The 115,343-nt window shown below is 32.2% G+C and carries 98 protein-coding genes, 1 other RNA gene and 2 pseudogenes; 57 read left to right on the top strand and 44 right to left on the bottom strand.

Annotated features, from left to right (window positions below; all coding sequences use genetic code 11):
• Positions 1-60 precede the first annotated feature (60 nt).
• Together CSW08_RS18160 and CSW08_RS15115 are read left to right on the top strand one after the other, a co-directional pair.
• A complete protein-coding gene (locus CSW08_RS18160; RefSeq protein ID WP_394337037.1) occupies positions 61-240 on the top strand; it encodes an LPXTG cell wall anchor domain-containing protein in 180 nt (59 codons plus the stop codon).
• An 11-nt stretch (positions 241-251) separates the two neighbouring features.
• Positions 252-812 (top strand): Smr/MutS family protein, encoded by a 561-nt coding sequence (locus tag CSW08_RS15115; RefSeq protein WP_106660705.1) that lies wholly within the window; start codon positions 252-254, stop codon positions 810-812.
• On the opposite strand, the gene CSW08_RS15110 is transcribed toward CSW08_RS15115, so the two are convergent.
• Positions 805-1,707, bottom strand: a complete 903-nt coding sequence (locus tag CSW08_RS15110) for a hypothetical protein (RefSeq protein WP_106660704.1) — start codon at positions 1,705-1,707, stop codon at positions 805-807. The genes CSW08_RS15115 and CSW08_RS15110 overlap by 8 nt on opposite strands.
• Positions 1,708-1,807: 100 nt before the next feature.
• Between CSW08_RS15110 and CSW08_RS15105 the strand changes: the two genes are divergently transcribed.
• Entirely contained in the window at positions 1,808-2,947 is a 1,140-nt protein-coding gene (locus tag CSW08_RS15105) for a cysteine desulfurase family protein (protein WP_106660703.1), read from the top strand.
• A gap of 79 nt (positions 2,948-3,026) precedes the next feature.
• Here the strand turns inward: CSW08_RS15105 and CSW08_RS15100 are convergent, their stop codons facing one another.
• Positions 3,027-3,674 (bottom strand): adenylate/guanylate cyclase domain-containing protein, encoded by a 648-nt coding sequence (locus tag CSW08_RS15100; protein WP_106660702.1) that lies wholly within the window; start codon positions 3,672-3,674, stop codon positions 3,027-3,029.
• 330 nt (positions 3,675-4,004) lie between these two features.
• On the opposite strand from CSW08_RS15100, the gene CSW08_RS15095 reads away from it, so the two are divergent.
• Positions 4,005-4,376 carry a DUF3703 domain-containing protein gene (locus tag CSW08_RS15095; protein ID WP_106660701.1) on the top strand — a complete coding sequence of 124 codons (372 nt, stop codon included), beginning with the start codon at positions 4,005-4,007 and terminating at the stop codon, positions 4,374-4,376.
• 104 nt (positions 4,377-4,480) lie between these two features.
• Entirely contained in the window at positions 4,481-4,864 is a 384-nt protein-coding gene (locus tag CSW08_RS15090) for a DUF6010 family protein (protein ID WP_106660700.1), read from the top strand.
• Positions 4,865-4,889: 25 nt separating this feature from the next.
• On the opposite strand, the gene CSW08_RS15085 is transcribed toward CSW08_RS15090, so the two are convergent.
• Together CSW08_RS15085 and CSW08_RS15080 are read right to left on the bottom strand one after the other, a co-directional pair.
• Entirely contained in the window at positions 4,890-7,352 is a 2,463-nt protein-coding gene (locus CSW08_RS15085; RefSeq protein ID WP_238987283.1) for a TonB-dependent receptor, read from the bottom strand.
• A gap of 10 nt (positions 7,353-7,362) precedes the next feature.
• Complete coding sequence (locus tag CSW08_RS15080; protein ID WP_106660699.1) at positions 7,363-9,048, bottom strand: M23 family metallopeptidase; 1,686 nt, start codon at positions 9,046-9,048, stop codon at positions 7,363-7,365.
• Between the two features lie 196 nt (positions 9,049-9,244).
• Here CSW08_RS15080 and CSW08_RS15075 point away from each other — a divergent pair, with 196 nt between their 5' ends.
• The 4 genes from CSW08_RS15075 (at position 9,245) to rny (ending at position 11,658) form a co-directional block, all read left to right on the top strand.
• Positions 9,245-9,535, top strand: coding sequence for a hypothetical protein (locus tag CSW08_RS15075; protein WP_106660698.1), 291 nt, complete (start codon positions 9,245-9,247; stop codon positions 9,533-9,535).
• A gap of 15 nt (positions 9,536-9,550) precedes the next feature.
• Complete coding sequence (locus tag CSW08_RS15070) at positions 9,551-9,844, top strand: cell division protein ZapA (RefSeq protein WP_106660697.1); 294 nt, start codon at positions 9,551-9,553, stop codon at positions 9,842-9,844.
• A gap of 55 nt (positions 9,845-9,899) precedes the next feature.
• Positions 9,900-10,026, top strand: a non-coding RNA gene (gene ssrS / locus CSW08_RS15065) — 6S RNA.
• A gap of 57 nt (positions 10,027-10,083) precedes the next feature.
• Entirely contained in the window at positions 10,084-11,658 is a 1,575-nt protein-coding gene (gene rny / locus CSW08_RS15060) for a ribonuclease Y (RefSeq protein WP_106660696.1), read from the top strand.
• A 90-nt stretch (positions 11,659-11,748) separates the two neighbouring features.
• Here the strand turns inward: rny and xerA are convergent, their stop codons facing one another.
• Positions 11,749-12,660 carry a site-specific tyrosine recombinase/integron integrase gene (gene xerA, locus CSW08_RS15055; RefSeq protein ID WP_106660695.1) on the bottom strand — a complete coding sequence of 304 codons (912 nt, stop codon included), beginning with the start codon at positions 12,658-12,660 and terminating at the stop codon, positions 11,749-11,751.
• 164 nt (positions 12,661-12,824) lie between these two features.
• Between xerA and CSW08_RS15050 the strand changes: the two genes are divergently transcribed.
• Both CSW08_RS15050 and aroQ read left to right on the top strand, forming a co-directional pair.
• Positions 12,825-13,337, top strand: coding sequence for a porin family protein (locus tag CSW08_RS15050; protein ID WP_106660694.1), 513 nt, complete (start codon positions 12,825-12,827; stop codon positions 13,335-13,337).
• 154 nt (positions 13,338-13,491) lie between these two features.
• Complete coding sequence (gene aroQ, locus CSW08_RS15045; protein WP_106660739.1) at positions 13,492-13,908, top strand: type II 3-dehydroquinate dehydratase; 417 nt, start codon at positions 13,492-13,494, stop codon at positions 13,906-13,908.
• Between the two features lie 157 nt (positions 13,909-14,065).
• Here the strand turns inward: aroQ and lpdA are convergent, their stop codons facing one another.
• Positions 14,066-15,442, bottom strand: a complete 1,377-nt coding sequence (gene lpdA, locus CSW08_RS15040) for a dihydrolipoyl dehydrogenase (protein WP_106660693.1) — start codon at positions 15,440-15,442, stop codon at positions 14,066-14,068.
• Between the two features lie 106 nt (positions 15,443-15,548).
• On the opposite strand from lpdA, the gene CSW08_RS15035 reads away from it, so the two are divergent.
• Positions 15,549-16,832, top strand: coding sequence for an NAD(P)/FAD-dependent oxidoreductase (locus tag CSW08_RS15035; protein WP_106660692.1), 1,284 nt, complete (start codon positions 15,549-15,551; stop codon positions 16,830-16,832).
• A gap of 4 nt (positions 16,833-16,836) precedes the next feature.
• Here CSW08_RS15035 and CSW08_RS15030 read toward each other — a convergent pair.
• From CSW08_RS15030 to msrB (CSW08_RS15020), 3 genes and pseudogenes are all read right to left on the bottom strand, one after another.
• Positions 16,837-17,392, bottom strand: a pseudogene (locus tag CSW08_RS15030) (DUF1572 family protein).
• Complete coding sequence (gene msrB / locus CSW08_RS15025) at positions 17,382-17,783, bottom strand: peptide-methionine (R)-S-oxide reductase MsrB (RefSeq protein ID WP_106660691.1); 402 nt, start codon at positions 17,781-17,783, stop codon at positions 17,382-17,384. Before msrB (CSW08_RS15025) ends, CSW08_RS15030 begins: the two are co-directional and overlap by 11 nt.
• A complete protein-coding gene (gene msrB / locus CSW08_RS15020; RefSeq protein ID WP_106660690.1) occupies positions 17,776-18,255 on the bottom strand; it encodes a peptide-methionine (R)-S-oxide reductase MsrB in 480 nt (159 codons plus the stop codon). Before msrB (CSW08_RS15020) ends, msrB (CSW08_RS15025) begins: the two co-directional genes overlap by 8 nt.
• 160 nt (positions 18,256-18,415) lie before the next feature.
• Here msrB (CSW08_RS15020) and CSW08_RS15015 point away from each other — a divergent pair, with 160 nt between their 5' ends.
• Both CSW08_RS15015 and CSW08_RS15010 read left to right on the top strand, forming a co-directional pair.
• Complete coding sequence (locus CSW08_RS15015) at positions 18,416-19,246, top strand: M48 family metallopeptidase (RefSeq protein WP_106660689.1); 831 nt, start codon at positions 18,416-18,418, stop codon at positions 19,244-19,246.
• Between the two features lie 57 nt (positions 19,247-19,303).
• A complete protein-coding gene (locus tag CSW08_RS15010) occupies positions 19,304-20,629 on the top strand; it encodes an MFS transporter (protein ID WP_106660738.1) in 1,326 nt (441 codons plus the stop codon).
• Between the two features lie 48 nt (positions 20,630-20,677).
• Here CSW08_RS15010 and CSW08_RS15005 read toward each other — a convergent pair whose 3' ends face one another.
• Entirely contained in the window at positions 20,678-23,227 is a 2,550-nt protein-coding gene (locus CSW08_RS15005) for an ATP-dependent Clp protease ATP-binding subunit (RefSeq protein WP_106660688.1), read from the bottom strand.
• A 260-nt stretch (positions 23,228-23,487) separates the two neighbouring features.
• On the opposite strand from CSW08_RS15005, the gene gyrA reads away from it, so the two are divergent.
• From gyrA to CSW08_RS14985, 4 genes are all read left to right on the top strand, one after another.
• Positions 23,488-26,049 (top strand): DNA gyrase subunit A, encoded by a 2,562-nt coding sequence (gene gyrA / locus CSW08_RS15000; protein WP_106660687.1) that lies wholly within the window; start codon positions 23,488-23,490, stop codon positions 26,047-26,049.
• 19 nt (positions 26,050-26,068) lie between these two features.
• Complete coding sequence (locus CSW08_RS14995; RefSeq protein ID WP_106660737.1) at positions 26,069-27,319, top strand: tetratricopeptide repeat protein; 1,251 nt, start codon at positions 26,069-26,071, stop codon at positions 27,317-27,319.
• Positions 27,320-27,524: 205 nt separating this feature from the next.
• Positions 27,525-28,409 (top strand): chromosome partitioning protein ParA, encoded by an 885-nt coding sequence (locus tag CSW08_RS14990; protein ID WP_106660686.1) that lies wholly within the window; start codon positions 27,525-27,527, stop codon positions 28,407-28,409.
• A gap of 159 nt (positions 28,410-28,568) precedes the next feature.
• Complete coding sequence (locus CSW08_RS14985) at positions 28,569-29,144, top strand: Crp/Fnr family transcriptional regulator (protein ID WP_157831515.1); 576 nt, start codon at positions 28,569-28,571, stop codon at positions 29,142-29,144.
• A gap of 137 nt (positions 29,145-29,281) precedes the next feature.
• Here the strand turns inward: CSW08_RS14985 and fumC are convergent, their stop codons facing one another.
• The gene (gene fumC, locus CSW08_RS14980; protein ID WP_106660684.1) at positions 29,282-30,679 is read right to left on the bottom strand and encodes a class II fumarate hydratase; all 1,398 of its coding nucleotides are present in this window, start codon (positions 30,677-30,679) and stop codon (positions 29,282-29,284) included.
• Between the two features lie 206 nt (positions 30,680-30,885).
• Here fumC and CSW08_RS14975 point away from each other — a divergent pair, with 206 nt between their 5' ends.
• Together CSW08_RS14975 and CSW08_RS18310 are read left to right on the top strand one after the other, a co-directional pair.
• A complete protein-coding gene (locus CSW08_RS14975) occupies positions 30,886-31,527 on the top strand; it encodes a peroxiredoxin (RefSeq protein ID WP_106660683.1) in 642 nt (213 codons plus the stop codon).
• A 90-nt stretch (positions 31,528-31,617) separates the two neighbouring features.
• Positions 31,618-31,791: a hypothetical protein gene (locus tag CSW08_RS18310; RefSeq protein WP_203226910.1), complete on the top strand. Its 174-nt coding sequence runs from the start codon at positions 31,618-31,620 to the stop codon at positions 31,789-31,791.
• Between the two features lie 87 nt (positions 31,792-31,878).
• Here the strand turns inward: CSW08_RS18310 and CSW08_RS14970 are convergent, their stop codons facing one another.
• Together CSW08_RS14970 and CSW08_RS14965 are read right to left on the bottom strand one after the other, a co-directional pair.
• Entirely contained in the window at positions 31,879-34,443 is a 2,565-nt protein-coding gene (locus CSW08_RS14970) for a TonB-dependent receptor domain-containing protein (protein WP_106660682.1), read from the bottom strand.
• Positions 34,444-34,634: 191 nt separating this feature from the next.
• The gene (locus CSW08_RS14965; protein WP_106660681.1) at positions 34,635-34,958 is read right to left on the bottom strand and encodes a YbaB/EbfC family nucleoid-associated protein; all 324 of its coding nucleotides are present in this window, start codon (positions 34,956-34,958) and stop codon (positions 34,635-34,637) included.
• A gap of 84 nt (positions 34,959-35,042) precedes the next feature.
• On the opposite strand from CSW08_RS14965, the gene CSW08_RS14960 reads away from it, so the two are divergent.
• From CSW08_RS14960 to CSW08_RS14950, 3 genes are all read left to right on the top strand, one after another.
• Positions 35,043-37,103 (top strand): S9 family peptidase, encoded by a 2,061-nt coding sequence (locus CSW08_RS14960; RefSeq protein ID WP_106660680.1) that lies wholly within the window; start codon positions 35,043-35,045, stop codon positions 37,101-37,103.
• 80 nt (positions 37,104-37,183) lie between these two features.
• Positions 37,184-38,224 (top strand): PLP-dependent cysteine synthase family protein, encoded by a 1,041-nt coding sequence (locus tag CSW08_RS14955; protein ID WP_106660679.1) that lies wholly within the window; start codon positions 37,184-37,186, stop codon positions 38,222-38,224.
• Between the two features lie 217 nt (positions 38,225-38,441).
• Complete coding sequence (locus CSW08_RS14950) at positions 38,442-39,701, top strand: aminotransferase class I/II-fold pyridoxal phosphate-dependent enzyme (RefSeq protein WP_106660678.1); 1,260 nt, start codon at positions 38,442-38,444, stop codon at positions 39,699-39,701.
• A gap of 55 nt (positions 39,702-39,756) precedes the next feature.
• On the opposite strand, the gene CSW08_RS14945 is transcribed toward CSW08_RS14950, so the two are convergent.
• Together CSW08_RS14945 and CSW08_RS14940 are read right to left on the bottom strand one after the other, a co-directional pair.
• Positions 39,757-40,875 carry a GTP cyclohydrolase gene (locus CSW08_RS14945; protein ID WP_106660677.1) on the bottom strand — a complete coding sequence of 373 codons (1,119 nt, stop codon included), beginning with the start codon at positions 40,873-40,875 and terminating at the stop codon, positions 39,757-39,759.
• A gap of 23 nt (positions 40,876-40,898) precedes the next feature.
• Positions 40,899-41,903: a transporter gene (locus tag CSW08_RS14940; RefSeq protein WP_106660676.1), complete on the bottom strand. Its 1,005-nt coding sequence runs from the start codon at positions 41,901-41,903 to the stop codon at positions 40,899-40,901.
• Positions 41,904-42,047: 144 nt separating this feature from the next.
• Here CSW08_RS14940 and CSW08_RS14935 point away from each other — a divergent pair, with 144 nt between their 5' ends.
• The 4 genes from CSW08_RS14935 to CSW08_RS14920 are packed head-to-tail and all read left to right on the top strand — an operon-like array spanning position 42,048 to position 47,581.
• Positions 42,048-42,329, top strand: coding sequence for a DUF4834 family protein (locus CSW08_RS14935; RefSeq protein WP_106660736.1), 282 nt, complete (start codon positions 42,048-42,050; stop codon positions 42,327-42,329).
• 28 nt (positions 42,330-42,357) lie between these two features.
• Positions 42,358-44,778: a YfhO family protein gene (locus tag CSW08_RS14930; RefSeq protein ID WP_106660675.1), complete on the top strand. Its 2,421-nt coding sequence runs from the start codon at positions 42,358-42,360 to the stop codon at positions 44,776-44,778.
• A gap of 43 nt (positions 44,779-44,821) precedes the next feature.
• On the top strand, positions 44,822-46,111 hold the full coding sequence (locus CSW08_RS14925; RefSeq protein WP_106660674.1) for a glycosyltransferase family 4 protein: 1,290 nt from the start codon (positions 44,822-44,824) through the stop codon (positions 46,109-46,111).
• Between the two features lie 9 nt (positions 46,112-46,120).
• Positions 46,121-47,581 carry a lipopolysaccharide biosynthesis protein gene (locus CSW08_RS14920; RefSeq protein WP_106660673.1) on the top strand — a complete coding sequence of 487 codons (1,461 nt, stop codon included), beginning with the start codon at positions 46,121-46,123 and terminating at the stop codon, positions 47,579-47,581.
• Between the two features lie 73 nt (positions 47,582-47,654).
• On the opposite strand, the gene CSW08_RS14915 is transcribed toward CSW08_RS14920, so the two are convergent.
• The gene (locus CSW08_RS14915; RefSeq protein ID WP_106660672.1) at positions 47,655-48,911 is read right to left on the bottom strand and encodes a hypothetical protein; all 1,257 of its coding nucleotides are present in this window, start codon (positions 48,909-48,911) and stop codon (positions 47,655-47,657) included.
• 642 nt (positions 48,912-49,553) lie between these two features.
• On the opposite strand from CSW08_RS14915, the gene CSW08_RS14910 reads away from it, so the two are divergent.
• A complete protein-coding gene (locus CSW08_RS14910; protein ID WP_106660671.1) occupies positions 49,554-50,648 on the top strand; it encodes a DUF3667 domain-containing protein in 1,095 nt (364 codons plus the stop codon).
• Positions 50,649-50,653: 5 nt separating this feature from the next.
• On the opposite strand, the gene uvrA is transcribed toward CSW08_RS14910, so the two are convergent.
• A complete protein-coding gene (uvrA, locus tag CSW08_RS14905) occupies positions 50,654-53,440 on the bottom strand; it encodes an excinuclease ABC subunit UvrA (RefSeq protein WP_106660670.1) in 2,787 nt (928 codons plus the stop codon).
• Positions 53,441-53,677: 237 nt separating this feature from the next.
• Here uvrA and CSW08_RS14900 point away from each other — a divergent pair, with 237 nt between their 5' ends.
• Together CSW08_RS14900 and CSW08_RS18305 are read left to right on the top strand one after the other, a co-directional pair.
• Positions 53,678-54,262, top strand: coding sequence for an RNA polymerase sigma factor (locus tag CSW08_RS14900; protein WP_106660669.1), 585 nt, complete (start codon positions 53,678-53,680; stop codon positions 54,260-54,262).
• A 63-nt stretch (positions 54,263-54,325) separates the two neighbouring features.
• Positions 54,326-54,472, top strand: a complete 147-nt coding sequence (locus CSW08_RS18305) for a hypothetical protein (RefSeq protein WP_203226909.1) — start codon at positions 54,326-54,328, stop codon at positions 54,470-54,472.
• 88 nt (positions 54,473-54,560) lie between these two features.
• Here the strand turns inward: CSW08_RS18305 and CSW08_RS14895 are convergent, their stop codons facing one another.
• A complete protein-coding gene (locus CSW08_RS14895) occupies positions 54,561-55,232 on the bottom strand; it encodes an endonuclease III domain-containing protein (protein WP_106660668.1) in 672 nt (223 codons plus the stop codon).
• Between the two features lie 35 nt (positions 55,233-55,267).
• On the opposite strand from CSW08_RS14895, the gene bcp reads away from it, so the two are divergent.
• Positions 55,268-55,720, top strand: coding sequence for a thioredoxin-dependent thiol peroxidase (gene bcp, locus CSW08_RS14890; RefSeq protein WP_106660667.1), 453 nt, complete (start codon positions 55,268-55,270; stop codon positions 55,718-55,720).
• A gap of 182 nt (positions 55,721-55,902) precedes the next feature.
• On the opposite strand, the gene CSW08_RS14885 is transcribed toward bcp, so the two are convergent.
• Positions 55,903-57,381 carry a nicotinate-nucleotide adenylyltransferase gene (locus CSW08_RS14885; RefSeq protein ID WP_106660666.1) on the bottom strand — a complete coding sequence of 493 codons (1,479 nt, stop codon included), beginning with the start codon at positions 57,379-57,381 and terminating at the stop codon, positions 55,903-55,905.
• A gap of 211 nt (positions 57,382-57,592) precedes the next feature.
• Between CSW08_RS14885 and CSW08_RS14880 the strand changes: the two genes are divergently transcribed.
• Together CSW08_RS14880 and CSW08_RS14875 are read left to right on the top strand one after the other, a co-directional pair.
• Positions 57,593-58,354 (top strand): MBL fold metallo-hydrolase, encoded by a 762-nt coding sequence (locus CSW08_RS14880; RefSeq protein ID WP_106660665.1) that lies wholly within the window; start codon positions 57,593-57,595, stop codon positions 58,352-58,354.
• Positions 58,355-58,363: 9 nt separating this feature from the next.
• The gene (locus CSW08_RS14875) at positions 58,364-58,864 is read left to right on the top strand and encodes a hydrolase (protein ID WP_106660664.1); all 501 of its coding nucleotides are present in this window, start codon (positions 58,364-58,366) and stop codon (positions 58,862-58,864) included.
• On the opposite strand, the gene CSW08_RS14870 is transcribed toward CSW08_RS14875, so the two are convergent.
• Both CSW08_RS14870 and CSW08_RS14865 read right to left on the bottom strand, forming a co-directional pair.
• A complete protein-coding gene (locus CSW08_RS14870) occupies positions 58,857-59,234 on the bottom strand; it encodes a DNA topoisomerase IV (protein WP_106660663.1) in 378 nt (125 codons plus the stop codon). The genes CSW08_RS14875 and CSW08_RS14870 overlap by 8 nt on opposite strands.
• 42 nt (positions 59,235-59,276) lie before the next feature.
• The gene (locus CSW08_RS14865; protein WP_106660662.1) at positions 59,277-59,651 is read right to left on the bottom strand and encodes a helix-turn-helix domain-containing protein; all 375 of its coding nucleotides are present in this window, start codon (positions 59,649-59,651) and stop codon (positions 59,277-59,279) included.
• A 290-nt stretch (positions 59,652-59,941) separates the two neighbouring features.
• Between CSW08_RS14865 and CSW08_RS14860 the strand changes: the two genes are divergently transcribed.
• The 7 genes from CSW08_RS14860 (at position 59,942) to CSW08_RS14830 (ending at position 67,031) form a co-directional block, all read left to right on the top strand.
• On the top strand, positions 59,942-61,093 hold the full coding sequence (locus CSW08_RS14860) for a M14 family zinc carboxypeptidase (protein WP_106660661.1): 1,152 nt from the start codon (positions 59,942-59,944) through the stop codon (positions 61,091-61,093).
• A 70-nt stretch (positions 61,094-61,163) separates the two neighbouring features.
• Positions 61,164-61,643: an Lrp/AsnC family transcriptional regulator gene (locus CSW08_RS14855; RefSeq protein ID WP_106660660.1), complete on the top strand. Its 480-nt coding sequence runs from the start codon at positions 61,164-61,166 to the stop codon at positions 61,641-61,643.
• A gap of 320 nt (positions 61,644-61,963) precedes the next feature.
• Positions 61,964-63,268: an MBOAT family O-acyltransferase gene (locus tag CSW08_RS14850; protein ID WP_317044938.1), complete on the top strand. Its 1,305-nt coding sequence runs from the start codon at positions 61,964-61,966 to the stop codon at positions 63,266-63,268.
• A 5-nt stretch (positions 63,269-63,273) separates the two neighbouring features.
• Positions 63,274-64,233 carry a hypothetical protein gene (locus CSW08_RS14845; protein WP_106660658.1) on the top strand — a complete coding sequence of 320 codons (960 nt, stop codon included), beginning with the start codon at positions 63,274-63,276 and terminating at the stop codon, positions 64,231-64,233.
• A gap of 63 nt (positions 64,234-64,296) precedes the next feature.
• The gene (locus CSW08_RS14840; RefSeq protein WP_106660657.1) at positions 64,297-65,262 is read left to right on the top strand and encodes an ATP-grasp domain-containing protein; all 966 of its coding nucleotides are present in this window, start codon (positions 64,297-64,299) and stop codon (positions 65,260-65,262) included.
• Positions 65,252-65,920: an HAD family hydrolase gene (locus tag CSW08_RS14835; protein ID WP_106660656.1), complete on the top strand. Its 669-nt coding sequence runs from the start codon at positions 65,252-65,254 to the stop codon at positions 65,918-65,920. Before CSW08_RS14840 ends, CSW08_RS14835 begins: the two co-directional genes overlap by 11 nt.
• Positions 65,921-65,939: 19 nt before the next feature.
• A complete protein-coding gene (locus CSW08_RS14830; protein WP_106660655.1) occupies positions 65,940-67,031 on the top strand; it encodes a GNAT family N-acetyltransferase in 1,092 nt (363 codons plus the stop codon).
• 34 nt (positions 67,032-67,065) lie between these two features.
• Here the strand turns inward: CSW08_RS14830 and CSW08_RS14825 are convergent, their stop codons facing one another.
• The 7 genes from CSW08_RS14825 to CSW08_RS14795 form a co-directional block, all read right to left on the bottom strand.
• Positions 67,066-68,307, bottom strand: coding sequence for a GNAT family N-acetyltransferase (locus CSW08_RS14825; RefSeq protein ID WP_106660654.1), 1,242 nt, complete (start codon positions 68,305-68,307; stop codon positions 67,066-67,068).
• Positions 68,304-69,362, bottom strand: a complete 1,059-nt coding sequence (locus CSW08_RS14820) for a hypothetical protein (protein ID WP_157831513.1) — start codon at positions 69,360-69,362, stop codon at positions 68,304-68,306. Before CSW08_RS14820 ends, CSW08_RS14825 begins: the two co-directional genes overlap by 4 nt.
• Positions 69,363-69,366: 4 nt before the next feature.
• Positions 69,367-69,981 (bottom strand): sugar transferase, encoded by a 615-nt coding sequence (locus CSW08_RS14815; protein ID WP_106660652.1) that lies wholly within the window; start codon positions 69,979-69,981, stop codon positions 69,367-69,369.
• Positions 69,982-70,270: 289 nt separating this feature from the next.
• A complete protein-coding gene (locus CSW08_RS14810; RefSeq protein ID WP_106660651.1) occupies positions 70,271-71,428 on the bottom strand; it encodes a glycosyltransferase family 4 protein in 1,158 nt (385 codons plus the stop codon).
• 91 nt (positions 71,429-71,519) lie between these two features.
• Entirely contained in the window at positions 71,520-72,677 is a 1,158-nt protein-coding gene (locus tag CSW08_RS14805; RefSeq protein WP_106660650.1) for a glycosyltransferase family 4 protein, read from the bottom strand.
• A gap of 241 nt (positions 72,678-72,918) precedes the next feature.
• The gene (locus CSW08_RS14800; protein WP_106660649.1) at positions 72,919-74,034 is read right to left on the bottom strand and encodes a glycosyltransferase; all 1,116 of its coding nucleotides are present in this window, start codon (positions 74,032-74,034) and stop codon (positions 72,919-72,921) included.
• A gap of 99 nt (positions 74,035-74,133) precedes the next feature.
• Positions 74,134-75,219, bottom strand: a complete 1,086-nt coding sequence (locus CSW08_RS14795; RefSeq protein ID WP_106660648.1) for a glycosyltransferase — start codon at positions 75,217-75,219, stop codon at positions 74,134-74,136.
• Between the two features lie 324 nt (positions 75,220-75,543).
• Here CSW08_RS14795 and CSW08_RS14790 point away from each other — a divergent pair, with 324 nt between their 5' ends.
• A complete protein-coding gene (locus CSW08_RS14790) occupies positions 75,544-76,125 on the top strand; it encodes a serine O-acetyltransferase (protein ID WP_106660647.1) in 582 nt (193 codons plus the stop codon).
• 126 nt (positions 76,126-76,251) lie between these two features.
• Here the strand turns inward: CSW08_RS14790 and CSW08_RS14785 are convergent, their stop codons facing one another.
• The 7 genes from CSW08_RS14785 to CSW08_RS14745 form a co-directional block, all read right to left on the bottom strand.
• Entirely contained in the window at positions 76,252-77,358 is a 1,107-nt protein-coding gene (locus CSW08_RS14785) for an O-antigen ligase family protein (protein WP_106660646.1), read from the bottom strand.
• Positions 77,359-77,372: 14 nt separating this feature from the next.
• Positions 77,373-78,470, bottom strand: a complete 1,098-nt coding sequence (locus CSW08_RS14780; protein ID WP_106660645.1) for a glycosyltransferase family 4 protein — start codon at positions 78,468-78,470, stop codon at positions 77,373-77,375.
• 10 nt (positions 78,471-78,480) lie between these two features.
• Positions 78,481-80,031 carry a lipopolysaccharide biosynthesis protein gene (locus CSW08_RS14775; protein WP_106660644.1) on the bottom strand — a complete coding sequence of 517 codons (1,551 nt, stop codon included), beginning with the start codon at positions 80,029-80,031 and terminating at the stop codon, positions 78,481-78,483.
• A gap of 90 nt (positions 80,032-80,121) precedes the next feature.
• The gene (locus CSW08_RS14770) at positions 80,122-81,402 is read right to left on the bottom strand and encodes a nucleotide sugar dehydrogenase (RefSeq protein ID WP_162495561.1); all 1,281 of its coding nucleotides are present in this window, start codon (positions 81,400-81,402) and stop codon (positions 80,122-80,124) included.
• A 172-nt stretch (positions 81,403-81,574) separates the two neighbouring features.
• Positions 81,575-82,954, bottom strand: a complete 1,380-nt coding sequence (locus tag CSW08_RS14760) for a nucleotide sugar dehydrogenase (RefSeq protein ID WP_106660733.1) — start codon at positions 82,952-82,954, stop codon at positions 81,575-81,577.
• A 5-nt stretch (positions 82,955-82,959) separates the two neighbouring features.
• Positions 82,960-83,955, bottom strand: a complete 996-nt coding sequence (locus CSW08_RS14755) for an SDR family oxidoreductase (protein WP_106660732.1) — start codon at positions 83,953-83,955, stop codon at positions 82,960-82,962.
• A gap of 587 nt (positions 83,956-84,542) precedes the next feature.
• Positions 84,543-85,565: an NAD-dependent epimerase gene (locus CSW08_RS14745; protein WP_106660642.1), complete on the bottom strand. Its 1,023-nt coding sequence runs from the start codon at positions 85,563-85,565 to the stop codon at positions 84,543-84,545.
• A 368-nt stretch (positions 85,566-85,933) separates the two neighbouring features.
• Between CSW08_RS14745 and CSW08_RS14740 the strand changes: the two genes are divergently transcribed.
• From CSW08_RS14740 to CSW08_RS14710, 7 genes and pseudogenes are all read left to right on the top strand, one after another.
• Positions 85,934-87,568, top strand: coding sequence for a hypothetical protein (locus tag CSW08_RS14740; protein ID WP_106660641.1), 1,635 nt, complete (start codon positions 85,934-85,936; stop codon positions 87,566-87,568).
• Positions 87,569-87,929: 361 nt separating this feature from the next.
• Positions 87,930-88,067, top strand: coding sequence for a hypothetical protein (locus tag CSW08_RS18155; RefSeq protein WP_157831511.1), 138 nt, complete (start codon positions 87,930-87,932; stop codon positions 88,065-88,067).
• 404 nt (positions 88,068-88,471) lie between these two features.
• Positions 88,472-88,982: pseudogene (locus CSW08_RS18535) on the top strand (glycosyltransferase).
• Positions 88,983-89,579: 597 nt separating this feature from the next.
• Positions 89,580-90,710: an aminotransferase class I/II-fold pyridoxal phosphate-dependent enzyme gene (locus tag CSW08_RS14725; RefSeq protein ID WP_106660638.1), complete on the top strand. Its 1,131-nt coding sequence runs from the start codon at positions 89,580-89,582 to the stop codon at positions 90,708-90,710.
• Complete coding sequence (locus tag CSW08_RS14720; RefSeq protein ID WP_106660637.1) at positions 90,707-92,650, top strand: nucleoside-diphosphate sugar epimerase/dehydratase; 1,944 nt, start codon at positions 90,707-90,709, stop codon at positions 92,648-92,650. The genes CSW08_RS14725 and CSW08_RS14720 overlap by 4 nt, the downstream gene beginning before the upstream one ends.
• A 40-nt stretch (positions 92,651-92,690) precedes the next feature.
• Positions 92,691-93,470, top strand: a complete 780-nt coding sequence (locus tag CSW08_RS14715) for a polysaccharide biosynthesis/export family protein (protein ID WP_106660636.1) — start codon at positions 92,691-92,693, stop codon at positions 93,468-93,470.
• A 12-nt stretch (positions 93,471-93,482) separates the two neighbouring features.
• On the top strand, positions 93,483-95,894 hold the full coding sequence (locus tag CSW08_RS14710; RefSeq protein WP_106660635.1) for a GumC family protein: 2,412 nt from the start codon (positions 93,483-93,485) through the stop codon (positions 95,892-95,894).
• Here the strand turns inward: CSW08_RS14710 and CSW08_RS14705 are convergent.
• Together CSW08_RS14705 and aroB are read right to left on the bottom strand one after the other, a co-directional pair.
• A complete protein-coding gene (locus tag CSW08_RS14705) occupies positions 95,891-96,637 on the bottom strand; it encodes a tyrosine-protein phosphatase (protein ID WP_106660634.1) in 747 nt (248 codons plus the stop codon). The two genes, CSW08_RS14710 and CSW08_RS14705, sit on opposite strands and share 4 nt — an antisense overlap.
• Before the next feature lie 165 nt (positions 96,638-96,802).
• The gene (aroB, locus tag CSW08_RS14700; RefSeq protein WP_106660633.1) at positions 96,803-97,870 is read right to left on the bottom strand and encodes a 3-dehydroquinate synthase; all 1,068 of its coding nucleotides are present in this window, start codon (positions 97,868-97,870) and stop codon (positions 96,803-96,805) included.
• A gap of 136 nt (positions 97,871-98,006) precedes the next feature.
• Between aroB and CSW08_RS14695 the strand changes: the two genes are divergently transcribed.
• On the top strand, positions 98,007-99,191 hold the full coding sequence (locus CSW08_RS14695) for a proline dehydrogenase family protein (protein ID WP_106660632.1): 1,185 nt from the start codon (positions 98,007-98,009) through the stop codon (positions 99,189-99,191).
• On the opposite strand, the gene CSW08_RS14690 is transcribed toward CSW08_RS14695, so the two are convergent.
• The 4 genes from CSW08_RS14690 to CSW08_RS14675 all read right to left on the bottom strand — a co-directional run bounded on the left by CSW08_RS14690 (position 99,174) and on the right by CSW08_RS14675 (position 102,524).
• Positions 99,174-100,235, bottom strand: a complete 1,062-nt coding sequence (locus CSW08_RS14690) for a polysaccharide biosynthesis protein (RefSeq protein ID WP_106660631.1) — start codon at positions 100,233-100,235, stop codon at positions 99,174-99,176. The genes CSW08_RS14695 and CSW08_RS14690 overlap by 18 nt on opposite strands.
• Before the next feature lie 93 nt (positions 100,236-100,328).
• Complete coding sequence (locus CSW08_RS14685) at positions 100,329-100,922, bottom strand: sugar transferase (RefSeq protein ID WP_106660630.1); 594 nt, start codon at positions 100,920-100,922, stop codon at positions 100,329-100,331.
• Positions 100,919-101,296 (bottom strand): DUF4258 domain-containing protein, encoded by a 378-nt coding sequence (locus CSW08_RS14680; protein WP_106660629.1) that lies wholly within the window; start codon positions 101,294-101,296, stop codon positions 100,919-100,921. The genes CSW08_RS14685 and CSW08_RS14680 overlap by 4 nt, the downstream gene beginning before the upstream one ends.
• Positions 101,297-101,324: 28 nt before the next feature.
• Complete coding sequence (locus tag CSW08_RS14675) at positions 101,325-102,524, bottom strand: alanine dehydrogenase (RefSeq protein ID WP_106660628.1); 1,200 nt, start codon at positions 102,522-102,524, stop codon at positions 101,325-101,327.
• A 170-nt stretch (positions 102,525-102,694) separates the two neighbouring features.
• Between CSW08_RS14675 and CSW08_RS14670 the strand changes: the two genes are divergently transcribed.
• Positions 102,695-105,130, top strand: coding sequence for an outer membrane beta-barrel family protein (locus CSW08_RS14670; protein WP_106660627.1), 2,436 nt, complete (start codon positions 102,695-102,697; stop codon positions 105,128-105,130).
• On the opposite strand, the gene CSW08_RS14665 is transcribed toward CSW08_RS14670, so the two are convergent.
• The 3 genes from CSW08_RS14665 to porX form a co-directional block, all read right to left on the bottom strand.
• On the bottom strand, positions 105,127-105,660 hold the full coding sequence (locus CSW08_RS14665; RefSeq protein WP_106660626.1) for a hypothetical protein: 534 nt from the start codon (positions 105,658-105,660) through the stop codon (positions 105,127-105,129). The genes CSW08_RS14670 and CSW08_RS14665 overlap by 4 nt on opposite strands.
• Positions 105,661-105,899: 239 nt before the next feature.
• Positions 105,900-106,349, bottom strand: a complete 450-nt coding sequence (tsaE, locus tag CSW08_RS14660) for a tRNA (adenosine(37)-N6)-threonylcarbamoyltransferase complex ATPase subunit type 1 TsaE (RefSeq protein ID WP_106660731.1) — start codon at positions 106,347-106,349, stop codon at positions 105,900-105,902.
• A gap of 90 nt (positions 106,350-106,439) precedes the next feature.
• The gene (gene porX / locus CSW08_RS14655) at positions 106,440-107,993 is read right to left on the bottom strand and encodes a T9SS response regulator signal transducer PorX (RefSeq protein ID WP_106660625.1); all 1,554 of its coding nucleotides are present in this window, start codon (positions 107,991-107,993) and stop codon (positions 106,440-106,442) included.
• Positions 107,994-108,029: 36 nt separating this feature from the next.
• Here porX and CSW08_RS14650 point away from each other — a divergent pair, with 36 nt between their 5' ends.
• From CSW08_RS14650 to sucD, 7 genes are all read left to right on the top strand, one after another.
• A complete protein-coding gene (locus CSW08_RS14650; RefSeq protein WP_106660624.1) occupies positions 108,030-109,256 on the top strand; it encodes an HD domain-containing protein in 1,227 nt (408 codons plus the stop codon).
• A 58-nt stretch (positions 109,257-109,314) separates the two neighbouring features.
• Positions 109,315-110,343: a UDP-3-O-(3-hydroxymyristoyl)glucosamine N-acyltransferase gene (gene lpxD, locus CSW08_RS14645; protein WP_106660623.1), complete on the top strand. Its 1,029-nt coding sequence runs from the start codon at positions 109,315-109,317 to the stop codon at positions 110,341-110,343.
• Positions 110,330-111,736, top strand: coding sequence for a bifunctional UDP-3-O-[3-hydroxymyristoyl] N-acetylglucosamine deacetylase/3-hydroxyacyl-ACP dehydratase (locus CSW08_RS14640; RefSeq protein ID WP_106660622.1), 1,407 nt, complete (start codon positions 110,330-110,332; stop codon positions 111,734-111,736). The genes lpxD and CSW08_RS14640 overlap by 14 nt, the downstream gene beginning before the upstream one ends.
• 51 nt (positions 111,737-111,787) lie before the next feature.
• Positions 111,788-112,573 carry an acyl-ACP--UDP-N-acetylglucosamine O-acyltransferase gene (lpxA, locus tag CSW08_RS14635; RefSeq protein WP_106660621.1) on the top strand — a complete coding sequence of 262 codons (786 nt, stop codon included), beginning with the start codon at positions 111,788-111,790 and terminating at the stop codon, positions 112,571-112,573.
• A gap of 108 nt (positions 112,574-112,681) precedes the next feature.
• The gene (gene efp, locus CSW08_RS14630; RefSeq protein ID WP_106660620.1) at positions 112,682-113,248 is read left to right on the top strand and encodes an elongation factor P; all 567 of its coding nucleotides are present in this window, start codon (positions 112,682-112,684) and stop codon (positions 113,246-113,248) included.
• A gap of 65 nt (positions 113,249-113,313) precedes the next feature.
• Complete coding sequence (locus CSW08_RS14625; protein WP_106660619.1) at positions 113,314-114,258, top strand: UDP-3-O-(3-hydroxymyristoyl)glucosamine N-acyltransferase; 945 nt, start codon at positions 113,314-113,316, stop codon at positions 114,256-114,258.
• A 62-nt stretch (positions 114,259-114,320) separates the two neighbouring features.
• The gene (gene sucD / locus CSW08_RS14620) at positions 114,321-115,193 is read left to right on the top strand and encodes a succinate--CoA ligase subunit alpha (RefSeq protein WP_106660618.1); all 873 of its coding nucleotides are present in this window, start codon (positions 114,321-114,323) and stop codon (positions 115,191-115,193) included.
• Positions 115,194-115,343: the final 150 nt, after the last annotated feature.

Genomic DNA, 115,343 nt, shown 5'->3' with positions numbered 1-115,343 from the left:
TGATTACTTTTCAATAATTTATTTTGATTGCTGAAAATTTATAAAAAACAACTTTTTACATTGATGAAATATATTAATTACATACTTATAATCTTAGGAGCTATTATTGCCCTATATTCTAAAACTGGTACTGAGCAAAATCTATTTATTTTAATTGGCGGCATTACCATGTTAATGTTAGGGGTTTATAGGATTTCTAAAACAATACCTAGTAAATTTAATGATGAAGAAAACAATTAAACTAATTAATTATGGATTTTAATGTTGGTGATCGAGTATTGGTTATAGATGAAGATTTTTCAGGTATTATCAAAATAATTAAAGATAATGTGATCACGATAGAAACTAATGATGGTTTTTTGCTTGATTATAGAAGTAATGAGCTTATCAAGAAGAAATCAGACAATTCTATAAAATCAGCATTATTTACAAATACGAGCATTAAAACGGTTATTTCAGAAAAAGAAACTCCCAAAAGAAAACAGCAAAAAACAAAAGCTAAAGAACGTTATGAACCAACCATGGAGGTTGATTTGCACATCAATCAATTGGTCAACTCTTCAAAGGGGATGAGTAATCATGATATACTTACACTTCAGTTAGATACAGCCAAACGCCAATTGGAATTTGCCATGTCAAAACGCATTCAAAAAATAGTATTTATCCATGGGGTTGGGGAAGGGGTTCTAAAAGTAGAATTGGAATACTTATTCGCACGCTATAATAATGTAAAATTTTATGACGGCAATTACCAAAAATATGGAGTGGGTGCCACCGAAGTTTATATTTATCAAAATGTGGAGCCTAATTAAAGGGAGGGACAACTTGTTCAGTATCAGATAAACCAGTGTTTTCCAAAACACCAAAATCAAATTCATCTTGCGACAAGATTTCCAAACTAATACCAGTTACCTTAAGGGTTACCAAATAACTTAAGTTAATAATATGGTTTCTGTAAGCAGTAGCAGGAACGCTAATGGCAACATCACTATTTAAATAATCTGGTCCAACTAAAGTGTCGCTAACATCATTTCTAGGGTTTTGGTCTTCAGTATCTGTTTCTTCATCGCGGGTTAAAATGCCATCACCATCATCATCATCATCTAAATAATCGGGGATGCCATCACCATCGGTATCTTGTGCGTCATCCAATACACCGTCACCGTTTGGGTCTGGGTTTTCATCTTTCGTCAAAACATTATCACCATCGTCGTCCGCGTCTAAATAATTTGGAATGCCATCACCATCAGTATCATCGTCTTCTAAATTGCCATTGCCGTTTATGTCTTCTAAAGCAGCTGGAATACCATCGTTATCATCTTTGGTTAAAGTTGTCGTTATAATTGCTGTAGCTGTGCTTTGGTAATCTTGAGCTATTCTTATTTCGGAAGAAGGAACGTCACTACAAAATAAATTAGTGGGCAATGTCACATTATTGTAGGTTCTATAATTAAATAAGCCAGTTTTAGGTGTAACAAGGGTATTACTTGTTCCTACATTTATAATTTCAGCTAGTGTTAGGTTTTCAATGAAGATGGATAAAGATTCAGATGGATCATTTTTGGTTTTAAAAAATACTATATCCGATTCTCCACAGGCTTGAAATGACTCGTCAAAATCAAACTCTACCGCAATCACATCACCATCACTACAAGAAAAAGAAAAGATTAAATTTATTAATAGTATAACAAATAAAGATTTCTTCATTGGTTTGGGTTTTAAGGCAAAAATAATAGAATTGTTATTTATAACGCCTGATATTGATAATAATTTTATTTGAAGTAATTTTGCGCCAGATTTAAAAAAAATGAAACACGTTTATTTAGACAACGCAGCGACGACACAAATTCGGGATGAAGTTATCAATGAGATGACTAACATCATGAAAAATAATTATGGAAATCCCTCATCATCACATAGTTTTGGTAGGTCATCTAAATCAATTATTGAAAAATATAGGAAGAGAATTGCCAGTTACTTAAATGTTTCTGCTAGTGAGATTGTATTTACTTCTGGAGGTACTGAAGCCAACAATTTAATTTTAAGAAGTGCCGTGAGAGATTTAGGTGTTACCCACATCATTACTTCGAAAATTGAACATCACGCGGTTTTACATACTATAGAGCAACTAGACAAAGAATATATAATGTCTGTTAGCTATGTAGATATAGAACCAAACGGCGATATTGATTATTTACATTTAGAAACATTATTAAAAACAGAGAGCAAGACTTTAGTTAGCTTAATGCATATAAATAATGAAATTGGCAATGTTTTGGATTTGAAACGTGTTGTTACATTGTGTAAAACTAATGAGGCTTTTTTTCACACCGATACCGTTCAATCTGTTGGACATTATAAATTGGATTTACAAGATATTCAAGTTGATTTTTTAGCGGCTAGTGCCCATAAATTTCATGGACCAAAGGGTGTTGGTTTTGCTTTTGTTAGAAAAAATTCAGGATTAAAACCTTTGATTTTTGGTGGCGAGCAAGAAAGAGGCCTTAGGGCAGGGACAGAGAGTATCCATAATATTGTAGGTATTGCTGAGGCTATGGATATGGCCTACAGAAATTTAGATGAAGAAAGTGCTTATATTTCAAATTTGAAACAGTATTTTATTGATAAAATTTCCAATGACATTCCGAAAGTTACTTTCAATGGAAATTCAGGAAATATTAAAAAAAGCACTTATACGCTTATAAATGTTTGTTTACCCGTTAATCCATCAAAGGCAGCTATGTTCTTATTTCAGTTGGATTTAAAAGGCATTGCCTGTTCCAAAGGAAGTGCTTGCCAAAGTGGAAGTTCACAGAATTCGCATGTACTTGCTGAAATTTTAAATGATGAACAATTGCAAAAACCTTCCGTTCGCTTTTCTTTTAGTATTTACAATACCAAAGCAGATATTGATTATGTTATTGGTGTTTTGAAGGAATTGATTTAATATCAAAGATTAAAATAAAACAAAGAGACTATAAATTAGATTTTAATTCAATCATAAGGGATATTTAGCTTAATGATAGTTAGTAAACTTCAGGATTGGTCGATTGACTTTTTAAATAAATATCGAGGCAGGCAGGCGAACAAAAGAAGATATTTTCCAATTTAGGATGCTTTGTGGCTTGGACTATATCCAAAATCAACATTCTGCAAACACTATCAATAAAAACTTTGTTTTTGCTTTCACTTCTTAACTCATACATTTCCATTACTCCACTTATATTTTTGAAGCTGTGCCTCCCCATCGATTGCAGCTTAAAAAGACTCTTATCAAAGAGTGATTCGATAAACGTTTCTGAACACCAAAATGTGCCTGGGCTCGCTTTGGCCGCAATTCTTGATGTTAGGTTTATTGTAGTGCCAAAATAGCTGTTATGTCTTGTTAGAACTTTTCCATAATGAATACCGCCATGAACCTGAAGAAAATTATGTTCATTGGATGTATAGTTTATAATCCTGACTGCTGTTGCAAGTAAAAAATCAGGATTTGAAGATACAACCATCACCTCATCACCTGTACGTTCCTGGAGATGGCAATCACCCACAAGGCATTCCTTTATAATTTCGATATACCTATCAATTAGGTCTGCAGCAGAAACAGCACCATGTACTTCTGTAAGGGCTGTATAACCTGATAAATCTGACATGAGAATACAAATATTTTCTTCCATAAATATCAGTTTATTTTATAGTTAAATATACAAATATTTCATTCTTATCGATTAAACCTAATTAATAAATTTTAGCAAAATAAGTTGGTTTTATTGATTGAATAAGAAACGAATCAAACGAAGTATTTTTAAAATAGGTTTTATAGTAATGATTTTACAAATTTCAATATTATTTTTGAAAAAGTGTTTTAAAAATAATTTAGGGACCATTAAAAGCCCTTTGAATTTATGAGGAAATTTTCATTATATTAGTGTGAGTTTAAATCCATACGTTGGGCAATTTCAGAGCAAACCAAATTAATAGAATTTAAATCTTGAAAAAATTAAAAAATGAAATTTTACACTTCGTTTCCAAAGAGATTAAAACCATATTATATTGCAGAACTTGAAAAGTACCGTATTGAATATTCGAAAGGGAACTTAAAAAGTGCATGGAATCATTTAGAACGAGCTCACATAATCGGTCAAAAATATCCTTTCTCACACACATTCGTACATTGGAAAATGTTGCAATTCGGATTCAAAATCAAAAGCCGAAAAGAAATTATAGGTCAAATACCTCGTTTAATTTTTGGTGGAGTAAAATCATTTATTGGAAAAATTCCAGTCGGAAATCCCGGAGGAGCAAATGTTCCACCTCTAAAATCATTTCCAATAGAAAAGGAACTGAAAGATATTTTTTTTAAAGCAGGAGTGAATTAAATCCAAAAACAAAAATTATCCAGCGCATGATTTCATGGCGAAATAATAATACCCGATACTTTAACTACAAGACTTCATTACTAATAAATTAACAATTTTAAAAAATGAATGATTTTTATATAGGAGTTATTGTAACTATTGCAATAATTGGTTTGTTGGAAATATTCCAATTTTTAGAAAAACGACTAATCGGTGCTTTGACATTAGTTGGCATTCCTTTTATTTATATTGGTTTTTCTTGGAATGATGTTCTCTCGCTGACTTATGCCATACTTGGAGCTGCAATATTTTTTGCATTTTCTTATTTTGGTTATAAGAAGAATTTTATTCTGATCATAATAGGACTAATTCTACACGGTATTTGGGACATTCTATTTCCATATTATAGCTCAAGTGCTCCTGAAGGTTATGATATATTTTGCTTGACCATAGACTTTCTTCTGGCTTTATATTTCTACATAAGAGTTAAGCCTCTCAAACTAATTTGAAAATAAAAATAAACTGGCGACTAAATTAAAACTTCATAGTTGTTCTAATATTAAAAACCCTTGGTGTTAAGTAATTAGGAATGGCATATTGGCGTTTGCTATATACATCTCTTACCCAAGTATTGGTAATGGAGTTTTGTACATCGAATATGTTATAGATTTCAACACCAAAAGAGAGTTCTTTAAAGGGCTTTTTCCAACCGTTTTTAAAGGGTTTGTTTTCATCAACCAAAACAAATTGAAAGCCAATATCAGCACGCTTGTAATCGGGCAATCTAGTTTGGTACTCATAAGAATCCGCATAACTAGGGGAGCCTCCTGGTAATCCTGTATTGTAAACCAAGTTTAAATACACTTTCATGTTTGGGATATTGGGCACATAATCTTGAAATAAGGCCGCAAACTTTAAACGTTGATCTGTGGGCCTTGCTATATAACCTCTATCATCGATGTTTTCTTCGGTTTTTAAGTAACTAAAGCTAAACCATGATTCTGTTCCTGGTACAAATTCTCCATTAAGTCGCATATCCAAGCCATAAGCATATGCTTCTGCATTGTTTTTGGCTCTGTAGCGAATGCGGACATTTTCTAAGGTGTACGGATTAACATCGGTTAATTTTTTGTAATAAGCTTCTGTGGTAAGTTTAAATGGTCTATCCCACATTTTAAAACTATAATCGTTTCCTAAAACCAAATGAAATGATTTTTGTGCTTTTACATTGGGATTAACAGTTCCCAATGAATCCCTAAGTTCTCTATAAAATGGTGGCTGGTAATACAAACCGCCAGCAATTCTAAAAAGCATGTCTTTTTTCCAGTGGGGTTTTATAGCGAATTGTGCTCGCGGACTAAAAATCGTTTGATTGGATGACGATATATTATCGCCTGAAACCGACCAATTATGAACGCGAATCCCTGCATTATACCAAACATCACTACTTCCTAACGTGGCACGTTTACTCCATTGCGTATACGCTTGCAATCGGTTAATGGTGACGTAATTAGTAGCTCTAACATTTTGATAGGGCATTAAAGGACCTTCGTAAGGAAAGTAAGGTTGTTCGTTTATGGGTGTAGCTTTTGGAGGCCTGATTGAAAAACCTGCCGAATCTATAACTTCCCATTCAACCAAACGGTCTCGAAAATCTTCATTGGTATATTTTAAAGCCCATTCAATACGGTTATCATTAATCTTAAAATCACCTTTATGCTCAATATTTGTTATTAGTGCGTCTAAATCATTACGTCCGTGATTCAATTGACTCCCAACACCTTCACTAAATTCAACCTCCCCTAAATTTTCATCACCAATATTACTGTTAACTTCACCAAGCCTGTATTGAGCCAAAATATCAAAATATTCTTCCTCAGTTGTATGGTATGTAGAAGCAATAAATTTTAGGGTTAAATCATCATTAGCAAAATAAGTGCCTTTAAAAGCACCAAAATAAGTTTGATACTGATCTTTTTCTTGACCATCATAAAAAACTATGAGCGCTTTCGGTTCGCTTAGCGTACCAAAATTGGTTTGCCTTGCTTGTGGTTGATAATCATATTTATTAATAGAGGCATTTCCTAAAAAACTTAAATGGAATTTATTGGAAAATTTATACGTTAAATAAGCCTGCGCATCGGCAAATGCGGGTTTGAAATTAGTTTCGGTTTCTTTTTCTTTAACCAACAAACTATTATCTCGATAACGAACACCTACGATTCCGGTAAACTTAGAATCTTTGCTTATGTTTTCAAAAGACAAACTGCCACCTAGCAGACTTAAATCGGCATTAACCTCAAATTGATACGGGTTTTTATAAGTAATATCCAATACCGAAGATAATTTGTCGCCATATTTGGCTTGAAAACCTCCAGACGAAAAATCGACATTTTGAACCATGTCAGTATTAACAAAACTCAAGCCTTCTTGTTGTCCGGATCGTATTAAAAAAGGACGATACACTTCAATATCATTAACGTATACCAAGTTTTCATCGTAATTACCACCACGAACGGCGTATTGGGTGCTCAGTTCATTGTTGTTGCTAACTCCAGGAAGCGTCATCAATAAATTTTCAATGCCTGCATTGGCGCCTGGAATTTTTCTAATGGTTTCCGGATTTAAAGTCGTTATACCTTCAACTTCTTTTTGGCGTTTACTGGAAACAACAACCATACCTATTTGTTCTGTTGTGTTGTTCATTATAGGATTGAATTCAAAATCCTCACCATTTTTAAGGTTGAAAGTGCTAACTACCTTTTTGTGCGATATGTGTGTGAATTCTATTTCAACCTCTTGGTTAGCAGGAATTTCAATGCTGAAAAATCCGTTTTCATTGGTTTGTGTTCCGATTAAACCAGCTTTAATATTGACGTTTTCAATAGCAATATTCTTTTCATCAAGAATGACACCTTTTATAGTGGCTGTTTGCGAATAACTTAGTCGTGTTATCGATAAAAAAAGGAGAATAATAAACCAAAATTTTGTTTTCAAACGTGTTTATTTATTTTCTGTAAAAAGTTGCTTCAAAAGTAGCACTATTTCCAACATTATCTGTAACAATGACCTTTAAATCGTTCTTCGTTTCGTTACTTACAACATCATTAAAATCGTATGTTAGGGTTTTAGTTTTATAGTCGTATTCCGTTAAAATCCATTTGTCATTGATAGTAGCTCTAAAATTTGAAATACCTGTTTGCGCATCGTTAATTTTAATTTTTAAATATCTAAAATCACTTATCCATTGATTATTTTTAAAATTTATGGGTGCTATAGTTGGATTTACGTTATCTCTAGCCAATGCAAAAGTCCCAAGATTTTTTATGCTGCTTGATAAAATGTCACCTTTTCTCTTGGTGTTTTCATAAACAGGATATTTTTTAGCACCAATTAACCTAGCAATGTATAGTTTACTTTTATCAACATCGGAATACTTGCTTATATCGTAACTTATATTGAAGGTTTTTTTAAGTGGAACAATATCCTCCTCTAAAAAAAGTGTATCGTTTTTCACTTTAAAATCGAGGTAATAATCTTCATAAAAAGTGTCTGGAAAAATATCAACGGATACATTGCCTTCTTTTAAATTAGTAGTTCCTTTTGTATATATAAAATACGGCGTGGTTTTTTTATTTGGATTTTGAACTATATTTGGTTTGGCACCTTTGATGGGAATGGTTATCCAAGATTCATTGTTCTTATAATCACTTACCCGAATTTTATAAACAAGGCTTGTGCTATCTTGTATGGTTAAAATCCCATTGTTCTTAATCGATTTTAACATGCTAAGATCATTGTTATCACTAAATAATTTTTGGACACGCTCTTGCTTGGTTTTAAAATGTTGGTAATCTATAAATCTGTTGAGACGATTTGTTTCATCAAAAGAGAACTTTTTAAAATCTACTTCAAAATTCTGGCTGCCATTAATAAACGTCTGTATGTTATAAACACCGTTGCTATTGGCTCCGAAATCTTGTCGGTCAAAGGTGTTAATGGCGAATCCAATATCTCCAAAAGCATTAATACTTTCGGCCGCATAATCACCACCTTTTAATGGAGTTAATTTGAGCCTTTGTTTTATTTTGGATTTATTTATAGTTGAACTATCTCCAATAGGATAGGCATACAGGGAGGTGATTACAGGTTTGGAGGTATCTTTAATTTCAATGCCAAAAAGCATCGGATTCATGGGAAGCTCATCCTTGTCCCTAATTTCAAAATGAAGATGTGGTCCGCCAGAACCTCCAGAGTTTCCACTATAGGCAACAAGTTCACCTTTTTTAACCAATAATTCTCCCGTATTTGGGAATGTTTCAATTTCGTATGACTCTACTTCATATTGATGTTTTTTAACATACGCTTCAATGGCGGGCGAATATTCCGATAAATGCGCATAAACGGTTGTGTAGCCATTAGGGTGGGTTATATATAATGTTTTTCCATAGCCATAATGCTGAATTTTAATTCTACTTACATAACCATCTGCAGCAGCCAAAACTTTTAGTCCAATACGTTGTTGCGTTTTAATGTCCAGTCCAGAATGAAAATGGTTAGAACGTAATTCTGCAAAATTACCGGATAATATCAGTGGTATTTCTAACGGATTTCCAAAATAATCTTGTGGATAATTGTTTTGGGCACCAATAAATGTTGAGGTAATTAGTAAAAAAAATAGGATTAATTTCATAATAAAAATGGGTATACAGATTTGATAGGTATCTGGCTAAAATATTAATTAGATATGAATCAACAAAAGATAAAGCAAAAATCAATCCATAGTGTTGATAATGAGCAATAACGAATTAATTTAAATTTTATGTAAAAACAATTGTAATTTATAGTTATCTATGTTAACTTTGTGAGATAAGTATTGAAATTTGCAAATGAGTAACATTGAAGACATTGTAGATTCTCTAGAAAACAAAATTAGTAAGGTCTTGCATAAACTCGAGGTTTTAAAGCGTACTAATTTAAAGTTGAATGAAGAGTTAGAGATATCTAAAAATCAACTTCAAGGCAAACAGCAACAAATTGTGGCTTGGGAAGAAAAATATGAAGCTCTTAAAATGGCAAACACAATACTTGGCAGTGATGAAAATAAACGAGAGACTAAGCTTAAAATAAACGCGTTAATTAGGGATATAGACCATTGTATTGCTCAACTTTCCGATTAGTGCTAAGTAAATTCAATGTCAGAAAAGCTTAAAATAAAGCTATCTATAGCTAACAGAGTATATCCTTTGACTATTGATGCAAGTCAAGAAGAAGGATTGCGTAAAGCGGCTAAAAACATTGAAGTGATGATTAAGCAATTTGAGCAAAGTTATTCTGTGAGAGATAAACAAGATGTTTTGGCCATGTGCGCTTTGCAGTTTGCTTCTCAAGTAGAACAGAAATCAATTGATAAAGAGAATGTAAATGAGCATTTAGAAGAAAAACTTCAAGCGCTTGATGAATTATTACATGCTCACTTAATCTCTTAACGTTCTTTTAAATACATTAAAGTTACTGCCTACATTGGTTATTTATTTTTGATAAACTCAACGTTAATTCTCTTAAAAAGGGTGAGTTTAAGTTGTAAAAGCATGCTGCATGTGCTGAATTTATTTAGTACCTAGCAGATCCTTGATCAGCTTGTTAGCCCTAAACTTGTTTTAAGGAGTTTATACAAAATCTTATACTGGTGTAGGCTTTTTTTATATATATAAACCAACTAAATAACATGGATAACTCAATTATAATAATTATTGGAGGCGTAGTATTAGGGATTGTAATAGGATTTATTATAGCCAAAACATTAGAAAAAAACAATGCTTCAAAGCTTGTTAGGGAAGCAAAAAAATTAGCAGTTTCCATTTTAAAAGAAGCAAATAGCGAAGGGGAATCGATTAAAAAGGACAAAATCCTTCAAGCTAAAGAAAAATTTATTGAACTTAAGTCTGAGCATGAAAAGGTTATTTTGTCGCGCGACAAACAAATGGCTGAAGCTGAAAAGCGCACCAGAGATAAAGAATCCCAAATTTCTAGCGAGTTAAATAAATCGAAGACATTAAACGAAACTTTAGAAGCTAAAATTAAAGATTACAATCATAGGCTTGATCTTCTTGATAAGAAAGAAGTTGAAATCAGCAAACTTCATAAAAGCCAAGTAGATCAATTAGAAGTTATTTCGAGTCTTTCTGCTGAAGATGCTAAAGCACAATTAATTGAATCCTTAAAAGGACAAGCTAAAAATGAAGCAATGTCATTTGTGCAAAGTGCTGTAGAGGAAGCAAAACTTACTGCACAGCAAGAAGCTAAAAAAATCATAATTAATACGATTCAACGTATCGGTACTGAAGAGGCTGTTGATAATTGTGTTTCGGTGTTTAATATAGAGTCTGATGATGTTAAAGGTAGAATTATTGGAAGGGAAGGAAGAAACATTAGAGCTATAGAAGCAGCTACAGGAGTAGAAATTATAGTGGACGATACACCAGAAGCAATTATATTATCTTGTTTCGATTCTGTGAGACGTGAAATAGCACGTTTATCATTACATAAATTAGTGACCGATGGTAGAATTCATCCTGCACGTATAGAAGAAGTTGTTCAAAAAACAACCAAACAAATAGAGCAGGAGATTATTGAAGTTGGAAAACGTACGGTAATAGATTTAGGAATTCACAATTTGCATCCAGAACTTATTAAAATGGTAGGAAGGATGAAATACCGTTCTTCTTATGGTCAAAACTTGCTACAACACTCCCGTGAAGTTGCTAAACTATGTGGTGTGATGGCAGCGGAGTTAGGACTGAATCCGAAATTAGCTAAGCGAGCAGGTCTTTTGCACGATATAGGAAAGGTTCCAGATGCAGAAACTGATATGGAAACACCACATGCCATTCTTGGGATGCAATGGGCTGAAAAATATGGTGAAAAAGAAGAAGTTTGTAATGCTATAGGTGCCCATCATGATGAAGTAGAAATGAAATTTTTAATATCTCCTATCATTCAGGTTTGTGATGCCATCTCTGGAGCACGCCCAGGAGCGAGACGCCAAGTATTGGATAGCTATATTCAACGTTTAAAAGATTTGGAAGATATTGCTTTTGGTTTCCAAGGCGTTAAAAAAGCCTATGCGATTCAAGCAGGTAGAGAACTTCGTGTTATTGTAGAAAGTGAAAAGGTAGATGACCAAAAAGCAGCGGAATTATCTTTTAGTATTTCCCAAAAAATACAAACAGATATGACCTATCCTGGACAGGTAAAAATAACCGTAATTAGGGAAACAAGAGCCGTTAATATTGCTAAGTAGTTAGTTAGTTAAGAGTTAAGAGTTAAAAAAATTATTTTTGCTAACAGCTAACAGCTAACAGCTAACAGCTAACAGCTAACCAGCTAACAGCTATTTTCTAGGATGGTATTGTTGAACCACTTTCGTTAAATGGCTTTTATCTAAATGCACATAAATTTCTGTGGTTGTAATACTTTCATGTCCGAGCATGAGTTGTATTGATCTTAAATCAGCATTATTTTGTAGTAAGTGTGTAGCAAAGGAATGACGAAATGTATGTGGAGAAATGCTTTTTTTGAGTCCGATTTTTTCGGCCAATTGTTTAATGATGGTGAAAATCATAGCTCTATTGAGTTGTTTTCCTTTGTGATTTAAGAACAAAGTATCTTCGTAACCTTCTTTAATATGTATGGTTGGTCTAACTTCATTTTTGTATATATTAATATATTTTTTAGTAGCATCTACAATCGGTACAAAACGTTGTTTATCACCTTTACCAGTCACTTTAATAAAGCCTTCATCAAAAAACAAATCTGATAATTTAAGATTTACCAATTCACTAACGCGTAATCCACAACCATATAAAGTTTCAAGTATGGCGCGATTGCGTTCTCCAATTTTTACACTATTATATTCTTGGGCTAGGTCAATTGCATTTATAATTGAATCTATTTCTTTTTCAGAAAGTGTATCGGGTAATTTAATACCAATTTTAGGAGACTCAATCAGTTCCAAAGGATTATCTTCTCTGTAATCTTCAAAAATTAAATAATTAAAAAAACTTCTTAAACCAGAGATGATTCTAGATTGTGAACGTGCATTGGCCTGTTTGGCCAATTCATAAATAAATTGTTGAACAATTTCAGAAGTGATAGAAATAGGGGATTCGGATATTTGGTTTTCTTCCAGATAACGCATTAGCTTCTTAATGTCTAATGTATAATTGTCAATGGAGTTTTTAGACAGACCACGTTCTATCTTTAAATATAGTTGATAGTTTTTAAGTGCGTTTTGCCATTTCATGGATGTAAAAATAAAGCAAAAATATCAGATAGGGATATTAAAAAGTAACTCGTTGAAACGCATATTATTCAGATAAAACGTAAAAATTTAGCAGATTTCATTTGTTAATATGAAAAAAAATACCTTCTTTTGTTGCGAATTAACCAATCTAAATCATAAAAATTATGAAAAAATTATTATTATCCGCAGTTATTGCGGTATTCACAATGATTAATCTTAACGCTCAAGAATCAAGATTTGGCTTAAAAGCAGGAGCAGATTTTGCTTCAATGAAATTTAAAGCAGAAGGAGAGAATCTTTCTACTTCTGAAACAGGTTTTTATATAGGTGCTTTTGCTGAAATTGGAATTTCCGAAAATTTTATATTTCAACTAGAAGTTCTGTATGTTTCTATTGAAGATTTTGATCAAATAGCAATACCTCTTATGGCTAAATTTCCAGTTTCTGAGGAATTTGATGTATTAGTTGGTCCTGCTTTGGGGATTTTGCTCGATTCAGAAGAAGGTATGAAATCATTAAATTTTGGTCTTGAAGCAGGTATTGCTTATGACATATCTGAAGACTTCTTCATTGAAGCGAGATATAATTTGGGTTTAGCAAATTTGCTTGAAGATGCACCAAGCGATTACTCGGTTAAACTAAGTGGTTTTTTTGCAGGAATAGGATATAAATTCTAATAATTAAAGTAATATTAGAAAAACCGAAGCTAATCCCTTCGGTTTTTTTATGCCCAATTTTTAATATATTTACCACTTGAAACGAGCAATACTTATATGTTTGTTGTTAAAGACAATGTGTAAGCAAATTACATCTGATAAATATAAACTTACGATGAAAAAACTAATCATCATTAACGGTCCGAACTTAAATTTACTTGGTAAACGCGAACCAGCTATTTATGGAAGTTTAACGTTTACCGAATTCCTTGAGACTATTAAAGATAAGTACCCAAAAGTAAAAATCGATTATTTTCAATCGAATATTGAAGGTGAACTTATTGATAAGTTACAAGAGGTAGGATTTACCTATGATGGTATTGTTTTAAACGCCGCTGCATATACACATACGTCGATTGGCATAGGAGATGCCGTAAAAGCGATTCAAACACCCGTTGTTGAAGTTCATATTTCCAATACATTTAACAGGGAAGAATTTAGGCATACATCGTACATTTCTCCTAATGCTAAAGGGGTAATTCTAGGTTTCGGCTTACAGAGCTATGAATTGGCGATTCAAAGTTTTTTGTAAGCACCACCTAACCTCCCAAAAGGGGAGGAATTATCATTCTAAATAAAAAATAGCATAAATAAAAAATGCGATTCAATTTTAGAATCGCATTTTTTATTTATTTTATCCGACCGAGTAAGAGTTACTCCCCTTTGGGGAGGCTAGGAGGGGCTTCTTTTTACAAATGAATCACTTCATCATAAGCAGCGGCTACAGCTTCCATAACCGCCTCACTCATAGTAGGGTGTGGGTGTACGGCTTTTAAAACATCATGGCCTGTAGTTTCTAACTTTCTGCCTAAAACAGCTTCAGCAATCATATCGGTTACACCGGCACCAATCATGTGGCAACCTAACCATTCACCATATTTAGCATCAAAAATAACTTTAACAAAACCATCTGGATTACCGCTTGCTTTTGCTTTTCCAGAAGCAGAAAATGGAAATTTACCCACTTTAATATCTAAACCTTTATCTTTTGCTTGTTTTTCGGTTAAACCTACGCTTGCAATTTCTGGTGAACAATAAGTACAACCAGGAATATTACCATAATCCAATGCTTCAACGTGCATCCCCTTAATATTTTCAACACATAAAATACCTTCTGCAGATGCTACGTGAGCCAATGCTTGTCCGGGTGTGACATCACCAATGGCATAATAGCCAGGAATATTTGTTTTATAGAATTTATCAACTAAAATTTTGTCTTTATCAACTACAATACCAACATCTTCCAAACCTATGTTTTCAATATTGGTTTTAATACCTACGGCAGATAAAATAATATCAGCTTCAAGAATTTCTTCGCCTTTACTGGTTTTTACCGTCGCTTTAACACCATTTCCTGATGTATCTACTTTAGTAACTTCGGCAGAAGTCATAATATTGATACCACTTTTCTTAAAAGAACGTTCTAATTGTTTTGAGATATCTTCGTCTTCAACAGGAACAATGTTTGGTAAAAATTCTACAACGGTCACTTCCGTTCCCATGGAATTGTAGAAATAGGCAAATTCAACACCAATGGCACCAGAACCCACAACAATCATCTTTTTTGGTTGGGTTGCTAAGCTCATGGCTTCTCTGTATCCAATAACTTTTTTACCATCCTGTGGTAAACTTGGTAATTCACGAGAACGCGCACCGGTGGCGATTATAATATGGTCGGCACTATATTCTGTACCATCAACATCAACTTTTTTGCCCGGTTTTAATTTTCCGAAGCCTTCAATGACATCAATTTTATTTTTCTTCATTAAAAACTGCACACCTTTGCTCATACCATCTGCAACACCACGACTACGTTTTACAACGGCATCAAAATCTTTATCATAATCTTTAACAGAAAGTCCGTAATCGCCTGCATGTTTTAAATATTCAAAAACTTGTGCTGATTTTAATAATGCTTTAGTAGGAATACAGCCCCAATTTAAACATACACCACCAAGATTTTCCTTTTCAACAACAGCTGTTTTAAAACCCAATTGAGATGCTCTAATAGCTGTTACATATCCGCCAGGACCACTTCCAAGAACTATAATATCGTATTTATTCATTACTTAAATTTTAGGTTACGAATTTACAAAATCGAATTCTAATAAAGAATTTAGAACTCCATAAATTTACATCTTTATGCTACCTTTGTGTTGTAAGCATTAATATATGAACATACCAAGAACAAGTTACCCAAGAATCGTTATCATTGGAGGTGGCTTTGCTGGAATTTCTCTAGCAAAAAAATTATCAAAGCAAGAAGTTCAAGTTGTTTTATTGGATAAACATAATTACCATACATTTCAACCTTTGTTATATCAAGTGTCTACTGGCGGATTGGAACCAGATTCCATAGCTTACCCAATAAGAAAGATACTTAAAGATTTTCCCAACTTTCATTTTAGATTGGCACATGTTAATGAGATAGATACAGTAAGCAGTAAAGTTATAACTGATATAGGAGAACTTAAATTTGATTATTTAGTGATTGCTTCGGGTTCTAAAACCAATTATTTTGGTAATGAACAAATAAAAGCGAATAGTATGGCAATGAAAACCATACCTCAATCCCTTAACTTAAGAAGTTTGATTCTTGAAAATTTTGAGGAGGCTTTGCTAACATCAGATTTGAATGAACGTAATTGCTTGATGAATTTTGTTATCGTTGGAGGTGGACCAACGGGTGTTGAATTGGCTGGTGCTTTGGCCGAAATCAAAAAAGGGATTCTACCAAAAGATTATCCCGATTTAGATACGCGCTTGGCTCAAATCAATATTATTCAATCGAGTGATTGTATATTGAAGGGTATGAGCGACCAAGCGTCCCAAAAAGCTGAAGATTTTTTAGAAAAACTGGGAGTTAATGTTTGGAAAAATGTTAGAGTGACCAATTATGACGGAAAAACGGTAACAACCAACACCGACTTAACCTTTGAAACTGCCACCTTAATTTGGGCTGCAGGCGTTATGGGAGCAACCATAAAAGGCTTGGATGGCGCTGAATTAATTACGAGAGGCAATAGGATTTTAGTTAACGAATTCAATCAAGTTAAAGGGTTTGATAATATTTTTGCAGCTGGTGATATTGCTTGTTTGGTTAATGAAGAATTTCCAAATGGTTTACCCATGATGGCACACCCAGCTATCCAGCAAGGCGAACAATTAGGCGATAACATGCTTAGGTTAATAGAGCAAAAACCTATGAAGCCTTTTGAGTATAAAGATAAAGGAGCGATGGCTACCATTGGTAGAAACAAAGCGGTGGTAGATTTAAAACGATTTAAATTTCAAGGGGTTTTTGCTTGGTATGTTTGGATGTTTGTACACCTGTTTTTTCTGATTGGTTTTAGAAACCGTATGGTCGTTTTTATTAATTGGGTATATAATTATATTAGGTTCGATAGGGAAGCTAGGTTGATTATTAGACCTTTTAAGAAGAAATTGAAAAAGTGATATTTTACAAATCATCCGTAAAATGACGTCGACCTTTTTCTTTACTGAATTTTTCTTCGTTATATTTTTTGGAATTACCTTTTGGAATGGATAACGATTGCCAATCCTTACCTTTTATAAGTTTTCCTAAAAACACAATTTGTCCAATATGATAAGGGTAAGTGGGCTAATTGCCTATTAATGGCTTCTGTTACGGTATGCCCTTGATGTCTAATGTAAATAATGCGTTCTAAATCAGCTTCCGTTAATTCATTTAAAGCACTGAACAAACAATTCCAACCTTCCTTCCAATCTGCAATTAAATCTTTTTTTGATGTATAAGTGTCTTCAAATTCGGAATCACGTTGTCGCCATTTTTTTTCGCCATCTTCCGTTAAAAATAGGGTCCATCTGCTTAACATATTTCCAACTAAATGTTTAACTATTATAGCTATAGAATTTGAATCTTCAGCAAATTCCATTTTTAATTCTTCAAAGGAGAGTTGATTAAACGTTTTTTCTCCCAAACTTTTATAATATTCAAATTGCTTTATGGCACTTATTAAAAAACTACTGTCCATCTTTTTCAAAATCGATGCTCCCTGAATTCACACAATATCTGGCACCTGTTTCTGTCGGACCATCATTAAATACATGTCCTAAATGTCCGCCACAATTAGAACAAACGATTTCGGTTCTTGTCATGCCATGGGTTTTATCCAAAACATAATCCACAGTGCCTTTAATGGATTTATCAAAACTAGGCCAGCCGCAGTGAGCGTCAAATTTACCATTACTTTCAAATAATTTTTGATTGCAGCCAGCACACGTATATATACCTTTTTCAAAGTGAAGGTTGTATGTTCCCGTATGTGGTCTTTCTGTTCCTTTTTCTCTTAGGATTCTAAATTGCTCTTCAGAGAGTTCTTTACGCCACTCGTCTTCTGTTTTGTTTATTTTGTATTTAATCATTTTTTGGTATGAATTTTAAAGCAACGCCATTGATGCAATGACGTTTACCAGTTGTATTTTTTGGACCATCGTTAAACACATGGCCTAAATGGCCTCCACATACAGCACAATGTTCTTCTAGTCCATAATATTCTGAACCATTTGAAATAATGACATTTCCTTTTATTTCTCTATCAAAACTTGGCCAACCAGTACCAGAATCAAATTTATGGTCACTTTTAAACAAAGGTGTATTACATGCTTTACAAACATAAATACCTTCTTTGTAGTTTGCATTTAAAGGGCTGCTAAAAGCCGTTTCAGTACCTTCTTCTCTCAGAACATGATATTCTAAGGCAGTAAGTTGCGATTTCCATTCAGCATCCGTTTTGGTCACCTTGTATGTTTTAGATTCTTTCTTAGTTTCCTTTTGTGCATTACCGTTACAATTTATTAAGACAATAGCAGAAACCAATAATAATATTTTTTTCATAGAAATTACATTAGTTTTACTTATGTCGATAATATACAACAAGCATTACGTATTTGTTCAATAAATATTTGAATTATATAATAAACAAAAAATTAAATGTAAGATACAAACGGAACGGTTTTTGTATTTTTATTAAAATATTTTCTAAACATTTTAAACAATGAAACTTAAAAACACACTTCTAGGATTTGCTGCCATAATTCTAATTTTTTCATGTGCAACCAATCCATTTACGGGAAAATCAACATTAGCGTTGGTCCCTAATTCACAGCTGTTCCCTTCTGCATTCGCACAGTATGATCAGTTTTTAAATGAAAATAAAGTTATTAAAGGAACAAAGGATGCCGAAATGATTACTAGGGTAGGTGAGCGAATTAAATCTGCAACAGAGCGTTGGATGAATGCCAATGGGCAACAAGGTTATCTTAACGATTACAAGTGGGAATATAATTTAGTAGATGATAAAACAGTAAACGCCTGGTGTATGCCTGGAGGAAAAATAGTTTTCTATACTGGAATTCTACCAATTGCTGAAAATGAAACAGCTATAGCAGCCATTATGGGACACGAGGTGGCACATGCACTTGCTAACCATGGACAGCAACGTATGAGTGCTGGGATGCTACAACAATTAGGCGCGGTTGCAGGTAATGTTGCTATTAAAGATGAACAAAGTAGAAACATGTTTAATCAAGCGTATGGTATTGGTTCCCAAGTTGGGGTGATGTTGCCTTTTAGTAGAAACCATGAGTCGGAGGCTGACAAAATCGGTTTGTATTTAATGGCGGTTGCTGGTTACAATCCAGATGAAGCAGCATCATTATGGGTACGCATGAAAGCTAATAGTGGCGGTCAAGCACCACCAGAATTTTTAAGTACACATCCATCAAACGATTCCCGTATTGCTGAACTTAAAAAACTATCCCCTTTGGCGAAGGAAGAAGCTAAAAAGTTTGGGGTAACAACATACAGACCTTTAGGAAAATTCTAGTTATATAAAATATTTAATTACTTTAGAAGCTGCTTATTAATGGGCAGCTTTTTTATTATGGTAATATTAGAAAAAGGAAACAAAAAGCTATTAAACGCTTGGGCTTTTTATGATTGGGCTAATTCGGTTTATAGTTTGGTTATTGCCTCAGCCATTTTCCCTATATTTTATGGAGCACTTTTTAGGGTTTCGGAAATTGAAAAAGTAGAGGTTTTTGGTGGCGAAATTGCTAGAGCACCATTAATAAGTTACACAACATCTTTGGCTTTTGTTTTTATAGCGGTTATAACGCCATTAATTTCGGGTGTTGCAGATTATTTAGGCAATAAAAAGATATTCATGAAATTTTTCTGTTATTTAGGGGGTATTTCTTGTATAGGCTTATATTGGTTTTCTTTAGATCAAATTTATTTCAGCTTAGTTTGTTATTTCTTTGGACTGGTTGGCTTTTGGGTAAGTTTTGCCATTAATAATTCCTATTTGCCAGACATTGCATTTCCATATCAACAGGATAAAATTAGTGCCAAAGGATTTTCTTTAGGGTATGTAGGTAGTGTTATATTGTTGTTGTTTAATCTGGCCATGATTATGAAGCCAGATTTTTTTGGAATAAACACAGATGTTGATGGCGCTGCAGAGATAAAAGCCATGAAATATTCATTTGTCTCTGTTGGTATATGGTGGATTGTTTTTAGCCAATATACTTTTTTTCATTTACCCATTGGAACCAAGAAAGAAAGTCCAAGAAAAAAAATTATTCTTAATGGGTTTAAAGAGTTGAAATTAGTTTGGAATCAACTAGGAGAAAATATAAAACTGAAGCGTTATTTAGTAGCGTTTTTTGTTTACAGTATGGCTGTACAAACAGTTATGCTTATAGCCACATATTTTGGTGAAGAAGAAATAGCTTGGGGAACTGACTCGGAACGTACCATGGGGCTAATTGTAAGCATATTGGTTATCCAACTTGTTGCCATTGTTGGTGCTATAACAACCGCCAGAATTTCGAGAGTGCTAGGAAACATAAAAACACTCATAATTATAAATGTTCTTTGGGCTATTATTTGTGTTTATGCTTATTTTGTTATTACGCCAACAGATTTTTATATAGCTGCTGGATTTGTGGGAATAGTTATGGGAGGCATTCAAGCATTGTCAAGATCTACCTATTCTAAATTTTTACCAGAGACTAAAGATACAGCCTCGTTTTTTAGCTTTTATGATGTGGCTGAAAAAATCGGAATTATTATAGGCACTTTTCTTTATGGTTTTGTTGCACAAGTAACAGGAAGTATGCGCAATGCTATCTTATTCTTATTTGTATTCTTTTTGGCAGGAATCATTTTATTGTTTCGAGTGCCTAAATTTCAGGAAATGAAATAAAAAAGCCTAAAATCACTGATTTAGGCTTCAAATATAATTTGGTCATCTTTAAGATTCTGTAGGCTTTTCAGCTTTTTCAACCTTAATTTTTAATTCATCTTTTGTTTTGTCTAAATCTATAAAAATCTTATCGCCATCTTGTAAATGAGAGGTAATAATTTCTTCAGCTAAGGCATCTTCAATATATTTTTGTATGGCACGGTTTAATGGTCTTGCACCATATTGCTTATCGAAGCCTTTATCAGCAATAAAATCTTTGGCACTATCACTAAGTTCTAAAATATATCCCAAATCTTTAATTCTTAATAGAAGTTTATTTAATTCAATATCAATGATTTTGTTGATGTCTTCTCTTTCCAAAGAATTAAAAACCACCACATCATCAATTCTATTTAGAAACTCAGGTGCAAACGATTTTTTTAAGGCATTTTCTATAACGCTTTTTGCATTGGCGTCTTCTTGTGATTTTTGAGATGCTGTACCAAACCCAATACCTGCTCCAAAATCTTTAAGTTTTCTGGCTCCAATATTAGACGTCATGATGATAATCGTATTCCTAAAATCTATTTTTCTTCCTAAACTATCCGTTAAATAGCCATCATCAAGCACTTGTAAAAGCATATTGAAAACATCAGGGTGTGCTTTTTCAATTTCATCCAATAAAATTACGGCATAAGGCTTACGTCTCACTTTTTCAGTTAATTGTCCACCTTCTTCATAACCTACATATCCCGGAGGTGCTCCAACTAATCTTGAAATCGCAAATTTTTCCATGTATTCGCTCATATCAATTCTAACTAAAGAATCATCACTGTCAAATAGTTCCCTAGATAAAACTTTTGCCAACTGCGTTTTACCAACACCTGTTTGACCTAAAAATATAAATGATCCAATAGGTTTGTTAGGGTCTTTTAAGCCAGCACGGTTACGTTGAATCGCTTTTACCACTTTAGCAACAGCTTCATCTTGACCAATAACTTTCCCTTTTATCAAATTAGGTAATTCCGCAAGTTTATTAATTTCAGTTTGCGCAATTCTATTTACTGGAATTCCGGTCATCATAGACACCACATCTGCAACATTATCTTCAGTAACAATTTCGCGGTGTTGTTTGGTTTCTTCTTCCCATTTTTCTTGAGCTATGGCTAATTCTTTTTCAATGCGTTTTTCATCATCACGAAGTTTAGCGGCCTCTTCATATTTTTGTTTCCTTACAACTGAATTCTTAGTTTCTTTAACATCTTCAAGTTGTTTTTCTAGTTCAAGGATTTGTTTAGGAACCTCAATATTTATGATATGTACCCTTGAACCAGCTTCATCCAAAGCATCAATAGCTTTGTCTGGTAAGAAGCGTTCGGTCATATAACGATTAGTAAGTTTTACGCAAGCCTCGATTGCTTCTGGAGTATAATCGACGTTATGATGATCTTCGTATTTACTTTTTATATTGTTAAGGATTTCAATGGTTTCTTCAACCGTTGTAGGTTCTACGATTACTTTTTGAAAACGACGTTCTAAAGCGCCATCCTTCTCAATATATTGCCTATATTCATCAAGAGTAGTAGCACCAATACATTGAATTTCACCTCTCGCCAATGCTGGTTTAAACATATTGGAAGCGTCTAAACTTCCTGTAGCACCACCCGCCCCAACAATAGTGTGGATTTCATCAATAAATAGAATAACATCATCATTCTTTTCAAGCTCGTTCATAACAGCTTTCATACGTTCTTCAAACTGTCCGCGATACTTGGTGCCAGCAACTAAGCTCGCTAAATCTAGCGTTACAACACGCTTATTGAAAAGAATACGAGAGACTTTACGTTTCACAATTCTTAAAGCAAGTCCTTCTGCAATAGCCGATTTACCAACTCCTGGTTCCCCAATAAGTAAAGGATTGTTCTTTTTCCGTCTGCTTAATATTTGGGAAACGCGTTCAATTTCTTTTTCCCTACCCACAACAGGATCTAATTTCCCTTCTTCGGCTTGAGCTGTTAAATCACGTCCAAAATTATCCAGGACAGGGGTTTTGGATTTTTTATTTGTTTTTCCTGCTGGAGAGTTAAAGAGATTGTCTTTTGTTGTGTCGTCATCATTATGTGAATCATCATCTTGAAAAGATTCTGATTTTGGTTCTATAAAATTATTGTCATTTGTAATCATAGACTTGAATTGTTCTTTAACATTATCATAATCAACTTTAAGCTTATTTAAAAGTTTAGTTGTTGGGTCGTTTTCATTTCTTAAAATACACAATAATAGGTGCGCGGTATTTATTGACGTACTTTGAAAAAGCTTAGCCTCTAAAAAAGTAGTTTTTAAAGCGCGTTCTGCTTGCCTAGTAAGGTGTAAATTCTTTTTTTGATTTGAAGATACGGATATAGCTGGGTTAGCAGGACTTAGTATTTCTACTTTACGTCTTAAATGATTCAAATCTATGTCAAGGGCATTTAGAATATTAATGGCTTTACCATTTCCATCTCGTAATAAGCCAAGCATCAAATGTTCAGTTCCAATAAAATCATGGCCTAAACGAAGTGCTTCTTCTTTGCTGTAAGCTATTACATCTTTTACTCTTGGGGAAAAATTATCATCCATAAATACCTTCTTTCTGCAATAAAAATAGTAAAACATTTTACTATGGGCAAAAACTATGCCTTAATAATGACTGTAAGTTGCTAATTGACGAAAAAAAGTTTATAAAATCAAAATTTTTAACATCATACTTATCAACGAAAAAGTAGTGGTTGATTGTTAATAAAAACCACGAAAAAGTAAGGTAAAAACACCTTGTATAACTATTGAAATGCGTATATTAGCACGTTTTGAAATACTCATAAAAACTTAATTAAATATCTATGGCAGAAGGAGAAAAATTGATCCCTATTAACATTGAAGATGAAATGAAATCGGCTTACATTGATTACTCAATGTCGGTCATTGTGTCACGTGCTCTACCAGATGTAAGAGATGGTTTGAAACCGGTTCACAGACGTGTACTTTATGGTATGCACGAACTGGGAGTTAGATCGAATACAGCACACAAAAAATCAGCGAGAATAGTTGGTGAAGTTTTAGGTAAATACCATCCACATGGAGATACTTCGGTATATGATGCTATGGTGCGTATGGCTCAAGAATGGAGCTTACGCTACATGCTAGTAGATGGACAAGGTAATTTTGGTTCAATTGATGGTGATAGTCCGGCAGCCATGCGTTATACGGAAGCGCGTATGCGAAAAATATCTGAAGATATGCTGGCAGATATTGAAAAAGAGACAGTAGATCATAAGTTAAATTTCGATGATACATTACATGAGCCAACCGTATTGCCAACACGTATTCCCGGGCTTTTAGTTAATGGAGCCTCTGGTATTGCCGTGGGTATGGCAACAAATATGCCTCCCCATAATATAACAGAAGTCGTAAATGGAATTATAGCATATATTGAAAATGCAGACATAGAAATAGACGAGCTCATTAAGCACGTTAAAGCCCCAGATTTTCCAACAGGAGGAACCATTTACGGCTATGATGGGGTAAAGGAAGCATTTCACACCGGACGTGGTAGAATTGTTGTACGTGGTAAGGCCATAATTGAAGAGGTTCAAGGACGCGAGTGCATTATTGTCACCGAAATCCCTTACCAAATTAATAAAGCAGAAATGATTAAAAAAACTGCTGATTTGGTAAATGAAAAAAAACTGGAAGGAATTGCTACCATTCGTGATGAATCAGATAGAAATGGGATGCGTATTGTTTACGTGTTAAAACGTGATGCCATACCAAACATTGTTCTTAATAAATTATACAAATACACGGCGTTGCAATCGTCTTTTAGCGTCAATAATATTGCACTTGTAAATGGGCGGCCACAGCTATTAAATTTAAAACAACTTATCCACTATTTTGTGGAGCATAGACATGAAGTCGTTGTAAGACGTACTACCTATGAACTACGTAAAGCAGAAGAGCGTGCTCATATTTTAGAAGGATTAATAATTGCATCGGATAATATAGATGAAGTTATTGCTATCATTAGAGCTTCTTCAAATGCGGATGAAGCCCGCGAAAACTTAATAAAACGTTTCGAACTTTCAGAAATTCAGGCCAAAGCTATTGTTGAAATGCGTTTGCGTCAACTTACAGGTTTAGAGCAAGATAAATTGCGTTCTGAATATGAAGACATCATGAAACTCATTATCGACTTAAAAGATATCTTAGACAAGAAAGAGCGTCGTATGGAGATCATTAAAGACGAATTGGCAGTTGTAAGAGAAAAATATGGTGACGAACGTCGTTCAACCATTGAATATGCGGGAGGGGATTTAAGTATTGAAGATATGATTGCCGATGAAAAAGTAGTCATTACTATTTCACATGCAGGTTATATCAAACGTACTTCCCTTTCAGAATATAAAACTCAAAATAGAGGAGGAGTCGGGCAAAAAGCATCAACTACCAGAAATGAGGATTTCTTAGAACATTTATTTGTCGGTACAAACCATCAGTACATGCTATTCTTTACCCAAAAAGGAAAATGTTTTTGGATGCGCGTTTATGAAATTCCAGAAGGCAGTAAAACCTCAAAAGGAAGGGCTATTCAAAATTTGATAAATATTGAGCAAGATGATGCTGTAAAAGCATTTATTTGTACACAAGACCTTAAGGACGAAGCGTATATAAATAGCCATTATGTTATCATGGCAACCAAACAAGGTCAAGTGAAAAAAACATTGTTGGAACAATATTCTAGACCTAGAACAAATGGTATCAATGCCATAACTATTAAAGAAGACGATATTTTACTAGAAGCTAGATTAACAACAGGCAATAGCCAAGTCATGTTAGCACTTAAATCTGGTAAAGCCGTTAGGTTTGAAGAAGCCAAAACCAGACCAATGGGCCGAAGTGCTTCTGGTGTAAGAGGCATCACGCTTGCTAACAAACAAGACGAAGTTATAGGAATGATTACCATTGAAAACCCACAAGAGGAATCTGTCTTGGTTGTTTCAGAAAATGGGTATGGTAAACGTACATATATTGATGACCCTGAAGATGGAGAACCTGTTTATAGAATAACAAATAGAGGAGGAAAAGGCGTAAAAACCATTTCAATTACAGAAAAAACAGGTAATTTAGTAGCAATAAAAAGTGTCACTGATAGTGATGATTTAATGATTATCAATAAATCTGGTATCGCCATTCGTTTGGTCGTTCAAGACTTAAGATTAATGGGTAGAGCAACTCAAGGTGTTAAACTTATAAACTTAAAGAATAATGACTCCATAGCCGCAGTAGCCAAAGTAATGCATGATGAAGACAGTGTGGATGAAACCATTGTAGATACTGATGATATAGATGGTGGCACAACTATTGATAATAATAATAATAATAATGAAAATAACATTGACATTTAAGAACCTAATATTTATTAAAATGAAAAAACAGATTATCATAGCTTTAGCAATTTCAATAAGCGCATTTTCATTTGCACAAAAAAAAGAATTGAAAGCCGTAGAAAAAGCTATTAAAGGAAACAATTATGCTGAAGCTAAGTCAGCATTAAAGCAAGCAGAAAGTTTAATGTCTGCTATGGATGAGAAAACTAAAGCTCAATACTATTTTCTAAATGCTCAAGCTTTATACGCAGGTGGCGCTGGGTCAATGGCTGATATTGATGCTGCTATTGAAAGTTTAGGAAAAGTTGAAGGTGCTTATGTGGCTGAAAGTAGTGAATTAAAGCAAACTATGGTCAATTCAATATTGACCAAAGGAAATGATTTATATGAGAAACAGGACTTTTCAACGTCATCCAAATATTTTGAAAAAGCATACAGATTAAGTGAACAAGACACAACATTCCTATATTATGCAGCTGTAACAGCTGTTAATGTAGAAGAATATGATAGAGCTTTAACATTGTATGAAGAACTTAAAAAAGTAGGATATACTGGTATTGAAAAACAGTTTTATGCTACAAACAAAGAAACTGGAGAAGAAGATATTTTAGATAAAACGGCAAGAGATTTATATGTAAGATCAGGAACACACACAAATCCAGGTGAGCGCTTAACAGAATCAAAAAAACCAGAGATAGTTAAAAATGTTGCTCTTATCTATGTCACACAGGGAGACAATGAAAAAGCCATTGCGGCTATTAAAGATGCTAAAGCTGAAAGTCCAGATGACGTTAATTTAATTTTATCAGAAGCAAACATTTATTATAAAATGGGTAATAATGAAGAGTTTAAAAAACTTTTGGAGAAAGCGACACAAATGGATCCAAACAATGCTGAGCTTCAATATAATTTAGGTGTATTATCTGCTGAATCTGGAGATGCTGAATCTGCAAAAAAATATTATAGCAAAACGATCGAATTAAATCCTGACTATGTTAATGCCTATATAAATATGTCCGCAGTTGTGTTGGAAAAAGAACAAAGTATAATTGAAGAAATGAATAATTTGGGCACTTCTAGCGCAGATAATAAAAAATATGATGAATTAGTAGAAGTTCGCAAAGGTGTTTATAAAGAAGCCATACCTTATCTAGAAAAAGCTTTAGTATTAGATTCCAAAAATGTTAGCGCAGCTTCAACACTAATGAATATATACAGTATATTAGGAGATACCGCCAAACAAAAAGAAATGAAAGATAAATTAGACTCTATAAATACAGAAAACTAAATATTGTCAAAATCTAAATTAGGCTTATAATCAATTGATTATAAGCCTTTATTTTTTTAGGAAATAAAAAATAAGTTTATAAACATCTATATTTTTAAGTTAGTCGTATATAATGAAAAATGGAAGAAACAGTAAATATAACCTTCCAAAAAAAAAATAACCGTCAAAAATAAAAGTAAACACGTACAACAAAAAACAAGTAATCATGGAAAACAACAAAAGTAGTATTGGATTAAAGGTAGGTTTAGGCATTGCTTTAGTCCTATTTTTAGCAACTGGGTTTTATACAATGAACCTTTACAAAAACAGTAAAGAAACCCAAAATGAATTAACTGAAGAAAAACAATTAGTAATGAATGATTTAAATGCTATGGCAAAACAATATGATGTTGCTATAAGTGAGAACAAAGTTGCTAATAAAGACTTAATTGAAGCAAGAGCGCGCATTCAAGGATTAATAGATTCATTAAAAATATCTGAAACTAATGTGAAAAGCTTGTGGAAATACAAAAGCCAATATCTTTCATTACAAAAAGAAATGGATGTATTAATGGCGCAAAATGATTCTTTAAAGGTAAGTAATTCATATTTGGCTACATCCTTAGATAGTACCAGAGTTCGTCTTGAAGAGCGCAGTATGTTTTCAGATTCATTGTTGGTACAAAATACAGCACTAGCTGAAGTTGTAGAAAATGCATCTGCATTAGGAACTGTTGGTTTAAAAGGTTTTGGTGTGATTGAAAGAACTTCTGGGAAATTAATTCCTACCGAAAGAGCTAGCCGTACAGATAAAATAAGAGTATGTTTTACTGTTGCTAAAAACAGATTGGTACAAGCTGGAGATCAAGAATTATATGTTCAAGTTATAGATCCAAAAAACAATACTTTAGGATTAAACGAACAAATAACGTTTGGTGAAAAAACTTTAAACTATAGTATTGTAAGCAAATTTAACTATGAAAATGATAACCTTAATGTATGTGAGTTTGTTGCATCAAAAGGATCAAGCGATTTTGCAAAAGGACGCTACACAGTAAATGTTTTTAATAAAAAAGATTTAATATCTACATCAGAGTTTACTCTGCAATAATTTAAAAAACATTAAATTTTTTACAAACCTGAAAGTTAACTCTTTCAGGTTTTTTTTATTTCGTATTTTAAAGAAAATGTAAGTATTATTTTGAATACTTTGCAATAGGTCTTTGAGTTATTATTGTATATTTATGTGTCTATTTTTAAATATTTACTGTTGAATAATATCATTTCTTTTTTTAATCAATTTTCAGATTTTTCTGAGGAAACATTCATAGAACTTCAAAATATTGCCAAATTTAAAAAAATTGATGCCGGTACACAAATAGTAAAGTTTGGGGAAGTTCCATCCAAGGTTTACTTATTGGTTTCTGGGGTTATTCGTTGTTATTTATCAACTGAATCAGGAAAAGAATTCAACAAAAGTTTCTATTTGCCCATTAATGTTATGGCTTCTTTGACGGCTTTAAAAAATAAAAGTGAATCAATTTTTACTTTTGAAGCATTATTAGATTGTGAAATTTATGAAGTAGATTATACAAAATTGATGAATTTGTGTGAAAAAAATCATGGTCTCAGTAAATTGTATACTAGTGTTTTAGAAGACGTTTATACCAAATATGAAAACCGATTGGTTGAACTAATTTCACTTGATGCAAGAGAGCGATATTTAGAATTAAGAAAACAAATTCCTGAAGTTGATGACTTGATACCTCAATACCACATAGCCTCATATTTGGGAATTACGGCAGTTCAATTAAGTAGAATACGAAAGAAAATGGATGGTCATTAACATTTGTTAATAAATAATTGAATTGATAATTATATTTTTACAATGATTTCCTCTGAAACAAAGGATTGATAGCTAACCAACCAAAAAACAGGTATTAAATTTTATACCTGTTTTTTTATTTTAGTATTTTGATATTATCATTTAAGACTTCCTACCATATCCTCAGGTTTAACCCATTCATCATAATCTTCAGCAGTCACATAGCCTAAATTTATAGCTTCTTCTTTTAAAGTAGTTCCATTTTTGTGAGCCGTATTGGCAATTTCAGCAGCTTTATAATACCCAATTTTGGTATTTAGGGCAGTAACCAGCATTAAAGAATTGTTAAGGAGTTGTTTAATAACAGCATGGTTTGGTTCTATACCAATGGCACAGTTTTCATCAAAACTAACACAGGCATCACCAATTAATTGAGCAGATTGAATTACGTTTGCTGCCATTACGGGTTTAAAAACATTTAATTCATAATGTCCTTGAGCACCACCAAAGCTAATCGCAACATCATTACCAATTACTTGGGCACAAACCATTGTTAGTGCTTCACATTGTGTTGGGTTCACTTTTCCAGGCATAATAGAACTTCCAGGTTCGTTGGCAGGAATGATAATCTCTCCAATACCACTTCTGGGGCCTGAAGCCATCATTCTTATATCGTTTGCAATTTTGTTTAAAGAAACGGCCAATTGTTTTAAAGCACCATGTGTTTCAACCAATGCGTCGTGGGCAGCCAAAGCTTCAAATTTGTTTGGAGCTGTTACAAATGGCAGTTCAGTAAATTTGGCAATGTATTCTGCAACACGTTTGCTATATCCCTTTGGAGCATTTAAACCAGTTCCGACTGCAGTTCCTCCTAATGCCAGCTCGCTTAAATGTGCCAAGGTATTTTCTAAGGCTTTCATGCCATGGTCCAACTGTGATACATATCCAGAAAGTTCTTGACCTAAGGTTAAAGGTGTCGCATCCATTAAATGTGTTCGCCCGATTTTAATCACATTTTTAAATGCTTCAGACTTAGATTTTAAAGTATCGCGTAATTGTTTAACACCTGGCAGTGTAGTTTCTACAATTTTCTTATAAGCAGCAATGGTCATTCCAGTAGGGAAGGTGTCGTTAGAAGATTGTGACTTATTAACATCATCATTTGCTTTAATAACCGCTTCGTCTTTACCAATTTCTTTTCCTGCAAGTTGTTGCGCTCTGTTAGCAATGACTTCATTCACATTCATATTGCTTTGGGTACCGGAACCTGTTTGCCAAATAACTAATGGAAATTCATTATCATGTTTACCTTCTAAAATTTCATCACAAACCTTGGCTATTAAATCACGCTTTTCGATAGGTAATGCACCCAATTCACAATTCGTGTAAGCGGCTGCCTTTTTTAAATAAGCAAAGCCGTAAATAATTTCTAAAGGCATAGATGCTGGAGCGCCTATTTTAAAATTGTTTCTAGAACGTTCTGTTTGGGCTCCCCAAAGTTTATCGGCAGGTACTTTTACCTCGCCCATTGTATCTTTTTCTATTCTGAAATTCATTTTAGTAATGGTTTAATTTGTGTGCAAAGTTAGCGGTTTTTGTCGTTAATTATATGATAGTTGTTAGTTTTTAAACAACTTTTTAACACAGAAATAACGCTTCTAATAAATGCTGATTTGATAAAAATTGGTATCTTAGCAAGACTTCAAATTGAATATTTATATCAAAATATCACATTTTATAGCAATAAATTAAATTAAAAATTATGGCAACAATTAGATTAGGAGACGACGCTCCAAATTTTACAGCTCAATCATCGGAAGGAACTATTAATTTTCATGAGTGGTTGGGAGATAGCTGGGGGATTTTATTTTCACATCCAGCAGATTACACACCTGTTTGTACTACGGAATTAGGTACAGTAGCAAAATATAAAGCAGAATTTGATAAACGCAACGTAAAGGTTGTGGCACTCAGTGTAGATGGTTTAGAATCGCATAAAGGTTGGATAAAGGATATTAATGAAACCCAACATACTACGGTTAATTTTCCAATAATTGCAGATGAAGACCACAAAGTCTCAGAGCTTTATGATATGATCCACCCTAATGCTAACGATAAATTAACGGTACGTTCTGTATTTGTTATTGGTCCTGATAAAAAAGTAAAACTTATAATCACATATCCAGCTTCCACTGGAAGAAATTTTGATGAATTACTTCGTGTCATTGATTCATTACAACTAACTGCATATCATAAAGTAGCGACACCAGCCAATTGGAAAAGTGGTGAAGATGTAGTTATTTCTCCATCTATAACAAATGAACAAATACCTGCTATGTTTCCAAAAGGGCATAAAGAAATAAAGCCTTATTTAAGAATGACACCGCAACCTAACTTGAATTAGATAACACTTTTGATAAATCTTAATTTAAGTATTGTATAACAAAAAGCTATATAGTATCTTTGTCTAATATTTTAAAAGATACACACAATTATGTTTGAATTTGATCAATATTTAGGTTTTTTAGCATTTTTAACTATTCTAACGATAGGTTTTTGGTTAATGATATTTTTATTAACATTCGTTATTCCTTATTGGATAGGTGGTTCTTTAATTGAAAGATTAAAAGAAATTAGAGAAGCAAGAAAAGCTAAAAGACAGTCTTAAGCAATAAAAGCATAATTATTTAAATATAAAAAGGGAGCTAATTTAATTTTAGCTCCCTTTTTTGTTGCTGATTTTTCATCAGTTTTCTTATTCGAATTGCATATCATCAAATTCGCCACCTTCGCCTCCTCCTTCTTGACCTCGTCGTTCTCTATTTTGTTCTCTTTTTTGTTGGTTAAATCTGTATGTAAAGGCTACATTGAAACTACGTTGTCTCCATTGGTTTTCGCCATATGTTTGAAATGTTGGTGTAGTAGTTTCAGAAATCATTACTCTACTATTAAATACATCACTTATATTAAAAGCAATTGAAGCATTGCTGTCAAATATATCTTTACTAAAAGCTAAATCAACAGAAGCCATACCTCTTCTTTTGTTTTGTGCATCTTCACTAGGTCCTCGATAGAAAAAACGTGTTTGCCAATCGATGTCTCCCGGTAATGTGTATTTACTATTGATTCTAGCAAACCAACTAATATTATCGGCATCAAAATTGGTTCCATTGTAATCACCTCTATTTTGTGACTGGAATAAATTAAAGTTACCATTCAAATTCCATTTTGTAGTAGGTCTATAAGTCAATGTAAATTCAAAACCTATACGGGTGTTAGATGCTAAATTGATAGGTGTGCTTTGCAGTACTTCTACCTCATCATCATACTGAGCAGCAAGACCACCATAACTAGGATCGTTTTCGCTAATTGTAAAGTCTAACTCAGGGAAATAATAATCACCAGTACCTTGTTGTATAAAATTAAATGTCTCTGTTGCTTTCTGATAATATAGCGAAGAGCTTAGCGTAAGTTTTCCAAACTCGCTAAGATAGCCAATATCCACTGTATTTGAATAACTAGGATTCAAAGCGGGATTTCCAATAAATTGTGTTGTAGGGCTTGATTGAGATGGGAATGGATTGATAAATCTAGAACGCGGTCTGCTTATCCTTCTATTGTAGCCAAGTGTTAAGCTTTGATCTTCTGTAATTTCGTATGATAAATTAAGTGTAGGGAACAATCCTAGGTAATTTCTCTTACTGAAATCTCCAGTTGTTACTTGGTCTACTGTTATTCTAGTTTCTTCCAAACGCAAACCTAATAAATATGAAAATTTATCTTTTATTTTACTTCCATATTGGGTGTAAGCGGCATTTACATGCTCTGTATAAATAAGATTATTGGTTAATCCAGTATTAATAACAAAATCATCGTTTATATAATTTTCTAGTTTGTAGTCGGTATCCAAAACATAAAAATTACCTCGATAACCAGCTTCAAATTGACTATCATCACCAATTGGCCATACATAGTCAGTTTGTAGTAATATACGTTTTTGATCTTCTAAAGTTTGAAGTCTTTGGGAAGGGTTATCGTCGTTTGTAATAACTCCAAACTCGTCTTCAGCACTATTTTCGTACTGAAAGTCAGTGGTCAATCTATGTTGTGAATTACCACCAAACTGCTTATCGAAATTAATAGAATACTGAAAAGTATTATCGCTCTCTGTTTCTGGGCTTAACCTAACAAATCGTCGTATTAAATCTCTATTTTCGTCTAATTGAAAAGTCTCATTTGAAGTTTCGTTTTCATTATCACTATTTCTTAATACAAATGAAGCGGTTAACGAGGCAGAATCGTTAATATACCACTCTACACCATTGCTTATTGTAAATCCATTTTGTATTCTATCTGATGTTCTGTATTCATTAAAGTAGGTACTAGGTTGATCACCATTAAATGTTTCTCTCTCAGACAATCCATTCCCTGGATTTTCTCTATAGTTATAGCTAGATGTGTTAAAAAAGTTAAAATCACCAGTTCTATAATTGACGTTTCCAGATACGCCATAGGTTGTAGGCGTACCAGCATTTAAAGTAACGGCACCATTCATTCCTTGCAACTTACTTCTTCTTAAAATGATATTCAATATACCTCCAGTTCCTTCAGCATCATAACGCGAAGAGGGAGCGGTTATAACCTCAACACGTTCAATAGCATCCGCAGGAAGTTGGCGCAACGCATCAGTAGAGTTTAATCCTACCAAACCAGAAGGTTTACCATTAATTAATATGGTAACATTTTGATTGCCGCGTAAGGCCACAGTACCGTCAACATCTACAGAAACGGACGGAACATTATCTAAAACATCACTTACGGTACCACCTCTTACGGTAAGATCTTGACCAACATTATATATTCTTTTATCAAGTTTCAATTCAACTGTAGTTCGCTCAGCTATAACTTCAACTTCACCAAGGGCTTCTGCGTCAATTTCTAAAGAAAAAGATCCTATGTTTTGAGATTCATTGATATTTTTATTTGCGATAGTAATTGTTTTAAAAGAAATGAATTCTATGGTTATATCGTAAGTTCCTGTATCTACTGGGATATTAAAATCACCGTTGGCATCAGTAATTCCTCCAGTAATTATTTTGTTCTCTGCTTTGCTAAAAAACACAATAGTGGCATATTCTAAAGGTTGGCCGGTTTCTTTATCAATAACTTTTCCAGTGATAATAACTTCTTTTGCTACTAATGACTGGGTTGGTGATTTAGATCCAATTATTGCAACTTCTTTTACTTCAGTTTGTGCTATTGATTTAAATGATAATAAACTTGTCAATAATAAAATTCCAAATGCTAGGGTTTTGTTCATCTTTCTGGTTTTAGCCATTAGATCGCAAAATTGGGGCAAGGTTTAGTTTGTTGTAGTTAAAAGTTTGTTAAATGAAAATCTGTCTAAGCATATATTTTGATTCTTTCAAAAAACAAAAATCCTTGCAAAGTTAGTTATGTAATAAAATATTACTCCAATCAAATAATTATAAATCTAATAAATGTAGAATATCATTTAAACAAATCCATTCCAGGAATGTTTGGCATACCTTCTTTGGCTACAGCAGCTAGTTCGGTTTCGTTTACTTGGGTAGCCCTTTCAATGGCTTTATTAAGCGTGAGTATCAAATAATCTTCAAGTTGTTCTTTATCGCTCAATAATTCGTCCGAAAAAGTAATCGATTTGATTTTTCTATTTGCAGTAATGGTGATTTTTAATAAATCATCATTGCTTTTTTCATCTATTAAAACGGTATCTAAGCGTTTTTTTGTGTCTTCAATTTTCTTTTGGGTTTCTTTAAGTTTACCCATCATATTCATCATATCTCCAAACATGTTTTTATATTTTTATATTCATTACAAAACTATTTAAATTTTATATTTTTGCCCACTTAATAAATCAGAATTAATAAAGCGTCATTGAAAAAGACAATTCCACCTCCAATAGCAAATAAAAAGCCAAAAGAGCTCAGTATTCATAATGATACAAGAGTAGATAATTATTATTGGCTGAACGACAAAGAGAACCCTGAAGTTATAGATTATTTAAATGCTGAAAACGCTTATACAAAGCAAGTAATGAAGCATACTGAAGGTTTTCAAAAAGAGCTATTTGAAGAAATGAAAGGCAGAATTAAAGAAGATGATACTACCGTACCCTATAAACTTAATGGCTATTGGTACATAACACGTTACGAAACAGGAAAAGATTACCCAATTTACATCAGGAAAAAAGATACATTAGATGCCGCCGAAGAGCTTTTATTTGATTGTAACATGATGGCAGAAGGCTTGGCATATTTTAATTTAGGAAGTATTTCCATTAGTCCAGATAACACCTTGGCTAGTTTTTCAACAGATATATTGGGAAGAAGACAATATACGCTTCGAATTAAAAACCTAATAACCGAAGAAATTTATCCTGATGAAATATTGAATACCACTGGTGGTTCCACCTGGGCAAATGATAGTAAAACGTTGTTTTATTCAATGAAAGAGGAAGTGACATTGAGGTCTTTCAAAATTTTTAAACACAAATTACATACAGATTCAAAGAAAGATATAGAAGTTTTTCATGAAAAAGATGAAACGTTTAACACTTTTGTGTACAAAACCAAATCTAAAAAGTATATTGTCATTGGCTCATCAAGTACGTTAACCTCAGAATATAGATTTGTAAATGCTGATACGCCAGATGGCTCTTTTAAAATTTTCCAAAAAAGAACAAGAGAACTCGATTATAGTATTGCCCATTATAATGATAGCTTTTACATTATAGCTAACTGTGATGGCGCAACTAATTTTAAGTTGCTAAAAACCCAAGAAAACTTAACAGAAAAAAAATATTGGAAAGATGTTATTCCGCATAGAGACCACGTTTTAATAGAGGATATCGAAATATTTAAAGATTATTTGGTTGTTAATGAACGTGAAAACGGATTGAACAATTTGCGTATTATGAGCTGGAATGATCAAGAAGATTATTATTTGCCTTTCGATAGCGAAACCTATACGGCTTATATAGGCAATAACCCGGATTTTGATAGTAATGTTTTAAGATATGGTTTTAATTCACTTACATCACCAAGCGCTGTGATAGATTATAATTTTAAAACCAAGCAAAGCGAGGTAATGAAAGAGCAAGAAGTCTTGGGAGGGAAGTTTAGAAAAGAAAATTATATTTCAAAACGGATTTGGGCAACAGCACGCGACGGTGCAAAAGTGCCCATGTCGTTAGTATATAGAAAAGACACTAAGTTAGATGGAAGTAGTCCGTTATTGCAATATGGCTACGGTTCTTATGGTTCAACTATAGACCCTTCGTTTTCAAGTCTTCGTTTAAGTTTGTTGGATAGAGGTTTTATTTATGCGATTGCTCATGTTAGGGGAGGCGAATATCTTGGGAGGCCATGGTATGAAAAAGGGAAATTGCTATTTAAAAAAAATACGTTTTATGATTTTATAGACTGTTCTAAGCACCTTATTCAAGAAAAATACACATCAAATCAGCACCTATATGCTTATGGAGGTTCTGCTGGAGGCATGCTTATGGGAGCCATTGTTAATATGAATCCAGAATTATATCATGGTATTATTGCGGCGGTTCCATTTGTTGATGTTGTTACAACGATGCTAGATGATAGCATTCCATTAACAACAGGGGAGTATGATGAGTGGGGAAATCCGAACGAAATTGAATATTACAACTGCATGAAATCATATTCTCCATATGATAACGTTATAGACAATGAATACCCTAACATGTTGATAACAACAGGCCTACATGATTCTCAAGTACAATATTGGGAACCAGCCAAGTGGGTTGCAAAATTAAGGGATTTAAAAAAAGATTCTAATAAATTATTATTGCATACCGATATGGATGCTGGTCATGGTGGGGCTTCCGGACGCTTTGAGAGTCTAAAAGAAGTGGCTTTAGAGTATGCTTTTTTATTAGATTTGGAAGGAATTCATTGTTAATAAAAAAAAATGTTTATTTTTGCTAGGTTTTAGGTCACAATTATTTTTCGTAATATTGACTAAGCTGATAAATAGCATTTATGAAACACAGAAATCAGGTTTTTGATAATGTATTAGATTTAGTAGGTAAAACACCACTTATTAGAATCAATAAATTAACTTCCAAATTTAAAGGTAGCTTTTATGCAAAAGTAGAATCCTTTAATCCTGGACATTCTTCAAAAGATAGAATAGCACTTTACATTATTGAAGAAGCTGAGAAGCAAGGCATATTATCTCCAGGGGATACTATCATAGAAACAACGTCGGGTAATACAGGTTTCAGTATTGCCATGGTAAGCATTATAAAGGGTTATGACTGTGTACTAGCTGTTAGTTCAAAATCCTCAACAGATAAAATAGATATGCTTAAAACAATGGGCGCAAAGGTTTATGTTTGCCCTGCCCATGTTAGTGCTAACGATCCAAGATCTTATTATCAGGTTGCAAAACGCCTTCATGAGGAAATTAAAGGATCTGTTTATATAAATCAATATTTTAATGAACTTAACATTGATGCACATTATAAATCTACAGGGCCTGAAATTTGGAAACAAACTGAAGGCAAAATAACTCATCTAATTGCGTGTAGTGGTACTGGTGGAACGATTTCTGGAACAGCAAAATATTTAAAAGAGCAAAATCCGAATATTAAAATTATTGGTGTTGATGCTTATGGTTCAGTAATAAAAAAATATCATGAAACCAGAGAATTTGATGAAGAAGAAATTTATCCGTACAGAATTGAAGGTCTTGGTAAGAATTTAATCCCTACGGCTACAGATTTTGATATTATTGATGAGTTTGTCAAAGTAACCGATGAAGAAAGTGCCCATACAGCAAGAGAAATTGCCAAAACAGAAGGGTTGTTTGTTGGTTATACTTCTGGGGCTGCCATGCAAGCTGTGAAGCAATTAGGGGAAGAAAAAAGATTTAAAAAAGATGACTACGTGGTTATAATATTTCCAGATCACGGTTCTCGTTATATGAGCAAAATATACAGTGATAAATGGATGAGTGAACAAGGCTTTTTTGATAGCATCAATGCTGAGTCCGTTCAAACTATTCAATATATAAAATAGTACATAAGATATATTTTAAAGAGATAGCTTTGTTGTAATCACAAAAAGTTATCTCTTTTTTTATTTCATCAATAATTGAACGGTAAAAATTATGTACAAACAATATAAATATTTAATTTTGCAAGGACTAACTAAGTAGAAAAGCTTTCCTAAAAATAAGCCTTATAGCCTCATAGTTGCTCATATCAAACATTAATTGAAATAAGATTTATAATAGATGAGAGATTTATTTGAAAAAATTTATAGAGATAAAGGGCCTTTAGGAAAATGGGCATCGCAAGCAGAAGGTTATTTTGTTTTTCCAAAATTGGAAGGTCAAATTTCTAACCGAATGAAGTTTCAAGGAAAAGATGTGATTACTTGGAGTATTAACGACTATTTAGGATTGGCTAACCATCCGGAGATTAGAAAAGTTGATGCGCAGGCAGGAATTGATTATGGCTCTGCTTACCCAATGGGCGCTAGAATGATGTCTGGTCATACCGATCTTCATGAAGTCTTACAAAATGAATTAGCAGAGTTTGTGAATAAAGAAGCTGCTTATTTATTAAATTTTGGTTATCAAGGAATGGTTTCGACTATTGATGCCCTGGTTTCAAAAGATGATATTATTGTATATGATGTAGATGCCCATGCATGTATTATTGATGGTGTACGTTTGCATATGGGTAAACGTTTCACGTATAAACATAATGATATTGAAAGTTTAGAAAAAAACTTAGATCGAGCTACTAAAATGGCGGAGCAAACCGGCGGTGGGATTTTAGTAATTTCTGAAGGTGTTTTTGGAATGCGTGGTGAGCAAGGAAGGCTTAAAGAAATAGCTGCCTTAAAGAAAAAATATAATTTTAGGTTTTTGGTCGATGATGCCCATGGTTTTGGTACACAAGGAGAAAGAGGCGCAGGAACAGGTGAAGAGCAAGGTGTTCAAGACGACATAGATGTTTATTTTGCAACATTTGCTAAATCCATGGCTGGAACAGGTGCTTTTATTGCAGCTGATAAGGAAATTATAGATTATTTAAAATATAATTTACGTTCCCAAATGTTTGCAAAATCTTTGCAAATGCAATTGGTTGTTGGTGCTAGAAAGCGTTTGGACATGCTTAAAACCATGCCGGAATTAAAGAATAAACTATGGGAAAATACGAATGCATTACAAAACGGACTTAAAGAACGTGGTTTTGATATTGGTACAACACAAAGTTGTGTAACACCTGTTTATTTAAAAGGTAGCATTCCTGAAGCGATGGCTTTGGTTAAGGATTTAAGAGAAAATTTTGGAATTTTCTGTTCTATCGTTGTGTATCCAGTTATTCCTAAAGGATTAATATTGCTACGTTTAATACCAACTGCTACACATACTTTAGAGGATGTAAAAATCACATTGGATGCTTTTGAAGTTATTAGAGCTAGACTTGAAAATGGTACTTATCAACGTTTGTCAGCCGCCGTAATGGCAGCGATGGGTGAATAAAACATAATAATATTATATAAAAAAATAGAGCCGCTAATTTTAGCGGCTCTATTTTTTATAACTCTTTTCTAAACGTTTTCCTTCTTTTGTATACTTCAGGGTCAAAATGTTTCCAAATTTGATGAATGGCATAATTGTCTTCTAATTCTGGGGTTCTAAAACAAGTTTCTATACCTTTTTCTGTAAACGTATTATAATACTCATTAAAAATAACAGCATGTACGCCTTTATTTTGATAATCGGGGTGAATGCCTATCAAATAAAAAATGACATCCTTACTGTGTTTTTTTGCATGTAAAATATGTCGGAATCCAAAAGGGAATAACTTGCCATTCATTTTTTGTAATGCTTTAGCAAATGCGGGCATGACAATAGCAAAACCAATAAGTTTATCATCCTTATCAACAACAAATTTTATATATTCCGGATTTACAAAACTTATAAATTTCTTCTTAAAATATTCTTTCTGAACGTCCGTAATGGCAACAAATGATGATAATGACGCATAACTTTCATTAAATAAATCGAACATTTTATCGGCATAAGGCATAACTTCCTCTGTTTTCGTAAAGCGTAATGCCTTTAGTTGATAGCGCTTTTTTATAAGTTCTTGCGCTTTAAAAAAGAATTCGGTCTTTACATTTTTAAAAGGAAATCTACTTTCTGAATACGATTTTTCTATTTTGTAATTGGCGGCTTCATAGTGTTTCACATAATAGGGGTAATTATACCATGTTACCATAGGGGCTATGGAATCAAATCCTTCTGTCATGACGCCGACTTTATCTAAATTGGAAAAGCCAACTGGGCCTTCGGCAAATTCTAAATTATACTGCTTTCCAATGTCTTCTATCTTGTTAAAAAGGGATTGAGACACTTCTAAATCATCAATAAAATCAAACCAACCAAATCTCATTTTTTTTAAAGCTTGATTTTTGACTTCTAACCAATTGATTATGCAAGCAACTCTTCCGACTATTTCATTATTTCTATAAGCCAAAAACAAGGTGGCTTCTGCATCATTAAATACAGGATTATATTTTTTGCTGAATGTTTTAAGTTCTTCTCTAATAATAGGAGGTACCCAATACTTAGAATCTTTATATAAGCCAAATGGAAATTTTACAAAAGCCTTTAAGTCTTTGTTGGTTTTTACTACTTTTAATACTATCATATATGTATGAATGCTAGAATATTTTAATCGAAATCTAAGGACTCTCTTTTAGGTTTTTGAATATCTTGGGTGTTATTATTATTGGATCTGTTACGTCTAGATCTTCGATCTGCTTCTTCCATAACAGAGGTGCCATTATCTTCATTGGTTATTTCCTTATCCTGATGAAAGTCCAATCGGTAAGACATCCCAAAATTAACACTGAATACCGAAGGCGTATCCTTGGTGTTAAAAGTTACTGCAGTATCCAACTGAAAATCTTTACTCCATAAATAAGCTCCACCAAATCTAAAAAGATTGTCGGCATAAAAATCACTTTTAATGCCTTGGGCTTCACCAAAAATTACCCACTTCGGATTAAAAGAGTGTGTTAGAGTTAATATATATGAAAAATCCGATTGATCGGTTCCAATCCTATCTTTAATCAAATTCATTACAAATACCCATCCGCCAGAAAAATTATTTTGAGTCATAATCATGGCTTTCGGACTAAAACCTTCAATTCCTGGTGCTATGTAAGGATTGTTTTTTGTGTCATAATTGGCACCAACATAAGCTGATACAGCTGGAATTAAACTTTTCCATTTAAAGCCTTGATTTGCTTTCCAGCTGTAGAGGTTAGGTTTGTCGTCCTCAGCATTTTTATAGGGATCAAATACCAAATATTTTGCTCCTATAGTTAATGTTTTAAAATTAGCTCTGTCTTCATCAAATGGGATGTTTGAAAAGTATGTTTTCGTATCATTTTGATAGGTGCCTTCTATATTCAATTCAAGCTGCTCCCAGATTAATCCGTATCGAGCAGCAAAATCAACACCAAAACCATCAACTTCAGTTTTTAAAGCAGGAGTGCGTTTTTCGTTAATAATATAAGGGCCAACCTCAAATTGAACCACATTGGTGCCGACAGAAAAAGCACTTCTAGACACACCAGGTCTGTTGGAATTTATAACGTCAGTATATTGGGCGAAGGACTTGGAGGCTATTAAAATTAAGGTTAAAATGAAGGTAGATTTGATTTGGTTCATAACAAAGGTTTTAGATTTTTTCTAAATATAATTTTGCATAATAACATCTAAAGGGTTCTCAAATATAGATATTTTATACTTTTTTTATGGCTTTTCAACGTTTTTTAAATGAATAGAATTGTATTTTTGCCAAAAATATTTTTTATGCTACAATATGCATCTGCAACAGGGATACTAAGAACATTGTTGATTATTCTATTGATTTATTATGGAGTAAAAATAATAACCCGAATATTTGCACCATTGCTTTTAAAATATGCTGCTAAGAAGGCTTCTCAACATTTTGGAGGTACCCATGGTGAGTTTCAAAGACAGCAAAAAAACACTACAAAAAAAGAAGGCGAAGTCACTATAGATAAAATGCCTAACACAAAAACTTCAAATAAAGATGTAGGTGAATATGTGGATTACGAAGAAATTGACTAATTTTCACAATCATCTTTAATCTGTCTTCATGCAATTTTCAACAAAAAAATTTCTTCCCCATATATTAGTTTTAGTTGGCTTCATCATAATTTCATTAGCTTATTTTAGTCCTGTTTTATCAGGAAAGCAAATCTTCCAAAGCGATATCATGCAATATATAGGCATGAGTAAGCAGCAAAATGATTTTAGAGAGGCAACAGGCCAAGAAACCTATTGGACCAACAGTGCTTTTGCAGGCATGCCAACCTATCAATTAGGAGCCAAATACCCTCATAACTATATAAAAAAATTAGATTTAACGCTTCGCTTTTTACCAAGACCAGCAGATTATTTATTTCTTTATCTAATAGGCTTTTATGTGCTTTTGTTGGTTTTAAAAGTGGATTATAAATTGGCTATTCTAGGGTCGTTAGCATTTGGGTTTTCAACCTATTTAATAATTATTTTGGGAGTAGGCCATAACAGTAAGGCACATGCCATTGCTTATATGCCGTTGGTGTTGAGCGGTATTATTCTAACGTTTCAAAAAAGATATATTATTGGTTTTTTGCTCACAACAATAGCCATGGGATTGGAAATAGTGGCGAATCATTTTCAAATGACTTATTACTTGATGTTCTTAATAATTATATTAGGAATCGCTTATTTAGTTGATGCTTACAAAAAGAAACTATTGCCACATTACTTTAAAACTGTTGGTATATTAATTGGAGCCGTTATATTGGCCGTTGCATTAAACGCCACCAATATTTTAGCGACTCAGGAATATGTTAAAGAAAGTACTCGTGGTAAAGGAGAACTCACTATAAATCCTGATGGAACACCTAAAGAAGTAACTACTGGATTGGACAAAGGTTATATTACCGAATATAGTTATGGCATTTTAGAAACGTTTAACCTCTATATCCCAAGATTAATGGGGGGAGGCAATGGAGAAGATGTTGGAACAAATTCAGCTACCTATGAGGCTTTTAGGAAATTAGGCGCCACCACAACTCAAGCAGCACAAGAGTCGAAACGGGCACCTATGTATTGGGGTGAACAGCCAATTGTTGAAGCACCAGCGTATGTTGGTGCGGTAGTATTGTTTTTATTTGTGTTCGCATTGTTTTTGGTGGAAGGACGTTTGAAATGGTGGTTAGTTGGAGGTACAATTGTCTCGTTATTGTTATCTTATGGGAAAAATTTAGGTTTTTTAACAGACTTTTTTATTGATTATGTACCACTTTATAACAAGTTTAGAGCGGTTACTTCCATTCAGGTTATTTTGGAATTATGTGTTCCTGTATTAGCGGTGTTCGGACTTGTTAAATTATTTGATGGTTTAGTAAAGAAAGAAGAAAAGCTAAAGGCATTGAAATATTCAGCGATCATTACTGGCGGGCTAGCTATTCTGTTTTTGGTGTTTAAATCGTCTTTTGATTTTTCAGGAGTTAATGATGGTTTTTATCGTCAAAGTTATGGGCAAGAATTTATGGATGCCATTAAAGCCGATAGAAAATCCATTTTCACTTCAGATACCATAAGGACATTAATTTTGGTAATGCTTTCAGCAGGTGCTATCTATTTAGTTTTAAAGGATAAACTAAAACAACAGTGGGTCATTGTTACTTTTGGAATCCTTATTTTATTTGATTTGGTAGGCGTTGATAAACGCTACGTAAATAATGACAATTTTGTTTCAGCTATTCAAGTCAATAAACCTTATCAAGCTAACGAAGCTGATAAAGCCATTTTAACCGATACAACAAATTTTAGGGTTTTTGATATTACCTCTTCTGGTGCTAAAGCATCTTATTTCCATAATTCATTAAATGGATATCATGCCGCTAAACTACAGAGATATCAAGACGTTTTCGATTTTTACATTTCAAAGAACAACATTAACGTGCTTAATATGTTTAATACAAAATATATTATTGCCCAAGATGAACAAGGAAATCTGTTCCCCTACAGTAATACAGATACTAATGGAAATGCTTGGTTTGTTAAAGAATTTAAAGTCGTAAACTCAGCGAATGAAGAAATAATAGCATTGGATAGTTTAGATAATAAGAATGTTGCTGTTTTAAATAAAAATGATTTTAAGATAGAAATTTCAAATTTTAAAGTTGATTCAACAGCTTCCATTACCTTAGTGGAGGACAAACCAAATTATTTGAAGTATAAATCGGTAAACAAAAACACTGGTTTTGCAGTTTTTTCTGAAGTTTACTATCCTAAAGGATGGAAAACTATTATTGACGGAAAAGAAGCCTCTCATATTAGGGTTAATTATGTGTTGCGTGGTATGGAAATTCCAGCAGGAAAACACATTGTAGAATTTAAGTTTGAACCAGAAGTGATACAAACAGGTAGTAGTATAGCCCTAGCGAGTTCCATATTGGTTGGATTATTGTTGATAGGTGGTTTATTTTACGAATTTAGAAAAAAACAAATTACACATTAATAGATTTCTTCCCGATAGCTATCGGGATTCGTAGGAATGAAAAATGGATAAAAAAAAAGTTTTAATCATCACCTATTATTGGCCACCAGCAGGAGGTCCAGGCGTACAACGTTGGTTAAAATTTGTTAAGTATTTACCTGAGTTTAATGTTGAACCAATTATATATATTCCAGAAAATCCCAATTACCCTATACTAGACAACAGTTTAAATTCTGAAGTTTCTAATGACTTAATTGTTTTAAAACAGCCGATTAAAGAACCTTACAAGTTTGCTAGCTTGTTTTCAAAAAAAGCTTCTAGTTCTATAAGTAAAGGCATTATACCTATTCAAAAAAAGCAAAGTATCATTCAGAAATTATTGATTTATATAAGAGGGAATTTTTTTATTCCTGATGCCCGAATTGACTGGGTAAAACCGTCCGTCTTATTTCTTTCAGACTATATTTCAAAAAATAGTATTGAAACCATTATTACCACAGGGCCACCACATAGTATGCATCTGATTGGTTTAAAGTTAAAAGAAAGGTTAGGAGTGAAGTGGGTGGCCGATTTTAGAGACCCATGGACAACCATTGGCTATCATAAAAAACTTAAACTATCCAAAGCTTCAAAAGAAAAGCATAAGGCTTTGGAAAAAGAGGTTTTAAATAATGCCGATAAAATAATCGTAACCAGTCATGTGACAAAAACGGAATTTGAAAACATAACCAAAAAACCAATTGCTGTAATCACAAATGGTTATGATAATGAAACGGTTGGTGAGGTTTTATTGGACACTAAATTTTCTATATCCCATATTGGTTCGTTATTATCAGAAAGAAACCCAGAAGTTTTGTGGCGAGTTTTACAGGATTTAATAGAAGGATTAGATGGTTTTAAAGACGATTTTCAGTTGAATTTCATAGGATTTATAAGTGATAATATAATGGAATCCATAGAGAGGTATCATTTAACAAATCATGTAAATAATATAGGTTATGTATCACATAAAGAGTCTGTTGTATATCAAAAAAAATCTCAATTACTATTATTGATTGAAATAAATTCAGATGAAACCAAATGCATCATTCCTGGTAAATTATTTGAATATATGGTTTCCAATAGGCCTATTGTTTCCATTGGACCAAAAGGATCGGATGTTGAAAAAATAATTAAGGAAACCAACACAGGAAATTACTTTTATTATAGTGATTATGAATTGTTAAAAGCAGTTTTAATTAATCATTATAATGCTTTTAAAAATAATACATTGCAATCTCATGCTGTTGGACTACAAAAATATAGCAGAAAAAATCTGACCAAACAATTAGTAGAATTTATAACACATCAATAAAATTTTAAGATGGGAACCATTGTTTCACAATCCATAAAAAACACTTTAACAACGTATTTAGGTTTTTTGGTTGGCGGAATAAATGTGCTTTTTTTGTTTACTAATTTTATGAGCGACACGTATTTTGGTTTGGTGACTTTCATCTTCTCTACAGCCAATATTATGATGCCTCTTATGGCGTTTGGTGTACACAATACCATAATTAAGTTTTATTCATCATATAAAACAAGACAATCGCAAAATAGTTTTTTATTATTCATGTTGATCTTACCATTGTCTATGGTTGTTTCGGTGGGATTGTTAGGTCATTTATTTTATTATTCTATACGTATTTGGCTTACAGAAACCAATGTGATTATTGAAGATTATATTTGGCTCATCTATATTTCGGGGGTTGCATTTGCCTATTTTGAAGTGTTTTATGCTTGGAGTAAGGTACATATGCAGAGTGTTTTTGGCAATTTTATGAAAGAGCTGTTCCATAGGGTCGGTACCACTCTATTATTGATTTTATTATATGTTGAATACATAACTATAGAAGAATTCATTTACGCGGTTGTTGGAGTGTATATAGTAAGGGTTTTTATTATGATGCTTTATGCCTTCAATATCAAATTGCCAGTTTTAAGGTTTGCAAGATTTAATGGAGTTGGCGCTATACTTAAATACACGTCTTTAATTGTTATTGCAGGTTCTGTAGCTAACGTCATTTTAGAAGTGGACAAATTTATGTTAGGTTATTACATAGACATTGAAAATGTCGCGTATTATGGCGTTGCGATCTATATAGCGAGTGTTATTGGAGTGCCATTGTTGGCTATGGAGCAAATTGTAAATCCAATTACCGCTAAACTTTTAAATGACAAGAATATAGATGAATTAAAGAGTTTGTATAAAAAAAGCTCATTAAGCTTATTCGTTATAAGCGGATTAATTTTTTTATTGATAGTTTTAAATGTTAATGAACTCTATCACTTAATTCCCGAAAAATACAATGGTGGTTTATGGATTGTTATTCTCATAAGTATTTCTAAGCTTACGGATAATTTACTTGGTAATAACAACGCCATTCTTTTCAATAGTGATTATTATTTTATAGCGTTGTTGCTGGGTGTTTTTTTAATGGTATCTATGGTGTATTTAAATATTCTATTCATACCAAAATATGGTATAGAGGGAGCCGCATATGCTACTTTTATAGCTGTATTGTTGTATAACATTTCAAAAATATGTTTTGTGAGGCATTCGTTTAAAATGATGCCTTTTACAATCAATACGATAAAAGTATTTGTGCTTATATCAGTAAGTTTTGGGGTGTTTTATTTTTGGGATTTTCCATTTCATCCTATTCTAAATATCGGATTGAAATCGGTTATGGTGTTTGTTACATACGCTTATTTCGTATATAACTTTAAACTATCTAACGATGTTTCGTTATTAGTAGACAAGATAGTTGGCTACTTGAAATAAAAAGAGAAAACCCCACGAATTTTGCTTTGAGGCAAACATATCGAAGGGCTTTCCAACTAACCAACCAAAATCTTTATAGTCTTCTTCTTGTGTTAGACTGTTTATTATTGCTACCAGAATTACCTCTGTTTTCCATAACTCGAGATGAACTTTGTGTTTGTCTAGAAGGTGCTTGTTGCACATTTCTAGAAGAACTATTTTGAGTTGATCTTGACGTAACTTGTGGGGTACTTCTGTTGTTATTACTTTTCTCTGAATATATACGAGTATTAGAACTTTCTGGTTTACGATTAGATGAATTATTTCTATTATTTCCTGAATTTTCTACTCTCGAATTATTAACATTCGGAACCGTTTTTCTATTAACGGACTCACGGGTTCTATTATTGTTAGTAGCATCTGCATTACTTCTAGAGGTATTATTATTTTTACTAATATTATTATTTCTTACAACTTCTCCATTAGTTCTGGATGCACTATTATTATCTCTCCGAACATTGTTATTGTTAGAAGTTTCCGTTCTCATTTGAGAGGAGTTTCTGTTGAAATTAGAGTTGTTTCTAGTATTATTACTTTGAATCATTCTATTGTCATCATAATCCATTCTAGAATTTCTATTTATTTGAGTGACATTTTTTGAATTTCTATTAGCGGTTGCGTAACTTCTGTTTCTATTTATCACATCTCCACGTCTGCTATAAATGGCAGTTCTAGGTCTGTAATTGTTATAAAACGGTCTGTTGTAAACATAACGAACAGGGTTATAATATTGTCTGTAAGGTCTGTTGTAAACTACACGGTAATGGTATGCAGGAATACTGTAGTAATTGTGCCAAGGTCTATAAACATAATGTCTATTATACACATTAATGAAACCTGAAAAGTGTGTAAACACATTGAAATTATTATAGAACACATGTAAACCACCAACACGAGATACATAACCATTATTGTTATAGTTAATATTTACGTTTCCTGCTTGTGAAATACGACCGTAATAATCGTAATAAATGGGGGTGTTTTCTATTTGGATAATAGCACCATACTCATCGTATTGCACATAAGCATTGTAATCGTAACCAGAGTTAAAACTGATGTTTACATTTGGCGAACCAATAGATACATTTAAATTTGAATTACCACGCAAAATATTAAAGTCAAATTGTCCATCGGGAAACACCGAAAACTCGATACCATTTTCAACAAAAATGAAAGAATTATTGTAACCTCTGTTGTAAATAGTAGTTTTGTTTTCTGTGTTGGTTGTGGCTGCATTAGAAGTAAACCCTGTAAGGAGTATACCTGCTAATAAGAATATAAACTTTTTCATAATTGTGAGTATTAATTGTGATACGTTTTTTTATTTACAAACAGCGTGCCAAAAAAATAGAGTAGGTTTATAAGAATAAGTTAAGCAGCACTTTGCGGTTTTTTATTTGAAAACAGCATTATTATGCACGCATAATTTTGATTGTTAGCAAAATGGTTTATTTTTTTCTTCTGAGGACCGGAAAGTGGCAAGCAAAACCTTTAATAAAAATGTCAACAAGTATAAAACTAAAGAAGAGTGAATGGATGTATCACAATTAACAGAAAAGCTGTGCTAAAGCTTTTAAATCAATACTGTTATCTTTAAAAGAAACCCTCTTTTTTTAGGCTGAAACTAAAGGTAATTAATAACTTTAATATAAAACAGCAACGAAGTGCTAATTAATAATTACAACGGCAACGTCACAAACTTTTATTTCTTCAATAAAGATGAATGTAAAAGGATTAGAAGTATTAATACCCTCAAATCTATTGTCATCATTTAAAAAAACTTGGATTGTGACCAAAGATAATTATACGTCTAAATTTTAATGAATAAAAAACACTTTTTGTTTTCAAAAAATGCTTTTTTATTATTTCTAGCAATTGAAATTATGTACGTCTATTCATTTTTATTAATTTTATAGAGACTAATTCAACCCGTATGTCCATAAAATACGTAATCTGTAAAAATTGCGAACGCACATTTAAAGATGAATATAATTTTTGCCCGTATTGCGGACAAGATGATAAACAAAAATTGACCTTGGGTGTTTTGTTTTATAATACTATAAGCAACTATTTTTCCGTAGATGCGAGGTTTTTTAAAAGTTTCATCCCTTTAATTGCTAAACCCGGGTATTTAGCTTCTAAATTTGTTGAAGGTAGACGTTTATTGTATTTACATCCAGCACAAATGTATTTGTTCATTACAGTCATCTTTTTCTTTTTGTTTTCTTTTATTCAGCGTCAGCAAATCCAAAATTTAAATAATGAATTGGAAAAAAGTTTAAGACAAGAAAAAATGTCTATTCATGCACTAAAAACTAATGATTCTCTTTTAAAAGCTGAACAAGAAAAGCAAAAACAAGAAGATTCAATAATCAACGCAGAACTTAAAAAAGTTTTAACTGAAAATAAAAAGTACACTCGTTTTAGTGATTCCAAAATAGATTCTATTGTAAGTAAAACGGACACAAAAAAACAAGGTATTTTTGATTTTGATTTTAATGAATCTAAAATGGATTCCTTAATTGATATTGGAGCCTCCAATGAGGTTATTTATAAATTTATGGGAATGAATAACGATGCTGGATATTTCACAAAACGTTTATATTCTCAAGCTTTAAAATTTTATAAATCTAGAGAAGGTGGAAGTATTTTAGGGGCTTTTTATGATACCATTCCTATAGCTATGTTTTTTCTATTACCAATTTTCGCTCTAATTTTAATGCTGTTATATAGGAAGAAAGGTACATATGCCTATCATTTGGTGTTTAGCTTTTATTTTTTTGCATTTTTATTTACAGTATTTAGCATCATTATAGTTGTTAATTTTATTGTAGATATTCCAGACGGCATAGATTGGCTTATTGCTATTTCTACCTTTTTTTATTTATGTTTAGCACTTAGTAGATTTTATAACCAAGGAAAGTTTAAAAGCTTTATTAAAGGTTTTATTGCAAGTTTTTTGTTTTTATCGTTCGTAGCGCCCGCAACCGCTATGATACTAGGAATTTTTGCCTTTCTTTTCTATTGAATAATTTATAGTTTATCCTTTAAATATTTAGCAATTTGAGATTGTTTGGATTTCACTATATCTTCAGGAGTTCCAGAAGCTACCAAATAACCACCATGTTCTCCTCCATTTGGACCTAAATCAATAATATAATCGGCACATTTAATTAAGTCTATATTGTGTTCTACAACAATGATGGAATGTCCGATTTCAATCAAAGCATGAAACGACTTTAATAATTTTTGAATATCATGAAAATGTAAACCCGTGGTAGGCTCATCAAAAATAAAAAGTGCTTTGTCTTTATGGCTTCCTTTTCCTAAAAAAGATGCCAGTTTAATACGCTGTGCTTCGCCACCAGAAAGGGTAGAAGAGCTTTGTCCTAAAGTAACATAGCCTAGCCCAACATCTTGAAGTGGTTGCAATTTTGTTTTGATTTTAGTTTGTTTGTTTGTTTCAAAAAAAGCAATGGCATCATCAATAGTTAGGTTTAAAATATCATCAATATTTTTATCTGCAAACGTAACTTCAAGCACTTCTTTTTTAAAACGTTTCCCTTTACAGGTTTCACATTCCAGATGCACATCGGCCATAAATTGCATTTCAATCGTTACTTCACCTTCTCCTTTGCAAGTCTCACAACGTCCGCCATCTACATTAAAAGAAAAATGTTTTGCTTGGTAGTTTCTAAGCGTGCTTAATTTTTGATTGGAGAACAAGGCTCGTATATCATCATAAGCTTTAATATAGGTAACTGGATTGGAACGCGAGGACCTTCCTATAGGATTTTGGTCAACAAACTCAATATGTTTTATAGTATTGAAATTACCTTCTAAAGCGGTAAACTGACCAGCTTTATCGCTAAAATCTGTTAATTTTTTTTGAAGTGCTGGATATAGTATTTTTTTAACCAATGTACTTTTTCCACTACCTGAAACACCAGTAACAACCGTAAGCATTTCCAAAGGAAAACGCACATCGATATTCTTTAAATTATGTTCTCGAGCACCAATAACATCTATGTAATATTTAGAAGTTCGACGTTTTTTAGGCACTTCAATGTTCATGGTCTCATTTAAATATTGAGCGGTTAATGAACTTGAGGCCAGTATATCTGAATAAGTTCCCTGTGCTACTACATGACCGCCAAAAGTCCCTGCTTCCGGACCAATATCAATGATATAATCTGCAGCCTTCATAATATCCTCATCATGCTCCACTACAATAACGGTATTTCCTAAATCCCGAAGCGATTTTAAAACTACTATTAATCGTTCTGTATCTTTTGGGTGCAAGCCAATACTGGGTTCGTCCAGAATATACATGGACCCTACCAAGCTGCTTCCCAATGAGGTTGCTAAATTAATACGCTGACTTTCTCCACCAGATAGGGTGTTCGATCGCCTGTTTAAGGTTAAATAATCCAACCCAACATTAGCAAGAAAGGCTAATCGGTTATTAATTTCTTTTAATAATCTGTTTGCTATTTGGGTATCATAATCATTTAATTCTAATTGGTTAAAGAAATGCCCCAATCTGTCTAAGGGCATTTCAACCAAATCGGTTATCGTTGCACCACCGACTTTAATATAATTAGCTTCTATACGCAAACGCTTACCGTTACAAGCTTTGCACTTTGTTTTACCACGATAGCGCGATAACATTACGCGATTTTGAATTTTATATGCCTTAGCCTCCAATTCAGCAAAAAAGGAATTTAAGCCTTCAAAATATTGGTTGCCATCCCAAATAAGTTGTTTTTGAGAGTCGGTTAACTTAAAATAAGGTTTGTGTATAGGGAAATCGAATTTATGTGAATTATTAACCAATTGGTCTCTATACCAACTCATACTCTCACCACGCCAAGGAAAAATAGCATTTTCGTAAATGGAAAGGGCGTTGTTTGGGATAACCAAATCGTCGTCAATGCCAATAATATCGCCATAGCCTTCACATTTAGGGCAAGCACCATACGGATTGTTAAAACTGAATAAATGAATATTAGGTTCTAAAAAATTAATGCCATCCAATTCAAATTTATTACTGAAATAGCGTTGTTTATTATCAGACAGAGTTTCAATGAAACATTCACCTTTGCCTTCAAAAAAAGCGGTTTCAATCGCATCTGCCAATCGATTCAGAAAATCTTCTTCGTTTTTGATAACAATTCTATCAACGACAACAAATATATTTTTCTGTGATTCTTTATCGATTTTAATTTCATCAATTCTTAAAACATCATCACCAACTTTTATTCTCGCATAACCTTGCTGTTGCAAAGCTTTAAGTTTATCGGGCATTGTTCGCCCTACTTCTAAATGGATAGGCGAGAGCAAGAGTAACTTTTCACCTTCAGGAAACGATTTTAAATACTCTAAAACATCTGTAACGGTATCTTTTTTAACTTCATCACCAGAAACTGGCGAATATGTTTTGCCTATTCTAGCAAATAACAATTTAAGATAATCGTAAATCTCTGTACTTGTGCCAACGGTAGAGCGTGGGTTGGTGGAATTCACTTTTTGTTCTATAGCAATGGCGGGCGCAATACCTTTAATGTAATCCACTTTTGGTTTGTCCAGCCTTCCTAAAAACTGTCTGGCATAACTTGATAAACTTTCAACATAACGTCTTTGTCCTTCGGCATATAAGGTATCAAAAGCCAAGCTTGATTTTCCTGAGCCAGACAAGCCAGTAATAACAACCAATTTGTTTCGTGGGATGACGACATCAATATTTTTTAAATTATGCAGTTTTGCACCTTTAATAATGATGTTTTCTTTTGGATTTACTTCTGAAATATTAGTAGACATACGAGCATAAGAGAATAAGTTTGTAAAGATAACATAAGTATTTCAACCTAAAAAACTGATTTTATCATAAAGAAATATTAAAAAAATATATTAAATTTTGTTTTTTAGGAATGATTGTTGTTATATTTGATTTGTAGATTACATGAACAAATAAATACTAGCCTATAACGCAACATTACTTTTAAACTATTAACCCCAAGCAACGAAGGCTACTTCGAGGCATTAAAAGTAATTATTATGCAATACGAACTTATAACAGATGCTACCTTAGTTAGTTGTTACATTAAAGGCGATGAAAGCGCCTTAGAAGTATTAATAAAGCGCCACAAACAAAAAGTTTATAGTTTTATTTATTCAAAGGTCTATGATAAAGATGTCGCTGAAGATATTTTTCAGGATACTTTTATTAAAGTCATACGCACACTAAAAAAAGGGAATTACAATGAAGAAGGTAAATTTTTGCCTTGGGTCATGCGAATCTCCCATAATTTAGTAATCGATTTTTTTAGAAAAAGTAACAGAATGCCAAAATTTGATAATGCTGGTGAGTTCAGTATTTTTTCTGTACTAAGTGATTCTAGCCTAAATGCTGAAAACAGTATTATAAAGGAACAAGTTGAATATGATGTTAGGCGTTTGGTTGATGAGCTTCCCGAAGACCAAAAAGAAGTATTGTTAATGCGCATTTATGATGATTTGAGCTTCAAAGAAATATCAGATAAAACAGGCGTTAGCATTAATACAGCATTGGGGCGTATGCGTTACGCTTTAATAAATTTGAGAAAGATAATTGACAAACATAATATCGTTTTAACAAATTAATAGATGTATACAATAAAGTGATTTTTGCTGCGTTATTAATTTATTAACGTATAATTTATTAAAATGGCAAAAATTTACTCTAAAACATCCATTGAAACAACAAATGATTTAAAACCCACAGAAGAAACCATTAATTTTCTTCTAAATTATTCAAAGGCTTTAAGTGTTATGAAGTCTGATAAGGTGAAGTTTGAATTAGTATTAAACTAAATCTTTGGAAAAGTCCTAATCGAAGTACCGATTAGGACTTTTTTTATTTCTTTTCGCTATCCATTTTCAAAGGAAAGGAAATTAACAATTATAGCTTCTTTCCATTTGAAAAAGATTGAGGATGGGCATCTATTACAGATTTTCTGCCGATGGTTTTAGTTATAATATCTTTATCTAAATCCCAGCCTCTTGCTGGCGAATACTGTCTACCATACCAAATAATCTGTAAGTGCAAATCGTTCCAAATTTCTCTTGGAAATAACCGTTTGGCATCCTTTTCTGTTTGAACCACATTTTTGCCATTGCTTAAATTCCAACGGTACATTAATCTGTGAATATGCGTGTCTACAGGAAAAGCTGGAACACCAAATGCTTGAGACATCACGACACTGGCTGTTTTATGGCCTACGGCAGGAAGTGCTTCCAAAGCTTCAAAACTTTGGGGCACGTTTCCGTTATATTTCTCAATAAGAATTTGGGATAATCCATGAATACCTTTACTTTTCATAGGTGACAAACCCACAGGTTTGATGATATTCCTAATGTCTTCAACCGAAAGTTTAACCATATCATAAGGATTATCGGCTATTTCAAATAATAAAGGTGTTATCTTATTCACGCGAACATCGGTGCTTTGAGCCGATAACAATACAGCAATCAGTAATGTGTACGGGTCTTTATGGTCTAAAGGAATTGGTATTTCTGGGTAAAGTGCATTTAAAGTATTAATAATAAACTTTACGCTTTCTTCTTTGGTCATTCAGTTGTATTTTTACAATTACAAAGTTAAAAAATATGAACACATTAAAAGTAGGAGATAAGGCTCCAAATTTTACTGCCTTAGATGAACAAGGAAATTCAATTTCGCTAAAGGATTTTATTGGAAAAAAATTGATTGTTTTTTTCTATCCAAAAGCCAATACGCCTACCTGTACTGTAGAATCTTGTAATTTAAGCGATAATTACAAAACGTTGATTGACTACGGTTTCAACGTTATAGGGGTCAGTGCCGATAGCCAAAAAGCTCAAGCCAATTTTAAAAAGAAATATAAATTTCCTTATCCATTAATTGCTGATGTGGATAAAGAAGTGATTAATGCTTTTGGAGTTTGGGGACCTAAAAAATTTATGGGCAGAACGTTTGATGGCATTCATCGTATCACCTTTGTTATAGACGAAACAGGTATTATAATAAAAGTCATTAATGATGTGAAAGCCAAAAATCATGCTTCACAAATAATGGAGTAAAAATAGGCTTTATTAAAAGCCTAATTAGAAATAAATTGTCACATTGAGCATTATCGAAAATGAAAATATATTTTTATTTGAAGATAAAAGTGCAGCTTGCGAAATGCATTTATAATCTGATTAATAAGATTTTCGACTGCGCTCAAATTGACACTAAAGGTTACTTTTTAGACAGCTTCTTTTTATTTTCTTTTTTTAAGTGTTATAGGTTTTAATGATTTTAATGGTTTACGCGTAAAACCAAAGAGGCGATAATCTTTGATTAAATCGGCTGTTCCTTCTGGTACCATGTCTTCCCAACCTCTATCGCCGTCATCAATCATTTGTAAAATTTGACGTGAAAATATGTTCATGATGCTTTCATCATAATCTTTGATATCAATAACTTTTCCATTGTATTTAAAGAATTTATATAATTCCTTCATACGTGGATATACTTTTAAATTTTCACTATTTATAAGTTCTCCAGTATCTGGATCAAGCATTGGGTATAGATACACTTTTAAATCTTTAAAGAACAATTTCCCGAAAGCTTCCAGAATACCACCACTTAAATGGCGATAGTATTTTTCATCAAAAATGTCGACTAAATTATTAACACCCATCGCAAGTCCCATCCTTGCTTTGGTATAATTAGAGAAGTATTCAACAACTTTATAATATTCTTGAAAATTTGAAATCATTACAGATTGTCCCAAAGAGCACAATAAATCGGCTCTATCCATAAAATCTTGTTCATCTATTTCTCCTTCAGCACGTAAATTAGATAAGGTGATTTCAAAGACAACTTCAGTATTGTTTTTATCAACTTTGTTTTCATTTATAAACATCTCGTATGATTTGTCATACATAGCCATGTTTACTTTGGTTACTGGCCTAAAACTACCCCGTAACGCCAAAATGTTTTTCTTATATAAAATTTTAGCAGGCAAAATGTTTTTACCGTCAGGTCCAAACATAACGGCATCGGTCATCCCATTTTTCACAAGTTGCAAGCTCATAAGTCTATTGTCAACATTTTTGAAAGCGGGTCCTGAGAAGTTAATGGTATCAATTTCCAATTGATCTTTATCTAGGTGATCATATAGATAACGTAACAATTTTTTTGGTTCATTATACTTATAAAAGGCACCATAAATAAGATTTAGCCCCAATACACCCAATGTTTCTTGTTGAAGTCTAGCATCGGTTTCTTTAAACCGAACATGTAGAATAACTTCATTAAAATCCTTTCCAGCTTCAATCTGGTATTTAATGCCTACCCAACCATGACCTTTAAATTGCTTGGCAAAATCAATAGTGGCTACTGTATTGGCATAAGCGAAAAATATTTTATTGGGATTTTTATCTCTTGTTAGACGTTTTTCAATAAGGTCCATTTCATGCGATAGCATTTTTCTAAGTCGAGCTTCAGTCACGTAGCGCCCATCATCTTCAACACCATAAATGGCATCACTAAAGTCTTTATCGTAAGCCGACATAGCTTTGGCAATAGTACCAGAAGCGCCGCCAGCTCTAAAAAAATGCCTTGCGGTTTCTTGTCCAGCACCTATTTCGGCAAATGTTCCGTAAATGTTTTCGTTTAGGTTTATTCGAAGCGCTTTCGTCTTTAACGAGGGAATGTCATCAAACTCTTTGTCTCCTTTGATGGTTATTTCCATATTGTTTTAGGTTACTTTAGTGAACAAAACAAAGGTATCAAATAATGGGTGCAAATAAAAAATTAAGTCTAATTTTGTTGATCTAATACTTAGTTTTGGTTTGACAGTAAAATGAAAGTTAATATTTTACGGTTTCTTTAAAAAAGTAGATTAAAAATTATGAATTTAGACCTTGCTTAGTATTTTTTTTGAATTAAAATATTGATTTTTTTTGAAAATAACGTTTTTAGGAACCGGCACATCTCAAGGTATTCCAGTGATTGGAAGTAGCCACCCTGTTTGTTTAAGTAAAGATAAAAAGGACAAAAGGTTACGGGTTTCTGTTTTAATTGAACTTAATGGATACTCGTATTTAATTGACTGTGGTCCAGATTTTAGACAGCAAATGTTAAGGTGTGGGTGTAAAAAAATTGATGCTATTTTATATACCCATGAGCACTCAGACCATGTTATGGGTCTAGATGATATCAGACCTTTTTATTTTAAACAAGGCGATATTCCCATTTACGCCCATAAGCGGGTAATAAAATCTTTAAAGAAGCGGTTTGACTATATTTTTAAAACAGTGAACAAGTATCCTGGAGCGCCAACGGTATCGCCTTATATTATTAAAAATAAACCCTTTGTGATTAATAATCAAGAAATTATTCCGATAAAATTAAAGCATCTTGATTTACAGGTTTTTGGGTTTAGATGTAATGATTTTGCGTATTTAACAGACATGAAAACCATTAAGGATATAGAGGTTGAAAAACTAAAGAACCTCAAGGTTTTAGTGGTCAATGCCCTTCGTATGGAGCCTCATTATTCGCATTTAAATCTAGAGGAAGCTTTGCAATTTATTAAGCGCGTAAATCCTGAAAAAGCATATTTAACCCATATAAGCCACATGATGGGTTTTCATGAAGACGTTGAAAAAGTATTACCAAACAATGTATTTTTGGCATACGATAATTTACAAATCACCATTTAAAATAGTATTATGAAGCAAAGAATTTTTATGTATCTGTTTGTTTTTTCATTGTTATTAGCATTATTTATGTATGTAAATTCCAAGCGTTTATTGGAAATTGAAAAGAAAAAAATAGAAATAACTACAAATCAGATAGAAAAATATAAGGATTCTCTTGTCACAATTCAAGATGATGTATTGGATTTGTCTCATTTTAATTTAGAGAGGAATGAAGATGCCATTTCTTATTTTGAAAACAAAGGATATAATGTTGCTGAATTAATGCCTCTTATAAAAGATGAACTTTATAAATTAAACGAGGCAAAAGGACAACATCCTATAATTCCGTATGCTTCCAGTGAAGGAAGACGAATGATGATCAATACAGTTAAGTTATTGAACCACAAGTGGATCATAGCAGATTTTTCGGATGGAGAATTTTGGGGAGAACTTTTTTTAACTTATGAAATCACAGATTCCAATGAGTTGAAATTTAACCTAGTGGAATCTTTTCTGTATCCCTTCAATTAGTTTTAACCTTAAAAGCAATTCCCTTTTGCTTTTTGGTATCACCAACATATGAATATTCGTAAGTGTATGAGGAATCGCTTGTTGTTAAGATTTTTAAGTGAATATCTTTTCTTTCAGCCATGTTTTTTGGGTTGATGGTTTTGTAGATGACTTCACAATCGTTAATCCATCTTACTTGTGAGGAATCCTTTTTCCCATTGTAAGTTTCTACCTGTAAAATATCCGTTCTTGAAAATGTGGATTTATAAAGTTTGCCGTCAATAGTCACTTCACTATAAAAATCACCTGTTTTATAATCTTTACAATGCCTTTCACTGTTGTAGCAACTAAAAAAACAAAGCAGGCAAATCAATATAAAAAACTTTCTCATGACTAATATTTAATGCAAAATTACTAAACTAAGTTTACAATACTAGTTTTGGAAGTTTTTAAAAGTACCGTCAGAATAAAAAATAACAATCCGCTCAATTTGTTTTCCATCATTGACATCCAACTTTAATTTGGTTTGGATCTCTAGAGGAACTTCTGTTTTCTTTGGCTCATCTTTGGGCAACGCATTTGAAGTAGGGAATGTGCCTTTGCCATTTAGCAACCAATACAATTCTACTTCTGGATAATGAGATAAAATTTTTAAAACAAAATCCAAACTAGGTTTATTTCTTCCAGAAAGTATATGGGAAATACTAGAGCGTTGGACACCTATTTTTTCTGCAAAAGAAGATGCAGATTCACCATAAAAGTCGATGACTTCCTGAAGCCTTTTAGCGAAATCCTCATTGTTTATCATTGTAAACTATTAAAATAGATTAGGGTTTTACAAATGTAAAAAAATATGATTAGAATTCATAAATAAACCCATATAATCCATTATTTATATTAATAACAACTTCATATAAACATATTTAAAATACTGAAAATCAATTAAATAATTTAATATCTACAATAGAGTTATTTTCTTAGGTTTTATACTAGAACCTAATTCTATTTTTTGTTGTTAAATGTAAACACAATTGTACTTAATTATTGTTTACAAATGTAAAAAAGTAATTGTTTACATTTGTACATCAATTATTTTTAATGAAAGTAGAAGCCATTCAAGTACTGTTTTCTAAGTTTAAAGAAGACAGGTTATTCCATAGATATATTACCAATAATCACATAGAACCTCTTTTAAAAAATTTGGGAGATTCTGTTGCTATCAAAATTATTGGGACATCTGTTTTAAAGCAGCCAATTTATTCAGTGACGATAGGTTCGGGTAAAAAAAAGATCCTTATGTGGTCACAAATGCACGGAAACGAGTCAACCACCACAAAAGCAATTTTTGATCTTTTAAACACGTTTATTTCCGCAGAGACTTCCATAAAACATATACTGGAAGCATGTACTATTTGTTGTATTCCAATATTGAATCCGGACGGCGCTGAGGCCTATACACGAGTGAATGCAAATGATGTTGATTTGAATAGGGATGCGCAATTAAGATCACAGCCAGAAAGCAAGGTTTTAAGAACGGTTTATGAAGATTTTAATCCAGATTTTTGTTATAACCTTCACGGTCAGCGAACTATTTTTAGTGCAGGTAAGACCAATAAGCCTGCAACCGTGTCTTTTTTAGCACCTGCTCAAGATGAAGCCTGCACTATAACACCCAATAGAATGATTGCTATGGAGATTATTAGTAACATGAACGATATGCTTCAGCAAGTTATTCCGAACCAAGTTGGGGTTTATGATGACGCCTTTAATTTGAATTGTGTGGGCGATACGTTTCAGAGTGAGAATAAGCCGACCATTTTATTTGAAGCGGGGCATTATTTTAATGATTATGAGCGCGAACAAACAAGAAAATATATTTATATGTCATTATTGACATCTTTAGATTATATATCTACAGTCAATGTAGATGGAAGTTTTCATAAGCCTTATTTCGATATTCCTGAAAACGACAAATGCTTTTTGGATATTATCATTAGAAATGCAAAAATAGATTCAAATTCAGATGTTACAGATATTGGTATCCAGTTTCAGGAACGATTGGTAGATGGCAAGGTTTTTTTTATTCCTAAAATTGAAAAAATAGAGAATTTAGATTTGTATTATGGTCATAGAGAGATCGATGCTAAAGGTCATTTAGTGTTAGATGACAATTATTTGCCCGTGAAAATAAATTACGAAAACGATTTCGTAATTTTGAATAATAAAAAAACACCAATTTTATCGAAATAAAATGATGTAATTATGCATAATTATTGATGAAAATGTAGTAATTTTGCTTTTTATTTAAGAATAATTAATTATGGGGAAAGTTAAATTAGACGAAATCGACCACCAAATTCTTGACATGTTAATAGACAATACAAGAATTCCTTTTACAGACATAGCCAAAAAACTTTTAATATCTGCCGGAACAGTACACGTTCGTGTAAAAAAAATGGAAGAATCAGGTATCGTTAAAGGATCATCTTTAACTTTAGATTATAAAAAGCTAGGATATTCATTTATAGCGTATGTAGGCATCTATTTGAATAATACATCCCAAACTAAATTTGTATTGGAGCGTGTCAATGAAATACCTTTTGTAACTGTAGCCCATATCACTACAGGTAAATTCAATATTTTTTGTAAAATTAGAGCCAGAAGTACAGAACATGCCAAAGAAATTATTTTTAAATTGGATGACATTGAAGGCGTTTACAGAACAGAAACGATGATTTCTCTTGAAGAAAGCATTAATGATAAAAAGCGTTTGATGCATTCTATATTTAATGAAATGTAACTTACCAAAGAAACACAAACATTCAAAAGCCCTTTTAAGGGCTTTTTTGTTTTAATGTAGATTAAAGTTTAATTTTGGCTTTTAAAAGAATAATTTTGATTTGATTAATTAAATATATGAAGTTTGTGCAACAGATAAATCACCATTTCATCCAATTGTTTTTATAGATTTTTATGATATTTAATTCTATTGAGTTTTTTATTTTCCTCTTAATTGTTTATTTCCTCTATTGGTTTGTCTTTAAAAAAAGTTTAAAAACTCAAAATATTCTTATTTTAGTTTCTAGCTATCTGTTTTATGGATGGTGGGATTGGAGGTTTTTGTCTTTAATTTTACTTAGCACCATAGTCGATTATTTAGTGGCTATTCAAATAAACGGCAATGATAATCAACGAACCAGAAAATCATGGCTATGGGTAAGTGTTATATTTAATGTAGGTCTTTTAGGGTTCTTTAAGTATTATAATTTTTTTGTGGATTCCTGGGTGGATATGGTATCTGTGCTTGGGTATGATATAAAAAGCACATGGACTTTAAAAGTTATTTTACCTGTAGGCATTTCGTTTTATACATTTCAGACCATGTCTTACTCGTTTGATGTATATTATAAAAAACTAAAACCTACAACCGATTTTTTATCTTTTGCGGCCTTTGTTAGCTTTTTTCCCCAATTAGTTGCGGGACCTATAGAGAGAGCTTCAAACCTTTTGTCCCAAATTTTAAAAGTACGTAAGTTTGATTATAGGCAAGCGGTAGATGGGATAAAGCTAATTCTTTGGGGATTGTTCAAAAAAATTGTCATAGCCGACTCATTGGCTCCCATGGTAGATGATATTTTCGCAAATTATAGCACATATCCAGCATCAACACTTATTTTAGGTGTTACATTATTCAGTTTTCAGGTATATGGCGATTTTAGCGGGTATTCAGATATAGCTATTGGTACGGCAAAGCTTTTTGGGGTAGAGTTAACGTCTAATTTTAAGTTTCCTCAGTTTTCAAGAAATGTTGCTGAATATTGGCAGCGTTGGCACGTATCATTATCTACATGGTTTAGACATTATGTTTACATTCCTTTAGGAGGTTCTAGAACGAGTAAATTAAAGTCTGTTAGGAATATTGCTATCGTGTTTTTAATAAGTGGTTTTTGGCATGGTGCCAATTGGACGTTTATTTTTTGGGGTGCATTTCACGCTTTAGCCTTTATTCCTGTTTTTTTAATGGGAAGAAATACTATTTACAAAGATTCGGTAGTGGCCGAAAATACCATGTTCCCAACGTTAACGGAAGTGGGACAGGTTTTATTAACTTTTGGCATAGTAACGTTCTCAAGGATATTTTTTAGGTCAGAGTCCATTACCGTGGCATTTGAATTTATTAATAAAATTTTCACTAATTTTTCATACGAAACTTACCATCACCCAATGGGTTATCGTATGATTGATTATTATGTTTTGATTTTTCTTTTCGTTTTATATGAATACCTAATAAGAAGAGATGAGCGCTCTCCATTCAAGTTTAAATCTAGAATAGTTCGATTTATTATTTATACAATTGTAATTTTATGCTTACTTCTGTTTTATGATAGTGGTTTTGATCGATCGTTTATTTATTTCCAATTTTAAAAAAAATGAAAAAATTATTTTTTAAAATTTTTATATATAGCATTCTTATACTTTTAGCTTTAGAAGTTTATATAAGGGTTTTTCATCTTACCAAAGATTATCCAGTTCGATATGTGGATGAGTTTGGTGTAGAAAAATGGCTCCCCAATCAAGATGGATTTTCCGTAACAGGAAATAGGCGTCAGAATTTTTCAGAATATCACATCAATAATTTTGGGTATAATTCATATAGAGAGTACAATCCCTCAAAGGATAAGATTGAAATAGCCTTGGTTGGTGATTCATTTATAGAAGGTTTTCATCAAAATTATTATAATTCCCTTGGTAAGAAAATTGAAGATAGGCTAGAAGGTAAGGAGGTCTATGAATTTGGGTATGCTGGATATGATTTGGCAGATCAATTACATTTGATAAGCCAATATAAAGAGCAATTCGCTTTAATTGATTATGTTATCTTAGGTATTAAATTTGAAAATGATTTAACCAGGGGAGAATATAATATTGTTCAAAAACGTATGGTATTGGAATCTCCTTTGTATAAAGCCATACGTCAAATTAAATTATTTGTTTACTTAAACAATATCGGAGTTTTGGATGCCCCTAAAGGTCTTGTTTCGAAATTGTTTTCAAATGAAAAAAAGGAAACTCCTAAGTTAACAAAATTGGAAGAAGATAAACGACGTAAAGAGTCAGAAACTAAATATTTAGATAACTTTAAAAGTTTAATAAATACCTATGGATTTGATAAAACTAGATTTGTTTTTCTTTTGGATTCAGAGGAAACTCCTGAAATTTTTTTAAACCATTTAAATGAAAATAATTATAAATACATTGATTTTTCCGAAGCATTTAAGAAATCAAAGAAACCTCCAATTTTAATTTATGATATGCATTGGAATAATAATGGAAGATCTATAATAGCCGAATTAATTGCTAATTATATAAAAGAAATGAAAAGTATTTAAATAGTAATGAATATGTCATGTACCTTTAACTACTTTTAGTTACAAAAAACTTAAAATCCCTTTATGAATATATTAATTACATCGGCAGGAAGAAGAGTCTCTTTGGTTAAAGCCTTTCAAACGGAACTTAAAAAATTAGTTTCAGATGGAAAAGTGATGACTACAGATTTTAACATCCATATGTCAGCCGCCTGCCATGTGTCTGATAAAGCTTTTCAGTTACCGTTAATTAACGACAACGATTACATCAATATACTTCTTACAACATGCCTCGATAATAATATAAAAATAATCATCCCAACCATTGATACGGAATTATTATTGTTATCTAAAAACATGAATACTTTTTTAAAAAAAGGGATAGTTCCTATCATATCTTCATCAAAATTTATAAATATTACAAGGGATAAAAGAGTGACCCACTCGTTTTTTATTGAAAATAATATTAATGTGGCAAAGGAGTATTCAAAATATGAATATAAATTACCTTTATTTATTAAGCCTATAAATGGAAGCCGAAGCGTAGATAATTTCATTATTAAAAAACATGAAGATTTAACGGAATATCACTTCAAAAATGAGGAATTAATGTTTTTGGAATATTTAGATCATAGTTGTTTTGAAGAATTTACCTGTGATTTATATTACGATAAAAAAGGTGATTTAAAATGTGTTGTTCCAAGAAAACGTATAGAAGTTAGGGATGGAGAGGTTAATAAAGGGCTTACAGATAAAAATTCACTATTAGAGTACATTAGAACTCGTTTAAGTCATATTGAAGGGGCCGTGGGATGCTTAACTGCTCAATTTTTTAAGAATATTGAGACGAATGAGATCTATGGGATTGAAATCAATGCCAGGTTTGGTGGCGGGTATCCTTTATCGTATTTAGCTGGTGCCAATTTTCCTAAATGGATAGTTCAAGAATACCTACTTAATCAAGAAATAGATTTTTATGATGATTGGGAAGATCAGTTGTTAATGTTACGTTATGATAATGAAGTATTAGTTCATAATAATGAAAAGTAAAGTAGTATTGGTATTTGATTTGGATGACACACTGTATAAAGAAATTGATTTTTTGAAATCAGCATTTAAAGACATAGCGAGTTATCTTTCAAATATAAATAAAATACCGTCTAACATCATTTTATCTGAAATGAACCAGTATCATGAAAGTGGATTGAATGTATTCGATAGTATATTGCAAAAGTATAAGATAAGCCTTGTTAGTACAAAAGATTTAATCCATATGTATCGTAATCATAAACCTCAAATTTGTTTATCGCGGGATCGAATGGAATTACTTATTAAGTTAAAGAAGAACGTATTTAAAGTAGGATTGATTACCGATGGAAGAAGTGTGCAGCAACGAAATAAAATTGATGCGTTGGGATTATCTAGCTATTTTGACGATATTATCATTTCAGAAGAATTTGGTTCAGAAAAGCCAAATATCAATAATTTTAAATTTTTTGTAGACAAATATGGCACTTCTATGAGGTATGTTTATGTAGGTGATAATACAAAAAAAGATTTTATAGGTCCAAACCATTTAGAATGGTGTACAATATGCCTTATGGATGATGGAGAAAATATCCATAAGCAATCATTTGATCTTGATATTACTAACAAACCTAATTACGTTATTAATGACCTAAACGAGATTGAAACCATATTAAATTAAACCAACCAACGATTAAATAATGAAATTAATAGTTAATAAAATATTGAATGAAGATGATTTTGAATCTTATTTAAATATCGTAGAATCATTTGATGTTATCAATCCATTTTATAAAATTTTGGGCTCCGATTTTAATGAAGTTATCGAAGATAAATTGAGATATTTTACCTTTATAAATGATTTAGAAGAGGTTTTAATTTTAATGCCCTTTGTAATAAGAAAAGTCCCCTACATAGATCAAAATGAAACATATTATGATGTTATTTCACCATATGGTTATAGCGGGCCATTATTTAATGAAGATATGTCTAGAGGCTATCTTATTAAGTTTTGGGAAGAAGTAGATGCATGGTATAAACAAAATAATATTATTTCTGAGTTTATAAGGTTTAGTTTAGACCATAACTATCAATTTTATTCTGGAGTTTTAATACCAACCTTAATAAACGTTAGAGGAGAATTAATTGAAAAAGAGGCGCAATGGAATAACTTTAAGCCAAAAGTTAGAAATAATTACAGGAAAAGTTTAGGCTCTAAATTAATATCAAAATTTGTAAGCAAGGAAATCACCAATGATGAGATAGAGACTTTTTATAATATTTACATAAAAACGATGAGTAGGATAGGGGCCGATACCGACTATTTTTACAATATTAATTATTTCAAAAACATTATTAAACTGAGTAAAGAAAATTTTTTAATAGCGTTTGTGTTTAAAGACGACGTAGCCATTTCTACAGAATTAATATTGATTTCTGGTAATACACTGTATTCTTATCTAGGAGGAACCTTAGGTGACTATTTTAATTTTCGACCAAATGATTTTTTAAAGATTGAAGTCATGAAGTGGGCCAGGGCAAATAATTTTAAATATTACTTATTGGGAGGTGGACGCGAAGATTATGATAGCCTGTATCATTACAAAAAATCTTTTTTTCCAAACGACAATGATGTTATTTATTATACTGGTAGAAAAATAGTGAATAAAAAAGTATACGATAAATTGGATAAAATAATGAATGCACATATTATTTTTGATGATATTAATACGGACATAAAACAAGATAAAATAAAATTTTTCCCAGCTTATAGAATTAGAAATAGGCAATAATTATATAAAGAACACATTTACTAAGATGGTTAGCCTATTTACTATGGCATTTAATTTTTTCAATACAATCTTTTGCCTGAACAATATAAGTATTGTTCGAGTTTTTAACTTCAAATATTGAGATATTATTTATTGATTCAGACTTTTTATATAAGAAATCTATTAAAAATTTCTTGAAGGTTTCATTTGAAATACTATTGAAATCCATTTTAATTAATGTATGTTCATCTGGCAAGCTTTCAATTTCAATACTGTCATAATCTAAAGGGATTACGACATTTTTTTTGCCTTTTATAAAATAGATGGCTTTATGAAATAGAATATTGACATTTAAATCCCTTAAATATTGTTTGCCCCTAAAATATATAAAAATGAATTGGGCAAGACTTGTCGCTAGTATGGATTTGGAATCAAATAATATGTGATAATCAAAATGATAAGCTTTGTTTGCCAACCTTTTTTTATAATCGTAATCACCTTTCGAAAAATCGAAAATAGCAATTTTATTTTCTATACACCATTCAATATGCTTTATATTATCAATATAGCCAATATTAAATTTTGCATAGTCTGGATCAAATACAGGTAAGGCAGAATATAAAATAGTAGGAGATACATAATTCAAATACACAGAAATGGGTATGTTATCATTATAAATAACAAACAAAGCTGCTTTGTTTTCCAAAATCATGTGATAGATAACATCCTGCAAATATGTCCACTTTTTCGGGGATAAATAATGATTGTTTATTTGTTTTTCGGTGAATCTTTTTACTAAAAGTTTATGAAAATAATTAAAGGCGAAATCAAAGTCATCTTTACGGGTATCTTTTCCATATAGAACACCATACCTTATATTGAAGCAAGCTTCCAATCGCCGTTTGGATTTTTTTATTTTCCACCGGCTATTCGTACTGAATTGTTCACTCAAATAATCTTCAATACTTTTATATTTGGTTAGGTTTGCCAAGTAGCCAACATACTGCCTTACAGTTTTTAACTTTAGAGACCCATGAAACTGATTGTGAACATCAAAATATTCTGGAATATCATAAATAAAAAAAACCTTGTTCTTATAGTCGGTTTCTTTTTCATCCAATTCATATGCTATCCCATTGGTTAGATTTTTACCAACGTTTACATATAACGGAAGGTGTTTGTTTTTAACAAAATCAACCTCTTTTATAAACTTAAAAGTAAATGCAGATTTGGAATCGTTAAAATGTTTTAACCAAATAGACACAAATATATTAGAAAGAAACGGGTTGTTTTTCATGCGATTTTATTTTTAAGCCAAGTATCTATTAAAGCAATAATGCCATCCATATCTGCTATAGTGTATCTATAATCAATATGGATATTTAAAAAATAACGCCATTCTAAATCCAGATGGTTATCAGGCCAAAGGGATGATGGATACACATGGTTAGCAACTAAAAACTGCTTGAGTTCATTATAATCCGTCTCATCTTTAAAAAGCAAATGGAGACCAAATGCAGTGAAACCAGATCTTTTTATAATCTTATAATAAGCAGTGTCCTGTAATTTTTTATATAAATAGGTTAGATGGGTTTCTTTTATTTTTCTGGTATCTAAATGCAAGTAGGATTCAATAAAATGATTATGTTCTTTTGTTAACTGTACAAAATCAGTATATATATTGAGGGCTTCCTCAACCTCATAAAATAGGGGCAAATATTTAGAGCTATTGCTGTTTGTGTCACCGGCAATGAAGTCCGATTTCAATGTCATGGCATGCAGCATGGTATCCCATATCTTATAAAAATGTGTGTCTGCTTTAAAATTTAAGTCATTTTCCAGTCTCGTTGTATTGGGTTTCCAATACATACCCCCTAATGGAATGGGCAAGGACTTCCGTAATGAAACAAAACAATAATCTGCTGTACTATGTAAACAAGCATCACTTAACCAGCCATGGGAATGATCTTCAACAATAGTAGGCCCATGATCATCCGCATCCGTTTTCATACTGCTCAAGCCCCAATAATTATTGATTAATACCACATCGTTTTTAGTGGCGAACTCACTAACATTTACAACATCAAATGAAAACTCAAAGGGATTAATGTCGTAAATATGAATATTGGGGTATGATTTTTTAATCCAAGCTAAGGTGTGTTGGCAATAATAATTAGGAAACCAAATTTTAGATAGGTTACCGGAATTGTTTATTTCATTTAGAATATATAAAAGAGCCTGTCTGCCAGTGTAAAATAGGTTATAATTTAAATCTAACGAAACCGTTAAATCCTTAAAACGCTCATGATTTTCAAAATGATAATAAGACCCAATTCCTTCTTTTCTTATCATTTTATCACTCATTATTGCCACCCGTAAATGTAGTCATGTTTAAACTTTCAGAACTGTTAACCCCATCTTTAAAAATCACTTTTTTAATGGTTAACAGAAGAATTTTAATATCAAGCACCAACGATATATTTTCAACATACCAAACATCGTACTCAAACTTTTTAACCCATAGTATGGCGTTTCTGCCATTTACTTGAGCCCAACCAGTAATGCCGGGTTTTACCTCATGACGTCTTTTTTGTGTGTCGTTGTACAAAGGTAAATATTCAACCATTAAGGGCCTTGGACCAATCAAACTCATATCACCTTTAAGGACATTAAATAATTGGGGGATTTCATCAAGGGAATATTTCCTTACAAATTTTCCCAGTTTTGTTACCCGTTTATCAAAATCCAAAAAATTACCTTGAGCATCCTTCTTATCATTCATGGTTTTAAATTTGACAATTTTAAACAGTTTTTCGTTCTTGCCGGGACGAATTTGAAAAAATAAGGGCTTACCATTGTTGGAAATGGTCAAAGCAATAAACACGATTAAAAAAATAGGGAATAATAGGATTAACGCTATGAAGGCAATAACCAAATCCATAATTCTTTTAATGACATTTTTATAAAACATTTTGTGCATTTTTAAACTTATTATTGTTGTTGAATGTCGGTTCGAGTAAAATTCTTTTTCGGAATTTTGTATGGAGAACTTTAGTTATATGACTTCTCGATACAATTTTCTCATGCTTCGAAAATCACTCGAAGTGACATCTAGGTTCTTAATTGTATTATAGTTAGTTAGCCTGTCAGTTCGAGTGATTCGCCATAGCGAATTGTATCGAGAACTATTCTAAAATTAAAAAATTCAATTCTTAATACACTTTTTATGTGTGAAATATTCATCAAAATGTGCATTGGGTTTATATAATTTCATCTTTGTCATTATTTAAAACACTATCTATAATGTTCAATAAGTTAGCATTAATGATGTTAACATCAAATTTTTCTTCAGCATATTTTCTGCTATTGATACCCATGTCCTTTATTTTAGAAGGGTTGATAAGAAAATATTCCATGGCGTTTATTAATGCATCTAAATTTTGAGGCTCGATTAAAAAACCATTCTCGTTTTGTATCACCGTTTCTTTACAGCCCGGTGTATTGGTTGTAATTATTGGCAATCCAACCGATAATGCTTCCAGAATGGATCTTGGCACACCTTCTCTATAATATGTTGGCAATACAAATACATCGCTTTTAAATAAATGGTCCTGAACATTATCTTGCTGGCCATGATACATAATGATTCCTTGATCGTGCAAATCTATCAACAAATCTTCTTTCATGGCAGAAGGTGTGTTAAAAAGATCTCCAATCATATGAAATTCAGCTTCTGGATAGGTCTTTTTCAAAATTGTTGCTGCCTCAATGTATAAACCGATACCTTTTTCTTTAATTAATCGGGCAACTATAAGAAAACGTATCTTTTTTGTGGTATTGTCGTTTATACGGTATTTATATAAGTTGAGATTTACTCCCGAGCCACTCACAAAGCCAACAGGTTGGTTTTTGGCAATGATGTTTCTATCCAAAAACAATTGGTAATCATCAGAATTCTGAAAAACAATGACTTTATTTTTACGAATGGATATTTTATATAAAAACTCGTTAAGGGTTTGTAACCTTCTTGCCTTAAACGTTAAACCTGTAAATGTAAAACCCAAACCGGTGATTAATGAAATAACAGGAACGTTGCAAAAGTTAGCTGCTATCGAACTGTAAATAACCGGTTTAACAGTATAAGGAAATACTAAATCAATGCTGTTTTGCGTAATAATCCGTTTTAACTCCAAAATGGTTGCCATATCTTTAAACGGATTTAATTTAGTTCTTTGCAATTTATAATGTATAGGTTTGGCACCATAGTCAATAACTGTAGGATATCTTTTATGGGTAAAATCTGGAGCTGCAACAAAAACGTCAAAGCCACTTTTTATCAAATTTTTAATAAAATCGCCTCTAAAAGATACTAGTGAATCTTCAGAAGAAGCCACCATTAGAATTCTTTTTTTTCTCATTTATAAATGCTGAATTTTTATTTCAAAATAAAAGATATCTTTCCTAATTATCCATATCAATTTAATTAAAAATATTATAATCAATGTTGTTTTATGATAATTGTGTGTATTCATCCAAAATGGCTTTCCACACAACTTTGCGTTCAAAATAGGATTGTATGTGTTTTCTAGAGTTAATTCCCATAGATTTATATTTAGATTGATTGTTAAAAACATGAATCATGGCATCGTATAGTGCTACTTCGTCTTTGATAGGTATGATAATTCCATATTCATTGTGTTTGATAATTTCATTACAGCCATTTATGTTTGTAACAATACAAGGCAATTGCATAGCTGCAGCTTGCATTACAACATTTGGGAAACCCTCCCTATAGCTAGGGAAAGTTAGTACATTTGCTATTGAATAATAAGGCCTAACATCCTTGACCCATCCTGTAGAAATAATATTGCTATTATGATTAATAATCTCTATAGTATCTATTTTTAGTGGGTCTAATGCTTTTTCATAAGGGCCAACTAGCAATAATTTTATTGTATTGTATTGCTTGTATAGTTTATTGAATGCAATGATTAATTCATTGATACCTTTGTCGGTCACCAATCTTCCAACATAAATAAAAACAAAATCATTATTAGATATGCCCAACTCTGCTCTAAATTTAAGTTTAGTAGTATTATCTGTATAAAGTGTAGGGTCAAAAAACGACGTATCAATACCGTTAGAACTCCCATTGGCAATTACTTTTAACTTTTCTTTAGATGTAAACTTGTTTTCTAGAATAATATCTACCAATCCATAAGAGTTAGGATATATTTTAGTAGCACAGGCATAAGTTACTTTCTCAACAGTATTTAGTATAATGCGTTTAAAACCAGTTGCTTCAACTAAAGGAAGTCCTGCAATGGTATGTAAACGGTGGGGAATACTAGCCCATTTTGCAGCAATCATGGATAAAGTTCCTGCCTTAGGGGTATGGGAGTGAACAATAAATGGCTTTTCTTTTTTAAATAGTCTGTATAATTTCCAAACAGCAACTAAATCTTTAAAAGGAGTTATTTTTCTAGTCATTTCAACAGCATAGGTTGGGATGCCTTCTTGTTCAGACACTTTTAAAAGTTCATTGTTTTTACCATTCGAGGCAACTGCTATTACATCAAAATATTGTGACATATAACGTAATTGTCCTTGCAACAAACTACTAAGGGAACCTGAAACTGTAGCTGACCGAATTATTTTTTTTTTCATTAGTTCTTGGGGCTTGATTTCTTCTATAATTCAACTTTCTTTAATGAAATATTATAGGTTTATTCTATTAATTTATTTTGTCTTTGGAAATAGAAGTGATCGTATAGCTTTAAAGATGTTCTCATGTTCATAAATTATTGTTTGTTATTTTTTTCTTAACATAGCTAATTTCAATCAATTAATATATTTATGAAATCACTTTTAGTTGGTTAAAAAGAAAATATAAATTTTATTTTGTTTATTAATTTAAATGTCTCACAATTTCATCTATAAAAGATTTATAATTTCTTTTTTCTAAAAACAAATCAAAGGATTCTCTATTTTTTTCTGTATTAGTATTTAATGCATGTATCATGGCCTTTTTAAGTTTTTGGGCATCTAAAACTGGGCATGTAATTAATCCTTCAATATTGTCAATACCACCAGCTGAGAGAGTACTAACCACTTTATGATTTTGAGACATCATTTGTAATAAAACATTTGGAAATCCTTCGATTCTTGAAGACATAACACATAGTTTGGCATATTTAAAATATGGATACACATTGTTTGTGAATCCTTTTAAAACTATTTTATCTTCTAATTTTAATAGTTTAATTTGTTCAGTCAACTCTTTCCTTTTTTCTCCTTCACCAAGTATATATAACTTAAGAGAAGGATATTCCATGTGGAATTGAGAAAATGAGTCTATTAGTATATCAAATCCTTTTTTTGGATGTAAAGATCCTGCTGCCACTATAAATTCAGTGTTATTTAAGCCATCTATATCTTCACTTGCTTTTTGATTTATAATTTCAAGATTAATGGGGTTGTCAATTACACAGATATTTACTTTTTTAGCTAACCAAGGTAGTCCTTCTATTAGTTGATTTTTCATAAATTCAGTTTGACAAATAACTAAATCAACTTTAGGATAACCAACTTTATAACCTATAACATATCTTTTTAATTTCAGTCCAGACATCAGTTTAAAGATGGAATTAGATTCCCTAACAATTATTTTGGTTTTTTTCAAAAAACCAAGTCTTTTATAAAAACCAATAGAGCTATTGATTAGTGTTTGAGTACTAAAGCTATATGATATTTTTTTCGTTAAGAAAACATATAATAATATAGGAAAAAGTAGTAAAAAAGCAAATTTCACATATTTATTACCAAATGGAAGATATTTAACTGTGCCTTTTTTTTCCATAAAGTCCCAGCAACCCATATTTCTTTTAGAGAGACAAATTACATAGCAATTTTTTCCATTATTGACTAAATAATGAAACATATTTATTTGATGCTGTTCTGCACCACCACCAAATGTGTCTGAAGTGACTATGGTAAACCAATCAATTTTTCGTTTATTTTTCAAAGTTTTATTTTGCTATATTTAATTGTTATCATTTTTTACAATCCAATATAAATTAAATCTACTTTTTATAGGGTTTTATAAAACAATCTTGCTTTTTCACTAATTAAGAATTTCTAAGAACAAATCTTCATATTTTTGGAGTATTTTTTCTTTACTAAATTTCCTATTAACGGAATTACTTATTGATTGTGGATCCCATTGGTAAATTGTAGTTGATTTGATAATACTTTCAACATATTCTTTTTCCGTATCAGCAATAAAACCATTAATTCCTTCTTCTATTATTTCGTTTAACCCACCTGGGGCACGAAAAGCAATAATGGGAACACCAACGGCACAACTTTCTATTAAACAATTAGGAAAACCTTCAACAAAAGCTCCCTGAAGAAATAAATCACTTTCAGCCAGATATTTAGAAACTTCATTGGTATAAGGTATATGGACAATTTTATCACGGATACCTAACTCATCGATTAAGTTAAATATGTTCTTATTTTCAGGGCCATCTCCTATAATTGTATATATATAAGGAAAAGGCAATTTAGAAATTGCATGAATAATTCTTTCATGTCCTTTTTGCTTTTTTAATCTAGCTACAGTTATAAATTTAACAATATTTGTTTTTTCTGCATTTTGAAGTTTTAATTTGAAATTGTCAGTAATTGGATTATTTATGATTCTTAATTTTTCCTGAGGGATTTTGTAGTTTAGCATCATATCATTATACATATCTTTTGACTGACATAGAATAATATCCAAAAATTTATAACTGACATGTGCTAGTGGAAGTGAAGAATAGAATTTCTTTTCCCCCCCAAATTCTTTTTTTACACTTAATACATTTACTTCTCTACCAATAAATTTAATTTTTGAAAAAAAAACTGATAAAAATCCCATTACTGTATTAACGTGAGTAATGGAACTTAAAACAATATCTGGTTTGTTTTTTATTATTAAAAAAATAAAAGACGGTATGGCAAAAAGAACTCTAGACTTATTTAAATAAATCAACTTGATATCCTTAACGCTGTAATCAGTATCTTTTGGATAACCGGCAATAAGAAGTATGGGTTCAAACTTTTCTTTATCAATATTTTGAGCAATAAAGGAAATAACTCTTTCTGCTCCACCAGGCACTAATGATGGTAATACAAAAACTATTTTTTTTTTTGGTCTATTGTTCATTAATTGTTTTTGGGATTTTATAAGTATTTTCTAAATCAGATTAACGCTTTCAACTGGGATTTTAAAGATTAAAATTATTAAAAACGACAAAAATAAATTAAATATTCTGCAAATATCTTTTATTTTAATTGGGATATCAAAATTATTCTGCAAACAGTAGTTTTACAGCCTCAATCTACACTAATTCAACTTAATTTTATATTTAAAAATTGAATAAACACTATAGACATTTTTTTCATATATTAGATTTAATTTGATAAAATTATTTAGTATAAATTATAATATTAAGTTAATTTAGCCTAAAAGCTAAACAAGAATTTAATTATGATCAAGTCAAAACAAGACTATCTGTATTATTTGAAAGCCGATAGAAAAGCTTTAAATATTCCAGATAAACCAAATTGGATAAAAGAAATAATTTTGCCTAATTATATTTGGGTTTTTCAAAAAAGATTACGCAAATTGGAGTATTTAAAAAATTGTAGAAACGACTTAATAGGAAAAATCACTTATGTAATATTGAAAGTTAGATTTAGGAAATTAGGAATTCGCCTTGGGTTTTCAATTCCTGAAAATATTTTTGGGCCAGGCCTTTCTATTGCCCATTATGGAACAATCGTTGTTAATTCTAAAACGAAAGTGGGTAAAAACTGCCGTATCCATGTTTGTACTAATATTGGTGCTTCGGGAGGGAATCCAAAAGCACCCGTAATTGGAGATAATGTTTATATCGCCCCAGGAGTCAAAATTTATGGTGATATAGAAATAGGCAATAATATCGCCATTGCCCCTAACTCATCTGTAAATAAAACATTTTTAGAACCTAATGTATTGATTGCTGGATCACCAGCTAAGATAATTAAGAAAATAGATATCAGTAAATTAATTCCAAATAGTACAGAATAGACTATTATTGCTGATTTTTTTTATGAATTTTTTTTGATAAAATTTCAGAACCTAATATATAGCTTGTTACATCCCCAAAATAAATTTTATCTTTTACCAAGTAAAAATCTATTACTATATACTCAATTATGATGTTATTTCTTGTAGATTATATAATTTATTATTCTTTTCTACTAATAGTTGATATTGTATCCACATTGTACAAAATGTAATATAATAAAAATTGAAAAAATTATGATTTGCCAATAAAAACATAAATAGCGCAATTGTTTGCATAATTAAATGAGGTGCAAATTTAAAATAAATATATCCTCTCCTAAACATCACAAAGAACATCGCTAACATAATAAAGAATGGTAACAATCCAGATTCTCCAAGAACCATTAGAAATGAATTATGGACCCCCATAGAGGAAATTCCTGATAAAGAGCCCCAACCGTTTCCGATAATAGGGGAGTCTAATATTTGGTCATAAAATAATGCCCAGGTTTCTGTTCTAGAGTCTTCGCTAATTACTTCGGTTGAAACCTTCTCATTTGTGACAATATTTTTAAGTTGTTGAAATCTGGGGTTGCTTAGTCCTACAATTTCATCAATTAAGAAAAGGGTACTTACAATTAAGAAACCTAGTCCTAGCATTCTAATGTTTTTAATACTAATTCTGAGAGATATTAAATTTAATAAAATCCAAATAACAATAAAAGTTCGAGAAAATGTTAATAGTCCCATTAGGGTAAAAACAAATTGTCCTATGAGTTTAAGTATTTGATTGTTTAAACCATAAGTTAAGGCAAATGCATAAATGCAAATAAACCCAGCTGTATTTGGGTTTATGTAAAAACCACCATAGCGCCCAAATTTACTTGGAAAAAACATTGCTTCTATACCAATACTTAATCCTCCAATTAGCAAAACAAAAAACATATCTAATTTACTCATGTTTTTTATAAGTTCGAAACCACAAATAATTACAATAAAATACTTTATACAATTAAGAATGAAAACACTATCGGTACCGTAATATTGAAAACTGGAAATTACAAAATAAAATAAGGCCAAAACAATCATCCAGCCGTTTGGTTCCGTTTTTTTCTCTAAAATGTAATAAACAGCTAAAAACACTATAGTAGCGTAGCTGAGTAAACTACCAATTACAGGCGTAGTATTAACTAGTAAAATGGATGGTAAGTTTAGTAAAACTAATGTGGCTATTATAAATTTTAATATTTTCATCTTTACATTAATTATTAAATCAATGAGCTAATTACTTCTTCCCATTTTTTGACCACGGTATCGCTGTGAAAGCGCTCTGTAGCTAGTTTTGCATTTTTTGAAAATTTTACTCTAAGTTGTTCGTTATCAATAAGAGTTTTTAATCTTTTTTCTAACATTTCCTGATCTCCCACAGGAATTAAATAGCCATTTTTACCATTTTCAATAATTTCTGATGGCCCAAAATTACAATCTGTAGAAATAGTAGGCATACCAAAATACATAGCTTCTAATAGCGCATTAGGAAATCCTTCTGTTCTAGAAGCAAATACAAAAACCCCAGCACTATTGTAATACTTGTGAATATCCTTTACTTTTCCTAAAAGCTTAACCGAATCTTGTAAGTTGCTAATTTTAATTAATTCTTTTAAATTATTTTCCATTGGTCCAACTCCTACAATTAAAAGTTTCCAATCGTTAGATTTAACTCCTTTAAAAGCATTGATAATTAAATCATGGCATTTATTTTTATCTAATCTGCCTACAGTAAGAATGATATTTTCTTTTTTAACTTTGTCATCTCTTAACGAAGATAAATCTTTAGAGATTGGATTTGGAAGGATAACTATTTTATTAGACTTAATTCTATCCTTATAAAATTTTTTAACACCCTCTGTTTGAAGGATCAATTTATCAGCTTTTGGATAAACTAAATGCCTCATTAAAACCCAAAATTTAGGAACATCTGTTATCATTGGATTATTTCTCTCGCTAATAATACTTGGTATTTTATTTAATTTGGCAGCTAGTGTTGCCACAATATTAGCAGAGGTTATAAAGCCAATTATAATGTCTATTTTTTCAGTTTTTATAACCTTTGAAACTCCTTTTAGTAGCTCTAAATTAAGTCTTAATGATTGGAAAATTGATGTAGGGGTAGATATGGTTTCTTTACATGCTATAACTTTTATTTTTTCATTAAGGCTATAAAAAGGATCGTCTTTCACAAATGTAATGATAACAATATCATATTTATTAATTAACTCATTGCTTAGCGTAGATATAACACGTTCAGCCCCTCCTGAGGAAAGGGAACCAATTACAAAACCAATTTTCTTTTTTTTATTGTTCAAAACTAAAAGGTTATTTATTTGTAAATAATTTATGTTGTAATAATTTTTTCATTCTTAAGCAAAAAACTTTAAAGCCTTTGATAAATATAAATAATAAAACACCATAGATTAGTGTCACTATTGATGTTACTTTAAATAAGTAAATAGCCCAATTAATTAGATTAGATGAACTTTTATTATAAGGAAAATGGCTGACTATATAATTTATTAAAAAAGCAGATATAAAAAAAACGATTGTCACGGGCATAATGCCTTTCCAATAATGCCAAACGTTTTTTTTAAAACCATTTTTATATAAAAAATAAGGTTTCCAAATTATTACAATTAGTGTGGCACTAACTAATGTTCCGAGTAAAATTCCTTCTATACCCCATATTCTACCAAAAAAGTATGATATGGCAAGATTTAAAATAACTTCCGTTGCTGGTGCCCAAGTGTCAGAATACAAACCATAGGCATTTTTATAGCGTTCTATAGGTGTACTTATCTCGTAAATAAAAAAATTGGCTATCATTAGTAACAAAACACTGTTTGCCATTATGTATTCTGCACCAAGCCATAATATTATAAAAGGTTCCATAATATAGTAAATTATCATACTAAAAAAACCAGCTATAAAAAATTGGACAGCTATTAACTCCCAAAAAATTTTATTAATATTTTCTTTATCATTTTCTGCCACTAAATTACCAATTGCAGAACCCGTACCAGCAAATGCCATTTTAACCAAACCACTAAGTTTTAGGAAAATTAATTGATAGTTCCCAAAGAATGCAACGCTTTGTAAGTTTACTAAGGCGTAAACAAGAATATTATCCGTGCCCCCTTTAACAAAAACACTAATTTTATGAATAAATACCTGTTTTATTGTTTTTATTAATTCTGGATATTCTTTTATAATTTCAGCTTTTTGGGATGAATTTAATATCAGCCAAGGATAGTGTTCTTTCACTTTACTTCTTAATACAATACTATATATTACACTAAAAACTAATTCAAGAGCAATCCACAAATAGAAATTTTGAAGATAAATAGCAACAAAACATTGTATAATTACACGTGTTATATTAAATATTTGAAAATAACTTTGAATTATATAACCCTTTTGGTCTGCCCCTAGTAAACTTTGATGATAGTTAACAAAATAACTTAATAGAGAAGATGATAATAAAGCATAAAATATAAAATATATTAATAATAGAGAAAAAGGGGCATCCTTAAATATTAAAGGAAAAAATAAAGAGGTGATTACACCCAATCCAATTATGATGAAGCCAATTCTTTTATAAAGAACCCCTAATAATGCTACTATTTTATTAATTTCATTTTGATCTTCATCAAAAATGGGTTTATATAGAGCAAAACCAATAGCAGTTCCAATACCTAATTCTGCTAAATTTAGAAAACCAAGTATACTTCTTAATGTAGCATCCAAACCAATAAACTCATCGCCTAAATGATCCAGAAATATTTTTCTTGAAAAGAATTGCACAACAATTGATATCAAGAAAAAAAATACGCCAACCTTAGCATTTTTTATAGATTTGGAGACTCTTGACATTTCAATACTTTATTAGTGTTCATTTCTTATAATTATAAGAAAATATTTGAATAAGTTTTATTTATACTAAAATAATTATGTTTATATAAATTATAAGCACTTATTTGTTTTGTCTTTTAAAACCCCTTTTACATCATATACCAGCCCTTTGGAATTTAATAACTCCTTAAAATTAATATCAAGAAACTCTTTGTGCGCGACCCCTAATACAATCGTATCGAATTCATTTTTTGGTAGTTCAGACAGGGTCGTTAAATTATATTCATGTTGTACTTCCAAGGGATTTGCCCAAGGGTCGTAGATGGTAATATCGAGACCATATTCTTTTAAATGCTTGATGACATCCACTATTTTAGTATTCCTAACGTCTGGGCAGTTTTCTTTAAACGTGATGCCCAACATTAACAGTTTAGCGCCATTAACTTTAATATCATTTTTTAACATCATCTTAACGACTTCACTGGCAATGTATTGTCCCATGCTATCATTGACGCGGCGGCCCGCTAAAATAATTTCGGGATGATAGCCCACTTCTTGTGCCTTCTGTGCTAAATAATAAGGGTCAACACCAATGCAATGACCACCAACTAACCCCGGTTTAAACGGTAAAAAATTCCATTTCGTGCCAGCAGCTTCCAATACCGCATGGGTGTCAATATCGAGAAGGTTAAAAATCTTTGCCAATTCATTCACAAAGGCAATATTAATGTCACGTTGGGAATTCTCAATAACCTTAGCAGCCTCGGCCACCTTAATGCTAGGAGCAAGGTGGGTACCTGCGGAAATCACACTGGCATATAAATTATTGACTTTAATCCCAATCTCTGGTGTAGAACCCGCAGTGACCTTTAAAATTTTATCAACGGTATGCTCTTTATCCCCAGGGTTGATACGCTCTGGTGAATAGCCTGCAAAAAAATCTGTGTTGAATGTAAGGCCGCTTATTTTTTCTAGAATAGGCACACATTCATCTTCCGTTACGCCAGGATATACCGTGGATTCATAAATAACAATATCCCCTTTCTTTAAAACACGTCCCACCGTTTCACTCGATTTGTAAAGAGGGGTTAAATCGGGGCGGTTATTTTTATCAATAGGCGTAGGGACGGTTACTATATAATAGTTACAATCTTTAATGTCCTCCATGTTGGTTGAGCAACATAAACCTATCTCAGCATTTGCTGTGTCTTTTAAAACCGATTTTAAAAGTGTTTCTTCAACTTCTAAAGTCATATCCTTACCTTGTTGCAAATCAGCAATTCGTTTTGTATTGATATCAAACCCAACAACGGCATATTTAGTTGCAAAAAGGCGGGCTAGGGGCAATCCCACATATCCTAAGCCAATGATAGCTATTTTGATGTGTTCCATTTTTAATATTTACTATTTATTATTTATTAATGACTATCGTTTAATCGTTAAATATTTTAATCGGGTATTGTTTTTTTATTTTTCACTATTCACTATTCACTATTCACTATTCACTATTCACTATTCACTATTCACTATTCACTATTCACTATTCACTATTCACTATTCACTATTATTGACCTATGGAATAATATTCAAATCCGATGGTTTCCATGCTCGATTTATCTAAAATATTTCTGCCATCAAAGATAAAGGCTGGTTTTTTCATGTCCTTATAAATCCTCACCCAATCATACGTTTTAAACTCATCCCATTCGGTCATAATGGCAACTGCATGGGCGTCCTTTAAGGCTTCGTATGGGGTATTAGAAGATTCAACATACTTTAGATTGTCTGCTTCCGTCCGCGTGTTTAGGTAATTCAAGTCTGTTTGGATTTTAACCGCAGACACTTTAGGGTCGTAAACTGAAATATATGCTTGCTCGCTTACTAAATGATCGGCCACATAAATGGCAGCAGACTCTCTGGTATCATTGGTATCCTTTTTAAAAGCCCAACCCAGAAAGCCTATTTTTTTTCCGGAAACTGTATTGTATAATGTTTTTATCAAGCGATCGGAAAAGCGTCTTTTTTGGTGGTCGTTCATAATAATAACCTGTTCCCAATAATTAGCGACTTCGTTTAAACTGTAACTTCTCGCAACATATACTAAATTCAATATGTCCTTTTGAAAACAAGAACCACCAAATCCAACGGAAGCTTTTAAAAATTTAGAGCCAATTCTGGAATCCATGCCAATGGCTTTAGCGACTTCATTAACATTAGCCTCGGTATGCTCGCAAAGCTCTGAAATGGCATTGATAGACGATATACGTTGGGCTAAAAACGCATTCGCCGTTAATTTAGAAAGTTCTGAAGACCACAGATTGGTTCTCAATATCTTCTCTCGAGGCACCCAGCTAGCATAAATAGACGCTAAACTGTCAATGGCTTCTTCCGATTCGCCTCCAATTAATATCCTATCAGGATGTAATAAATCATCAATCGCCGTACCTTCTGCGAGGAACTCAGGATTTGATAAGATATCGAATGTCACACCATTACCTGTGTTTTCAAGGATGCTTTTAATCGCTTGGGCAGTTCTAACAGGCAAAGTCGATTTTTCAACCACTATTTTATCCGTTTTGGCTATGTCTGCAATATTTCTGGCACAAAGTTCTACATGTTTTAAGTCGGATGCCATCCCTTTTCCCTTCCCATAGGTTTTTGTTGGGGTATTTACAGATATAAAAATCATTTCAGATTCATCAATAGCGGTATTGATGTCTGTTGAAAAGAATAAGTTTTTATGCCTGGTTTCCTTAACGATGTCTGCTAAGCCCGGTTCATAAACAGGCAGTTTTGATACATCGTCATCATTCCACGCCGCAATGCGTTCGGCATTGATATCAACGATGGTTATTTTTATATGCGGATTATTTTTCGCAATCACTGCCATGGTAGGACCACCAACGTAGCCAGCACCAATACAACAAATTTTAGTTATTTTCATTTTTCTTATAAATGTTTCCAATACCAATGTACCGCTTCTTTAATGCCGTCATTGATATTAAATTTAGGTTTGTAATTTAATAATTGCTTTGCTTTATCAATAGATGCTAAGGAGTGGGGAATATCCCCAATTCTATTGTCTCTATGTTTTATTTCTACGCTGCTGATGGAGGCATCAAAAGACGACAAATGTGTTTTCAATAAGTTTGTTAATTCCAACAGCGTCGTTCTATCTCCATAGGCCACATTATAAACCGTATTCAATGCCTTTTTATTGTTGGTGGTCAATGCCAACATATTCATCTGAACAACATTATCAATATAAGTAAAATCCCTTGAGTAACTGCCGTCACCGTTGATAATAGGTGATTCATGAGCCATTAATTGCTTTACGAATTTAGGAATCACAGCGGCATAAGCACCGTCTGGGTCTTGCCTTTTCCCAAACACATTAAAATAACGCAATCCGATGGTGTCCAATTGATAGGTTTTATAAAAAATATCGGCATATAATTCATTCACATATTTCGTAATGGCATATGGTGACAAGGGTTTTCCTATAATATCTTCTACTTTTGGTAATGCTTCGTGGTCTCCATAGGTTGATGAGCTAGCGGCATATACAAACCGTTTTACTTTGGCATCCCTGGCTGCTACAAGCATGTTTAAAAATCCAGAAACATTGACATCATTTGTTGTTATAGGGTCGTTAATGGATCTTGGAACAGAACCTAAAGCGGCCTCATGAAGAATATAATCAACACCAACACAGGCCTGATGGCAATCTTCAAGATGTCTGATATCGCCTTCAATGAGTTTAAATAACTTATTTTTTAAAAAAGGTGCTATATTCTCTCGTTTGCCAGTGGAAAAGTTGTCTAGGCAAATGGTGTTTATATGGTTGTCCAGTAGTGTTTCACATAAGTTGGAGCCTATAAAGCCAGCACCTCCTGTAACAAGAATCGTTTTATCTTGTAATGTTTTTAATTGGTCTATAGTCATTAAATTTGGGTTTAATAATATAATTCCTCGATGGCTTTGCCTCGAGGTTTCCGATTTTACCTTCCCTTTGGGGAGGTCGGAATTGTTTTTTCGCAATTCCGGGCGGGGCAACATATAAAATTTCGGTTTTTTGCCCCCATGGACAAAATGAGACCGGTGAAATACCCTATGGCTTGCATCGGGGATAGTCGGTTTCAAGAAATTTTTTATTAAGCCAACGCAAATATGAAAAAAATTAATGGAACCCGTGGTTATTATTATACCAAGTAGGTCTTTTTAACGATGAATGCACATTAATTAAATATAACATAGTCATTTTAAATGCATGTTTTATAATTCGTTCTTTTTAAACCAAACGTTTCTTATGACTTTGGACGTTGGCATCCATTATGAAAAAAACAATCCAGATAGTTATTGGTATATGTTGACTAAAATTTTCATCTATTGTCAACCTGAACTCGCTTGTGCTGAACTTGTTTCAGTATTTCAGGTTCTCAAAACTATGGCTGCTATTAGTGTAAAAGATTCCGAAATAATCCCGATAGCTATTGGGACTGCCTCGAGGATAGTTCGTTTCAAAAAATTCTTTATGTATAATACATTTTAAACCAATCAATAAAACGTTTTACTCCTTCTTTAATGGACGTGTTGGGCCTATAGCCATAATCTTTAATAAGTGCATCTACATTGGCCCATGTGCGTTCCACATCGCCTGGTTGCATTGGTAACATATCTTTTTTAGCTTCCATTTTTAAGTTGGTTTCTATTTCCTTAATAAAATCCAAAAGCTTGACAGAGTTATTGTTACCTATATTATATAATTTGTACAATTCATTATTTTGAACCCGTTCAGTAGTTGGTTTTTCTATAATGCGTACAACACCTTCCACAATATCATCTATATAGGTAAAATCACGTTCCATATTACCATGATTGAACACCTTAATAGATTGGTTTTTTAAAATGGCATCCGTAAATAAAAACATGGCCATATCGGGGCGTCCCCAAGGGCCGTATACGGTAAAAAACCGTAAACCCGTGGTTGGGAATTTAAATAAATGGCTGTAGGTATATGCCATTAACTCATTGCTCTTTTTGGTGGCGGCGTATAAACTGATGGGGTGATCTACGGCATCATCTGTAGAAAAAGGGATTTTTTTGTTTAATCCATATACACTGGAGCTACTGGCATATACCAAATGCTTTACGCCATAATTCCTGCAACACTCCAAAATATTAAGAAAGCCAACCATGTTTGAGTCCACATAGGTTTCAGGATTCTCCAAACTGTATCGTACACCGGCCTGTGCCGCTAAATTACATACCACGTCAAATGTTTCTGTTTCGAATAATTTAGGAAGCTCTGAGCGATCTTCCAAATTCATTTTTACAAATGTGAAATGGCTTGAGTAAGTACTTTTACATACATTATTATAATTTGAAGCGGCTTCTTTATTAATGCCCAATTCATGCAATCTGGCATATTTTAGGTTCACATCGTAATAACCATTGATGTTATCCAAACCAACTACATCATGCCCTTTATTCAATAATACTTTAGATACATAAAAACCTATAAATCCTGCTGCACCTGTAACTAATACTTTCATTTTTTAATATTTGTTTAAAGATATTGTTTTAATTATTGATTATTGATTATTCTTTATTAATTGCTATTATACATTACCCAGAACCCAACAACCTTATCAAAAGTTATTAACAAAACTATGCTATTTTAAATCTCGCTGTTATATTTACCACCTCTTTTTTCCAATAAAACATTTTGTTTTATAAATGTTTATATTTTACTACAAAAATAAATATTTTGTGTAATTTATCTTATTTGTGTGTATTTCAACGGGTTTATTCGAAAAAATAAGCTGCATTTCATCGAAAAAAAAATAATTTAAAAGTAATCTAAAAGTTTAAGGAGTATTATTGCGCTATTATTGATTCCCAAATCTAATATTAGCATTTCATGAAGATTATTTCTAAGTTTACGGCATCAACGTATGCCATGTTAACATGTTACCTCATATTATTATTATTTTCTTCTTGCAACAGAGACGAGTTGTTTGATGAACGGGCATTGCTCTCTGAAGACCCTACTGAAATAGACAAAAAAAAGAAACCATTACCAGAAGTGACCGCTGAAGATACCCCTGAAGATGTTATGGACAATGTTGCAATAGAACTTAAAGCGTTTCCTAGTGCTTATGGTGGTGGCTCTAACACTACTGGAGGTAGAGGAGGTGTCTTGGTAGTAGTAAATACATTAGAAGTTAGTGCTCCTCTTACTTATGATGCTGTTAATGATATTTATAGAGGTGGATTACAACACGCATTAGAGGATAAGTTAGGAGGCAGGCCTAGAACTATTATTTTTACCGTTTCAGGAAACATTAATTTATCTGGACTTAATAACAAACGCATACTATCATCTAATAATGATATAACCATTTTAGGACAATCCGCACCTTTGGGGGGCATCACTTTACATGATGGTTACATTTATATGTATAAAAGCAACAATTTAGTAATGCGTTATATTAGAAGCAGGCCCAGAATTACTCAAGGGAATCCCATTCCAGACGAACCTAATTCCGGTATACAAGCAGGCGGCGATAATATCATTATCGACCATTGTTCCGTTAGTTGGGGGGGAAATAAAGCCTTGGTACTAGGAGGAAATGAAAATACATCTGGAGGTTTTGGACAAACGGTACAACGGTGTTCCGTTAGTGATTCCCATACTTATATGCAAGTGAGTTCACAAAATCCTGCCATCTTTCCTGATAGGGGAAACTTATCTATTTATCATAACATGTTTGCTAGAGGCGGTAATAGAACTCCAAATACCGGAGGTACTGGAGGCTATATTGATGTTATCAATAATGTTATTCAATCTGGCGGAACCAAATTAATAGTTGTTCAATATAGTGATAATGCAAAAGTTAATGCAGACAGGAATTATTATAAAATACCCCAAGATTGGATAAAAACCAATGAATTTCAAATGAATGGTGGTTCTGTAAGCGCTCAGAATCCTACTGGAGCCTATTTTGAGAAACTGCAATTACATTCTAGGGGTAATTATTATGAAAATAATAACGGCGTGATTTTAAATGGAAGCGAGAATATAGACAAAAATGACAATTCTGTAATTTGGACTTATAGGATGGGATCTAAAAATATACCTCAATATACACCCATTGACACTAATTATTTAGTTGAAGATGAATTTGATGGTATTCCTAATAAACCACCTTTTATGTCCGCTGTTCAAGCGTATGAGTCTATTATTGGAAATTCAGATGTTGGAGCCAATAGGTATATAGACAATGATGGTAATGTGAGGTTTTACATGGATAGTTGGGATGCTGATTTAATAGCTGGTATCAAAGCCAATAGAATGGCAGAATATAAAAACTCAGCAAATTGGATTCTTCCAGTAATACCATCAAATAAAAGACCGGATAATTGGAGTAGCATTGGTGATGGTATCCCAGATTTTTGGAGAGCTATGAATATGCCAGAGGGAGCAAAATACAATGACTTAGCAACAAATGGCTATACATGGATTGAAGTATTTTATAATAAAGTAGATTTATAATTAGATAAATTTAGTTCGGTAATTAAAATATTTTTACTTGAACCAACTTGAAAAGACCTTTAAATAATGATTTTATCGAAGGTCTTTTTTAATTTAAAATCACTACTATTATCATATAAGTAATATACGAAGTATGCATGTTGTGTTTTAACATTGTAATCATTCATAATACTAACTTCATTATTTTTGACCAATAAATTAAAGCTATATGGTTGGAGTCCCTGTTTTGACTTTTTGAGGCTCTGTTACAAAAGGGAAGACAGAATATGTTAATGCTCCAATAATTAAAAAAATACAATAAAGAAAAAATTCTTAAAGATTATGAGAATTTATTTATAGAATTAATCAAAAATAATTTCAATTGAAAGTATTACAAATAATTACTTCGCTTTTAGCTAGAGGTGCTGAAAAGCTATTTATGAATGCTGTTGTTGAATATAGAAAAATGGGCATATATGTAGATATTCTTGTGTTAAGAGGGTCACTTTACCTTTTTTAGACAAACTTGAACCATACCCTCAAGTAAACGTTTTCTCTCTTGGCAACTAGACAAATGTTTACAACCCACTTAATGTATTTAAAATATATAAATTCCTTAACAATTACGATATAGTTCATGTGCATTTATTCCCCACACTGTATTGGGTGGCTTTTGCGGACGTCCTTAGAGTTGGGAAAAGAAATTATAAATTAGTTTATTTAAAGTTTTTGATAAAATTACTTATAGCAGATTCCATAAAATAGTTAGTATCTCTGATGCTGTCGATATTAATTTGAGAAACCACCTTGGGAAAGGTTTTAATAACATTGTTAAAATTTATAATGGGATAGATTTAAAGGAAATTTATGAAGCGGTTCCATACTCAAAAAAAAGAACTTCATTTTGCTGACTAAGACAAACTCATTATACAAGTACCCAGTTTTACAACTCAAAAAAATCAATTAACGTTAATAAAAAGTCTAAAATCCCTACCAGAAAATTATTCTTTACTTTTGGTTGGAGATGGTGAACTAAAATCACCTTATATTAACAAGACCAAAGAATTAGGGTTAGATGATAGAGTCCACTTTTATGGAATTAGAAAGGAAGTAACAAAATTATTTAAATCTGTTGATGTTGTAGTGCTTTCTTCATTTTGAAGGGCTATCACTGTCCAGTGTAGAAGGCTTGGCATCGGGTAACCCCTTTATCGCATCTGATGTGCCAGGGCTCACAGAAGTTGTTGAGGGTGCTGGGTTGCTTTTTGAAGACAATAATGAAAATCAATTGGCTGAATTAAATTTAAAACTTATTGATGATAAATATTATAATTCGGAAATAGTGGGCAAATGTATGGTAAGAGCCAAAAAATTTGATATGATTAAAATGACTAAAGAATATTTCAATTTTTATAAAGAGCTAAGTTTGAAATAAGTTGAGTGTTGATATTTTTTTTAATTTAAAATTAAAATACTTTATTGAAGTATTCTTTATTATTTTAAAATCTTGAAAAACAAGCTTCAAATTGTATTTTTTATCTTGTGTAAAGCACAATCTAATTTCTCCCGACACTTGTTTTAAAGCTGTTTGTGTTTATTTTACTATGTCTTACCTTCTAGGTGTAAAAAAAACGGTTAAACTCAATAAGATAAAATGATCAATTGTATTTAGCCGAATATAAATATGCTTTAAACGAAATAACAAAAAACTTCTCTGTTTACATGAAAAGTATCCTTAAATTTGTCTCAGCTAATACAAAATTGAATTGATTAATAGCAACATTAATTTAACTGTATTAAGTGTTACATATAAAACTCTCTATTTTTATCTAATTCCCAATAACAGATAGAAGATATAACATTTAACAACGGACTAATTAAGCTAATAATAATAATAATATATTGATTTTGTTTTACATACACATAAGAGAGAGTACAAGCAGAACGAATTTTTGTTTTAAAAGACAGGGTAATTAATTTACTGTGGGTGCCTTATTATGTCATAAATTTAAAGAGGTTTAATATTAAATAAATGTTGACTAAGACTAAAATATATTTATCATCACCTCACATGGGCGGTTCTGAGCAAAAATTTGTTAATGCTGCCTTTGATACGAATTGGATAGCCCCTTTGGGTCCCAATGTAGATGGTTTTGAAAAAGATATCCAAGATTATTTAGGAGACCATACGCATGTTGCCGTATTAAGTTCAGGAACGGCTGCCATACATTTAGCCCTGCAATTATTAAACGTTTCTAAAGGCGATGAAGTTTTATGCCAAAGTTTTACATTTTCTGCATCGGCAAACCCCATTGTGTACCTTGGTGCTACGCCTGTATTTATTGACAGCGAGCCAGACACTTGGAACATATCTCCAGAATTATTGGAGATTGCGATTAGGGATCGCATAGAAAAATATAAAAAACCAAAAGCCATTATAGCAGTTCATTTATATGGCATGCCATATAAAGTGGACGAGATAAACGCTATTGCAAAAAAATATGATATTCCCGTAATTGAAGATAGTGCTGAAGCTCTAGGGAGCAACTATTATGGTAAGCCTTGTGGCGCATTATCTGATATTGGAATCCTATCGTTTAATGGAAATAAAATAATTACAACGTCCGGTGGCGGGGCTTTAATTGCCCGTACTGAAGCGCTAAAAACCAAAGCTGTGTTTTTATCGACACAAGCTAGAGATCATGCTCCCCATTACGAGCACTCATCTATTGGATATAACTATAGAATGAGCAATGTGTTAGCGGGTATTGGCCGTGGACAAATGGAAGTGCTTGATAAAAGGGTAGCGGCAAGAAGACAAAATTTCGATTTTTATAAAAAGCATTTATCAACATACGATTCCATATCATTTTTGGAAGAACCAGAAGGATGCTTTTCAAATAGATGGATTACCTGTATAATAACGGATTCATTTAAATTAAGGGAACAGATAAGGTTGGAATTACAACTTGACGATATTGAGTCGAGACCCTTATGGAAACCCATGAATATGCAACCCATTTTTAAAGATTGCTTACATTTTACGGATGGCACTTCTGAAACACTTTTTGACAAAGGGCTATGTTTACCAAGTGGTTCTAATTTAACACAAGAAGATTTATATAGAATTTTAAATACCGTTACAAAAACCCTCGACCTATGATAAATAATTACTTTTCCTACTATTCACAAAAATACGCTTCCAAATGGCTTGTTTTTGGTATCGATTTATCAATCATTTTAGTAAGTTTCTTTTTGGCCTATTTCATTAGGTTTAATTTTACTTTAAATTTTGATTTAAACCAGTTTTTATTACAAATACCTTTTCTCTTGGTGGTATCTGCCATAAGTTTTTTGGCTATTGGTTCTTTTAAAAGTGTTATAAGACATACAGGTTTTACAGACATCATAAATCTTTTTAGATCAGTTTCCCTTATTACAGTGATTTGTATTTTATTTGTACTAATAAATAGATTCACAAGCATCGTCCCAGGGTTTACCATACCGCTTTCTATCATCGTGATTCATGCCTTTTTCAGTTTTGTTTTTTTAAGTTTAAGTAGACTCCTTTTCAAGTTGGGCTATAATCATGTGAAATGTAGGTTTGTGGCATCAAAAAATATTCTTATTTATGGAGCAGGTGATGCTGGTATTATTACTTATAATGCCTTGATAAACAATGTTAAAGAAAGGCTTAATGTTGTTGGCTTTATAGATGATAATTTTAGTAAGAATGGAAAGTCGATCAATGGCATTTCTATTTTACATAAGAGTAAAATAAATCAGCGGTATATAGATGCTCATCATATTAATGAAATAATTGTGACCTCTGAAAATATTATAAAAGATAAATTAATGAGTCTGGTGGCTTTAAATGTTAAAATTAATAAAGTACCGCCTATTGAAAAATGGATTAATGGGGAATTAAATATCGGACAAATAAGGCAGGTCCAAATTGAGGATCTTTTAGGACGTGACCCCATACAAATTGATAATCCAAACCTTATTAATGAATTTAAGGGTGAAACCATATTAATAACTGGGGCGGCTGGCTCTATAGGTGGTGAGCTTGTTAAACAATTGTCTTCCTTTGATGTGAATCAATTAATATTGGTAGACCAAGCTGAGTCTCCATTATATGATTTGCAACAAGAATTAAAACAAAACAATAAATTTAACTTTATATCCATCGTTGCAGACATCAGAGATGGCTTGAGACTGGACGGTATTTTTCAAAATTATAAGCCTACAATGGTTTTTCATGCGGCTGCATATAAACATGTGCCATTAATGGAAGATTCTCCATATGAATCCATCAAAATTAATATTCATGGCACCAAACTTTTAGCAGATACTGCATCGCGCTATAATGTTAAGAAATTTGTTTTTATATCAACAGACAAAGCTGTAAATCCAACAAGTGTTATGGGGGCTACAAAAAGAATAGCTGAAATGTATATTAGTTGTTTACAGAAAGAAAGTCATACAAAATTTATCATTACAAGGTTTGGCAATGTTTTAGGCTCGAATGGTTCTGTTATTCCGTTATTTAAAAAACAGATAGAAAAAGGTGGTCCAATAACATTAACACACAAAGATATTACTAGATATTTCATGACGATTCCAGAAGCATCCCAGTTGGTTCTAGAAGCTGGAACCATGGGTAAAGGTGGTGAAATATTTATTTTTGATATGGGTGATTCTGTTAAGATTTATGACCTCGCTAAGAATATGATTAAATTATCTGGGTTTAAATATCCTGAAGAAATGGAGATTAAAGTTACAGGGTTACGCCCTGGAGAAAAGCTATATGAGGAACTTTTGGCGAACGGAGAAAATACCTTGGCGACCTATCATAAAAAGATATTAATTAGTAAGACTAGGGAACTTGACTATAATAGTATTAAATCTCAAATAGAAGCGTTATGTATTACCAATCGCTTTCAAAATAACAATATAGTAATGAAAATGAAAGATTTGATACCGGAATATAAATCAAATAACTCTGATTATGAACGATTTGACAAAAGAGTTCAAATTTATAAAAAAGCCAAAGGCCTTTCGGAAGACCAACCAAAGAAACCTTTTAGAAACTTATCATAATATCTTTAATTTTTATTACTTTCCCCAAATAATCTTAAGAATGAGAATTTTAAATTCATTAAAAACGTTGCGCGCTTGTACAATTATTGTTTTGGCGTTATTTTTAACGTCTTGTGCATCCAAAAAAGAAGTTGTTTATTTTCAAAATGCCAAAGATTTTGAAACAATCGTTAATACCGACACATTCGCTTCTAGATTTAAAATAAATGATATCGTTTCCATTAATGTTTCTACATTTAATTTAGAAGCAGTGAGGCCATTTAATTTAATTAAAAATGCGGGCAGTGAAAACGGAAGAGTGGAAGAGCTCGATTATTTAATAGACAATGAAGGGAATATAGATTATCCTGTGTTAGGAAAAATTAAATTATTGGGTTTAACTGTAGAAGAGGCTAAGCAATTATTCAAAGAAAAACTGAACGACTACCTTAGCGATCCCATCATTAATATTAGAATCCTTAATTTTAGGGTCACTATTTTAGGTGAAGTAGGTAAACCAGGTACATACGCGGTATCAGGAGAACGAAGCAGCATTCTTGAAGCAATTGGACTGGCGGGTGATTTAACCATTAAAGGCAGACGGGACAATGTCATGGTAATCAGGGATTTTAATGGTACAAAAACCTATACGAGAATTGATTTAACAACTAAGGAAGCCTTTAATTCGCCAGTATATTTCTTAACTCAAAATGATGTGGTATACATTGAGCCTAACCAGTCGGCCATTAGCGCTTCATCATTCGATACAAGGGTATCCGTAGCCATATCAATTGCATCCATTCTTATTACATCGACCGTTATACTATTAACCCGTCGTTAAAAATTTTATCATATGGTTTCAAGTAGTAAACAAAATCAATCTAAAAATACTATGTCAGAAGAGGTTAATTTAAAGAAAACATTATTTAGCTATGCTAGGCATTGGAAATGGTTTGCTTTAAGTTGTATTTTATGTATTATCGCGGCACTGCTTTATTTAAGATATACGCCAGAACAATATAGTGCATATGCAAAAATAATGTTTGTAGATGACGCTACATCTTCAATCCCTAGTAATGAACTACTTAAGGATTTAAGACGTTATTCTGAAACTGAAGGAAAAAAAACTGAAGACGAAATTGAAGCATTGCGTTCAAGGCACATCTTGGAATCTGTTGTTAGAAAATTATCCTTGAATATTCAATACAGTTCAAAAGGTAGAGTACACGAAACACCGTTATATAAAAAATCGCCTATCAAAATCAATTTCACAGTTTCTGATTCGATTGTAGAACATTCTAAATTTAACTTTTCCATAAATATACTGTCCGAGACCGCTTTTGATTTTGAAGTTGAGAATGAAGCAAAGGAGCTAGTAAGTATTAAATCTGCTTTTGGTAAAAATATTCCAACACCTATGGGTGATATCATTATTTTACCAACTGTAGATAACATGTCTCAATTAGTAGGGCAAACCATTTATGTGAAAATTGTTCCAGTAAAACAATTGGCAGAATTTTATAAAAATGAAATATTAGTCAGTCAAATCGTGGAATTCTCCAAGGTTGTTGATTTATCGCTCAACGATGTTGTTTTAAGTCGTTCAAAAGACATTCTAAATACGCTTATTGAAGAGTATAATAGAATCTCCATTGCAGAGAAAAACCAAATATCATTAAATGCGGCAAACTTTATCAATGAGCGCATCAATTTAATTTCCAAGGATCTATCAAACGTAGATGACAAAATTGAAAATTTTAAAACAGGCAATAGACTTACCGATATAACTTCGGAAGCTTCTTTATATCTAAATACAAGTTCCCAAACAGAAGAGGAAATTTCAAAAGCAAGGAGTCAATTAAACCTTGTTAATTATATGAAGAATTATGTAGACGATGAATCATTATCTTATGAGCCCATCCCGTCAAATGTTGGTTTGTCGGACGAGTCCATAAACAATGTGACGTCGACATACAACGATCTTTTAAGAGAACGTAATGCACTTTTAAAAGGATCTACTAAAGAGAAAAATCCAATTATTGTAAATTTAGATCAACAGTTATCTGGCTTAAAACAAAATTTAATACAGAGTTTGGCTAATTCGTCCCAAACAATTTCTTTCCAAATTAATAGTTTGCAAAATAGGGCGGCATCTATTAATTCTAAGATTTATCAAGTACCTGGTCAAGTAAGGGAATCTAGGGATATAGAGCGTGAACAAGGCATTAAAGAATCTTTGTATCTTTATTTGCTTCAAAAGAGAGAAGAAGCCACCATATCATTAACATCTACGTCACCAAATGCCAGGATTATTGATGAGGCATATAGCACGGGCTTGCCCGTTTCGCCAAAGAAAAATATTGTGTTTTTAGCGGCGATTATAATAGGTCTTTGCATACCGTTTGGCGTCATTTATACTCGTAATTTGTTAGATACTAAAATTCATAATAAAGAAGATTTAGAACGCGAAATAAAAAACATTTCTATTTTGGGTGAAATTCCAAAAATAAAAGATAGTTCTAAAAGCGGTAAAGGCTTATTGATTGAAAAGAATGATAGATCTGTTTTTTCTGAATCCTTTAGAATTATAAGAACGAATTTCGATTATATAAGAAGGGGTAGAAATATAGAAAAGTATGAAAATGTGATGTTTGTAACTTCAACTATTAATGGTGAAGGAAAATCAGTGTTTAGTTTAAACATGGCACTGACTATTGCAAATACTGATAAAAGAGTTTTATTGATTGAAGGTGATATTAGGAACCCACAAATTCATCCAGCCATTAAAAATCAAATGGAAAAAAGTAAAGCTAAAGTTGGGTTAACAGAGTTTTTAGTGGATAAATCGATTTTGGCCGGACAAACAATAGATACGTATACGGTTAATGACATAAAAATAGATATATTACTTTCAGGAAAAGTACCACCAAACCCAGCTGAGTTATTGATGGGTGATAGAGTTCAAGAAGTATTCGATTATGCTTCCAATCATTATGATATGGTAATTGTTGATACAGCCCCTGCGATGTTGGTTACCGATACCTTGTTAATAAGCCACTATGCCGGACACACCATATATGTAACTAGAGCTGATTATACTGAAAAACAAATACTTAATTACGCAAAAGAGTTACATGCAGATAAAAAGCTTAACGGTATGATGTTGGTGGTAAATGATGTGAAGCAATCCAATTTTGGTTATGGTGCTAAGTATGGTTATTATGGAGCTCCCGTTAAAAAAGGGTTTTTCAGCAGAAAAAGCTAAATAACGGTAAAAGTAATATTTGTTTTTCCGATAATCGTTTTAAGTTTACCAATACTGCTTTCGTTTACATGTAATTCTGTTATTTTGTTTATGTGATTTTCATTATGGACATCACTGCCAACAAAATCAATTAATTGCTCATCTAACAAATTGAGAGCTACTTTCTCAACACTTTTGCCATAATGATTACCTAATGACAATAGGTTAAGTTGAAAAAGGCATCCAAGTTTTTTTAATTTTTTATAATACTCAAACTTATTATGATAAAATGAATAACGCTCCGGATGTGCCAAAACAGGAATGTAGCCCTTTGTTTTTAATTTATATAGAATGTCTTCAAGGTTAATGGGAGCTTGAAAATAAGACATTTCTACTAATATATACTTGCCTTTAAGTGGGTATAAACTTTCGGTTTCCAATAAAATGTCAAAGTGGTTATCTAGCATATATTCTGCTGCTGGATTAATGGTGATGTCCTTTAGTATTTTACGTGGCAAGGCCTCCAATAATTTTTGATAAGCATCTCCAATGGTTTCAAAAGTATTGGGATAAAAATCCTGCATGATATGGGGCGTTGGTATAAACTGTTTGATGCCTAAAGCCATTAATTTTTTTATCAAATTTAAAGACTCTTCAGTATTTTTAGCACCATCATCTATGGCGGGCAGTATGTGGTTATGAATATCGACGAATCCTTCTAACAAATCTTTGATAAAATATTTTTTTGAAAAAATACTGAGCATTATAATGAAATTAATTATTGAAGGTTCGCAATTAATATGCACGAATGTCATGCTGTCCCGAGAGCTATCGGGATTGTTTCAGCATCTCCTAAAGATAAACTAACAAATTAATTTTCGAATTAATTATTCAAAATTAATATTACCCAACACAAGCAAAATTATACACTATGAGGAATAGTACTTAAACGAGTCAATAATGATTGATTCATCAACTAAACAATCAATTTTTGGCTTACCTATAGCTTCTAGCAAAACAAAATTTATATTGCCATGGTTGTTTTTTTTATCGTATTTAAGCAACTCAATTATTGGGGAGTAATCACTTTCTTTTATCTCAACTTTTCCATAATAGCCACCAAATAATTGTTTTATATCATTAGTGTTTTCTTCTGGAAAACCAACCAATTGAGTTGATATATAACTCGCCAAAACTATACCTATAGCAATGGCTTCTCCATGTAAAAGAGATGTTTTATGAGGGTTGGTTAAAAAGTAAGACTCTATGGCATGACCCAAGGTATGTCCATAATTCAATGTTTTTCTTAGTCCGTTTTCAAAAGGGTCTTCATCTACAACAACTTTTTTAATTAATACGGATTCGTAAATTAAATCATCTAAATCATCCATTTTTAATTGGGATAAATATCTGAATTTATTCCAATAGTCCTCACTAATAATCAAACCATGTTTTAGCATTTCCGCTAAGCCAGATCTCATTTGATTCTGTGGTAATGTTTTTAAATATGCCGTATCAATGAGCACCATATTCGGATTGCTAATAACCCCAATTTGATTTTTTAAATTACCCAAATCCACACCAGTTTTCCCCCCAACTGAGGCATCAACCATCGATAATAAAGACGTAGGCACATTGATGTAAGCAATACCACGTTTAAATGTAGATGCCACAAAGCCACCTAAATCGGTTACAACGCCACCTCCAACATTTATAAGCAAGCTTTTTCTATCGGCATCTAGCTCAGAAAGTGAGTTCCAAACGCCAACACACGTATCAATGTTTTTGTTGATTTCCCCCTCTTCAATTTCTATAATTTCTATAACTGAATTTGTCTCTAGTTTTTCAAGAAACAGTGGTAAACAATAGGAATGGGTATTGGTGTCAACTAAAATAAATATTTTTGAAAAATTATTATTCTTAATATGCTCATTTAATGATTTATAACATAATTCATTGAAATGAATCATGCAATCATTTGCGGTAATGGATTTCATCTGTAAAAACAATCAGTATTATTAATAATTAATTATGATGTGCAATGAAATAAATTTGTCATCATAGACAGCGAAATTAAGGATTTTTAAAATAAAATGATACTACTAATAATTATCTTTGTACAAATTTCCCAAAATGACTTCTGAAAGAATTTTTGATAATACCGAAATCGCTTTTTCACTTAAAAGCGATACAGAATTAGAGCGCGCTCACTTTTTATTTAAAATGATATCTATTGAACCATTGGTTAGAATAGGAGCAGCTGTCACAAACTTTGCGCTAAAAACCCATTTGCCGATTGAAGGTCTTATTCGCGCAACGGTTTTCGATCATTTTTGTGGCGGTATTAATGAGGAAGATTGCTTGCCTGTTATTGACAGAATGTTTGAAAAAGGCGTGAGCTCTGTGCTGGATTATTCTGTTGAAGGCAAAGAAAATGAAGCAGAATTCGATTTGGCTATGCAAACTATTTTAAAAATAATTGATTTTGCAAATGAAATAAACGCCATTCCAATAGCTGTTTTTAAACCTACAGGACTGGGGCGATTAGATCTGTATGAAAAAAAGAGTAGAGGCGAAGTACTTACTAAAAAGGACCAAGATGAATGGAGTGATATTGTAGCTAGATACGATACTATTTGTAAAAAAGCCAAACAATGTGACATTGCTGTTCTAATTGATGCAGAAGAAAGTTGGATGCAAGATGCAGCAGATTTGTTGGTTACAGATATGATGCAAAAATATAATACAGAGAAGCCCATCGTTTTTAACACCTTGCAAATGTACAGGCATGATAGATTGGACTTTTTGAAAAATCAGCATGCGTTGGCAAAATCCAAAGGGTTTTACTTAGGTTATAAATTAGTCCGTGGTGCTTATATGGAAAAAGAAAACGAGAGAGCCATCGATAACCAGTATAAATCACCTATTTGTACCAGCAAATCTGAAACCGATAAAAATTTTAATGACGGTGTGGAATATATCATAAAAAACATAGATACCATATCGCTTTTTGCAGGAACACATAACGAAGAAAGCTCTTATTTTTTAATGTCATTAATGAAAGACCATTCTTTAGAAAATAATGACGGACGGGTATGGTTCGGACAATTATATGGTATGAGTGATAACATAAGCTATAATCTGGCCAATAGAGGTTACAACGTTGCAAAATATATGCCTTTTGGTCCCGTAAAAGATGTTATGCCATATTTGATAAGAAGGGCTGAAGAAAACACCTCTGTTGCAGGACAAACAGGTAGGGAATTAAATTTGATAAGCAAAGAGAAACAACGTAGAAAACTAAATATAACTGGCTAAAATTTCTTTGATTTCTGAAACACTATTATTGGGTGTAATTTGATTTAGTGATGCTATATCAATAGTCTTGTTTCTGCTATTTCCTTTTTTTAAAATTATAAAAATATCCTTATCGTTTGTGGGTGTTAAAATTTCATTTTCTGAAACAACCGCTTCATGGAGTTTTTCTCCAACTTTTAATTTCGTGATTTTAATTTTGGTTTTATAGTTATATATTTTAGCAAGAGCTTTGGCTACATCAATAATTTTTATAGGTTCTCCCATATTAAAAGTAAAATGGTTGCCTTCCAATTTTGGCATCGTAGCCATTTTTAATATTAGGCTACAAGCTTTATTTTTATCAATAAAGTATCTGGTAGCTTTTTTGTTGGTTATTGTTATTGGTTTGCCAGATTCTATTTGTTTTATAAATAAAGGAACAACAGAACCATTGGAGCCAAAAACATTGCCAAACCTGGCTATCAAAAAAATAGTGTCATCACTTGAATTTAAAGCGTCTAAATACATTTCGGCTATAAATTTAGTCCGACCCATAACACTTATTGGATTAACGGCTTTATCTGTAGAAATGAATATAAACTTTTTGATTTTATGCTTAATGGCTAAATCGGCTAATAATTTTGTTGCAAAAACATTCAATTTTACTGCTTCATAAGGGTTATCTTCCATTAAGGAAACATGTTTGTAAGCTGCGGCATGAAAAATGAGTGTTGGTTGGTATGCCTTAAAAAGCCATTCCATAGATTCTTTATCTCTAACATCTAGGATTGAAAACCCTATGTTTTTATGATTCTGAAGTTCTAATTCTTTAATTAAATAATACAAGGAAGATTCAGCATTGTCAATTAATATCAATTGTTTAAATGAACAGTGCAATAGACGATTTACAATACCACTTCCAATAGAACCTGCAGCCCCTGTAATAAAAATGGTCTCTTCAGAAAAATCATAACTAACAAAAGGCTCATTGTTCATTTTCTTAAAAGAGAGCAAGCCAGAATCATTTAACAATTGATGGATACGATTAGAAGTCTTTTCAATCATGTTATGGGTTGGCTCGTTGAAGGGTGGTTTTTAATTAAAAATAGTGATAATATACGTCTATTCCAAATAGATTTACAGATTGAGCTACTGTGTTTATTTAGTCCAAACTTTTGCTATGGTGATTATGATAAGCTTTAAGTCATATAACAAACTTTGCTTTTTAATATACTCCTTATTATATTTTAACTTATCGGGAATAATGGTGTTAATAAAAAAACTTTCGGGATCGTCTGCAGCTTCTAAAAGTTCTACCTCATTTCGGTATTTTAATGATGCAAGGCTTGTTATACCTGGCCTAATAGAAAAAATAATATGATCATCTTCGTTATAAAAATTCACATAATACCTCAATTCTGGTCTTGGACCTACAAAACTCATGTCACCAATTAAAATATTAATTAATTGAGGGAATTCATCAATTTTATAGCGTCGTAAAAAATAACCGATTCTTGTAATTCTAGAATCATGATTTCCTAAAGTAAGCAAACCTTTGGTTTGGGAAGCCACATACATGGTTCTAAATTTATAGATATTGAAATCTTTATTGTTTATTCCAACACGCTCTTGAATAAAAAGAACAGGGCCTTTGGAATCAATTTTGATTAAAATAGCAATTAATAATAGAACAGGGGAAAGGATTATTAAACCAATTAGTGAAAAAACAACATCAAAACTGCGTTTTATCATTCTTCTTTAATGGATAAATTTAATAGTGTAGCAATACTATCACAGTTTTCAACGGACAAAATAATGTCTTTTTCATTAAAATCACCTTCAATGCTATAAATAGCACAGGGTTTATGTCTTGTATCACTTTTAGAAAAATTGATATCCCCTTTTTTAAGAACATGGTTTATCATGGACGTATCCATTTGATGTTCATTCATAATCAATTGAATAGCTTCACTATAAATTAATTTTTTTGATTTTATATTTTTAAGAACGCGTGCATCAGGACCATAGCTACATGATACTTTTTTTCCATTTAAAAAGAATGCTAAAATGATTAATCCTATAGAAAATCCGCCAAGATAATATCCAATGCGCTGTAATAATGTCATGTAATGTGTTTAAAATGGCAATAAGTGTTTAAAATACTAGCAGATTAATGTCGCTATATTTTAAATCGAACCACTCGCCAACAGATTTACTGGTTAAAATACCGTGGTAAAAATACAACCCATTTTTTAAACCTTTATCAAATCGCAGAGAATTTTCTATACCGCCATCTTCCGCTATTTTCAATAGATAGGGCGTAAAAATATTACTGATGGATATGGAGGCCGTTCGCGAATAACGCGCAGGAATATTGGGGACACAATAATGAATAACACCATGTTTTATAAAGGTAGGGTTCTTATGTGTAGTCACTTCGCTTGTTTCAAAACATCCACCCATATCAATGCTCACATCAATGATTATGGATCTTTTTTTCATGGATTGCACAAGGTCTTCAGATACGATAATGGGAGATCTATTATTACCTCTCACCGCACCTATAACCACATCGCAACGCTTTAATGCTTTAGCTAAATTTTTTGGTTGAATGGTCGATGTGTAAAGCGGTCGACCCAAATGTGTTTGTATTCTTCGTAATTTGGTGATGGAATTATCAAATATTTTCACATTAGCCCCTAATCCTATGGCACTTCTAGCGGCATATTCACCAACGGTTCCAGCGCCTAATATAACAACTTCAACAGGCGGAACTCCACTAATATTACCGAACATTAAGCCATTCCCTTCAATGTCGTTTGATAACAATTGGGCAGCAATTAAGATAGATGCTGTTCCAGCAATTTCACTTAATGATCTTACGGCTGGAAGCGAGCCGTCCCCATCACGAATAAATTCAAAAGCCAAAGCAGTAATCCGCTTGGATGCCAATGCTTCAAAGTATTTTTTAGTTTGCGTTTTAATCTGTAAAGCAGATATTAATAAGGCTTGCGGATTTAAAAGTTTAATTTGTTCCTGACTTGGTGGCTCTACCTTAAGCACCATGGGACATGCAAATACTTTGGCGGTATCTTTAGTTATTTCCGCACCAGCTTCACTGTACTCCCTATCTGAAAAGCTAGCACCATCGCCAGCACCAGATTCCATTAATACCTTATGCCCATTACTTATAAGTGCAAAAACAGCATCAGGTGTTAAACAAACCCTCTTTTCTTGAAAAGCAGTCTCTTTTGGAATCCCTATATATAGTTCTCCTTTACGTTTTAATATTTCAAGTTTTTCCTCTTGAGGCAACAATTGCTGTTTGGTAAAAGGAGATGGTAAATCCGACATTTTTTTAATTTTAAGGAAAATGAAATTACGAATATTTTTTTTGTTAAATCAACTCAAATAAAGAAATATTTCAACAAAATAATATTATAAGAAATAGTTTCATTATGATGTGCCATTACTACATCACTTTTTAAATAAAATGTTATAAGTTTGTAATTATAAACCTATTTATGCACTTAAAATCAATTGTTTATTTGTTTTTTATTTTTTCTGTCTCTTTGGTTGCTCAAGACCTAACTTTAAGTGGAAAAGTAGTAGATGTAAATAACATTCCCATTGCTTACACAAATGTTGTTTTATTAGTCAATGAAGATGCTACGTTATTAAATGGTACTACAACAGACGATGCTGGTTTTTTTAAAATAGACCTAAAAAGCGGAAATTATCAACTCAAGGTCACGTATTTGGGTTATAAAACATATACTAAAAATATTAATTTAATTACAAATACAAATCTTGATACGATTATATTAGAAGAAGATACCGAAGAACTAGATGGTGTTTTGGTAGTAGTAAAACGACCTACAGTAAAACGTTTGGTTGATAGATTGGTGTTTGATGTTGAAAACTCTACGCTTTCAAATAATAATGTGCTGGATGTTTTAAAGTTTACGCCAGGGGTTTTTGTTAATGATGGAAAGATTACTGTAAAAAACAGCGAACCTATTATATATATAAATGATAGAAGAATACATTTATCATCAAACGAGGTTCAACAACTGTTAGAAGGGACTTCTGCGGCTAATATAAAATCCATTGAAGTTATTACAAATCCACCCGCTAAATATGAGGCTGAAGGGGGGTCTGTTATCAATATAGTAACAAGCAAAAATATTATTTCTGGCTATAATGGGAGTGTTTTTGGAAATTACAAACAAGGATTTGAGTACCCTAAGTACGCTCTTGGAACAAGTCATTTTTTTAAAACCGAAAAATTAAATACCTACATCAATTATAATGTAAGTCCCAGAAAGGATTTTAGACATAATGATGAATTTGTCAATTTTTTCGATTCAAATAACATAAATACGTCAAGTTGGGAAACGGATTATGATAGGATAAATGAATCCTCTGACCATAATTTGAATGCGAATATTGATTATGATTTCAATGAGTTTAACAGTTTAGGTTTTTCAACAAATATTCTCATTTCACCTCGAGAAAATACAAAAATCAATGCCAACTCACTTACCGATGTGTTTGGTCCTAATAAAGTATTGGATTCATTATTTGTAACAGACAAGACATCGGTAAGTGAGGTACTTAATTTGGCATTTACATTAGATTATGTCCATAAATTTAAACGAGAAGGCGAAAAGATTTCCTTAAGTGCCCATCACACCAATTATGATTATTCCGATTTCCAGAATGTGAATACGGGGTACTTCTTTCCAAATATGGAATCATCATTTAGAGATAATAGGTTTCAAACATTTTCCAGTCAATATATAAAATTATACACAGGACAGATGGATTATGAATTGCCAATAGATGATTCAGCTCATTTAGAAGCGGGAGCCAAATTATCAAGCATAGATTCTGAAAGTATTTTAAGCCAGTTCAATTTTGAAAATGGCGAAAGTGTGGAAGATTTACAGAATTCCGATACGTTTTTATATGATGAGATAAACTATGCGGCTTATGTTTCCTATTCAAAAGATTGGGAACATTGGAGTTTGCAAACCGGTCTAAGGGCAGAATACACCGATATATCTGGATACTCACTGTTAAATAATGAATTGAATGAAAGTGATTATATAAAAATGTTTCCATCCATTTATATTTTAAATCATCTCAATGATCATAGCAGTATTTATTTCAATTATAAAAAACGTATTTACAGGCCACGTTATAATGAATTAAATCCGTTTAGATATTATTTTAATGACAACACATACAGCACAGGAAACCCCAATTTAAAACCTCAAATTGATGATATAATTACCCTAGGTTATACATTTAATGAAAATTACACATTTGAGTTTTACTACCGTTATGAGGATAGTCGTACCTTGGAAATAGTATATCAGGACAATCAAGAAAATGTTATAAAATATGTCAACACAAACATAGATCACAGTATCTCATTTGGGCTTGATTTTATTACTTATACAAAAATAGTTCCACGGTGGTATTTATATGCATTAACGTCCGTTTTTTATGACGACAACATGTTTTTTGCGCTTGAGAGCAACAATGAATTGGTTTCAAACGAAAGATGGTCATCATATGTCCAAATAAATAATTATTTTAGTTTTTTAAAGGATGAAAGCCTCACTTTAGATGTGTCATACAATTACATTTCCCCCCTTGCAGAAGGTGCTAGGATTATTAGTGAACGTTCAGGGCTTAACTTAAACCTAAAAAAAACCTTATGGGACAATAAGGCATCTCTAAATATAGGTGTTGAAGATGTTTTTAACATGCAAAATTATTTCACTAGTACAAAATATTTAAATCAGGATGTACGATTTAATTCTAAAATGGAAAACAGATTGTTTGTGTTTGGGTTTAATTATAAGTTTGGCAACACAAGATTAAAAAGCAATCAACGACAGATTGATTTAGAGGAGTTGGAAAGGCTTAATAAAGAATCTGATTTTTAAAAGTACTGTTTTATTTTATCCCAAAAGTTTTTTGGAGACACTTTAAACTCATCCTCCAACTCTTCCAAAGATTTATTCACAGTATTAATTTCATTGAATATTTTAGCTCTTATTAAATAAATTGAAGGGATTACAATAGCCATAACTGGTACCATATACATTATTTGAAACTCATCCAATCTGTTTTGGTCTTCATAAAACAAACTAAATATTTGGTACATATACATAAAAATAGGTACTAATAAAGCATGATACCACCAATGCCTGTTTGTAAAGAACCAAATAAATAATAATAAAAGAGGAACGGCTTTTCCTGTTAATATCCACATTGCTGTATTGGCATTTTCAAAATACCCACTATGGTAGGTAAATAAAAAAGTGTTCCAAACTTTTTCACTTGGAACACTTTCATGCAGTACAAATAAGTATGGTGTTATAGCTAATATAGTTGCTATAACGCTACCTATTACCAAAGTTTTTTTATTTGTTTGTAGGTACTTTGATTGAGGACCTTTCAACTTTTGCTCCATCTTGGCTAGCATTTACTGCTTGAGCTGTAAACAATATGCCTCCGAAGATTGCGATTGCGATTAAATACTTTTTTGTTTTCATTTGTTTAAGGGATTAATTAATTAATTACCTCAAATGTAAATAAAGACTACCGCGCTGTTTTTGTTAAAATGTTAAAATTATGTTAAAAACATTGATTTTTAAAATTTCAGCTGTGGGTTTTCCGTAAAATCACAAAATCCGAAGAGATTATAGTTGCTTATATGTTACCGCTCTGCATATTTATTAGGTTAAATTCGTTTTTATTTTTCAGTTTTAATGTTCTTGAATTATCTGGATTTAATACTAAATCAATTCTATCATAGGGAGTTTCGACAATATTTTCTATTTTTTCTGGCCATTCAATGATGGACCAATTATCAGAAAACAAATAATCTTCAATTCCGACATTATAAAGTTCCTCAACATCCTTAATTCTATATAAGTCGAAATGGTAAATTAATGTGTTATTAGCTTCATATTCATTGACTATTGAAAATGTAGGGCTGCTTACGTCATCATGACTACCAAGTAATTTAACAATCGCTTTTATCAAGGTGGTTTTACCAACGCCCATATCACCATAAACCAATAACGTCTTAGTTGTTACATTGGCTATGAGTTGCTTAGCTACTTCATTAATATTTTCAATGTTATAAATTATTTCCAATGCTATATAATTTGGATACAATATTATAAATAAAATTTTAATAAAACTAACAAAATATGTATTTTATCGATGTTTTTTGCGTTACATGGATTATTTTGGACTAAACACGACAAATGGTATGATCATTTCTTCAAGTGAGATACCACCATGCTGGTAGGTGTTTCTATAATAACTTACATAATGGTTGTAATTATTTTGATAGGCTAAAAACATGTCGTTTTTAGCAAAAATAAAGGAGCTACTCATGGTAATTGAAGGTAAATGGATGCTTTTTGGGTCTTTTGCCACAAGCACATCTTTTGATTCATAACTCAAGCTTCTACCGGTTTTATATCTAAGATTTAAGCTGGTATCCCTATCTCCAATAACTTTTGATGGGTTTTTAACATTAATGGTTCCATGATCGGTGGTAAGTATAAGTTTAAACCCTAACAAATGTGCTTGATGAATCATCTCTAATAATGGTGAATTTTTAAACCAACTTAGGGTTAAAGAGCGATAGGCTTTATCGTTAGCTGCCAATTCTTTCACAACGTCCATTTCTGTTTTTGAATGTGAAAGCATATCAACAAAATTATAGACAATAACAGTTAAATTATTATTCTTTAAAGATTTGAAATTTTCCAATAATTTTTTTCCAGATTTCAAATTAGTGATTTTATGATACTCATGGGTTAAATGATTTAAACCAAGACGTTTCATTTGAGTCTCTAAAAATTCGGCTTCAAATAGGTTTTTACCTCCTTCATCCGTATCATTTTTCCAATATTTGGGAAACAATTTTTCCATATCACTCGGCATCAAACCTGAAAAAATAGCATTTCTGGCATATTGGGTAGCCGTGGGTAAAATGCTAAAAAAAGCATCTTCTTTTTCTTTTTTATAATAGTTATTGATGATGGGTTCAAAAACTTTCCATTGGTCATATCGCAAATTATCGACCACAACTAAAAGCGTTGGTTGTTTTTTACTGAGCTCTGGAACGACTTTTTCTTTAAAAAGTGTATGCGACATTACTGGTGCATCAGCTCTTCCTTCAAACCATTTAAAATAATTCTTCTCTATATATTTTCCAAATTGTGTGTTTGCTTCAGTTTTTTGGGATTCTAAAATTTCAGCCATACCAATGTCTTCAATATCTTCAAGCTGAATTTCCCAATAAATCAGTTTTTGGTACAAAACAACCCACTCTTCATAGGTGTTTACCATAGACAATTCCATAGCTATTTTTCTGAATTCCTGTTGGTAGTTAGAGGTAGTTTTCTCGGAAACCAATCTAGAATTATCCAAATTCTTTTTTAAACTTAATAGAATCTGATTAGGGTTTACGGGTTTTATAAGATAATCGGCTATTTTGTTCCCAATAGCTTCTTCCATAATATACTCTTCTTCACTCTTGGTAATCATAACAACAGGTAGGTTGTCTCGTCGTTCTTTAATTTCATTTAAAGTTTCAAGACCTGTCAACCCTGGCATGTTTTCATCTAAAAAAACAATATCGAAATTTGTATCTTCTAGAATATCAATGGCCTCGGTACCACTTTTACAAGTGGTTACTTTATAATTTTTTTTCTCAAGAAATAAAATGTGTGGTTTTAACAAATCAATTTCATCATCAACCCAAAGTATATTTATGTTATTCATGTATATTTGTTTATATAATTAATTAAAAATTAAAGCTTGCCGACTAATAACAAACTCAAAATATTAAACGACCCAATTTACGGATTTATTACCATTCCAAATTCTCTAATTTTTGATTTAATACAACACAAGTATTTTCAACGCCTAAGACGAATTACCCAAATGGGAATGTCTTATTTGGTATATCCCGGCGCTCACCATACGCGTTTCCATCATGCCATTGGGTGCGTGCATTTAATGCAACAGGTTGTTAATATACTTCGCTTTAAAGGAGTTAGCATCTCAAAAGAAGAAGAAGATGCACTTTATATAGCTATTTTGCTACATGATATTGGCCACGGTCCTTTTTCGCATGCTATGGAACATAGTATTGTAAATAATGTATCACACGAGCAGATTTCCCTATTATTTATGGAGAAATTGAATGCTGAATTTAACTCAAGTTTAACGCTGGCTATCCAAATTTTTAAAGGTGAGTACCCAAGATCCTTTATGTGTGAGCTTATTTCTGGACAATTAGATATGGATAGGGCAGATTATTTAAAACGAGATAGCTTTTATACAGGTGTTGCAGAAGGTAATATAAATAGCGAGCGGTTAATTACCATGCTTAATGTAGTTGATGATAAATTGGTTATTGAAGAAAAAGGGATTTATAGTGTAGAGAAATTTATTAATGCCAGACGTTTTATGTATTGGCAAGTATATCTTCATAAAACGGGAATAGTTGCGGAGCAATTGCTAATTAGAGCATTACAACGTGCCAAAGAACTGAATAAAGTTGAAAAACTTAAAGCAAGTAGAGCATTGCAATATTTTTTGGATAATGAGGTTTCTTTTGAAAATTTTAATAAAGAGACATTGGACATATTTTCTGGATTAGATGATTACGATGTTATTTCGGCATTAAAGGAATGGCAACATCACCCTGATTTTGTATTAAGTCACTTATCAGACATGATAATCAATAGAAATTTGTTAAAAATTAAACTTAAGAATAAAAAAATAAAGGAAGAAGATTTAAAAACCCACCTTCTATACTTAATAAATACCTATAAAATATCACAAACCGAAGCTGAATATTTTGTGTTTGCTGGCGAAATTTCCAATCAAGCTTATCAACTCAATCATCACAAAATTAATATATTACACAAATCAGGAAAAATAGAAGACATAGTAAAGGTATCCGATCAATTAAATGTGAAAGCGTTGGCAAAACCTATTACAAAATATTATATATGTTATCCTAAAGAAAAACTTTAGTACATTTTTCCTATTTTTGCGAGATTCATTATAACTAAAAAAAATAAAGATTAAACTTGTGAAATTTACAGCACAACAAATAGCGGGGATTTTAGAAGGTGAAGTAGTAGGGAACCCAGATGTTGAAGTTTCTAAATTATCAAAAATAGAAGAAGGCGAAGAGGGCTCTCTTACCTTTCTCTCCAATCCAAAATATAAGCACTATATATATTCTACCAACGCTTCAATAACTATAGTAAATAGAACGTTTACTCCAGAAATCGGGATTAAAACGACACTAATAAAAGTTGATGATGCTTACATGGCCTTTTCAAAGGTGTTAGAATATTATAATTCAGTAAAACTAAATAAAAATGGGGTGGAACAGCCTTCATTTTTATCAACCTCTTCAACCCATGGAGAGAATATATATGTTGGTGCATTTTCATATATTGGCGAAAATGTTTCTTTAGGAGATAATGTTAAAATATTTCCAAACACCTATATAGGGGATAATGTTGCTATCGGAAATAATACCATTATTTTTTCTGGAGCAAAAATTTATTCCGATACGGTTATTGGGAATCATTGTGTTATAAATTCTGGTGTTATTATTGGTGCTGATGGTTTCGGATTTGCGCCAAATGATGATGGAAGCTACAGTAAAATTCCACAAATAGGTAATGTGATTATTGAAGATTATGTTGATATTGGAGCCACCACAACCATAGATAGGGCAACTTTAGGTTCTACGATTATAAGACAAGGCGTTAAGTTAGACAATCAAATTCATATAGCACATAATGTGGAAATTGGCAAAAATACTGTTATAGCCGCTCAAACAGGAGTAGCAGGTTCTGCTAAAATTGGAGAAAACTGCCAAATTGGCGGTCAAGTTGGTATTGTTGGTCATGTTACTATTGGAAACAATGTGAAAATCCAAGCACAATCGGGCATTGGTAAAAACATAAAAGACAATGAGATTATACAAGGAAGCCCAGCGTTTTCTCTTAGCGATTATAATAAATCTTATGTGCATTTTAAAAATTTACCTCAGATTGTTAAAAATATTGATGATTTAGAAAAAAAAATACATGGGAATAGTTAATACAGAAATAAAACAGAAAACAATATCCAAAGAAATATCCTTAACAGGTGTAGGTTTACATACTGGTAAGAATGTGACCTTGACATTCAAACCTGCTGCAGCAAATTTCGGACTGGTTTTTAAACGAATTGATTTAGAAGGCGCCCCAGTGATTGAAGCAGATGCAACTTATGTTACAAATACCCAACGTGGCACTTGTTTGGAAAAAAATGGGGTAACCATTCAAACTTCAGAGCATGTACTAGCCGCTTTGGTGGGTTTAGATATTGATAATGTTATTATTGAATTAAATGCTTCTGAACCTCCAATTATGGATGGATCGTCTAAGTTTTTTGTAGAAGCTATTGAAAAAGCAGGTATTGTAGAACAAGATGATTTCAGGGAAGAATATGTAGTTACCGAAGTAGTTTCTTATACAGACGAAGACACTGGAAGTGAAATTCTAGTGATGCCTGCAAAGGAATACCAAATTACTACTATGGTAGATTTTGGAACAAAAGTATTAGGAACACAAAATGCCACATTAAATCAAATTTCTGATTTTAAAAATGATATTTCTGATTCCAGAACCTTTAGCTTTTTACATGAAATCGAAATGTTGCTGCAAAATGGTTTAATAAAAGGAGGCGATTTAAACAATGCCATTGTTTATGTAGACAAACCTTTATCTCCAGAAACCATGGAAAGACTTAAAGTAGCTTTTAAAAAAGATTCTATAGCTGTTAAGCCTAATGGTATTTTAGATAATCTCACATTACATTATCCGAATGAGGCTGCTCGGCATAAATTGCTTGATGTTTTAGGGGATTTAGCACTTGTAGGCACTAGAATTAGAGGTAAAGTTATTGCAAACAAACCAGGGCATTTTGTCAATACACAGTTTGCAAAAAAACTTTCAAAAATTATTAAGAACGAGAAACGTAACAATGTACCAAACATAGATTTGAATCAGCCTCCATTAATGGATGTTATTCAGATTATGGCGATGTTGCCACACAGACAACCATTTTTGCTGATAGACAAAGTTTTTGAGCTGACTGATAATCACGTGATAGCCCAAAAAAATGTGACCATGAATGAATCGTTTTTCGCTGGTCACTTTCCAGGAGCTCCAGTAATGCCGGGCGTTTTAATTGTTGAAGCCATGGCTCAGACGGGGGGTATTTTAGTATTAAACACTGTGCCAGATCCAGAAAATTATTTAACGTTTTTCATGAAAATGGATAATGTTAAGTTTAAACAAAAAGTGGTTCCAGGTGATGTTTTAATATTTAAATGCAGTTTAATCACGCCCATACGCCGTGGTATTTGCCATATGCAAGGGTACGCTTATGCCAATGGTAAATTATGTGCTGAAGCTGAACTTATGGCACAAATTTCTAAAGTGAAATAATTATTATATGTTTGCTAACATTTCACACTTAAATTAAATAAAAAATAAGAAATGAATCAACCTCTAGCATATGTGCACCCAGGTGCAAAAATTGCAAAAAATGTTGTTATAGAACCTTTTACAACCATTCATAATAATGTAAAGATAGAAGAAGGTACTTGGATTGGAAGTAATGTAACCATTATGGAAGGCGCTAGAATCGGAAAAAATTGTAATATTTTCCCAGGTGCTATCATTTCGGCCATTCCTCAGGATTTAAAATATAATGATGAAGATACAACCGTTGAAATAGGCGACAATGTTACCATTCGTGAATGTGTCACCATCAACAGAGGTACTTCCGATAGAATGAAAACCGTTATTGGCGATAATTGTTTGATTATGGCGTATTGCCATATTGCTCATGATTGTATTGTTGGAAACAATTGCATTTTTTCAAATAACACCACATTGGCTGGACATATCACCATAGGAGATTATGTTGTGTTAGCAGGTATGGTTGCCGTACATCAATTCTGTTCGATTGGTAATCATGCTTTTGTAACTGGCGGATCTTTGGTTAGAAAAGATGTGCCTCCTTACGTAAAAGCAGCTCGTGAACCATTATCCTATGTTGGTATCAACTCCGTTGGGTTGAGAAGACGTGGCTATACTACAGAAAAAATAAGGGAAATTCAAAATATTTATAGAATTCTCTATCAAAAACATTATAACAATACACAAGCTTCAGAAATTATTGAAGCCGAAATGGAGGCAACGCCAGAGCGTGATGAAATTCTTCAATTCATCAAAAATTCGCATCGTGGTATTATGAAAGGATATTTTAAATCAAATTAAAAAGTTAAACCGTTTTGTTGTGGAGTTGTTTTTTCGTTCCCAACTTAAAAACAAGTGATTAAACAATAAACGACTTAACAACATACAACTTAACAACAAAACAATAAAATGGCAACTACTAGTGATATTAGAAACGGATTATGCATCCGCTACAACAATGATATATATAAAATAATTGAGTTTTTACACGTAAAGCCAGGTAAAGGTCCAGCGTTTGTAAGAACAAAAATGAGAAGTGTTACGAATGGGAAGGTCTTGGATAATACCTTTTCTGCAGGACATAAATTGGAAGATGTTCGTGTGGAAACGCATAAATTTCAATTTTTATATAATGATGGTGAATATTATCATTTTATGAATACAGAAGATTTTAGTCAAATTCAACTAAGTGAATCTGCGCTTGATAATCCTCAACTTATGAAAGAAGGTGAAGTGGTAACCGTCATTATTAATACGGAAGATAATATACCACTTTCTGTTGAAATGCCTGCCAGCGTTATTTTAGAAGTCACTGCTACCGAACCAGGTGTTAAAGGTAACACGGCTACAAACGCCACGAAACCAGCAACTGTTGAAACGGGGGCTATTATAAATGTGCCTTTATTTATCAATGAAGGTGATAAAATAAAGATTGAGACCGAAAAAGGAACTTATAAAGAACGTGTAAAAGAGTAAAAGTTTATTCGTTGATTTGTTTATTTGTTTAAACAGTTCAACGATTAAACGATTAAACATTATAAATGAAGTTTCCAAAACCACATACCCTAAAACAAATAGCACAATTAATTGATTGTGAATTTATTGGCAATGAAGATTTTTCTGTTTTTGGCATGAACGAAATCCATGTTGTTGAAGCTGGGGATATTGTATTTGTAGATCATCCTAAATACTATGACAAAGCTTTAAATTCAAAAGCAACCATTATTTTAATAAATAAACAGGTGGAATGTCCTGAAGGAAAAGCACTTTTGGTTAGTGATGACCCTTTTAGGGATTTTAATAAACTCACCAATCACTTTAAGCCTTTTCAATCGGCCAATAGATCTATTTCAGAATCTGCTATCATTGGAAAAAACACCGTGATTCAACCAAATTGTTTTATAGGTCATCATATAACTATTGGCGACAATTGTATCATTCATTCAAACGTAAGTATTTATGATGGTGCCATCATTGGAAATAACGTAACCATTCATGCGAATACGGTTTTAGGTGCTAATGCTTTTTATTATAAAAAAAGACCGGAGGGATTTGATAGGTTATTATCTGGAGGAAGGGTTGTCATCGAAAATAACGTCGATATTGGTGCTTCTTGTACCATTGATAGAGGTGTTACTGGAGATACCATCATTGGAGAAGGATCTAAATTAGATAATTTAATACAAATAGGTCACGATACCGTTATTGGAAAAAAATGTTTGATTGCATCTCAAGTGGGCATAGCGGGGTGCGTTATTGTTGAAGATGAGGTTACCATTTGGGGTCAAGTTGGCTGTACTAGTGGTATAACTATCGGAAAAAAAGCGGTTGTACATGCGCAGTCTGGCATCAGCAAATCATTGGAAGGAAACAAAACGTATTGGGGAACGCCGGCACAAGAAGCGCGAACAGAATTAAAAGAAATGGCATCAATCAAACAGATCCCGGACATTTTAAATCAAATAAAAAAAAATAACAAAAATTAAACAGAAAACTAACCACAATAAAGTATTTTTGCACTGCTTTATTTAAAAAAAAACAATATAAAATGAGTGTTTTAGTAAACAAAGATTCAAAAATAATAGTTCAAGGATTTACAGGTAGTGAAGGAACATTCCATGCGAGTCAAATGATCGAGTATGGAACCAATGTGGTGGGTGGTGTCACCCCTGGTAAAGGTGGTCAAACACATTTAGACAGACCTGTTTTTGATACAGTTTTAGAAGCTGTTGAAAAAGCTGGAGCAGATACCACTATTATTTTTGTTCCACCAGCCTTTGCTGCAGATGCCATTATGGAAGCTGCCGATGCTGGGATTAAAGTGATTATTACTATTACAGAAGGTATTCCTGTAGCGGATATGATTACAGCTGCAGAATACATAAAAGGCAAAGATTGTCGTTTGATAGGTCCTAACTGCCCAGGTGTTATCACGCCAGGTGAAGCTAAAGTTGGTATCATGCCAGGTTTCGTATTCAAAAAAGGGAATGTAGGTATTGTTTCTAAATCAGGAACATTAACATATGAAGCGGCAGACCAAGTAGTAAAACAAGGTCTTGGAATCACCACAGCCATTGGTATTGGTGGTGATCCCATTATTGGAACGACCACAAAACAAGCTGTTGAGTTATTGATTAACGACCCAGAAACCAAGGCTGTAGTGATGATTGGGGAAATTGGAGGTCAGTTAGAAGCCGATGCTGCATTTTGGTATAAAGCTAGTGGTAGTAAAAAACCAATCGTTGGCTTTATAGCTGGTGAAACAGCTCCTGCTGGACGTACCATGGGACATGCTGGTGCTATTGTTGGCGGTAGTGATGATACGGCGCAAGCTAAAAAGAAAATTATGAGAGAATGTGGTATTCACGTTGTTGATTCTCCTGCTGAAATAGGCAAAAAAGTAGCTGAAGTTCTAGCTTAATAGAACATGACTAGTCCTAAAAAATCGATACAGGTTATTAGAAAAAAATAGATTAATTAAACAGCATCAAAAACGTTTTTGATGCTTTATTTAGTTTTATAGGTTTTCATTTTAAGTTTGTTTTGCTGGTGCATTAGATTTGGAGTCAGC

The sequence above is a fragment of the Confluentibacter flavum genome (genome assembly GCF_002843175.1).
In the GTDB taxonomy this organism is placed as follows: domain Bacteria; phylum Bacteroidota; class Bacteroidia; order Flavobacteriales; family Flavobacteriaceae; genus Confluentibacter; species Confluentibacter flavum.
This window is presented reverse-complemented; position numbering and strand designations above follow the sequence as displayed.

Coding starts and splice junctions, on each gene's coding strand:
- CSW08_RS14875 (WP_106660664.1), top strand. CDS start 58,364: ATGAAGCAAAGAATTTTTATGTATCTGTTTGTTTTTTCATTGTTATTA.
- CSW08_RS18310 (WP_203226910.1), top strand. CDS start 31,618: ATGTTTGAATTTGATCAATATTTAGGTTTTTTAGCATTTTTAACTATT.
- CSW08_RS14935 (WP_106660736.1), top strand. CDS start 42,048: ATGCTACAATATGCATCTGCAACAGGGATACTAAGAACATTGTTGATT.
- CSW08_RS15035 (WP_106660692.1), top strand. CDS start 15,549: ATGAACATACCAAGAACAAGTTACCCAAGAATCGTTATCATTGGAGGT.
- CSW08_RS14870 (WP_106660663.1), bottom strand. CDS start 59,234: ATGAGAAAGTTTTTTATATTGATTTGCCTGCTTTGTTTTTTTAGTTGC.
- CSW08_RS15010 (WP_106660738.1), top strand. CDS start 19,304: ATGGTAATATTAGAAAAAGGAAACAAAAAGCTATTAAACGCTTGGGCT.
- CSW08_RS15080 (WP_106660699.1), bottom strand. CDS start 9,048: ATGAAATTAATCCTATTTTTTTTACTAATTACCTCAACATTTATTGGT.
- CSW08_RS14695 (WP_106660632.1), top strand. CDS start 98,007: ATGACTTCTGAAAGAATTTTTGATAATACCGAAATCGCTTTTTCACTT.
- CSW08_RS14885 (WP_106660666.1), bottom strand. CDS start 57,381: ATGGAAATAACCATCAAAGGAGACAAAGAGTTTGATGACATTCCCTCG.
- CSW08_RS14790 (WP_106660647.1), top strand. CDS start 75,544: ATGATCAAGTCAAAACAAGACTATCTGTATTATTTGAAAGCCGATAGA.
- CSW08_RS14910 (WP_106660671.1), top strand. CDS start 49,554: ATGTCCATAAAATACGTAATCTGTAAAAATTGCGAACGCACATTTAAA.
- CSW08_RS14815 (WP_106660652.1), bottom strand. CDS start 69,981: ATGTTTTATAAAAATGTCATTAAAAGAATTATGGATTTGGTTATTGCC.
- CSW08_RS14900 (WP_106660669.1), top strand. CDS start 53,678: ATGCAATACGAACTTATAACAGATGCTACCTTAGTTAGTTGTTACATT.
- CSW08_RS14835 (WP_106660656.1), top strand. CDS start 65,252: ATGAAAAGTAAAGTAGTATTGGTATTTGATTTGGATGACACACTGTAT.
- CSW08_RS14665 (WP_106660626.1), bottom strand. CDS start 105,660: ATGGAGCAAAAGTTGAAAGGTCCTCAATCAAAGTACCTACAAACAAAT.
- CSW08_RS14930 (WP_106660675.1), top strand. CDS start 42,358: ATGCAATTTTCAACAAAAAAATTTCTTCCCCATATATTAGTTTTAGTT.
- CSW08_RS14725 (WP_106660638.1), top strand. CDS start 89,580: ATGTTGACTAAGACTAAAATATATTTATCATCACCTCACATGGGCGGT.
- rny (WP_106660696.1), top strand. CDS start 10,084: ATGGATAACTCAATTATAATAATTATTGGAGGCGTAGTATTAGGGATT.
- CSW08_RS14840 (WP_106660657.1), top strand. CDS start 64,297: ATGAATATATTAATTACATCGGCAGGAAGAAGAGTCTCTTTGGTTAAA.
- CSW08_RS14855 (WP_106660660.1), top strand. CDS start 61,164: ATGGGGAAAGTTAAATTAGACGAAATCGACCACCAAATTCTTGACATG.
- CSW08_RS14705 (WP_106660634.1), bottom strand. CDS start 96,637: ATGCTCAGTATTTTTTCAAAAAAATATTTTATCAAAGATTTGTTAGAA.
- CSW08_RS15105 (WP_106660703.1), top strand. CDS start 1,808: ATGAAACACGTTTATTTAGACAACGCAGCGACGACACAAATTCGGGAT.
- CSW08_RS14825 (WP_106660654.1), bottom strand. CDS start 68,307: ATGAAAAACAACCCGTTTCTTTCTAATATATTTGTGTCTATTTGGTTA.
- CSW08_RS14830 (WP_106660655.1), top strand. CDS start 65,940: ATGAAATTAATAGTTAATAAAATATTGAATGAAGATGATTTTGAATCT.
- CSW08_RS14945 (WP_106660677.1), bottom strand. CDS start 40,875: ATGATAGTATTAAAAGTAGTAAAAACCAACAAAGACTTAAAGGCTTTT.
- CSW08_RS15095 (WP_106660701.1), top strand. CDS start 4,005: ATGAAATTTTACACTTCGTTTCCAAAGAGATTAAAACCATATTATATT.
- CSW08_RS14995 (WP_106660737.1), top strand. CDS start 26,069: ATGAAAAAACAGATTATCATAGCTTTAGCAATTTCAATAAGCGCATTT.
- CSW08_RS14940 (WP_106660676.1), bottom strand. CDS start 41,903: ATGAACCAAATCAAATCTACCTTCATTTTAACCTTAATTTTAATAGCC.
- CSW08_RS14710 (WP_106660635.1), top strand. CDS start 93,483: ATGGTTTCAAGTAGTAAACAAAATCAATCTAAAAATACTATGTCAGAA.
- CSW08_RS14775 (WP_106660644.1), bottom strand. CDS start 80,031: ATGTCAAGAGTCTCCAAATCTATAAAAAATGCTAAGGTTGGCGTATTT.
- CSW08_RS15005 (WP_106660688.1), bottom strand. CDS start 23,227: ATGGATGATAATTTTTCCCCAAGAGTAAAAGATGTAATAGCTTACAGC.
- CSW08_RS14795 (WP_106660648.1), bottom strand. CDS start 75,219: ATGAACAATAGACCAAAAAAAAAAATAGTTTTTGTATTACCATCATTA.
- CSW08_RS15090 (WP_106660700.1), top strand. CDS start 4,481: ATGAATGATTTTTATATAGGAGTTATTGTAACTATTGCAATAATTGGT.
- CSW08_RS14640 (WP_106660622.1), top strand. CDS start 110,330: ATGGGAATAGTTAATACAGAAATAAAACAGAAAACAATATCCAAAGAA.
- CSW08_RS14755 (WP_106660732.1), bottom strand. CDS start 83,955: ATGACTATAGACCAATTAAAAACATTACAAGATAAAACGATTCTTGTT.
- sucD (WP_106660618.1), top strand. CDS start 114,321: ATGAGTGTTTTAGTAAACAAAGATTCAAAAATAATAGTTCAAGGATTT.
- CSW08_RS15110 (WP_106660704.1), bottom strand. CDS start 1,707: ATGAAGAAATCTTTATTTGTTATACTATTAATAAATTTAATCTTTTCT.
- CSW08_RS14805 (WP_106660650.1), bottom strand. CDS start 72,677: ATGAAAAAAAAAATAATTCGGTCAGCTACAGTTTCAGGTTCCCTTAGT.
- CSW08_RS14920 (WP_106660673.1), top strand. CDS start 46,121: ATGGGAACCATTGTTTCACAATCCATAAAAAACACTTTAACAACGTAT.
- efp (WP_106660620.1), top strand. CDS start 112,682: ATGGCAACTACTAGTGATATTAGAAACGGATTATGCATCCGCTACAAC.
- CSW08_RS14745 (WP_106660642.1), bottom strand. CDS start 85,565: ATGAAAGTATTAGTTACAGGTGCAGCAGGATTTATAGGTTTTTATGTA.
- CSW08_RS14760 (WP_106660733.1), bottom strand. CDS start 82,954: ATGAAAATAACTAAAATTTGTTGTATTGGTGCTGGCTACGTTGGTGGT.
- CSW08_RS14820 (WP_157831513.1), bottom strand. CDS start 69,362: ATGATAAGAAAAGAAGGAATTGGGTCTTATTATCATTTTGAAAATCAT.
- CSW08_RS14865 (WP_106660662.1), bottom strand. CDS start 59,651: ATGATAAACAATGAGGATTTCGCTAAAAGGCTTCAGGAAGTCATCGAC.
- CSW08_RS15100 (WP_106660702.1), bottom strand. CDS start 3,674: ATGGAAGAAAATATTTGTATTCTCATGTCAGATTTATCAGGTTATACA.
- CSW08_RS14770 (WP_162495561.1), bottom strand. CDS start 81,402: ATGGAACACATCAAAATAGCTATCATTGGCTTAGGATATGTGGGATTG.
- lpxA (WP_106660621.1), top strand. CDS start 111,788: ATGAATCAACCTCTAGCATATGTGCACCCAGGTGCAAAAATTGCAAAA.
- CSW08_RS15015 (WP_106660689.1), top strand. CDS start 18,416: ATGAAACTTAAAAACACACTTCTAGGATTTGCTGCCATAATTCTAATT.
- CSW08_RS14955 (WP_106660679.1), top strand. CDS start 37,184: ATGAAACACAGAAATCAGGTTTTTGATAATGTATTAGATTTAGTAGGT.
- CSW08_RS15070 (WP_106660697.1), top strand. CDS start 9,551: ATGTCAGAAAAGCTTAAAATAAAGCTATCTATAGCTAACAGAGTATAT.
- CSW08_RS14975 (WP_106660683.1), top strand. CDS start 30,886: ATGGCAACAATTAGATTAGGAGACGACGCTCCAAATTTTACAGCTCAA.
- aroB (WP_106660633.1), bottom strand. CDS start 97,870: ATGAAATCCATTACCGCAAATGATTGCATGATTCATTTCAATGAATTA.
- CSW08_RS14860 (WP_106660661.1), top strand. CDS start 59,942: ATGAAAGTAGAAGCCATTCAAGTACTGTTTTCTAAGTTTAAAGAAGAC.
- CSW08_RS14670 (WP_106660627.1), top strand. CDS start 102,695: ATGCACTTAAAATCAATTGTTTATTTGTTTTTTATTTTTTCTGTCTCT.
- CSW08_RS14785 (WP_106660646.1), bottom strand. CDS start 77,358: ATGAAAATATTAAAATTTATAATAGCCACATTAGTTTTACTAAACTTA.
- CSW08_RS15050 (WP_106660694.1), top strand. CDS start 12,825: ATGAAAAAATTATTATTATCCGCAGTTATTGCGGTATTCACAATGATT.
- CSW08_RS14675 (WP_106660628.1), bottom strand. CDS start 102,524: ATGTCGGATTTACCATCTCCTTTTACCAAACAGCAATTGTTGCCTCAA.
- CSW08_RS14965 (WP_106660681.1), bottom strand. CDS start 34,958: ATGTTTGGAGATATGATGAATATGATGGGTAAACTTAAAGAAACCCAA.
- CSW08_RS14895 (WP_106660668.1), bottom strand. CDS start 55,232: ATGACCAAAGAAGAAAGCGTAAAGTTTATTATTAATACTTTAAATGCA.
- CSW08_RS14680 (WP_106660629.1), bottom strand. CDS start 101,296: ATGACATTATTACAGCGCATTGGATATTATCTTGGCGGATTTTCTATA.
- aroQ (WP_106660739.1), top strand. CDS start 13,492: ATGAAAAAACTAATCATCATTAACGGTCCGAACTTAAATTTACTTGGT.
- fumC (WP_106660684.1), bottom strand. CDS start 30,679: ATGAATTTCAGAATAGAAAAAGATACAATGGGCGAGGTAAAAGTACCT.
- CSW08_RS14845 (WP_106660658.1), top strand. CDS start 63,274: ATGAAAAAATTATTTTTTAAAATTTTTATATATAGCATTCTTATACTT.
- CSW08_RS14950 (WP_106660678.1), top strand. CDS start 38,442: ATGAGAGATTTATTTGAAAAAATTTATAGAGATAAAGGGCCTTTAGGA.
- CSW08_RS14925 (WP_106660674.1), top strand. CDS start 44,822: ATGGATAAAAAAAAAGTTTTAATCATCACCTATTATTGGCCACCAGCA.
- msrB (WP_106660691.1), bottom strand. CDS start 17,783: ATGATTAAATACAAAATAAACAAAACAGAAGACGAGTGGCGTAAAGAA.
- CSW08_RS15115 (WP_106660705.1), top strand. CDS start 252: ATGGATTTTAATGTTGGTGATCGAGTATTGGTTATAGATGAAGATTTT.
- bcp (WP_106660667.1), top strand. CDS start 55,268: ATGAACACATTAAAAGTAGGAGATAAGGCTCCAAATTTTACTGCCTTA.
- CSW08_RS14685 (WP_106660630.1), bottom strand. CDS start 100,922: ATGATAAAACGCAGTTTTGATGTTGTTTTTTCACTAATTGGTTTAATA.
- uvrA (WP_106660670.1), bottom strand. CDS start 53,440: ATGTCTACTAATATTTCAGAAGTAAATCCAAAAGAAAACATCATTATT.
- CSW08_RS18305 (WP_203226909.1), top strand. CDS start 54,326: ATGGCAAAAATTTACTCTAAAACATCCATTGAAACAACAAATGATTTA.
- CSW08_RS14970 (WP_106660682.1), bottom strand. CDS start 34,443: ATGAACAAAACCCTAGCATTTGGAATTTTATTATTGACAAGTTTATTA.
- gyrA (WP_106660687.1), top strand. CDS start 23,488: ATGGCAGAAGGAGAAAAATTGATCCCTATTAACATTGAAGATGAAATG.
- CSW08_RS14715 (WP_106660636.1), top strand. CDS start 92,691: ATGAGAATTTTAAATTCATTAAAAACGTTGCGCGCTTGTACAATTATT.
- CSW08_RS14810 (WP_106660651.1), bottom strand. CDS start 71,428: ATGAGAAAAAAAAGAATTCTAATGGTGGCTTCTTCTGAAGATTCACTA.
- xerA (WP_106660695.1), bottom strand. CDS start 12,660: ATGAAATGGCAAAACGCACTTAAAAACTATCAACTATATTTAAAGATA.
- CSW08_RS14990 (WP_106660686.1), top strand. CDS start 27,525: ATGGAAAACAACAAAAGTAGTATTGGATTAAAGGTAGGTTTAGGCATT.
- CSW08_RS14625 (WP_106660619.1), top strand. CDS start 113,314: ATGAAGTTTCCAAAACCACATACCCTAAAACAAATAGCACAATTAATT.
- CSW08_RS15075 (WP_106660698.1), top strand. CDS start 9,245: ATGAGTAACATTGAAGACATTGTAGATTCTCTAGAAAACAAAATTAGT.
- CSW08_RS14915 (WP_106660672.1), bottom strand. CDS start 48,911: ATGAAAAAGTTTATATTCTTATTAGCAGGTATACTCCTTACAGGGTTT.
- CSW08_RS14690 (WP_106660631.1), bottom strand. CDS start 100,235: ATGATTGAAAAGACTTCTAATCGTATCCATCAATTGTTAAATGATTCT.
- porX (WP_106660625.1), bottom strand. CDS start 107,993: ATGAATAACATAAATATACTTTGGGTTGATGATGAAATTGATTTGTTA.
- msrB (WP_106660690.1), bottom strand. CDS start 18,255: ATGAAAAAAATATTATTATTGGTTTCTGCTATTGTCTTAATAAATTGT.
- CSW08_RS14720 (WP_106660637.1), top strand. CDS start 90,707: ATGATAAATAATTACTTTTCCTACTATTCACAAAAATACGCTTCCAAA.
- lpdA (WP_106660693.1), bottom strand. CDS start 15,442: ATGAATAAATACGATATTATAGTTCTTGGAAGTGGTCCTGGCGGATAT.
- CSW08_RS14740 (WP_106660641.1), top strand. CDS start 85,934: ATGAAGATTATTTCTAAGTTTACGGCATCAACGTATGCCATGTTAACA.